Source organism: Streptomyces sp. NK15101 (assembly GCF_020400725.1).
Taxonomy (GTDB): Bacteria; Actinomycetota; Actinomycetes; order Streptomycetales; family Streptomycetaceae; genus Streptomyces.
Map to the genome: position 1 here is coordinate 1 of NZ_JAINVG010000025.1, position 93,031 is coordinate 93,031.

A 93,031-nucleotide genomic window follows, 5' to 3' on the forward strand; every position below is an offset into this window, starting at 1 on the left:
TGGCCCTCCCCTCCCCGGGGGGCGGGGGGCTGCCGCTCGCCCCCGCCGGCGCGGCGGACGGTGAGGGAGCCCTCGTCGGGGTCCTGGGCCGGACCCGCGCCGAACTCCTGCGGGACCTGACGGCACCCCGCACGACCACGGAACTGGCCCGGCGCCTCGGCGTCAGCAACGCGACGGCTTCGGCGCACGCGGCGGCGCTCCGGGCGGCGGGGCTGCTCACGACGACCCGTACGGGCCGGTCGGTCCACCACGCGCCGACGCCCCTGGGCGAACTCCTGACGCGGTAAGCCCTGTCGGGCGGGTCATGAACGACCACTCCGCCGGGCGGTGCCCATCCCCGTTGTGGGCGGTCGTTCCGCTGGGGCAAGGGGGTCCCCCCTGCCCCAGCGGGACGATTGCCCACACGGGCGGGTGGCGGAGGGGCACCGGCCTCGCGGGCGCGGGCCCCACACGGGGGCACGCGGGGGCACCGCCCCGGTAGCAGGGCGGGCGTGTGCAGGGGTCTCGCCGCGCGCCCTAGCGCAGCGCGTCCGCGACCTCTCGGGCCGCGTCCACCACCCGCGGCCCCACCCGCTCCGGTACCGCGTCCGCGAGCATGACGACGCCGACGCTGCCCTCGACGCCGGTGACCCCGACCAGCGGCGCGGCCGCGCCGCTGGCGCCGGCCTCGAGTTCGCCGTGGGTGAGGGTGAAGCCGGGCTCGGTCAGTCCGCCCTGGCGGGCGGCGAGGATCGCGCGGCCGGCGGCGCCCCGGTCGAGCGGGTGCCGGAAGCCGGCCCGGTAGGCGACGTGGTAGTCGGTCCAGGTCGGTTCGACGACGGCGACGGCGAGCGCCTCCGCGCCGTCGACGAGGGTCAGGTGCGCGGTCGCCCCTATGTCCTCGGCGAGCGAGCGCAGCGCGGGCAGCGCGGCCTCGCGCACCAGGGGGTGGACCTGGCGGCCGAGTCGCAGCACGCCGAGGCCGACGCGGGCGCGTCCGCCGAGGTCGCGGCGGACGAGGGCGTGCTGCTCGAGCGTGGCGAGGAGCCGGTAGACCACGGTCCGGTTGACACCGAGTTTGTTGGACAACTCGGTGACCGTCAGGCCGTGGTCGGTGTCGGCGAGCAGTTTGAGGACTCTGAGTCCCCGGTCGAGCGTCTGGGAGGTCTCCGCGGTCACGACGCCCTCTCCTTCAGGGTGAGTGGCGGCGGATCTCTCACGGAGTTGCGGCGCCGGTCCCGCGGCGACGCACGTCAGAGGCCGCCGGCAGGAAGGGGTACACCGGCTGCGCTCCGCGGCGGCGCTGCCACGGGGCGAATGCTTGTGAGCCGGGACAGTAGCGGCGCGCTCCGCTGAGCGGAAGACCTCGTCCAGAATCCGGGCGCAGGCGACCGGATGAAGACGTTTCGGGACTTTCGTCGGTCGGACGAGGGACTTTGGCGGACAAGATCGGCTATGTCGTGCCCGTAGCGTGGGGGCGGCCGGAGGCCGACCGTGGGGCCGGTCTCCGGGACCCGCGCCCGTGGCCACGGGACGCCCGAGGCCCGTACGCGCGGCGGCGTACGGGCCTCGATCACACCTCGGGGGGTCCGGGGATCAGCGCATGCGGGTGGCCCACTCCTGGACCTTCTTGATCCGCTCGCGGATCTGCCCCGCCGTCGCCTCGGCGCTCGGCGGCCCGCCGCAGACCCGGCGCAGCTCGGTGTGGATGACGCCGTGCGGCTTGCCGCTCTGGTGAACGTACGCACCGACCATCGTGTTGAGCTGTTTCCTCAGTTCGAGGAGCTCCTTGTGGGAAACGACGGGACGCCGTTCCGCCGGAAGCTCCAGGAGGTCCGCCTCGGTGTCCGGCTTCTTGCGGCTGTGCGCGATCTGCCGGGCCTGGCGCTTCTGGAGGAGCAGCTGCACCTGGTCGGGTTCGAGGAGGCCGGGGATGCCGAGGTAGTCCTGCTCCTCCTCGCTGCCGGGGTGGGCCTGCATGCCGAACTCGGCGCTGTTGTACAGCACGCGGTCGAAGACGGCGTCGGACTCCAGCGCCTCGAAGGGCAGCATGTCCTGCTCGCCGGTGTCCTCGTCCTGCTGCTTCTCCGCCTCCGCCATCTCCTTCTCGGACTCGGCGTACGGGTCCTCGTCCTCGCCGGCCTTCTTCGGCTTGTCGAGGACGTGGTCGCGCTCGACCTCCATCTCGTTGGCGAAACCGAGGAGGCTGGGGATCGTGGGAAGGAACACGGACGCGGTCTCGCCGCGCCTGCGGGATCGCACGAAGCGGCCGACGGCCTGGGCGAAGAACAGCGGGGTCGAGATGGTCGTCGCGTACACGCCGACCGAGAGACGGGGGACGTCGACGCCCTCGGACACCATGCGGACGGCGACCATCCAGCGGTCGGTGCTCTCGCTGAACTCGTCGATGCGGTTCGAGGCGCCGGCGTCGTCGGAGAGGACGACGGTGGCCTTGGTGCCGGTGATCTCGCGGATCAGCTTGGCGTACGCGCGGGCCGAGTCCTGGTCGGAGGCGATGACGAGGCCGCCGGCGTCCGGGATGGACTTGCGGACCTCGGTCAGCCGCCGGTCGGCGGCGCGCAGGACGTTCGGCATCCACTCGCCCTTGGGGTCGAGCGCGGTGCGCCAGGCCTGCGAGACCGCGTCCTTGGTCATCGGCTCGCCGAGGCGGGCGGCGATCTCGTCGCCGGCCTTGGTGCGCCAGCGCATGTTGCCGCTGTAGGAGAGGAAGATGACCGGCCGGACGACGCCGTCGCCGAGCGCGTTGCCGTAGCCGTAGGTGTAGTCGGCCGACGACCGCCGGATGCCGTCGTTCCCCTCCTCGTAGGTGACGAAGGGGATCGGGTTGGTGTCCGAGCGGAAGGGGGTGCCGGTGAGCGCGAGGCGCCGCGTGGCGGGCTCGAAGGCCTCCAGGCAGGCCTCGCCCCAGGACTTGGAGTCTCCGGCGTGGTGGATCTCGTCCAGGATGACGAGGGTCTTGCGCTGTTCGGAACGGTTGCGGTGGAGCATGGGCCGTACGCCGACGCCGGCGTACGTGACGGCGACCCCGTCGTACTCCTTGCTGAGGGGCCCGGCGCTGTACTCCGGGTCCAGCTTGATCCCTATCCGCGCGGCGGCGGCCGCCCACTGCTTCTTCAGGTGCTCGGTGGGGGCGACGACGGTGACCTGCTGCACCACGTGGTGGTGCAGCAGCCATGAGGCGAGGGTCAGCGCGAAGGTGGTCTTGCCGGCGCCGGGCGTGGCGACCGCGAGGAAGTCACGGGGCTGCTCCTGGATGTACTTCTCCATCGCGCCCTGCTGCCAGGCGCGCAGCTTGCCGGCGGTACCCCACGGGGCCCGTCCGGGGAAGGCGGGAGAAAGGTGATGGGAGGAGGTGGCGGTGGTGGTAGTCACGATCTCCGGGTTCGACGCTCGTCCAGATATGACAACCGGGCCACCTTACCGGCGGCCCGGTCGGGACGTCGTACGCGACGGGGGGTGCGACCCGGTTGTGACTCAGCTCGCGTGGTGGTCGCTCAGGCGTCGATCAGCTCGCGCAGGCCCTGCGCGATCGCCTTCACCTCGTCGGTCTCACCGGTCGCGACGGCGATGACCAGGCGTTCCGCCGCGTCGATGTCGGGGCGCAGCTGGACCCCGTTCATGGCGAGGAACGTGACGCAGGACAGCCAGGCCGTCCGCTTGTTTCCGTCGAGGAAGGGATGGTTGATCGCGAGCGACTGGAGCAGTGCGGCGGCCTTGTCGAGCAGGTCCGGGTAGGCCTCCTCGCCGAACATGGCGGCGGACGGCCGGTGGACCGCCGATTCGAGCAGTCCCGCGTCGCGCACGACGACGTCCTGGTCGTCCACCGCGTGCTCGGCGACGACCAGGACGTCCTCGGCTGAGAGGTACACGCAGCTCACTTGAGCCGCTCCATCAGCTCGTGCCACTTGGCCGCCTGTTCCATGGCGGTCTTCCGCACGATCGCCTGCTGGGCGGTGCGGGCGAGGTAGTCGTCGACCGCCTGGAGCAGGATCGCGTGCATGCTGGTGCCCTCCTGCTCGGCGCGCAGCTTGAGTGCCTCGGTCTGGTCGTCGCGGAGACGCAGGTTCATGGCCATACCAAAACGGTACCACCGAGTGGGGTCAAAATGGTACCGAAAGGCTTCAGGCCCCGCGTCCCACCCCCGCCTCGGCCGCGTGCAGCCGCGTCGCGACCCACACCCCGACCGCCGCCACCCCCGCCACCGGCAGGAAGACGGCCGCGAAGGCGGCCGGGTGGGAGCCGGTGGCCGCGCCGGCGTCCATCGCGTGGCCCACCGCGCCGCCGCCGAGCGCCGCGAAGGCCGCGCCGCCCGCCGCGAGGAGCAGGACGTTGGAGAGGCCGTCGGAGATCTGGAGCGCGGCCGAGTTGGCGCCGACCTCCTCGGGGGCGGAGAGCTTCATCAGGAGCACGCTCGTGGAGGAGATCACCGCACCCATGCCGAGACAGCCGAAGGACCAGACGACCGCGACCACCCACGCCGGCACCCACGTGATCAGCACACTGGGCGCGGCGGCGATCGCGAGGGCGATGAGCACCATGCCGAGGACGACGAGCCGCTCCCGGTACGGCTCCGTCCACGGCCGGGCCTGGATCCAGGAGCCGAGCGCCCAGGTGAGGCCGCCGAGGGCGAGGGAGAAGCCGGCCAGGGTGGGGCTGAGGCCGCGCTGGGAGACCAGCATCAGGGGAATGAAGGACTCCGCGGCGATGAAGGATCCCGCGGCGATGCCACGGAGCAGGATGACGGAGGGCAGGCCGCGGGCGGCCCGGCAGGTGCCGCGCGGCAGCAGCCCGCGGACGGCGGGCACGAGCAGCGCGAGCCCGGCCGCGGCGGGGAGGAGGGCGAGGAGGCGCAGCTCCTGGCCCGCGTACTGGAGGAGGGCCGCGCCGGCCGAGATGCCGAGGGCCAGCACGATCCGGCGCCGGTCCCAGGCAACGGCGGGCGCCTCCGGGTCGGCGGGGCCGGAGGCGGTGCGGCGTATCGCGGGGAGGGCGAGGGCCAGCGGGAAGACGACGAGGACCGGGATGCCGACGAAGACCCAGCGCCAGCCGAGCTGCTCGGTGATCGTCCCGGCGGCGAGGGGGCCGACGATGGAGGGCACGACCCAGCTCGCGGCGAAGGCGGCCATGATCGCGGGCCTGAGGTGTTCGGCGTAGGCCCGGCCGACGACCACGTACAGGGCGACGATGACGAGGCCGCCGCCGAGGCCCTGCACGGCCCGGCCGAGGATGAACATCCACATGGTGCCGGCGGTCCCGGAGAGGAGCAGTCCGGCGGCGAAGGCGCTGATGCCGGTGGTGAGGGGCGCGAGCGGGCCGCTCCGGTCGGACCACTGGCCGGCCAGCACCATGCCGAAGAGGCTGGTGGTGAAGTACGCGGAGAAGGCGAAGGCGTAGAGCGGGATGCCGTGCAGTTCGCGGGCGGCGACGGGCATGGCGGTGCCGACGGCGGTCGCCTCGAAGGCGATGAGCAGGACGACGGAGACCATGCCGATGCTGAGCGCCCGGTGGTCCGGGTCGAGGACGGACCCCTTGGCGTCGCCGTGCGCGGCAGGGGGTCCGGGGTCGTGGGCGACGTCGGCGTCGCGGGGTTCGAGGGCGCTCATCCTCCCAGAGTAAGAGGCGAACCCCAGGATGGCTCCTGTCAGGAGTCCCGGTCCTCCTCCGCCTTCGGTCCTACGACCACGCCCCCGGGCGCGCCCGGCCGCGCCCGGCCGCACCCCTGAACGCGCCCGGCTGCGCCTCCCGGCACGCACGACCGCGAACGGAATGTTGCGGCGGTGTGGCAGTCGCGTGGCACGCCCCCCGGAACCCTTGAGCCCCTCCCGGCCCCCGCCCTACGGTCGTACCAGTGCACAACACGACCGTGTGCCCGAGTGGTTGAGGGGCTCGCCTGCAAAGCGAGTTACGTGGGTTCAATTCCCGCCACGGTCTCCAAGCGGGCTCCTTCGCGGGAGCCCGGAAGGTCTCACGGGATCTTCACAACGCACCGCACGGTGTGCCACAGTCCGCCCATGAACGATCAAGGCAGACGCAGACTGGGCGTCCTCATAGGCGTGGGCCTCGCCTGCGGCCTGCTGCCCGGCATCACCCTGGGCGGCACGGAGACCATCGACACGGTCCTCGGCGTCCTGGTGACGGCCCTCGTCATGACGATCCTCACCCAGCTGATCTTCATCGGCCCGTCGGGCCGCGTCCCGCTCCCCCTCCTCCTGGCCTTCGGCCTCGCCGGCTTCGTCCAGGACGCCCTGATCTGGTGGCTGCTCTCCTGGCTGGGCCCGAAGCTCGGCTACCTGCACGTCGAGGGCCTCGGGACGATCCTCCTCGCGGCCCTGATCACCCGCGCGACGCTGCTGCTCCTGTCCCAGCTGTCCCCGACCGCCGAGACGGCCGAGGACTGACGGGACCCGTACCGGGCGCTACTGCTCGCCGCGCCACTTCTTCTCGGTGAAGACGGGCTTCTCGGGCAGTCCGGCGTTGTTCTCGCAGCCCAGCTTCTTCACGACCGCGAGCGTGACGGAGTGGAGGACGGTGAGGTAGGCCTCGCGGGTGGCGGGGGTGTTGGCGGGGTAGGCGCCCTTGATCGACTTGTCGAACTTGAGCACGCTCTCGATGGGGGCCGGCTGCTTGTCCGACCCCTTCAGCCGCGGGCTGGTGCACTCGACGAAGAGGTAAGCCGACTTGTTGTCCGTGTTCGCCTCCCGGCCCATCCCGTAGAGGTACCGTCCCCCGGCCGTCCACTTGGTGCCGTCGTCGTACAGGTCGGCGTCTTCGTACAACATGAAGTTGACCCTGATCTTGTTCATCGGGGTGGCGGCGGCAGTGACCTGGCACATCGCACGATGACCTGGCGGCCTGCCCTCCGTCGCCTGGTCCTCGATCACCTCGTTCACAGTCCGCTCCAGCCCACCGCTCCCGGCCTCCGAGAACTTCTTCGTGCCGAGCACGGACTCAAGCGCTCCTGCCGCCGCAGGTGAAAGCGTGCCGTCGCACTGCTGGGCCGCGGTAACCCGAGGAGGCTCCTCCTCGTCGCTCCCACAAGCGGTGAGGAGCAGACCGAGGGCAAGCGCGGTCGATACGGATGCAGACGCTCTTCTCATCAGGATTCCTCGTAAGTCGGTGGCGGCCGGTTCAGCCTGTCTCAGGGGCATTGCCGGTCTGCTTGGCGTGGGCGTTGCCCTTCAGATAGCCGTTGCTCACGGACTCGATCATGTCCTGACGGAAATCGCTGCCCACCTGACTGCGGTGCTCGGACAGGAACCGCTCCATCGGGGACTCGGCGCTGTACCGGCCAGCCATGTACATGGCCGCGTTGTCCTCGTGGATCTGGTCCTCGGTCTTGTCCTTGTGGTCCTCGATCGACTTGTCCGACCAGTCGCCGATGACCTGCCCGGCCAACTGCTCCATCGCGCCGGAGCCGGAGTCGACCGCGAGAGGGATGAGAACGGCAGCCGCACCGACGGCGGCCGTCGCGGGCAGAAAGGCGACGCCGGCCGCAACACCCACCGTGGCGCCGAACTCCACCCAGCCGGCCTTGGCCTCCTGCGCCTTCTCGTACTCCTCGTGCTTCTTCATGCCCTCGGCCTCGACCTGAGCGCCGCGGGACTCGTCGAGCAGACCCTGAAGAGTGGCCCCCGTGAACGCTGCTCCCCGCGCACGGCCTTCGTCGATCTTGCCGTCCGGGCCGACCTGCGCTTCGAGAACGCTGGTGGTGTAGAGGCGCTCAGCGGTGGAGACCGTGGCGTAGGCGTCCGGGTGCTGGCCCAGAGTGCTCAGGAACTTCACCGTCGCGTCCTGCCCGAATTCGGGGTGGGACGACGGCTCCTTCGTCGGGTGGTAGACGCTGTCCGGACTGTTCTTGTCCAGGGCCCAGTTGAGGTCGTCGATGTAGCCGGCGCCCATGTTGCCGAGGCTGTCCGCCATCGTGGGCTGCCACTTCTTGAGCAGCTCGGCGTCACCACCGTACTTGTCGACGACGCTCTGCATGATCCCGGCCGAGGTCTCGTCCCGCTTCAGTTCCGGCGTCGGGTCGTCCCAGGCGTGGCCGAGCGTCGCCGACTCCAGGGCGTGACCGAGGGCGTCCGGCATGTACCCCATGGTCTTGGTGAGGTCGTCCGGGTTGTGGCCCTCGACGTCGGCGAAGAATTCGTACTTCTCGTTGGCGAAGAAGTCGAGGTAGTTCTTGATCTCGTTGCCGTCCTTGTCCTTGCCGAGGTTCAGCGTGCCGCCGACGCTGCCGTCCTCCTTGTACGAGGTCAGCGGGTCCTTGGAGAAGAACTCCTTCGACGCCTCCGGGCTGTGCCCCAGCGCCTCCAGCATGGAGATCATCGGGTCGAAGCCGGCGCCGTTGACGCCCGACGGGTTGTACTGGTTCTGCAGCCCGCCGCTGATCATCGGCTTGCTGTTGGCGAAGAGGTACGGGTCCTTGGCGTGGAGCTGGGTGACGTGCTCCGCGATCGGGACCAGGAACTTCTTGTCGTAGTCGCCGTAGCGCATGATGCCGCCGAGCAACTGGTAGCCGAAGGCGGGGTTGTTGTCGTACTTGACGAGGGGGATGCGCTCCGTGCCGAGCTTGCGCATGTCCGCGGACCACTTCTCGGTCCACGCGTCGCCGCCCTGCGTGGCGGTCGCCAGGTTGAGGCCCAGGTTCTTCTGGAGGTCCTGGACGTCGGCCAGGCGCTGCTTGTCGACCTTCGAGTAGTCGTACGTGTCCGTGGACAGCTGGCCGAAGAACTCCAGCGCGCCCTTCGGGCCCATGCCGTCGTAGAAGGTCCGGGAGAACTCCTTGGAGCCGCTGTTGTCCTTCAGCAGCTCGTTGAGGCGCATCAGCTCCTCGTGCGAGATGTCCCGGCCCTTCTTGGCGAGGTCGACGGCGCGCTGCGCCTCCTCGGCGTCGAGGCTGGTGTACTTCGGGGCGCTGAAGTTGTGCTGGTCGCCGGTGTTGTTGGCCCGGAGCGCGTTGGAGCAGGCCACGTCGGCCTCGGTGCAGACCTCCAGGATCGCCTTGATGCGCTCCTCCATCGCCTGGATGTCGGCGCGCTCCTTGCGGACCAGGTCCTGGAAGTCGGGGTCGTGGCGGGCGCCGGGGTCCTTGATCTCGGAGAGCGGCTCCTTGGCGGCGACGGTGCCGTCCGACTTGACGAAGAAGCCCTTCGCGGGGGCGTCCGTCTCGGCGATCCTCTTGAGGTCGTCCTGCGCCTTCTTGAAGGCCTGGTAGCCGTCCGCCACGACCTTGTGGATGCCGTCGGCCGCCTTGGCGGCGTCGCCGAACTCCTTCGCCGTCTTGTCCACGAAGGGCTTGGTGACCTCCGCGTTCACACCGCGCCAGTAGTCGTCCCTGGCCTTGGCCGCCATCGTCGACTGCGCGTCCTGGGCGAGGGTGTCGAGCTTGCCCTTCATCGCCGCCCAGTCGTCGGCGGCCGTCTTCATCTTGTCGAGCGACGCCTGCATCACGTTCTGGTAGGTCAACACAGCTTTTCCCCCGGCCTACTTGAAGTACTCGTCGATCTTGGAGGCCGCGAGGGCCGCCTTGATGTCTTCCTCTTCCTTCGCGTGCGATGCCGCGCTGTAGTCGAGGTGGTTGGAGATGTTCGCGCAGGCGTCGAGCAGCGTCTTCAGCTGGGAGTCCCAGGTCTCCTGCACGGCCGCCATGGCCGAGCCGGTGAGGAAGTCGTGGCCCTTCAGGTGTGTGGCCGCCTCCGTCGTGTTCGCGCGGGCGTGGTTGCCGTCCTTGACCAGCCGGCCGTGCAGGGCGTACGCGGCGCTGCCGATCGCGCCGAGCTTGTCCTGGTCGACGCTCAGGTCGGCACTGCCTCCGCCCCCGCCGGGCTCCGGGGCGACCTGATTGAGCCTCATGTCCACGTTGGCCGTCGCCGTGGACCGTACGGACGCCCACTCCTGCTCGAACGACATGCTCTCCCCCGCTGCTTCCACGACCGCGTAACGGTGATCATTCCGGCTTCGCCTCAGCAAGTTCCACAGCCGGGGAAGCACCGCGATCCTAGCCCCCGGGCACCCGTTCGAGCACTCACCGCCCGGGAAATACGGCAGATGCGAGATCATCACGACCTACGCGCGCGCCCTTCACCTTCGCAACCCGGACAGCCCGGACGTTCCAGACCCCGACCGGCCCTCGCCGGCCGCGCCGCCGCTCTCCCGGCCACGGCCCTCACCTCCCGCCTCGATAGGCTCGTCCCGCCCCCGTCGTCACGGGGCGCCGGAACGACGGGGGGACGTACACGTGGAGCAGTCGCGCACGCGGGAGGAATCCGCGCGCCGGATCGGCCCGTACCGGCTGATCACCCGCCTCGACCCGCCCGGCCCGGCCGTCCCGTCCGGCCGGCCCGGTTCCGCCGTCCCCTGCCGCCGGTTCGTCGCCCGTACGGACGACGGGGAGCGCACGGTCCTCCTGAGCGCCCCGCTGCCCGGCGCCGACCCGGTCCGCTTCGCCACGGAGGCCGATGCGGCCCGTCGCCTCCTCGGCCCCTGGATCGCGCCGGTGACGGACCTGGCCGCCCCGGGCGAACACCCCTGGTACACGACCCCCTACCTCCCCGCGCTCCCCCTCCCCGTGGCCCTCGCCGTCCACGGCGGGCCGCTGCCCGAGGCGACCGTACGGGCCGTGGGCACCGCCCTCGCCGAAGCGCTCGCCGCCGCGCACGCGCAGGGCCTCACCCACGCCGGGGTCTCCCCCGCCGCGGTCCTGCTCACCGCCGACGGCCCCCGGCTGACCTGCTACGGCGCCGTACGGGCCGCCTCGGCCGACGGCGAACCGCGCGCCGGCCTGCCGGGCCTCGACCCGGGCGCGCTCGCTCCCGAGCAGGCGAGCGGCGGCCGCCCGCGCCCGCCGGGTGACGTCTTCGCGCTCGGCGCGGTCCTCGCGTACGCCGCGACCGGCCACACCGTGCCCGAACGCGACGAACTCCCTCCCGCCCTGCGGCCGGTGCTCTCCACCTGCCTGGCCCGCGACCCGGCGGACCGCCCGACCGCCGCCGACCTGACGGCGGCCCTCGCCCCGACCACCCCGCACCGGACGGTCCTGAACTCGGCCGGCGCCCTGCTCACCCCCGGTTGGCTGCCCGGCCGGGTCGTGGCCGCGCTGGCCCGCCAGTCGTCCGAACTCCTGGCCGCCGAACTCCCCGCCGACACCTCTTCCCGGACCTGACCCCATGCTGTCGCCCCTGACCCACGACGACCCGGCCGCCGTCGCCACGTACCGACTCCTCGCCCGCCTCGGCTCCGGCGGCATGGGCACGGTCTACCTGGCGCGCACGCCCGGCGGCCGTACGGTCGCCCTCAAGACCGTGCACGCGCGCCTGGCCGCCGACCCCGCCTTCCGCAGCCGCTTCCGCCTGGAGACGGACGCGGCGCGGATCATCGGCGCGCGGCACGGCGCGGCCGTCGTCGACGCCGACCCGCTGGCCGAGACGCCGTGGCTGGCCACCGAGTACGTCCTCGGCCCGCCGCTCGACGACGCCGTCGCGCTCGGCGGCCCCCTCCCCGAACCGACCGTCCGCGCCCTCGGCGCCGCACTCGCCGGGGCCCTCGCCCAACTGCACTCCTCGGACGTGGTCCACCGCGACCTGAAGCCCTCGAACGTCCTCGTCACCGCGTACGGCCCGAAGATCATCGACTTCGGCATCGCCCGCGCGGCCGGCGACGACCACCTCACCCGCACGGGGGCGGCGGCCGGCACGCCCGCCTTCATGTCGCCGGAACAGGCGAGCGGCGAGGAACACACCGCGGCGGGCGACGTGTTCGCCCTGGCCGGCGTCCTCGTCTTCGCCGCCACCGGCCACGGCCCCTTCGGCACGGGCTCCCCCGCCGACCTCCTCTACCGCGTCCGCTACGCCGAACCCGACCTCACCGGCGTACCGGAAGCCCTGCTGCCGCTCCTGACCGCCTGCCTCGCCAAGGACCCGACGGCCCGCCCCACCACGAACACCCTGACGGCCCGCCTCCACGACGGCCACGGCGACTTCGCGGACCACCTGCCGCCCCTCCTCCTCGCCGACATCGCCCGCCGGGCGACGGACGTCTGGCTGCACACACCGCACCGCCTGCCGGCCCCGGCGGGCGCCGCCGTGTCCGAGACCGTTCCGAGCACACCGCTCTCGCGCCGCCGCCTGCTCTCGGCGGGCGGCGGCGCCCTGATCGGGCTCGCGGGGGCGGGTGCGGGGGTGTGGGCGTGGCTGGGGTCGCGGACCGGTCCCGGAGGCGGCCCGCCTGCCGCCGGTCCCACCGCGATCCCGGCGACGACGGCGTCGGACGGAGCGCCGGCTGCGCTGTGGCGGGGGGAGTCGCTGGACCGTGAGGAGAAGACCACCCAGCTCCTCGCCGGCGACGTGGTCGGCTTCGCCGAGACGGTCGCCTTCCGGGTCCTGGACCCGAAGGACGGCACCGAACTCTGGTCGGAGAAGGCCGTCATGGAACCGCAGCAGGTCACCACCGACGGCACGTACTTCTACCTCTCGGACGGCAACTACGAAGGCACGGGCGCCCTGAAGATCCGTACGCTCGACCCCCGCACCGGCGAGGAGGCCGCCCGGACGATCGAGCTGAAGGGCTTCGACGGCACCAGTTCGGGCACGCAGCTCCTCACCGCCGGCGGTGGGCTGCTCTTCGCCGCCTCGCGGCGGGGCGAGCACAGCACCGACCCGGACGTGAACGAGACGGGCTGGCACCTGATCGCCGTCGACCTGCGCACGGGCAAGGAGGCATGGAGGCAGCCGTACGCATGGGACGGCGTGCGCCCCTGGCTCTCCCAGGTGGCCGGTGGCCGGCTGATCCTGGGCAAGAACAGCGGTGACCTGGAGTCCTTCCTCGTCCAGGCGCGCGAGACGCAGACCGGACGTCGACTCTGGCAGCGTCGCCTGCCGTTGAAGGACTCCTCCCGCTACATCCCCGGCCAGCTCGCGATCGACGAGCGAAACGCGTACTTCGGCGGGGACCGCCTCCGGGCCCTTCGTCTCACCGACGGCGCGATCGCCTGGGAGTACGGCTCCGGCTCCGCCACCACCTCCTACGGCGTGCCGGCCGTGGCGAACGGCCTCGTGTACGCGCACGAGAAGAGGGACACCCCCGGACTCCTGGCCGTCATGGCCGACATCGGCCTCAGGCGCTGGACGGAGCGGCCCTCCGGCCGCTCGTTGACACCCGAATACTTCGCCGCTCCCGTGGTCGGCGAGAGATACGTGTACGCGCCCGTACGGGGCGGGCTGAGCGCGATCGACCCCGACACCGGCCGTTCGGCCTGGGTGTTTCCGACGGACGCCCGCCGGTTCGTCATCGACAAGGAACGGACTCGCATCATCGGCGCCGGCGAGACGTCCGTCGTGGCCATTCCTCTGGCCTGATCACTCCCCGCCCCGCACCGACGCCACCCGATCCTCCCGAAGCGGAAAGCAACCTCGTGACCACACAGCCCCTCGCCGCCGGCGACCCGCTCCGGCTCGGCCCGTACCGGCTCCTCGGCGTCCTCGGCGAGGGCGGCATGGGCAAGGTGTACGTCGGCCGGGACGGCGCCGGAACGCCCGCCGCCGTCAAGGTCCTGCGCCCCGAACTCGCCCACGACCGGCACCTCGCGCAGCGGTTCGTCCGCGAGGCCGACATGGCGCGGGCCGTCACGAGCAAGGGCGTGGCCCGGGTCCTCGGCGCGCAGACCGAGGGCGGGCGGCCGTGGATCGCCGCCGAGTTCCTCGCCGGCCCGACGCTCGACGAGGCCGTCCGCACGTACGGCCCGATGGACGTGCCGACGGTCCGCGCCCTCGCCGCCCGGCTCGCCCGCACCCTGCACGACATCCACGCGGCGGGTCTGGTCCACCGCGACCTCAAGCCCGCGAACATCGTGCTCACCTCCACCGGCCCCCGCGTCATCGACTTCGGCATCGCCCGTCCCGAGCACGGCCTCACGCTCACGACGACGGGCCAGGTCCCGGTCACCCCGGGGTACGGGGCTCCCGAGCAGGTCCTGGGGCAGCGGGTCGGCCCGGCCTCGGACGTGTTCTCGCTCGGCGCGGTCCTCGTGTACGCGGCGAGCGGCCGGCGCGCCTTCGACGGCGCGCACGTGGCGGCGGTCCAGTACGAGGTCGTGCACGGGGCGCCGGACCTGAGCCTGGTGCCGCCGGAGCTCCAGGAACTGCTCGGCCCGTGCCTGGCGAAGGACCCGGCGTTCCGCCCGGCTCCCCCGCGGATCGCGGAGGCCTTCGCCCCGCCGAAGGGCGCCGACCGCGCCTGGCGCAAGGGCCCGCTGGCCGAGGACATCAAGCGGCGCGAGGCGGCCACGAAGCGCCTGGCGGCGCCCGACGACACCGCCGTGCCCTCCTCCGCGCCGTCCCGTCGCCGCTTCCTCACCGGAGCCGCCGTGGGCTTCGCCGTCCTGGGCGCCGGCGGCGGGGCGGGCGCCTGGTGGCTGAACCGCGGCGGACCGAAGTCACCGACGGCCGATGTGCCACCGGCCGTGGCGACTCCCGAGGCGGCGTTCGTCTCGGCCATCGACATGAAGCCGGGCGAAGCCCCGAAGGCCCTGTGGGGGCCGCTCGACGTGACGGTGGCCGAGGGAAAACTGCCGTTGCCCGTAAGGGACGTAGTGGTCGTGCAGGCGAAGACGGGTGGACTGCTCGCCCTGTCCGTCACGGACGGCAAGGAACGGTGGCGGGCCAAGGACATCGACGCGGACGCCGGTTTCGTCTCCGTCGCCGATCGGCTCGTCGTCGGCGTCGACGAGAACGGCGTCCTGAACGCGTTCGTCGCCTCCACCGGCAGACCCGTCTGGCAGACCCAGTCCGACGTCGACGACGTCCTCGCCGCGGACGACACCCACGTCTACCTGGTGACGAAGGACAACGAGCTGCGCGCTGTCGACGCCTGGACGCTCACCACCACCTGGACCCGTCCGATGACGTCTCCGCGCTCCCAGAACGGCGCCGCGAAGGCAGCCGTGGGCAGGAAGCGGCTGGTGATCCACGGCAGGGACGGCCACTGCGCCGCCCTGTACACGGAGACGGGTGAGACGGACTGGGAGATCAAGGGCCAGGGCACCGACGGCCAGGCCCCGGCACTCGGCGACAACAACGTCGCCTACTTCGGCGGCCGCAAACTGACGGCCCGCCGCCTCGACCGCGGCGACTTCCTGTGGGAGGAGGAGACCGGTCTGAGGGGAGACTGGGGCACCCCCACCGCCAGCGGAGACCTCGTCTTCGCGATCAACGGCTACAACGCACACCAGTACGGCACCATGCGGGACGTCCGCCATCCCGTCTCCGGCTGGTACGAGGTCCTGGACGGCGTGGGCCCCGGCACCGTCAACCCGCCGGCCGTGGAGGGCGCGACGGTCTGGCTCCACCCTCCCGACAACACTTACGTCCAGGTCGTCCACAAGGCGACCCACGAGCGACTCTTCACCATCGAGATGAAGCGCCAGGGCACCTACCAGCTGGCGAGCGACGCCAACCGTGTCTTCATCGCCCGGGGCGGCCGGATCGGGGCGTTTCCGGTGCTCGGGATGTAGGTCGCCTCACGGCCGCGCCTTCGCCGGCACCCCCGTCACCAGCCCCGTCCCCGCGCACCCCAGCTCGGCGGCGACGTGCCGGGCCGCCGCGTTGGCCAGGGTGATCTGCTCGTCCCTGATGCCCGCGTGGTCGGCCTCGTTCTCGTCCGCGCGCTCCAGCTCGGCGTCGAGGACGATCTCGTGGGCCGGGGCCGGCATCCGGCAGGTGAAGTAGACCGAGGCGAAGAGGTCGGAGGAGGTCGCCAGCCGCCCGGTGGAGTAGGCCGTCACGGACGCCTTCGAGGCCTCGCCCGTGGGAACGGCGAGCGCCTCCCGGAGGGTGATGCTCAAGACGTTCCTCTCGTCCCCGGCCGCCTCCAGCGTGCAGAACGGAATGCCGTCCATGCGCTGCTTCCCGCTCTGCGGCGTCCGCGCCGCCTTCCGCAGCTCGCTGAGGACCCTGTCCGGCTCCGACCGGTCGGCCGTCAGCCGGACGCCCTTGCCGGCGATGGCCTCCAGCGCCGACGCCACGCCGGGTTCCTCGGCGAAGCCCCCGCAGACCTCCGCGGTCGACTGCCCCGGGGGAGCGTCGTCGGTTCCCGGCGTGCAGCCGGCCGCCGCCAGCGTGAGGGCGGCGACCGGCAGCAGGATCCTGCGGGTGGTGAGGCGCATGGAAGAACCTTCTCAGGAGGACTTCGCGGCGCGCGTCGGCACGCCGGTCACCAGCCCGTCCCCCTCGCAGCCCAGCTTCGCCGAGACGTCCCGGGCCGCCGCGTTGGCGAGGGTGACCAGGCGGGTGCGCTGCTCCAGGTCCGTCTCCTCGACGTCCGCCGGGCCCCGGACGGCCGTCTCGACGACGATCGGGTGGGCGGGCGCCTTGAGGCGGCAGGTGAAGTAGAGCTTGCCGAGGGTGGACGAGGAGAAGGCCTCGACTCCGGTGGCGTACGAGGTCACGGACTTGGCGAGCTCCGGGCCCAGGTAAGGGCCCTTCCCCACCGCGCTCACCTCGATCCTGACGTCCTGCGTCGCCTCGTCCGCTGCCTGGAGGCCGCAGTACCTCACCGGCTGCGGCCGGTACGAGTCGGCCCACGGCGCGGCGGCGTCCTCGCGCAGCCTGTCGAGGGCCTTCTCCGGCTTCGACAGGTCGTCCTCGAAGCGCTCGCCGCCGAGGACGGCCTCGAGCGCCGCCGCGGCGGGCGCGTCCTTGGCGAAGCCGCCGCAGGCCTCGGCGGCCGTGAGGCCTTCGGGTTCCTTCGTGGCCTCTCCTCCGGAGCAGCCCGTGAGGACGGCGGCCAAAGCGCCGGCCACAGCGATCCCTGAAAGCGCAGACCGCATGTCAGTCCTTCTTCTCGTACGGGTCGGGCAGCGAGTTGTCGCGGGAGTGCATGCGCGAGTCCCGGACGTACTTGACCAGTTCCTCGTCGAGGTAGTTGCGGTCCTTCTCGCTCCAGCCGGGGGCGTTGGCGTAGGCGATGCCGGGGCGGAGCGAGTTCTCCTTGCCCATGGCGAGCGCCTCGTCCTTCAGGTCGTCGGACTTCTTCTTGAGCAGCTCGTCCTTCTCGTACTTCTCCGCCATGTCGTCGGCTTCCATGCCGATGAAGGTGGTCACCGCACCGCCCACCGTCTCGGCCGCCAGAGGTACGAGGACGCCACCGGCGCCGCCGGTCAGGGCGACGACACCGCCCGCCGCGACCGCTCCGACGCCGAACTTGACCCATTCGGTCGTCTTGCCGACGGCCTTCTTGTGCTCCTCGGAGTCCTTCTCGTAGTCCTTGTCGATCTGCGCCATGCGGGACTCGTCCATGATTCCCTGCGCCTCCGACCCGATCCGCAGGGTCGTCCGCGCGTCGGTGAGGTCCCGGTCGTCGAAGGTGGAGCCGGGCTTCGGGCCGACCTCGTCCAGGACGCTCGTCGTGTACAGCATCTCGGCTGCCGAGAGCGTGGAGTGGCCGGTCTCGCTCTGCGACACGATGCCCATGAAGTTGACGGCGTCGCCGCGGTTCCAGAGCAGGCCGGTGTCGAACTCCTCGCCGAACCGGGACTTGCCCTTGTCGTCGTTGTAGCCGAAGGGGGAGTTCGTCTTCTCCTGCATCGTCGTGTCGCTGTCCGTCTCCAGGGAGCGGTTCAGCTCGTCGATGTAGGCGGCGCCCATCTTGCCGAGGCTGTCGTCGATGCCCGGCTGCTCGTGCATGTACTTGGGGTCGCTGCCGTACCGCTCGACGACCTTCTGCATGACCTCCGCGTTCTCCTTGGTCCGCACGTCCTTGAGGCCCTCGGCCTCGGCGTCGTACGGGTGGCCGGTGGTCGCGGACTCCAGGGCGTGGCCGAGGGCGTTGTAGCCGGGCTCCTTGGTCCGGTCGCCCTTGTCGTTGATCTCCTCGGGCCACTCGCGGTCCTTGGTGAAGTAGTCGAACGGGTCGAGCTTCTTGTCGTCCTTGGTGTTCTCGGGCGTGAGGTCGATGTCGCCGTTGAAGAAGTCCGTCGACGCCTTGGGGTTGTGCCCGAGGCCTTCCATGAAGCCGACCATGGGGTCGTTGCCCAGGTCGCCGCCCATCCAGTTCAGGTGGCTCGGGCCGCCGGTCAGCTGGTGCCAGGCCCGGTCGGCGGGCAGGCGACCGTCGCCGGTCATCTTGCGCTCGGTGACGACGAGGCCGGTGCCGTAGTCCTTCAGGAACTTGTCGTCGTAGTCGCCGACCCGCATCAGGTTGCTCATGACCTGGAAGCCGTACGGGCTGGTGCCGCGCGTCTGGATCGGCTCGCTGCCGGCCTTGATGACGTCGGCCTTCCACTGCTCCATCTCGGGGCTCGTGGAATGGGTCGCGGTGGCGAGCGTCAGACTCCAGTTCGTCTGCAGTTCCTTCAGCTTGTCGCGGTGGTCGACGCCGAGGCGGGAGCCGTCGCTCGGGTCGCCCATGTCGGCCCAGTACTCCATGCTGCCCTTCGGCCCGACCTCCAGGGCGAACTTCTCGGCGAAGTACGGGTCCTTCTGGTTGGCCTTGAAGAGGGCGTTGAGCTTGTCGATCTCCGCCGGGGTGGCCTCGTCGCCTTTCTTGTACAGCTCGTAGGCGGCGTGCGCGTCCTCGGCGTCCTGCGCCTTCGAAGCGGCCTTGAGGGAGTCGTAGCTCGTGCCGGAGAAGTTCATCTTGTCGCCGCCGACGAGTCCGCGCAGGGCACGGGAGGCGACGTCGTCGGCGTTGTTCGCGCGGTCGATCGCGGCCTTGATCGCCGACCCCATCGCCTCGAAGTCGGCCTGCTCGGGCTTGGGCCCGTCGTAGTCCTTGGCACGGCGATCAGGGTGGATCAGGTAGCTGACGACACCGTCCTGGTCGATGCGGATGCCCTTGCCCGGGGCCTCCGCGACGAGCTTCTCCAGCTCGGTCTTGGCGGCCTGGAACTCGCTCTCCGCGTCGCGCAGGATGTTGCGGATGCTGCTCGCCTCGGTGAGGGCGTCGCCGAACTCCTTGGCGGTCTTGCGGACGAACGCCTGGGTCACGCCGGCGTTCTCGCCCTTCCAGTCCGCCTTGTCGGCCTTGCCCTGGAGGCCGGTCTCGGCCTTCTCCTTGGTCTTCTCCAGCTTGGACACCGTCTCCGACCAGACGGTGACGGCCTCTTTGAGACCGCTGAGGTGGGCGTGGAGGACCTGGTCGAACTTCAGCATCTGATTCCCTCGTCAGCCGGCCACGACGGCCGGCTCCGGATCACTTGAAGTGCTTGTCGAGCTCTGACATCGAGAAGTTCGCGATCAGCGTCTCCTCGTGGTTGGCGTGGCTGACGACGGTGTCCTCGAGGTGGTTGTGGATGTGCGCGCAGGCGCTGAGGAGCGCCTCGGCCTGGCCGCGCCAGGTGTCCCACATGGTCCACATCGCGGATCCGGTCAGGAAGCCGTCGCCGTCGAGGCTCTTGGCGGCGGTGTCGGTCTGGGCGCCGGCGTGGAAGGCGTCCCGCTCGAACCAGTGGAAGAGCTCTTGGGCCTCGTTGCCGATGGCCTTGAGGTCGGCGGAGGTCACCTTGTAGTCGCTGGCACCCCCACCGCCGCCGCCCTCGGCGGGCACGCTGTTGAGCCTCATCGCCGCGGTCTCGCCGCGGACTTGGCTCCACTCCTCGTCGAACGACATCTACTTCCCCATGAGTGAGTTACGGACGATCGACGGCAGGGGGTCGGACTCAGCCCCGCCGCGAACGGAGAACGGGCACGGCGATCGCGGCCCCGACGAGCACGGCGGCCCCGATCCCGAGGCCGATCCAGAGGCCGGTGTTGCCGCCGTCTTCGGTGGCGGCGGCCTGGGGAGCGGGGGCGGGGGCGGCGGAGGACGTGGAGGGCGCCGGGTCCGCCGAGGCGGACGCGGACGGCGTCGCGGTCTCGGCGAGGTCGTCGATGGGCCGGACGTCGGCCGGGCCGGGGTCACCGGGCGTCTTCAGCGCGCGGAGAGGCCGGATGGCGCCGTAGCCGATGTAGTCGCTGCGCTTCTCGCCCCCGGAGGGCTTGGCGACGGTGTTGAGCATGACCTTCAGGACCTGGTGGTTGGTCCAGTCGGGGTGCTTCGACCAGATGAGTGCCGCGGTGGCGGAGGCGAGAGCGGTGGAGTTACTGGTACCGGAGGAAGTGCAGATGCGACCACCGGCACACGCGGCGAGAGTGTCCTTGCCGGGGGCGACGAGGTCGACCTGCGGTCCGTGCTGGGACATCGGGATGCGTGTCGCCTTCTCGTCGACCGCACCGACACCGACGACACCAGGAGTCGCCCCCGGGTATTCGAGCAGGTTCCTCTTGTCACCCGTGTTGCCGACGGAGGCGAAGACCAGGGCCCCCTTGTCCAAGGCGTACTTCACAGCTTCCGTGAGCTGCGGTGATCCCTCCGGGGAGCCCTGCGAGATGTTGAGGACCTTGGCACCGGAGTCGACGGCGAAGCGGATGGCTTCGGGCATGACGGTGTTGAACTCACGGTTGGCCGCCGCCTGGCTCTTCTTGCCGCCTTCCGCTCCCGGCACCCGCACAGGGAGGATCTTGGCGCCGGGTGCGAGCCCGAACGCACCGTCACCTCCGTTCGCCTGGCCCGTGCCCGCGATGAGACCGGCCATGTCCGTGCCGTGTCCGGTGTAGTCGGTGAACTCATCACCGGCTTCGTCCGGTGCGAAATCCTTACCCTTGAGCACTTGGCCCGTAAGGTCCGGCTGCTGCTTCTCCACGCCACTGTCGATGACCGCGACGGTGATGCCCTTACCTGTGCTGAGCTGCCAAATCTCTTCTGCACCGAAGGCATCCAAGTGCCACTGCCGGTCCCGGATGCTTTCCGCTTGTGCAGGGGCGGAAGCGATGCCCACCAGCAGCATCCCCAAGGCGGCCGAGGCGGTGACTCGGGCACGGCTCCGACGAATACTGCTGGTACGCATCTGCTTCCTCGCGCTGATCAGTCGATGACGGGCGGTGCCACGCGGCGGTTGCCCTGCTGCCAGGTCTCCTCGTCCTCGACCAGGTAGTCGGGACGCTCTCCGTTCTGCTCCTCGCGCTCGCCCGGTTTCGCCGCGTTTCCGCGTACGAGGCCCGAGCCGCCGGCCGTGAAAGGCTTCCCGGCCCCACCGACGGCACCGGCGCGCTGCGCCTTGCCGCCGACGACCCCGCCGGTCTCGCCGGCGAGGCGTCGGCCACCGGTGATGCCGTTCTGGCCGGACGCGCCGCCCATGGGGCCGCCCATGCCGTGCGCGCCGCCCATGGCTCGGCCCATGCCCGTCCGGTTCTGCCCGGTGGGCTCGTTGCCGATGACGGTGCTGCGCGGGATGCCGGTTTGCGGCCGGCCCGTGGTGCTGGGAACCGCACGGCCACCACTGATGCCCTCCCGGGGCACGCTGGGGCCGGTACGGAGACCGCCGGTCACCGGGCCGCGGGGATTGCCGGTACCACCGGTGATGGGCGAGGTGGGGCCGAAGGGGCCGGGACCGCCCTTGACGGTCAGCGGAGGCACGCCGGTCGTCACGAACGGAGGCGTACCCAGGTCCGGCTTGGTGATCGGCGGCGGACCGCCCGGGGTCGGCGTCTGCGGTCCGGGCGTGGTCGGCTTCGGCAGGGTCTCCACACTGTCGATGCCGAGGTCCACCGGAGCATCGGGCCGGACCTCAGGCTTGATCACATGTACCGGACCGGTCGGGTCACCCGTCGGCGGGACAGTGGTGGTGTCCGGCGAAGTCCGCGTGTCCGGCTGGCTACGCGTGGTGTGCGTTCCCCTATTCGTCTCCGTGCTCGCGGAGGAACGCTCGCCCTGTGACGTGTAAGTGCTGGAGCTGGACCCGGCACCGCGATCGCCCATGTCCGCCGGCACGAAGTCACCCGGCGGCGGCGGGAACGTCGGCGGCTCGAAGTTCTTCATCTGGAAGCTCGACCACTGGTACGAGGACGAGAGCTTCTCCATCTCGTCCGCCGCCGCCTGCCTGTTCGCCTCTTCCTTGGCCTCGATGGCCTTGAGCTCCTCGCTCGCGGCCATGGCCTTCTGGGCGTTGCGGGCGACCGTCGCCGAGTCGGGGTCGTTGTGGTACTTCTGCGCGGCTTCCAGGTTCGCCTTGGCCGACTCGTGGGACGTGTACTTGGGAATGGCGCTCTGCGCGCTGGCGATGGACTGCGCCGCGCGGCCCATCCACTCGGAGGCGTGGGCACTGTAGTCGCCCAGTGAGTGGGTCGAGCTCACCACTCCCTCGGCCCACTCGGTGAACGCCTTCTCCGCCTCGCCCTTCCAGTCCACCCGGCCGGTGCGGTTCTTGAGCTGCTCAGCGATGCGATGCAGCTCCTCGGCGGCCGCCTTGAGGCGGTCGCCGGCGATCCTGACACTGGGTTCGCTGGCTTCGTTCAGCCAATCCAGCATCTGCTGGTGACTCATGGAGCGAAAATTGGTTCCGCCGCCTCCGCCGCCCTCTGCAGGCCTCATCCTTCGCCTCTTCCCCGTGTCCCCGACATTCCGTCCGCACCCGCTTACTTGAAGGAGCCGCCGCCCTCGGTGTCCTGGCTGCCTTCGCTCGCCGGTACGTCGCGGCCCGCTTCCTTGTCCGCCTTCTGCTTGGCGTCCCAGGTCCGGTCGTGGATATTGATCATCTTGCGCTTCACGTCGTCGTCCATCTGCTCGAAGCCGTCCTTGGACGCGACGACCGCGATACCAAGGCCCTCCAGGCAGTCCTGCAGCAGGCCCGAGAGGTCCGTGAGCTGCTTGAGGACGGCGTTGTACGAGTCATAGACGCTGGACGCCTCGCCCCAGGCCGCGCCCCCGCCACCGAACTGATTGCGCGTCACCGGATCCGACTTCATCTTGCCCTTGTCGGCCTCCGAGGAGGTCAGCATCTCGATCAGGCCGTCGATGCTCGTCTTGAACTCCGACATGGACTCGGAGTTGTAGCGCACGGCATCCGCGCTCATGCCGCGCATCCCGTAGCTGGCCCCGTCCAACTCAGCTCGCACGTCCGCGTTCCTCCCCCGGTGAACCACCATGCCGTGTACCGCACAAGTCTAGAAGTCCACTGTAGTCAGGAACGACGACAGTCCGCACCTCTCGGTTGCACAAGCAACGGACATCACATGGTTACGAATTGGGCACGGCGACCGCCGCCTGGGGGCGGATCGGGAGGCGGTTGACCGGGCGGCCCGTCGCCGCTCGCACGGCTGAGGCCACTGCGGCGGGTGAGGTGACGACCGGGATGGCGCTCGCCGCCTTCGCTCCGAAGGGGGCCACGACGTCGCGTTCCTCCACGAGTTTCACGATGCGAATGTCCGGGGCATCCAGGGATGTCGGGAGTGCGTAGCCCGTGAAGTCGGGGTGGCGGACCAGACCGCGGGCCGTGCGGAGGTTCTCCATGAGGGCCGCGCCGATGCCCTGGGTGACGCCCGCCTCGATGCGGGCGGACAGCTGGGCGGGGTTGAGGACGCGGCCGACGTCCTGGGCGACGGCCATCTCCACCACGCGCACCGCGCCGAGTTCGATGTCCACGTCCACGACCGCGCGGATCGCGCAGAACGCGAGGCCGACGAAGGCGTCGCCCTGGCCGGACTCGTCGAGGGGCTCGGTGGGGTGCGGGCGGCACTGGGCGGTGGCCCAGAGCTCCTTGCCGTCCATCGCCTCCGTGACCGTCGTCGAGAGCACCCCGTCGTACGAGGTGATCTTGCCGTCGGTGATCTGGAGCAGCTCGGTCGACATGCCGAACTTGTGGGCCAGCGGCTGGAGCAGCTGTGTGCGGACCATCTTCGCCGCGCGTTCGACCGCTCCGCCCGAGACCCAGGTGTGCCGGCCGTGGGCGGCCGGACCCGCCGGGGGCTGGTCGGTGTCGACGGGGGCGACGTGGACCTCGTCGATGCCGAGGGTCTCCTGCACGATCTGGCGGGCGAGCGTCGAGAAGCCCGAACCGGTGTCCACCGCCGAGCAGATGACCGTCGCCGTCCCGTCCATGACGCGGACGGTCGCCGTCGAGACCTCGTCGGTGCCCTCGGCGCCGAGCATGTGCACCATGCCGAGCGCGTAGCCCACGCCCCGCCGCACCGCGCCGGGTTCGCCCGCGCCCTCGGGGCCGCCGGGCAGCAGCCAGTCGCCCTCGGGGGTGTCCTTGGGGAGCGGGGGCAGCGGGAAGTCCCGTACCGCCGCGAGGAGTTCCGCTACCGGTGCCGGGCAGGTCACCGTCTGGCCGGTGGGCAGGATGTCACCGGTCGCCATGACGTTCCGCATGCGCAGCTCGGCCGGGTCCACGCCCAACTTCGCGGCCAGCTTGTCCATCTGGGCCTCGTACGCCGCGCACACCTGCATCGCGCCCTCGCCCCGCACGTGGCCGGACGGGGGGTTGTTGGTGCGGACGGCCCAGCCCTCCACGAAGGCGTGCGGGACGACGTACGGACCGCAGGCGAAGGCCACGGCCGCCGCGAGCGATTCCGACGACGAGTCCGCGTACGCGCCCGCGTCGAGCAGGATCTGCGCCTCCACCTTCACCAGCCGCCCCTCCGCGTCCGCGTGGTGGCGGTAGCGCAGCAGGGTGGGGTGGCGGTGGGCGTGGCCGAGGAAGGACTCCTCGCGCGTGGCGGTGAGCTTGACCGGGCAGCCGGTGCGCAGTGCGAGGAGGCCCAGCGGGATCTGGAAGCCCGGGTCCTCGCGGTCGCCGGTGGCGCCGGGGACTCCGGTGACGACCAGCTTGACCTGCTCGGGCGGCAGGCCGAAGCAGGCGGCCGCCAGGTCGCGGTCGGTGTGCGGGTCGGTGGAGGCGGTGTAGATCTCCACCCCGCCGTCGGGGCGCGGCACGGCGAGGCCCGCCTCGGCGCCGATCGGCGCCGGGTCCTGGCGGCCGATCCGGTACAGGCCCTCGACGACGACCTCTCCCGTCGCCTCCGGGTCGCCGAAGCGCAGCGGGATGTGCCGGATCAGGTTCCCGTCGGGGTGCAGCGCCTCGGCCGCGAACGCCTTCTCGGGGTCGGTGACGGGTTCGAGGAGCTCGTACTCGACGGCGATCGCGGCGGCCGCGAGGCGCGCCGTGTCCGGGTGGTCGGCGGCGACGGCCGCGAGGGCCTCGCCGTGGTGCCGGACCAGGTCGGAGGCGAAGACGGGCCGGTCGGCGACCCTGCGGCCGTACGTCGCCGCGCCCGGCACGTCGGCGGCCGTCACCACGGCCCGTACGCCCGGCATGGCGGACGCCGCCGTGGTGTCGATCGACACGATCCGCGCGTGCGGGTGCGGCGAGCGCAGGATCGCGGCCCAGAGCAGCCCCTCGGCCCACAGGTCGGAGGCGTACGGGAAGGTGCCCTCGGTCTTCGCCCGTGCCTCGGCCTGCGGGAGCGAGGCGCCGATTCCGCGCCTGGCCTGCTCCTGTTCGGGGGTGTCCAGAGCCGCGGTCGTCGCGTCGCTGCTCACGCCATGCCTCCGTCGTGCGGGTGGGGAATCTGGTGCGGGACACGGACCTCGTCGGCCGCCTCGGGCCCGGCGGCCGCGGCGGCGGCCTCGCGCTCGGCGACGACGTCCCGGACGGCGTCGAGCACGCCGCGGTAGCCGGAGCAGCGGCAGAGGTTGCCGGCGAGGGCCTGGCGGGTCTCCAGCTCCGTGGGGGCGTGGTTGCCCTCCAGGAGGTCGTGCACGGTCATGCACATGCCTGGGATGCAGAAGCCGCACTGGACGGTGCCGCACTTGGACATCGCCCGCTGCACGTCCGAGGGTTCGCCGTCGACCGCGAGGCCCTCGACCGTCCGGACCTCGCTCCCGGCGGCGGTCGCCGCGGGCACCAGGCAGGAGGCGACGAGCCGGCCGTCGACCTGCACGTTGCACGCGCCGCACTCGCCCTGCGAGCAGCCGTCCTTGGCCCCGGCGAGGCCCAGGCGCTCACGCAGGACGTAGAGCAGCGACTCGCCGATCCAGGAGCCGGTGACGGGCCGGTCGGTCCCGTTGACCCGCAGCATGTACGAGGTGTGGGGGTGCTCGTCGCTGTCCGTGCTGTCCGTGACATCCGCGATGGCCGCGAAGCCCGTGGGGTCTGCGTGACCCGTGGTGTCCGCGTGACCCGTGGTGTCCGCGTGACCCGTGGTGTCCGCGATGCCCGTGGTGGTGTCCGCGCCGTGCGTGGCCACCGCGTCGACGGCAGCGGCCGGCACGGGGGCCTCGGGGACCACGGCGGCCTCGGGGGCCTCCTCGTCCGGAGCGGGCGCCGGCACGGCCTCCGGAGCCGCTTCCGGTACGGCGTCCGGCGCGGCCTCCGGGGCCGTCTCCGGCGCCTGCGCGGCCGGCTCCTCCGGGAGCGCCCAGGGCGCGGGCGCGCCGCCCGGCAGCGTCGCCGGTGCCTCGGCGTACGAGGCGGCGGGCGCCGCCGATGCCACCTGCTCGGGCTCTCCCGGTGCCGCCTGCTCTCCCGGTGCCGCCTGCTGCGCCGCGTCCGGGGTGACGGGGATCTGCCACTGGCCCGTGGAGCCCGGGTCTGCGGCGGGCGCCAGGGCCTCGTCGAAACGCCACTCGGCCGTCGCCTGCGGGTCCTCGACGTGCTCGACGGCGTTCTCGACGTACGCCGGCGGCTGGAAGCGCTCCGCCTCGTGGAACGCCCCCTCCTGGAACGAGCCGTCCTGGAGCGCCTCGCCCTGGAACGAGCCGTCCTGGAGCGCCCCGCCCTGGAACGAGCCGCCCTGCTCCCCGTACTCGCCCCCCTCGTACCCCTCGAAGTACTGCGTCTGCTGCGCCTCCGTCGGGACGTGCACCGTCCAGGTGCCCGTCGCCGACGGGTCCGTCGCCGCGGGCGGGGCGAGCGGCTGGAGCGGGGTGATCATCGGCGGCACGTAGCCGTGGCCCGGCGCCTCCAGGGGGACGCCGTCCAGCATGAAGTCGGGCGGCAGCTGGACGAAGGCGGTCGCGTCGCCGTCGTACCCCTCGCTCTGCGGAAGCGGCTCCCAGCCGCCCGTCCGGTCCTTGTGCTCGTCGCTCATGCCAGTGCCCTCCCCAGTGCCCGTCGGGCGAGTGCGGCGACCGTGCGCCGCAGGTGCAGTACGGCCGGCGGCAACTGTTCGTCGCCCGGCGGGTCCGGGATGCAGGCGGCGGCGACGTACTCGCCGAACGCCGCGAGCGCCTCCGGGGCGAGCCCCCGGTCGTTGTCCCAGTCCACCAGCGAGGCGATCCAGCGCTCGGCCTCCAGGGGGCGCAGCGGCATGGGCGCGACGGCGCCGACGGCGCAGCGCACGCCGCGCCGGGCCGGGTCGAGGACGACGGCGACGGAGGCGGTGGCGCGGGCCGGTCCGGTGCGGCCGGTGGCCTTGAGGAAGACCTGGGGGGCGTGGAGCAGCGGGACGCGGACGAAGCCGACGAGCTCGCCGGGGGCGAGCAGGTCGCGACCCGCGAGGAGGTGGGAGACGGGGATCTCGCGGCTGCCGAGCGGTCCGAGGACGACGAGGTCGGCCTCCAGGGCGGCGAGGACGGGCAGCGAGTCGCCGGTGGGCGCGGCGGTGACGATGTTGCCGCCGAGGGTGCCCGCGTTGCGGATCTGGGGCGGTCCGGCCGCGCGGGAGGCGGCGGCGAGGGCCGGGATGAGGGCGGCGAAGTCGGGGCGGCCCATGCGGGCGTGGGTGAGGCCCGCGCCGAGGAGGGCGTGCCCGTCCTGGTACTGCCAGCCGCGGATCTCGTTGATGCGGCTCAGGCCGACGAGTCCGGCGGGGCGGAGCTGGCCCTTGTTGACGGCTGCCATGAGGTCGGTGCCACCGGCGACGGGCACGGCGGCCGGCATGGCCGTGAGGGCTGCCACGGCCTCGTCGAGCGAGGCGGGCAGCGTCACGGACTGCGTTGTTTGTGGTGCGTGCGTGGTCAACCCGCTGCCCCTTCCCGGTGTCCCGGTGGTCCCCGACTGTGCCCGGCCGTCGCGCCTGTGTGTGGGCGTACCGTACGTGCTCACAGGCCGGACGTGGCAACTCTGGCACATCTTCCGAGGAGTCCGGAGCGAGGGTCCGCGAAGGACTGTTCCGTCCGGGACGCCCCGGGTGTGACGGTGAGTCGCGTTTCGCCGCTCTTGAGTGACGGGGGACGCCCGGTCCCTCACACGTTCGGGGGTGTGCCCTCCAGGGGGCGGCCGACGACTCCGGGCCGTCGCTGCCAGGGGCGGGGCCCGGTGGGCGGGCGATGGTCGACGCCGAGGGCTTCCAGGCGCCGGTAGTGGGTGCGCATGCGGCGCTCGAAGCCGGCGTGGTCGCGCGCCTCCGGCGCGGGCAGCGCGGACCAGGCGACCTCGGCGAAGGCGGCGAGGCGCGGGAAGACCTGGTAGTCGACGCGGGAGCGGTTCTCCATGACCTCGGTCCAGACGTTGGCCTGGGTTCCCAGGATGTGGGCGGCGGCCTCCGGGGAGAGGCCGGGCGGGACGGGCTCGAAGCGGTAGACGTCCGCGAGGGTGCGGACGTATCCGATGGGCATCGGTTCGTCCTCGCCCGGTGCCTGGCGGTGGTCGAGGTAGACGTGCTGTTCGGGGCACATGACGACGTCGTGGCCGGCCTCGGCGGCGGCGATCCCGCCCGCGTACCCCCGCCAGGACGACACGGCCGCGCCTTCGGCGAGGCCGCCCTCCAGGATTTCGTCCCAGCCGATGAGACGGCGGCCGCGGGCGGTGAGCCAGCGGTCGAAGTGGCGGATGATCCAGGACTGGAGCTCGTCCTCGTCGGCGAGCCCGAGCTCCTCGATGCGGGCCCGGGCGGCCGGGGAGGCCTTCCACTGGTCCTTGGGGCACTCGTCGCCGCCGACGTGGACGAAGGTGGACGGGAAGAGGTCGAGGACCTCCTCGAAGACGCCCTCGTAGAAGCGCAGGACGGTCTCGGTCGGGGCGAGGACGTGGGGGCTGACGCCCCAGGTGTCCCAGACGGCGAGGGCCGCGGTGTCGACGACGTCGGTGTTGCCGAGTTCGGGGTAGGCGGCGATGGCGGCCTGCGCGTGGCCGGGGAGGTCGATCTCGGGGACGACGGTGATGTGCCGCTCGGCGGCGTACGCGACGATCTCGCGGATGTCGTCCTGGGTGTAGAAGCCGCCGTGCGGGGTCTCCGTCCAGAGCGGCGAGGCCCGGTGGCCCCACTTGGTGCGGCTGCGCCAGGCGCCGACCTCGGTGAGCCTCGGATGGCGCTCGATCTCGATGCGCCAGCCCTGGTCGTCGGTGAGGTGGAGGTGGAGGACGTTGAGCTTGTGGGCGGCGAGCAGGTCGAGGTAGCGCAGGACGTCGTCCTTGGGCAGGAAGTGCCGGGCGACGTCGAGCAGCAGGCCGCGCCAGCCGAAGCGGGGGGCGTCCTCGACCGTCACGTGCGGCAGGTCCCAGCTCCGGTCCCTCCGCACGGGCGCCTTGCGGTGCGCGTCGGGGCCGAGGAGCTGACGGAGGGTCTGGGCGCCCCAGAACACCCCGGCGGGGCCGCCGCCCTCGATGACGACGGTGGCGTCCGGGTCCTCGGTGGTCAGGCGGTACGCCTCCGGGCCGTGCTCCCGGGCCGTCTCCTCGGCGATCCGCAGCCGGATCGCGTGCGGACCGGCGCCGTCGGCGAGCGGCAGCCCGGTGGCCGCGCCGAGCGTGGCGCGGATCCAGCGGGCGGTGGCCCCGGTGCCGGGGCCGGCGTCGAGCGTGGTCCGTCCGTCGAGCGGGCGGCGCCCCGGGGCACCGCTCCGGCACTCGGCGGACAGGGGCGCCGGGATCAGGTCCATGGGAAGGCCACCGCGTCAGTCCTCGCACGTCCGTTGCAGCATGCGCAATGAGTGTTTCGTTCCGCACAACGAGGGTGAGACTAGGGGCGCTTCGGGCGGATCCACAAGAGGTCTGGACCACTTCGACCGCCAGGAACGTCGCCGGCCGCCGGGAACGTCCGCCCCCGGAACGCGGAACGGCCCCCGCCGCGCGCACCGAAGTGCGCGCGGCGGGGGCCGCCCCGGCGTCAGGGCCGCGCTACTTGTCCTTGCCGCCCTTGTCCTTGTCGCCACCGCCCGCGCCCATGGAGTCGTAGATCTCCTTGCACATCGGACAGACCGGGTACTTCTTGGGGTCGCGCCCCGGCACCCAGACCTTTCCGCACAGCGCCACGACGGGCGTGCCGTCGAGGGCGCTCGCCATGATCTTGTCCTTCTGGACGTAGTGGGCGTAGCGCTCGTGGTCGCCGTCACCGTGGGACACCTGCGGCGTCGGCTCGACGAGGGTTCCCGTACCTGCCCCGCGCTCGGGCTCGAGAGTGCTCATAACCGCCAAGGGTACTGAAAGCCGGGGGCCTCAGTTGAGGGACGGGTCGTCGGGGTACGTGGCGATCATCGCGAGTTCGCCGCGCTGTCGTCGCAGCACCTGCCGCCAGAGCGTCTCGGGGCGCGGCGAGGAGACGTCGCCGGGCTCCGACTCGACCACGTACCAGGCGCCGTCCTCGAGCTCGGACTCCAGCTGGCCGGGGCCCCAGCCCGCGTACCCCGCGAAGATCCGCAGCGAGCCGAGGGCCGGTCCGAGCAGCTCGGGCGGGGCCTCCAGGTCGACCAGGCCGATCGCGCCGTACACGCGCCGCCAGCCGAGGGGGCCCTCGTCGCCGGGGATCACCGCCACGCCGAGGGCCGCGTCGAGCGAGACGGGACCGCCCTGGAAGACGACGCCCGGTTCGCCGGCGAGGGCGGCCCAGGGGGCGAGGATGTCGCCGACGGTGACCGGCGTGGGCCGGTTGAGGACGACGCCGAGCGAGCCCTCGTCGTCGTGGTCGAGCAGCAGGACCACCGCGCGGTCGAAGTTCGGATCCGCCAGCGCGGGGGTGGCCACGAGCAGCCGTCCTGTGAGCGAGGACACCTCGGTCATGCGACACATGATCCCGCATCTTCGGCGTTCGTGGGGGTTGTCGGACCGGATGGCGGGAAGGCGGGCCCCACCGCAGTTCAGGACGGACGGGGCCGCAGCGCCGGCTCGCCCCGCGAGGACAAGCGGACGGTGACACTCCGCAAGATCACGGGAACAGAGGGTGTTGTGCCGAATTCATTACATCTGACAGGCCCCATGAGGCACCCGATCGGGGTCTCATGGCCCTTTACCCTTTTCTCTGGCCACCCGTCGGACCCCACTTTCGGAACGCGAGATTCATGACCGGCACAGACGATGTCCTGCTTGTCCACGGCGGAACCCCGCTGGAGGGCGAGATCCGCGTCCGCGGCGCGAAGAACCTCGTGCCCAAGGCGATGGTCGCCGCCCTGCTCGGCAGCGGCCCCAGCCGCCTGCGCAACGTTCCCGACATCCGTGACGTCCGCGTGGTCCGCGGGCTGCTCCAGCTGCACGGAGTGACGGTCCGCCCGGGCGAGGAGCCCGGCGAGCTCGTCCTCGACCCGACGCACGTCGAGTCCGCGAACGTCGCCGACATCGACGCCCACGCCGGCTCGTCGCGCATCCCGATCCTCTTCTGCGGCCCGCTGCTGCACCGCCTCGGCCACGCCTTCATCCCGGGCCTGGGCGGCTGCGACATCGGCGGCCGGCCCATCGACTTCCACTTCGACGTGCTGCGCCAGTTCGGCGCCACCATCGAGAAGCGGGCGGACGGGCAGTACCTGGAGGCCCCGCAGCGTCTTCGCGGTTGCAAGATCCGCCTCCCGTACCCCTCGGTCGGCTCGACCGAGCAGGTGCTGCTCACGGCGGTCCTCGCGGAGGGCGTCACCGAACTGTCGAACGCGGCCGTGGAGCCCGAGATCGAGGACCTGATCTGCGTCCTGCAGAAGATGGGCGCGATCATCTCGATGGACACCGACCGGACCATCCGGATCACCGGTGTCGACCGCCTCGACGGCTACACCCACCGGGCGCTCCCGGACCGCCTGGAGGCGGCCTCCTGGGCGTCGGCGGCCCTGGCGACCGAGGGCAACATCTACGTGCGCGGCGCCCAGCAGCGCTCGATGATGACCTTCCTCAACACGTACCGGAAGGTCGGCGGCGCCTTCGAGATCGACGACGAGGGCATCCGCTTCTGGCACCCGGGCGGCTCGCTCAACGCGATCCACCTGGAGACGGACGTGCACCCCGGCTTCCAGACGGACTGGCAGCAGCCGCTGGTCGTGGCCCTGACGCAGGCCTCCGGCCTCTCCATCGTCCACGAGACGGTGTACGAGTCCCGGCTCGGCTTCACCTCCGCGCTGAACCAGATGGGCGCGCACATCCAGCTGTACCGCGAGTGCCTGGGCGGTTCCGACTGCCGCTTCGGCCAGCGGAACTTCCTGCACTCCGCGGTCGTGTCCGGCCCGACGAAGCTCCAGGGCGCCGACCTGGTCATCCCCGACCTGCGCGGCGGCTTCTCGTACCTGATCGCCGCGCTGGCGGCCCAGGGCACCTCCCGGGTCCACGGCATCGACCTGATCAACCGCGGCTACGAGAACTTCATGGAGAAGCTCGTCGAGCTGGGCGCGAAGGTCGAGCTCCCGGGCAGCGCGCTGGTCTGATCGCCCCACGGGGCCCCGGCGCGGGGCCCCGTAAGGCGCCACGGGCCCGTACACGCACGAACGAAAGGGCGGCCACCCCCTGACAGGGTGGCCGCCCTTTCTGCGCCTACAGGCCGCCTTACTTGCCCTTGGCGGCTTCCTTGAGCTTCGAGCCCGCGGAGACCTTCACGCTGTAGCCGGCCGGGATGTCGATCGGGTCGCCGGTCTGCGGGTTACGAGCGGTGCGAGCGGCACGGTGGGTGCGCTCGAAGGTCAGGAAGCCGGGGATGGTGACCTTCTCGTCACCCTTGGCGACGACCTCACCGACGGTCTCGGCGAGAGCGGCCAGCACGGCGTCGGCGTCCTTGCGGGTCACCTCGGCGCGGTCGGCCAGGGCGGCCACCAGCTCACTGCGGTTCATGTTGTTACTCCCGTGTTCTTCTTGCCTGTGAGGCGTGCCACGCGGCGGAAGCCGCGCGATTGGGTACAGCGAAGCCGATGCTGCCAGGGCCCTCGGACAGTCCCCGGACCCGGGTCAAATGACAGACCCTCGCGCCCAAACACGCATCCTGCCCCCACCAGCGGCGGGAACGCCAATCCGGCACCCCCTCGGGTCACACGAAAAGCGCCGGAGCCCCGTGGTGGTGACGTTGTGTCGACACCACGAAAACCGCGCGGAGCCGAAAAGCCACCCTAAAGGCGGGTTTACGGCTCCGCGAATCGCGACGCGCCGTCAGTGCCCGCCCGGCGCCGTGCCCGCGCCCGCGGTCTTCGCCGCGTTCCGGACCGCGCCGGCGACCGCGCCCGCGACCTTGTCGTTGAAGACCGACGGGATGATGTAGTTCGGGTTCAGCTCGTCCTCGGTGACCACGTCGGCGAGGGCGGAGGCCGCCGCCAGCATCATCTCCGTGTTGACCGTACGGGACTGGGCGTCCAGCAGGCCGCGGAAGACACCCGGGAAGACCAGCACGTTGTTGATCTGGTTCGGGAAGTCCGAGCGGCCGGTGGCGACGACGGCGGCCGTCTGCCGGGCGGCGGCCGGGTCGACCTCCGGGTCGGGGTTCGCGAGCGCGAACACGATGGCGCCCTCCGCCATGGCGGCGACGTCCTCCGCGCCGAGCAGGTTCGGGGCCGAGACGCCGATGAAGACGTCCGCGCCGACGACGGCCTGCTTGAGGGTGCCGGTGACGCCCTCGGGGTTGGTGTTGTCGGCGATCCAGCGCAGCGGCGAGTCGGCCGGGGCGTCCACGAGGTCCTCGCGGCCCGCGTGCACGACGCCGTGGATGTCGGCGACGACGGCGTGCTTCACACCCGCCGCGATCAGCAGCTTGAGGATGGCCGTGCCGGCCGCGCCGGCGCCGGACATGACGACCCGGACGTCGCCGATGCCCTTGCCGACCACGCGCAGCGCGTTGGTGAGGGCGGCCAGGACGACGATCGCGGTGCCGTGCTGGTCGTCGTGGAAGACGGGGATGTCCAGGGCCTCGCGCAGCCGGGCCTCGATCTCGAAGCAGCGGGGCGCGGAGATGTCCTCCAGGTTGATGCCCGCGAAGCCGGGGGCGATCGCCTTGACGATCGCGACGATCTCGTCGGTGTCCTGGGTGTCGAGGCAGATCGGCCAGGCGTCGATGCCGGCGAAGCGCTTGAAGAGGGCGGCCTTGCCCTCCATGACGGGCAGCGAGGCCATCGGACCGATGTTGCCGAGGCCGAGGACGGCGGAGCCGTCGGTGACGACCGCGACGGAGTTGCGCTTGATGGTGAGGCGGCGCGCGTCCTCGGGGTTCTCGGCGATCGCCATGCACACGCGGGCGACGCCCGGGGTGTAGATCATGGAGAGGTCGTCACGGTTGCGGATGGGGTGCTTCGACGCCATCTCGATCTTGCCGCCGAGGTGCATCAGGAACGTACGGTCCGAGACCTTGCCGAGGACGACGCCCTCGATGGTGCGCAGCTGCTCGACGATCTCGTCGGCGTGCGCGGTGGAGGTCGCGGCGATGGTGACGTCGATGCGGAGCTTCTCGTGGCCGGAGGCGGTCACGTCGAGGCCGGTGACGGATCCGCCGTGGGACTCCACCGCCGTGGTGAGCTGGGAGACCGCGGTTCCGCTGGCGGGAACCTCCAGCCGGACCGTCATCGAGTACGAGACGCTGGGCGCCGTTGCCATGGCCGAGTTCCTCTGCTTTCCCTGAGCTTCGTTGCTACGCCGCCACGGCTGGTTGCCCGGCGGCGCCCTCCGATGGTCGCACCTACCTGCCGGTAGCAGGTAATACGGTCATTTTGTTTTCGGAAAGTAGTTTCCACCATACGAGAAGTGCCGGGGAAACAGAAGAGGCCCTCGTCACCGGAGGTGACAGGGGCCTCAACTTTGTACGTACGTCTAAGTGGCACCGACCCGCCATGCTCGCCTCGCGGCAAGTGGTCCCTCTGAGGGACGAAGGTTGGGCCCGGGGGCTTGGATCGAGCCGGTGCCACGACAAGGCTAACAAACCGCCCTGCTCGGTGATTCCAGCGCCGCAGGTTGACCTGAAATCAGCCCCGGGCGGCGGAGCGGACCCGGCCCGCCGCCCTGGCCGCTCAGTCCCGCAGCAGGTCCGGGACCCCCGCCTCGTCCGGCATGTCCCGGTCGCCCGAGAGCACCGTCAGGGCCTGCGTGGACCGGGTCAGCGCCACGTAGAGCACCCGCAGGCCGGCCGGGGACTCGTCCGCGATCTCCGCGGGCGAGACGACCACCGTCGCGTCGTACTCCAGGCCCTTCGCCTCCAGGGAACCGAGCGCCACCACGCGGTCACCGAGCTCCGCGAGCCAGCCGGCGGCCTCCGAGCGCCGGTTCATGGCGACGACGACACCCACCGTTCCGTCCACCTCGCCGAGCAGCCGCTCGGCCTCCAAACGCACGGTTTCGGCCAGATCCGCCCCCTCGCGGAGGGCGACGAAACGGGGCTCGACGCCCGTCGAGCGGACCGCCCGCGGCGACTCCTTGCCCGGCATGGCCAGCGCGAGGATCTTCGCGGCCAGCTCGGCGATCTCCGCCGGGTTCCGGTAGTTCACGGTGAGCTCGAAACGGCGCCGCGGCCGCGAGCCGAGCGCCTCGTCCCGGGCCTCCGCCGCCTCGTCCGGGTCCGACCAGGAGGACTGCGCCGGGTCGCCGACGACCGTCCAGGTGGCGTGCCGGCCGCGCCGCCCCACCATCCGCCACTGCATGGGCGTCAGGTCCTGCGCCTCGTCGACGATCACGTGCGCGTACTCGGTGCGCTCCGCCGCGAGCCGCTCGGCCCGCTCCCGCTGGGTCTCCTCCCGTACGGGCATCAGCTCCTCAAGGCCCGTGAGCTGGTCCAGCGGGTCGTACTCCCGCTTCTTGCGGGGCCTGGCCGGGGCGCCGAGCAGCGTGTTCAGCTCGTCGAGGAGGGCGACGTCGTGCACGGACAGCTCCCGACGGCGCAGCGAACGCGCGAGCCGCCGCACCTCGCCCGGGTTGAGGATCCGGCGGGCCCAGCGGCCGAGCCGCCGCTCGTCGGCCATGGCGTCGAGGACCTGCCGGGGGGTGAGCTCGGGCCACCAGGCGTCGAGGAAGCCGAGGAACGAATCCTCGGTCGACACGTCCTCGTCGAAGGAGGAGCGCAGCTCGGCGGCGAGCTCGGGGTCGCTGTGCCGGCCGGCGGCGCCGGACTTGGCGTACAGCGCGTCGAGGAGGAGCCGGCGGGCACGCGGCCGGAGCAGGTTGACGGGGGCGGTGCCGCCGAGGACGTTGTGCCGGATGCGGCGCAGCTCGTCGGCCTCCAGCTCAAGCCGCCGTCCGAAGGCGACGACCCGGAGCAGCTGCGGGGCCTCGGGGCTCTCCAGAGCACCCCGGGCGGCCTTCCGCAGCACGTGCACCATGCGGGAGGAGCCCTTGACGCGGGCGACGGCCGGCTCGTCGTACGCGGTGGCCTCGGCGCCGTCGACCAGCGAACCGACGGCCCGGATCGCGACCTGGCCCTCCTCGCCGAGGGACGGCAGGACGCCCTCGGTGTACGAGACGAGGAGCGGGGTCGGGGAGACGATCAGGATGCCGCCCGCGTACCGCCGCCGGTCCTGGTAGAGCAGATAGGCGGCGCGGTGCAGCGCGACCGCCGTCTTCCCGGTGCCCGGCCCGCCCTCGACGTAGGTCACGGAGGCGGCGGGCGCCCGGATGACCAGGTCCTGCTCGGCCTGGATGCTGGACACGATGTCCCGCATGGTGTGGCTGCGGGCCTGGCCGAGGGCGGCCATCAGGGCGCCGTCGCCGATCACGGGCAGCTCGCGCCCGTCGAGGGCGGCCCGCAGTTCGGGGCGCATGAGGTCGTCCTCGACGCCGAGGACCCGGCGGCCCTTGGAGCGGATGACGCGGCGGCGCACGACCCGGCCGGGGTCGACGGGGGTGGACCGGTAGAAGGGTGCGGCGGCGGGCGCCCGCCAGTCGATGACGAGCGGCGCGTAGTCCGAGTCGAGGACTCCGATCCGCCCGATGTGGAGGGTCTCGCCGATGTCGGCGGTGTTGTCGGGGCGCACGGCGTCCTCGGCGGGCTCGACGGAGGTGTAGGCGCCGTCGGGCCCCTTCTTCCCGTCCTTGCCGTACAGCAGGTCGATCCGGCCGAAGAGGAAGTCCTCGAACTCGTTGTTGAGCCGGTTGAGGTGGATACCGGCCCGGAAGACCTGGGCGTCGCGCTCGGCGAGGGCGCCGGGCGTGCCGACCTGGCCCCGCTGGGCAGCGTCGTTCATCAGGAACTCCGCCTCGTGGATCTTCTCCTCCAGACGGCGGTAGACCTGATCCAGATGTTCCTGCTCGACACCGATCTCACGGTCTCTGACCGTGTCCACGGCTTCCTGCGCGGCCACCTAAGGCCCCCTTCTCACGTGCACTGGGCAGCCGTCGAGCGTACGCCACAGGGGGGCGCCGTGTCAGGCGCGGGGCGGTTCCACCGGGGCGGCAGCGCCCGCGCGCCACCCCGGCACGGGCCTCGCCCCGCTCCCACGCCCGCCCGTGTGGGCGCCGCGCCCGGCAGGGCGGTGCCCCCGCTCCCGCCGTGTGGGCTGCGCCCGCCTGGACGGTGCCCACCCGCCGTGTGGGCAATCGTCCCGCTGGGGCGGGACGGGTGGGCACACGGGACGGCGCCCTTCAGCGGCGCCTCCGCGTTCCGCGCCTGGACCCGCACCCGAGCGGCGGTGCACACGTGGTGCGGGTCCAGGCCCATGAGCCTCGGGCGCCGGCAAGGGGCGCCGTTCCGTTGCGCCCACCCTCCCCCAAGCTCTCGGCTCCGCTCGAGCAGGGGGGACCCCCTTGCCCCAGCGGAACGCATGCCCACAACGGGGGTGGATGGGCACCGCCCCGCCGGAGCGGCTGCCCACAACGGGCGGAGGCGCGGGGCGGCGGAAGCGCGGGGTGCTACCCGTCGTACTTGTCCTCCGCGGAAGGGTCCAGCGCCAGCCGGTACCCCCGCTTCACCACCGTCTGGATCAGCTTCGGCGTGCCGAGGGCCGCGCGGAGTCGCGCCATCGCCGTCTCCACGGCGTGCTCGTCGCGCCCCGCCCCCGGCAGCGCCCGGAGGAGGTCGGCGCGGGAGACGACCCAGCCGGGCCGGCGGGCGAGGAGGCCGAGGAGGGCCATCCCGGCGGGCGGGACGGGCCGGAGGCCGCCGTCGACCAGGACCGCGTGCCCGCGGATCTCCACCCGGTGCCCGGCGACCGGCAGGACCCGGGAGCGGGCGGGCAGCTCCGTGCAGAGGAGCTGGACGAGCGGCCCGAGCCGGAAGCGCTCCGGCTGGTGGGTGTCGATCCCCTCGGCCTGGAGCGGCAGAGCCGTGACGGGCCCGACGCAGACCGCGAGCACGTCGTGCCGGAGCGCGGCGAGGAGTTCGTCCCGTACGCCCCGCTCCGCCGCCCGGGAGAAGAGGGAGGCGGCGGCCGGCGCGCTGGTGAAGGTCACGGCGTCGAGGCCGCGGGCGAGGATCGCGTCGAGGAGCCGGTCGAGCGGCCCGAGGTCCTCGGGGGGCATCCAGCGGTAGACGGGGACCCCGACGACCTCGGCGCCGCCGGCCGTGAGCGCCTCGACGAAGCCGGGGAGCGGCTCTCCGTGGAGCTGGAGGGCGATGCGCCGGCCCGCGACGCCCTCCGCGAGGAGCCGGTCGAGGACCTCGGCCATGGACTCGGAGGAGGGCGACCAGGACTCGGTGAGTCCGGCGGCCCGTACGGCCCCCTTGACCTTGGGCCCGCGGGCGAGGAGTTCGACGTCCCGCAGGACGGCGAGGAGCTCGCCCCCGTACCCCCAGCCCTCGGCGGCCTCGACCCAGCCCCGGAAGCCGATCGCCGTGGTGGCGACGACGACGTCGGGGGCGTGGCCGATGAGCTCCTTGGTGGCGGCGAGGAGTTCCGTGTCGTCGGCGAGGGGCACGATCCGCAGTGCGGGGCCGTGGACGACGGCCGCACCGCGCCGGCGCAGCAGCGCGATGAGCTCGTCGGCGCGTCGTGCCGCGGTGACGCCGATCGTGAAGCCGGCGAGGGGGCCGTGTTCTTGCTCGTCCATGGGGCCTGAGCCTGACGGGGGCGCGTGTCGGTCTGGGTTCGCCCGTATTTCCTGGTCGTTACGGTACGCGCCGGGCATCGGGGGTCACACCCGCGCGTAGCCGGGCCGGGGCTCGGGCTCCGTGACCGCCTCGGCCGTCTCGGGGACGGTGACGGGGGTCCGAAGGTATACCGCCCAGGTGACGACCATGCAGGCCGCGTAGAAGGCGAGGAAGGAGACGAAGGCGGCGGTGCCGGTGCCGGCGGTCTGGAAGGACTGGCGGAAGGCGAGGTTGATGCCGAGGCCCCCGACCCCGCCGACCGCGCCGATGAGGCCCATGGAGGCGCCGGAGAGCCGTCGTCCGTAGGACTCGGCGGCCTCGCCCGTGAGGCCCTTGCGGTGGCCCTGGGCGAGGAAGATCGCCGGGATCATCTTGAACGTGGAGCCGTTGCCGAGGCCGCTGAGGACGAAGAGGCCGATGAAGCCGACGAGGAAGACGGCGAGGGACTCGATGACGGAGGCGTAGATCACGACGCCGGTCGCGACGGCCATCGCGGCGAAGGTCCCCAGGGTGATGCGGGCGCCGCCGTACCGGTCGGCGAGGGAGCCGCCGACGGGCCGGATGAGCGAGCCGAGCAGCGGGCCGACGAAGGTGAGCGAGGCGGCCTGGAGCGGGGTGCGGCCGAACTGGGTCTGCAGGACGAGGCCGAAGGCGAAGCTGTAGCCGATGAAGGAGCCGAAGGTGCCGACGTAGAGGAAGGCCATGATCCAGGTGTGGCGGGCCGTGGCGGCTTCCTTGAACGCTCCGGTGTCGTTCTTCACGGGGGCGAGGTTGTCCATGAAGAGCGCGGAGCAGACGGCGGCGACGACGATCAGCGGCAGGTAGACGCCGAGCACGATCCTCGGGTGCATCGCTCCCGCGGTGCCGATGACGAGGAGGCCGACGAGTTGGACGACGGGGACGCCGATGTTTCCGCCGCCCGCGTTGAGGCCGAGGGCCCAGCCTTTCTTCCGCAGCGGGAAGAAGGCGTTGATGTTGGTCATCGAGGAGGCGAAGTTGCCGCCGCCGACGCCGGTGAGGGCGGCGACGAGGACGAAGGTGGTGTACGAGGTGCCGGGGTGCATCACCGCGAAGGCGAGGCCGGTGGGCAGCAGGAGCAGCAGGGCGCTGAAGATCGTCCAGTTGCGGCCGCCGAAGCGGGCGACGACGAAGGTGTACGGAATGCGGATCAGCGCGCCGACGAGGGTGGCGGTGCCGATGAGGAAGAACTTGCCGGCCGGGTCGACCCCGTATTCGGGGCCCATGAAGAGGACCATGACCGACCAGAGGCTCCAGACCGAGAAGCCGATGTGCTCGGAGAGGACGGAGAAGAGCAGGTTCCGTCGCGCGATCCGCTCTCCCTTCTCGCGCCAGAAGGTCTCGTCCTCCGGTTCCCAGCGTTCGATCCAGCGGCCACCCATCTCGCACCTCCACGGAGTCGGATCCCTGATGCGACCGACGGTAGGAAGGGCGCGTTTCAGGCCGGTGCCGTGAGGTGACGGTGGCGGAACCTTGCTCTCACCCGGCGCGCGGCCCTTCTGTGAGCGCCCCCGGCGCGGGCGGCCCCGGTTCTCCTGGGGGCGCCCCCGGCGCGGGCACCGCCGGTTCCCCTGCGGGCGCCCCCGGCGCGGGCAGTCCCGGCTCCCCCTCCGGCAGCCAGGCGCCGGGCGGCCGGGTGAGCCATCCCTTCCGGGCGCCCAGCTCCGCCGCCGCCCGGCGCAGGGCGTCCAGGCCGGGGTGGCGGAGCCCCTTGCGCCACACCAGGCTCACGGGCGAGAGGGGGACGGGGTCGACGAGGGGCCGGATGACGCAGTCCGGCATGGGCGGGAAGTCGAGGACGGCGAGGACCGGGTTGCGGTGCTTGGCCATGAGCCGGCGGAACTCCTCGTGACCGATCGCCAGCGGCGCGGGCGGGGCGACCTCGATGCCCCGGCCGGCGAAGAGGCGGGCGGCGAGGTCGGTCCACTCGGAGGTGCGGTCGTTTCCGGCCCCGGCGTAGATCCGCTCCCCGGCGAGCCGGGCGAGCGGCACCTCGGGCAGGCCGGCGAGGGGGTGGTCGTCGGGGAGGACGACGGCCATCGGCTCGTACCGGACGAACTGGGAGTCGAGGCGCGCCCTGAGCCGGGCGTCGAGTCCTCCGTACCGGCCGAAGGAGGCGTCGATCCGGCCGGCGAGGATCTCCCGTGCGGCGCCGGTGAGTCCGCTCTCGTAGCGGGCCATCAGCTCCTGCTCGGGGGCGAGTTCGCGGGCCAGGCGCAGGACGTCCTCGGGGGCGAGGCCGGGGCTGTTGAGGTCGACGAGGAGCGGCCGGGGCGTGGCGCGGAAGGCGTCGCTCAGCTCGTCGTGGGCGGCCAACACCCGGCGGGCGTACGGGAGGAGGCGCTCGCCGTCGGCGGTGAGGGCGACCTGCCGGGTGGTCCGCACGAAGAGTTCGGCGCCCAACTCCCGCTCCAGGCGCCGGATGTCGCGGCTGAGCGCCTGCTGGGCGAGGTAGAGGCGGGCGGCGGCGCGGGTGAAGTGCAGCTCTTCGGCGACGGCGGTGAAGGCGCGCAGAAGGCGGGGGTCGATGTCGTAGGAGGAGGTCGCCACCGCCGCATTCAACAACACAGGTGCGTGAATCGCCACCGAGAAGGTGTTGGACCGGCCGGGCCCCGCCGACCGAGCCTTGTCCCATGCCGCAACCGGACCTCACCCTCACTCCGGCGGGCCCCGCCCTCGCCCCCCGCTACCGATCTGCCGCCACGAGGCCCGTCGCCGTTCCCGCGAGGCCCGCCGGCCCCTACCTCCGTCTCTTCTCCCACCCCGGAACCCGCGCCTTCACCGCGGGCAACCTGATCGCCCGGCTGCCCATGGGCATGTTCGGCGTCAGCGCCGTGATCATGATCGCCGCGGCGTACGGCTCCTACGCCCTGGCCGGTGCGGTCACCGCCACCAACCTCGCCGTCGGCTCCGTCACCGGCCCGCTGATCGCGCGGCTCGTCGACCGGTACGGCCAGGCCAGGATCGCGGTCCCGGCCACCGCCTACGCGGTCCTGGGCCATCTGGTGCTGCTGCTCTGCGTCCACGAGCGGGCCCCCGTCTGGGCGCTCTTCCTCACGACCGCCGTCACCGCCACCTCCCCGAACACGGGCGGCATGTCCCGGGCCCGCTGGGCGCACCTCCTCCGCGACGACCCGGACGCGCTGCACACCGCCAACGCCTTCGAGCAGGCCGCCGACGAGCTCTGCTTCATGCTCGGCCCGGTGCTGGCCACCGTCCTGTGCTCGGCGCTCTTCCCCGAGGCCGGCACGCTCACCGCGGGCCTCCTCTTCCTCTCCGGCGTCCTGCTCTTCGCCGCCCAGCGCTCCACCGAGCCCCCGGTCGCCCCGCGCACGACGGCGGGCTCCCCGCTGCGCGCCCCCGGCATGGTGCCGCTGCTCGCGGTCTTCCTCGCCACGGGCGCGGTCTTCGGCTCGATGGAGGTGGTCGCCCTGGCGTACGTGGACGGGCCCGTGGCGGGACCGATCCTCGCCCTCCAGGCCGCGGGCTCCGGTGCGGCCGGCCTCCTCTACGGCCGCGCCCGCCGCACCGCCCGGCTGCGCACCTGTCTGGCGGCGATGACCGTCCTGATGACGATGCCGCTGCTCGCCGCCTCGACGGGTTCGCTGCTCGCCCTGGCCGGCGGCCTCCTCGTGGCGGGCATGGCGACGGCCCCGACGATGCTGACGGGCATGGGCCTGATCCAGCGCCTCGCCCCCGCGGCGCAGCTCAACGAGGGCATGGCCCTGGCCGTGACCGCCCTCCTGGCGGGCGTCGCGGCGGGCTCGGCCGGCGGCGGCTGGGCCGCCGACCACGCGCCCTTCGGGTCCTTCGGCTTCCTGATGCCGGTGACGGCGGCGGCGGTGGCCCTGGCCCTGTGCACGGCGACCGGGGCGGGCCGCCGCGCACAGGGCACCCCCTAGCTCTGCCGCAGCGGCGGCATCGGCACCTGCACCCCGTACGCGGTGGCGCCGGCCCCGGCGCCACCCTCGCAGCCGTCGGGCTCCTGGGTGCCGAGGCCGCGCGTGGACGGCTTCTCGGCGGCCCAGAACATGTAGCCGAGCAGCCCCGGGGTGGTTCCGGCCCCGTGCGGCGCCGCGTTCCGCACCCAGTCGCCGGTCTCCTTCTGGAGCGAGTTCGCGAAGTCGGTGCACTCGGGCAGCGGGCTGCGGCCGTACGCGAGGTACAGCCCGGCGGTGAACTTGGCGGGGGCGAGCGGGGCGACCGGCGGCGAGAACTGGGACTTGCCGTCGATGTGCTCCTGCCAGTTCGCGATGTGCGAGCTCGCGGAGGTGGGCCGGGCGGTCACCATCGCGTTGGCGTAGTCGAGCACGGGGGCGTCGGTGCGCAGCCAGTCGGCGGTGGCCTTGCGGTTGATGTCGATGAGCCAGCGGTCTCCGGCGGCGGTGTCGATGGTGAGCCGCGCGGCCGGGCTCGTACCGGAGGCGTCGTAGGGGTGGACGGACCGGTAGGCGTCGATGAAGGCCTGGAGCCCGGTGAGGTCCGGGTCGGTGTTCTGCTCGTAGTCGATCTCGATGCCGACGCCGAGGTCGGCGGCGACGGCGGCGGCGTTGAGCCCCAGCCGGCCGGCGTCCTCCGCGAGGGCCGCGTCCCACTCGTCGGTGTACGTGATCCCGCCGATGGACAGCATCACGCGGATCCCGCGCGAGGTGAAGTACTGGACGATCTCGCGGCTCATGCCGACGGGGACGCCGTTCGCGGTGGTCGCGTCGGTGGTGCGGTGCAGCAGCTTGAGCGGCTCGACGAAGCTGAGGACGACCAGGTTGACCGAGGGCCGTCCGTCGCCGCGGTCGATCAGCCAGTGGTTCTTGGCGTCGAACTCGGCGGGGTCGCGGACGGTGGACCAGGTGCAGTAGTCGTCCCCGCAGTGCCAGGCGCCGTAGACCTGCACGGGTGCGGGCGCGGCGGCTCCGGCGGGCAGGGTGGCGGGGACGAGGAGGGCGAGGAGCATGAGCAGGACCGCGAGGGGTCTGTGACGCATACGTGCCTCCGGAGTGCCGTGGTGTGGGGGCGGCGACCGCAGGGTGTCAGGTCCAGACCAAGCCCACAAGAGGGCCTGCCGACGGCATGACAAAGGCCCGGCGGCCGCTCGCGCGACCACCGGGCCCGTGCCCACATGGGATGAGTGGAGATGGCGGGAATCGAACCCGCGTCCAACGGTGCAGAATCAGGGCTTCTCCGTGTGCAGTCTGGTACGAGTTTCTCAGCCCTCCGGATCACCCAGACAAGTCCGGAACGGGCTCAGTCACTGTTTGATTTCCCTCCAACCCCCGTGACCGGGGCTGGAGGTTTAGATCCCTGAATGACGCCAGGATCCGGGTCGGGACCACCCCCGGGCTGACGCTCCTCACAGAGGCTTCTGCTCGTTACCTAGAATTAGGCAGCGAGGGCGAAGCGGGAGTTATCGCTCTTGGTGTTGGCGATTATTGGTTGCGACATATGGTTTACGAGATCATTGCCGCTTCCTCGACACGCTTCCCACTGCTTCGACATCCGCTGTCGAAACCGATCATCCCCATGTTGTTTTTTCAAAAGACGCACCCTCCGTGGGGTGCAGCACCCATGGTACGTGACCGACGGGTGCGGTTGCCAGCGCATTAACCGCGGAAGGCCGGGGCGCTAGGCGCTCTCCGTCGCCCGCTGCCTCCGCCGCGCCGCCGCGATCGCCCGGTTCGTCTCGCGCGTGTCCTGCTTCTCCCGCAGGGTCTGGCGCTTGTCGTACTCCTTCTTGCCCTTGGCCAGCGCGATCTCGCACTTCACCCGGCCGTTCAGGAAGTACAGCGAGAGGGGCACGATCGTGTGACCCGTCTCCTGCGACTTCGACTCCAGCTTGTCGATCTCGGCCCGGTGCAGCAGCAGCTTCCGCTTCCGCTTCGCGTGGTGGTTGGTCCAGCTGCCCTGCATGTACTCGGGCACGTGGATGTTGTGCAGCCACGCCTCGTGGCCGTCGATCTGGACGAAGCCGTCGACCAGCGAGGCCCGCCCCATGCGCAGCGACTTCACCTCGGTGCCCATGAGCACCACACCGCACTCGTAGGTGTCGATGATGTGGTAGTCGTGCCGCGCCTTCTTGTTCTGCGCGATGAGCTTGCGCTCAGGCGCCTTGTCCGATGCCTTCTTCGCAGGCTTGCCCTGCACGTTCACGAGTCCCTTTGCCATAGTGCGGCCATTTTCGCACTACGAGCCCCCTCCGAGGCCACTCAATACCGTTCTCGCCCGCACCTCGGCCCCCTCCTCCGCCGCCAGGTCCGGAGTGATGCCGCGGCCGTCGACGGCGTGCCCGGCGGGGGTGCGGTAGTGGCCGACGGTCAGCTCGGCGACGGAGCCGTCGGGCAGCGTGCTCGGCATCTGGACCGACCCCTTGCCGAAGGTCCGCGAACCGACGGTCACCGCCCGGCCCCGGTCCTGCAGCGCCCCGGTGAGCAGCTCGGCCGCGCTCATCGTGCCCCCGTCGATCAGCGCCACCAGGGGCCTGCCGGTGTCGCCGCCGCCCTCCGCGTACACGGCCCGCTGCTCGCCCTCCACGTCGTACGTGGCGACGAGCCCGCCGTCGAGGAAGGCGGAGGCGGCGACGGCGGCCTCCGTGACCAGGCCGCCCGAGTTGCCGCGCAGGTCCAGGAGGACCCCGGCGCCGGCCGGGGCGGCCCGCACCGCGTCCCGCACGCGCGTGCCCGCGCCCTTGGTGAAGGCGGCGACCCGGATCAGTACGGCTCCGTCGTCGAGGCGGCGGACGGTGACCGGGTCCGTCGCGAGCCGGGCCCGGCGCAGGGTCTGCGTCCAGGCGGCCCGACCGCGCTCGACCCGCAGGACGACGGCCGAGCCGGGAACGCCGTCACCGCGCAGCAGGGAGACCACCTCGGAGACGGAGAGCCCGTCGACCGGGCGCCCGTCGACGGAGACGAGCCGGTCGTCGACCCGCAGCCCGGCCCGGTCGGCGGGACCGCCGGCCCGGACCCGGGTCACCCGCACCCCGCTCGCCCCGGACCGCCCGGCGGAGAGGCCGACCCCCGTGTAGGCGCCGTCGAGGGCCTGCTCGAACTCGGCGTACTCCTTCTTGTCGTACACCGCGCCCCAGCGGTCCCCGCTGCGGCTGACGAACTCCTCGGCGGCCTTCTTGCCCGACTTCCCGTCCGCCATGGCCGCGGCGGCGGCCCGCGCGAGAGCGGCCCTGTCGACGGTCGCGCCGCCCGCGGCCGGCCCCCCGTCCCCACCGGACGCACCCGCCGCCTTCACCGCGGGCTCCTGCCGGGGCAGCGAGCCGGTGGCGGCCGCGGTGGCGAGGACGCCGGCGAAGACCAACGTCAGAACGGCCCCACGGAGCACTCCGCGGGGCCGGATACAGAGTTCGTCGGTGCCGGCCGGCATGTCGCCCACTCTAGGACAAGGCGATGGCGCCGCACGGGCTTTGGCCGTACGACGCCATCCACCGTCAGGGGTGACTTCTCACACCTTGAGGTACTTGCGCAGCGCGATGAACGCGGCCACGGCGGGCATCAGGAGCCCGATGGCGATCACCAGCGGCAGCTTGGCGAGAACGGCGTCCCAGCCGATGAAGTTGACGAGCTGCATCTTCTCGGCGAGCGCGATGCCGTGGTCGATCAGGAAGTACCGGCCGACGAGCAGCAGCACGCAGGCGACGGCACCGCCGAGGAGTCCGGCGAAGGCGGCCTCCATGATGAACGGCATCTGGATGTAGAAGCTGGACGCGCCGACGAGCCGCATGATGCCGGTCTCGCGGCGGCGGCTGAAGGCCGAGACGCGGACCGTGTTGACGATCAGCATCAGCGCGATGACCAGCATCAGGCCCATGACGCCGAGGGCGGCGATGTTCATGCCGTTCATCAGGTCGAAGAGGTTCTGCAGGATGTTCCGCTGGTCCTGGACCGACTCGACGCCGTCCCGGCCGGCGAAGGCCGTGGCGACGACCTTGTACTTCTCCGGGTCCTTGAGCTTGACCCGGAACGACTCCTGCATCTGGTCCGGCGTCACCACGGAGGCGATGGCGGTGTCGCCGTACTGCTCCTTGTAGTGCTTGAACGCCTCGTCGGCCGACTCGTGCTGGACGGACTCGACGATGTCCATCTTCTTCAGGTCGGCCTCGATCTGCTCCTTCTGCTGGCCGGTGACCGCGCCCTTGGCGCACTTGGCCGCCGTGGCCGCGTCCGCCTTGTTGCAGAGGAAGATGGAGACGTTGACCTTGTCGTACCAGTAGTCCTTCATCGTGCTGACCTGCTCGCGCATGAGCAGCGCGCCGCCGAAGAGGGCGAGCGAGAGGGCCACGGAGACGATGACGGCGAAGGTCATCGTGAGATTGCGCCGGAGACCGACACCGATCTCGGAGAGCACGAACTGAGCGCGCATGGTGTTCTGGTTCCCCCGCCGTCAGTGCTGGTATCCGTAGACGCCGCGCGCCTGGTCGCGGACGAGACGGCCCTTTTCGAGCTCGATGACGCGCTTGCGCATCTGGTCGACGATGTTCTGGTCGTGGGTCGCCATGACGACGGTGGTCCCTGTCCTGTTGATCCGGTCGAGCAGCTTCATGATGCCGACGGAGGTCTGCGGGTCGAGGTTGCCGGTGGGCTCGTCGGCGATCAGCAGCATCGGCCGGTTGACGAAGGCCCGGGCGATGGCGACGCGCTGCTGCTCACCACCGGAGAGCTCGCCCGGCATCCGGTCCTCCTTGCCGCCGAGTCCGACCAGGTCGAGCACCTGCGGCACGGCCTTGCGGATCTCGCCGCGCGGCTTGCCGATGACCTCCTGGGCGAAGGCCACGTTCTCGGCGACGGTCTTGTTGGGCAGCAGGCGGAAGTCCTGGAAGACGGTGCCGAGTTGACGCCGCATCTGCGGCACCTTCCAGTTGGAGAGCCGGGCCAGGTCCTTGCCGAGGACGTGCACCTGGCCCTGGCTGGCACGCTCCTCGCGCAGGAGCAGTCGCAGGAAAGTCGACTTTCCGGAGCCGGAGGAACCGACGAGGAAGACGAACTCGCCCTTCTCGATCTCCAGGGAGACGTCCCGGAGCGCGGGGCGGCTCTGCTTCGGATAGGACTTGGAGACGTTGTCGAATCGGATCACGGATGCACCACGGTCGGCCGGGAGTAGGTGTGCGTGACCTTACGCGACCTGGGATGGCCCGCGCAGTCGCGGTCCTGGCTTGCGCCTTTTATCCTTTTTGCCCCTTCGGGTGGAAGCCGGGCAATCCGGCGGGGCGCGCCGAAACGCCGCGGAGCTGGCACAGTGGTAGGGGAACGTCCGGACCCCCTCGGGCGTTGTCCCGGTGTGTACCCAGTGCGGGAGGAGGAGAGCGCATGACCTACGACCGACTGGTGTGCGCCAACTGCGCGGCCCCGGTCGCCGAGGGCCGCTGTCCCGTCTGCCGCGCGAACCGGGAGCGCCTGACCCCTCAGGGACTGTCCCCCGCGATGCTGCTGACGTTGGCGATCGCCCTGCTCGCGGCGATCGCGCTGCTCGCGGCCGTCCAGACGGTGTAGACCCGAGCCGGATGCACGAGAAGGGCCGGGGAGCGGTTCGCTCCCCGGCCCTTCGTCGTGCGTCACGCGTCCGGGCGGATGCCTCAGACGGCGGCGCGGCCACCGCCGACGAGACGCGGCAGCATGCGGAAGCCGATGCCGCCGGCGATCATGGTCGCGGCACCGATGACCAGGAACGAGGTCTCGGCCGCACCGGTCTCGGCGAGCTCCTCCTTGGCCTCACCCTGCTGCACCGGCTGCGAGCCGCCCTGGTTGGGGTCGGTGTTGTTCGGGGTGTCCACGCACTCGGCGCCGTCGAGGTCGACGGTGCAGGTGCCGGCGCCACCGTCGGTGGACGAACCGCCACCGGTGGTGGAGGTGGAGCCGCCGCTGGTGGAGGACGAACCGCCGTCGGTGGACGAGCCGCCGGTCACGGTGGAGGAACCACCGTTGGACGACGAACCACCGTTGGAGGACGAACCACCGTTGGACGACGAACCACCATCGGCGGCGGCACCACCGTCGGCGGCCGCACCGCCGTCAGCGGCAGCGCCACCGTCGGCAGCGGCACCACCGTCGGCAGCAGCACCGCCGTCAGCGGCAGCGCCACCGTCGGCAGCGGCACCACCGTCGGCAGCAGCACCGCCGTCAGCGGCCGCACCACCATCGGCAGCGGCACCGCCGTCAGCGGCCGCACCACCATCGGCAGCAGCGCCACCGTCAGCGGCAGCGCCACCATCGGCAGCAGCGCCACCGTCAGCGGCCGCACCACCATCGGCAGCGGCACCACCGTCAGCGGCCGCACCACCATCGGCAGCGGCACCGCCATCGGCGGCCGCACCACCATCGGCAGCAGCGCCACCATCGGCGGCCGCACCACCATCAGCAGCGGCACCGCCGGCGATGCCGCCGCCGATGATGCCGTTGCCCTCTTCCTCGCCTTCCTGGATGCCGATGCTCACGTCCAGGGTCTGGCCGGAGTCGGTTCCGAACCCGCCGACGGCCTGCGCGGCACCGGCCGCGGTCAGGGACGCACCGGCGACGATCACGGCACTGGCCGCGACCCGCACCAGGCGGACTCGCGTCTTGTTGGTCATCTGGCTGCTACCCCCAGTAGCTCATCTCGTCATGGGGCAGCGCTCGGGCCCCGCGCAGCAGGGGCGGTGTCACCACTGGACCGGCCCCCGTTCACACGCGTCCCAGAAAAGCGCATGCCAGTACGCCACCCTTCCGAGTTTCCGATGAAGCGTCAAGGTCGTTGCGCGTGCGATGCCCGAAAGATCACCAGGTGACCGACATGCGACGATGCAACTGTGACGTAAACCCTGAACTCCGGGCCCGGCGAAGGCAGTTCCCTTGTCGACAAAGCTCCCCGACGGCCGTGCCGCCGCTTGCGTCAGCGAATACGCGGGGGGCCGCGGAACGGCACCGGGCCCCGCACCGAGAGGTGCGGGGCCCGGACGGGTACCACGGAGAAGTTACTTGTCCTGCTGCTTGCGCCAGCGGATGCCGGCCTCCAGGAAGCCGTCGATCTCGCCGTCCAGGACGGACTGCGGGTTGCCGACCTCGAACTCCGTTCGGAGGTCCTTGACCATCTGGTACGGGTGCAGCACGTACGAACGCATCTGGTTGCCCCAGGAGCTGCCGCTGTCCTTGAGGGCGTCCATCTTGGCGCGCTCCTCCTGGCGCTGGCGCTCCAGGAGCTTGGCCTGGAGGACGTTCATGGCGCTCGCCTTGTTCTGGATCTGGGAGCGCTCGTTCTGGCAGGAGACGACGATGCCGGTCGGGAGGTGCGTGATGCGCACGGCCGAGTCGGTCGTGTTGACGCCCTGGCCGCCGGGGCCCGAGGCGCGGTACACGTCGACGCGCAGGTCCGACTCCTCGATCTCCACGTGGTCCGAGGACTCGACGACCGGGAGGACCTCGACGCCGGCGAAGGAGGTCTGGCGGCGGCCCTGGTTGTCGAAGGGCGAGATGCGGACGAGCCGGTGGGTGCCCTGCTCGACGGAGAGCGTGCCGTAGGCGTACGGGGCCTTGACCACGAAGGTGGTGGACTTGATGCCCGCCTCTTCCGCGTACGAGGTCTCGTAGATCTCCGTCGAATAGCCGTGGCGCTCCGCCCAGCGCAGGTACATGCGCTGGAGGCGCTCGGCGAAGTCGGAGGCGTCGACGCCGCCGGCCTCGGCCCGGATGTTCACCAGGGCCTCGCGCTCGTCGTACTCGCCGGAGAGGAGGGTGCGGACCTCCATCTCGTCGAGGGCCTTGCGGACGGAGCCCAGCTCCGCCTCGGCCTCGGCGAGGGTGTCCGGGTCGTCCATCTCCTCGGCGAGCTCGAAGAGCACCGCCAGGTCGTCGATCCGGCCGCGCAGGGTCTCGGCCTTGCGGACCTCGGCCTGGAGGTGCGAAAGCTTGCTCGTGATCTTCTGCGCCGCCTCCGGGTCGTCCCACAGGGACGGGGCCGCGGCCTGCTCTTCGAGCACGGCGATGTCGGCCCTCAGCTTCTCGAGGTCCAGGACGGCCTCGATCGACCCCATGGTCGAGGAGAGGGACTTCAGCTCTTCGGATACATCGACGACTGCCACGCGTCCAGCGTAACGGCTCCGGGCCCGGAGCCGAACCTACGGCTGACACCCGCGGCCGAGGTCCTGCCGGACGCCGGGGGGTGCCTCGCCGTTCGGGCCGGATCACGGGGCGGCGTCCGGTGCCCGGGGCCTCCCCGGGTCCGCCGGGGCCGAGGGGACGTCCCGCAGGGGGCGGAGGGAGTCGGTGCGGAGCGTCGGCGGCCGGCGACGACGCGGCGGGGCGCGGTGCCGGACGCCGCGAGCCCGGCCCGGTCGGCGGGCCGCCCCCTACGGCCGGGAGGACTGCTTGGAGTCCTGCGGCGGGGCCTCCGCGTCGCTTGAGGCCGCCAGGTAGCCGCCGACGCCGAGCGCGCCCGCCACCACGACGGCCGCGACGCCGAGGGTGATCCTCCTCTTGCGGACCGCGCCCGCCTTGTGACGGGCCGAGCCGGGGCGACGGGCGCCGGAGGGGCGCGGGGCGCGGGCGGTGCCGAGCGGGCCGCCGGAGAGCTCGTCGGGGGCCGGGACCCGCATGGACGTGTGGGTGTCGCGGTTGGAGTCGGCGGAGGCGCCGGGGACGAGCGGGACGGCGGCGCGGCGGGGGCTCGGTTCGCCCGCGCCCGTGGCGGTGGCGAACGTGTCCTCCTCGTACGGCTCCTGGGCCGGCTCCGCGCCCGGCTCGTCGACGTCCAGCGGCGGGATGCCCTTGAGCAGCGGCAGGACGTCCCCCAGGCGGGCGGCGAGCTCGGAGGCGCGCAGCCGGGAGGCGGGGGCCTTGGCCAGGCACTGGACGATCAGCTGCCACAGCTCCTCGGGGATGCCGGGCAGCGGGACGACGGTCTCGGTGACGTGGCGGCGCAGGACCGCGCCGGGGTGGCCGCCGCCGAACGGGGTGAAGCCGGCCAGCAGCTCGTACAGGACGGTCGCGAGGGCGTAGATGTCGACGGCGGCGCGCGGCGGGAGGCCCTCGACGATCTCGGGGGCGAGGTAGTCGGGGGTGCCGATGATGCGGGTGGCCTTGGTGCGGCCGGGGGTGTCGATCAGCTTGGCGACGCCGAAGTCGGTGAGGAGGGCGGGGTGGGCGCCGCCGGGGCCGAGCGGGCCCTCCATGTCGAGCAGGATGTTCTCCGGCTTGACGTCCCGGTGGACGACGCCGGCGGCGTGCGCGGCGGCGAGGGCCTCGGCGACGTCGATGACGATCGCGACGGCGGCCTCGGGCGCGAGCCGCCGCTCCCGGTCGAGCCGGGTGCGCAGGTCGGTGCCGCGGACGAGGTCCATGACGAGGGCGAGGTCGGTGCCGTCGACGACGAGGTCGCGGACCTTGACGACCCGGGGGTGGTCGAGGCCGAGCAGTGCGGTCCGCTCCTGGACGAAACGGCTGACGAGTTCCTGGTCGGAGGCCAGGTCCTCGCGCAGCAGTTTGACGGCGACGGGCCCCTCGGGTCCCTCGCCGAGCCACACCGTTCCGGCGCTGCCCCGCCCGAGGATCTGGTGGGCGGTGTAGCGGCTGCCGATGTTCCGTGCCAAGACTGCTCCCTCAGCGGCTGCGGTTCGCGACAAAGCTACGCGTCCCCGGCCGCCGGTCTCGACTTCCGAGGGGAAATCACCCCTCGGAAGTCGACAAATCGGCAGTGTTACTGCCCCGTACCGCCGGTAGCGCCCGTTCCGGTACCCGTGCTCGCGCTGTCGAACAGCTCCGAGACCCAGGTGGTGAAGGACGAGACGCCGTCGCCGATGGCCTCCCAGTAGCCCTTGCCCTGGGCGACCCAGTCCTGGAGCGGGGTGAGCTCCCAGACGAGCCAGCCGGCGACCACGAACAGGACGATCATGATCAGGCAGCCCTTGAGGCAGCCGAGGCCGGGGATCCGCACCGGGTTCGCGCTGCGCTGGCGCGGCGGGCGCGGCTCGCGGGGCGCGGGGGCCTGGGGCGGCGGCTGCGGCGGGGCGTACTGCTGCTGGGGCGGGGCGTACTGCTGCGGGGGCGGCGGGGGCGCGTACTGCTGCGGCTGCTGCTGGTACTGCTGGGGCGCGGGGCGCTGCGGGGCCGGGCGCTGCTGCTGGTACGGCGGGGGCGGCTGCTGGCCGTGCTGCCGGCCGTACGGAGCGGCGTCCTGCGGCGGCTGCTGCGGCCGGCGCTGCGGGCGGCGGCGCAGCGGGTCCTCGCTCGGGTCGAGGTACTGCACCTGCGTCTGCTCGTTGCGGTCGCGGACCTGGCGCAGCTGGCTCTGCCAGGGGTGCGGGTCCTCCGCCGGGGGGCCCTGCGGCACGGGGGGCATGACGGCCGTCGGGTCGGCGGCGCCCGCCGGGCCGCTGGTCGGCATGACGCTGGTCGCGGCGGCGGGGTCGTACTGCGGGGGCGTCCCGGCCCCGGCGGCGCCGGTGGGCAGCACCTGGGTGGGGTCGGCGGCGCCCGGGGCCGGCGCCTCCGGCGTGCCCGGGACCGGCGCGGGCGCCGGGTCCGGGGCGAGGAGCGCGCCCACGCCCTCCGCCGCCTCGATCTGGGCGGGGGTGGCGTGCACGCCGATGCCCGCGGCGACCGCGCGCAGGCCCCGGGCGAGGTTCACGGCGCTCGGCCGCTGGTCCGGGTTCTTGCTGAGGCAGCGCTCTATGACCGTCCACAGGGGGCCGGGCACGGTCGAGGGACGGCGCGGCTCCTCGCTGAGGTGGCGGTGGAGGACCTCCAGGGCGGTGCCGCCCGCGAACGGGGGCCGGCCGGTGACCAGCTCGTAGAGGAGGATGCCGGCGCCGTAGATGTCGACGGCGGAGGTCTGCGGGCGGCCCTCGGCGGACTCGGGCGCCACGTACGCGGGCGTGCCGACGAACTCGTGGGTGCGGGTCAGGCCCGGGGAGTCCGCGAGGCGCGCGATGCCGAAGTCGGTCAGCATCGGGTGCATCTCGCCGCCCTGCTCGGCGAGCAGGACGTTGGCCGGCTTGAGGTCGCGGTGGACGACGCCGTCGGCGTGGCTGGCGGCGAGCGCGTCGGCGATCTGGGCGGTGAGGAGGGCGGCGGCGACCGGGGTGAGCGGTCCGCTCTCCCTGATGTACCGGTGCAGGTCGGGGCCCTCGACGAGGTCCATGACGAGGGCGAGGACATCGCCCTCGACGACCAGGTCGCGGGTGCGCACGATGTTCGGATGGGTCAGTCTGAGCAGCACGGACCGCTCGCGCAGGAAGCGCATCACGATGTCCGCGTCGTTGGCCAGCTCCTCCTTGAGGACCTTGATCGCGACGGTCTCGCCGGGCTGGCCGGGCACGGCCGCCTCGGCGCCCGCCGTCTCCCGCTGGCGGGCTCGCCAGACGGTGCCCGTGGCGCCGCGGCCGAGCGGCTCCTCGAGCAGGTACTTGCTGCCGATAGGCCGCACGTCACGCGCTCCCTGCTGATCGTTGGTCCTGGGGTGGTTCCCGGGCCGTCCCCGGGGTCCCTGTCGTCTGTCGCCCCGGGTCCCTGTCCTCTGTTGTGACCCGTCCGGGTGTCCGACCCACTTTAGTGCCGCCGAACGGGTCACAGGCCGGTCGTCCACAGGCCGGTTCCGCTGCCGTGTCCGGGTCTCGCCGGAGGGTCGGAGCGAACGGAACTTGTCCGGAAGAAGACGCTCCACGGCGGGCGACGGTTGCCGGGCATGGTCCGAAGGCATGCCCAACCAGGCTATTTCCCGCTCATGGCCGACCATTCAAGATCACTTGTGACCGACCCGCGGGCGTGTTGTCGGTGGCAGGTGCGAGGATGCCTACAGCACGTCGCATCGACGGGGTCGGGAGCCCCCGCGCCGTGCCGACCTGTACCGGGCGACGCGTCCGTGCCGGGTGGGGGGAGACACAGGGCGGTTCCCCCCTGCCGAGCCGGCTCGCGCAGAAGGGACCGCTGACGGCGATGCAGATCCGGCTGACCGTCCTCGCGCCGTACGCCGGCCACGGCGCCGGGCGCGCCTGCGACGTGCTCGTCACGGCCCCCGCCGGGACGGCTCTCGCCGCCGTGGCCTCGAACCTCGCCGCCGCCGTCACCGGCCCCGACACCTCCGCCTCGGGCACGACCGTGCTCTACGCGGGCGCGGAGCGGCTCGACGGCCGGCGCTGCGTCCTCGGCGAGCCCCCGCTGGTCGACGGCGCGGTCCTCTCCCTCCAGGTCCCCGGCCCGGACGACCGGGTCGACGAGACGGCCTCCGCCCGGCTGCACGTGGTGGCCGGACCGGACGCGGGCGGAGTGCACCTGCTGCACGGCGGAGCGATCAGAATCGGCCGTTCCGCCGACGCCGACGTGCCCCTCGACGACCCCGACGTCTCCCGCGCCCACTGCACGGTGACCGTCGGCGAGGACGGCCGGGTCACGGTCTCCGACCGCGGCTCGACGAACGGCACGACGCTCGACGGCGTGCCCGTCGGCGACCGCCCGGTGCCGCTCCGCCCGGGCGCGCTGCTGCGCATCGGCGAGTCCGCCCTCCGGCTGACGGGCCCCGGTGGTACGGACGCGTCGGCGACCGCACCGGACGGCGAGGGCCACCTGCGCGTCGCCCGCTGCACGGGCGTCCCGGACCGCACCGGCCGGGCGGGATCGGCCGACCACACCACCCACGGCGGCGCGCGCGGCATCGCGTTCGGCGAGGTCTACGACGGGGGCCACGCGCACGCGGGGGACGCGCACGACGGCGCCTCCTTCGACGACGGCCGCGGCGGGGCCGAGCCGCACGGCAGGACCCGGCAGACCGACCCCGCCCCGGGGGACGCCCCCGCGGCGCCCGCACCTCCCGCCGCCCCCGCGCGCGGCGGCGGCAAGCGCGGGCTCGGCGCGTGGGCCCGGCGCCTCGCGGGCGGCCGCGAGGAGCCCCCGGCCCCCGCCGCCGGCCCCCACGCCTCCCCGGACACGCACGCGGGCGTCCGGCCCGGCCCCGGCGCGCGGGGCGGCGCCCCCGGCCCCGTACCGCGCGCCGACACCTGGCCCGACCCCGCCACCGTCCTGCTCACCGCCCTCGGCCCGGGCCCCCGGCTCTGGGAGCGGGGCCAGGACCACCCCGAGTCCCTGGTGGTCCGGCTCGGCACGACCGACCGCGCCGAACTCTCCGGCGTGCCGGTCACCGTCGGACTGCGCGAGGCCGGGTCCCTCGGCCTGGCGGGCCCCGGCGACCGGCTCACCGGGCTCGCGCGCTCGGTCGTGGCCCAGCTCGCCGCCCTGCACTCCCCCTCCGACCTGGAGATCGTCCTCATCAGCGCCGACCGGAACCGCTCCATGGAGGAGCGGCGCCGCGCCTGGGGCTGGCTCGGCTGGCTCCCGCACGTCCGGCCGGCCCACGGCCAGGACTGCCGACTGCTCCTGGCGTACGACCGCGACCAGGCCCACGCGCGCACGGCCGAACTGACCCGGCGGCTCGACGACGGGCCGCTCGGCCCCGGCTGGCCCAGCGCCGACCGCGCGTCCGTCGCCGAGGCCGCGGCCCGCCACGAGGGGCCGACGACGGTCGTGATCGTCGACGGCGACCCCGGATCCGCGGCACTGCGCGAGACGGTCGCACGGCTCGCGGGCGTGGGCGCGGCGGCCGGCATCCACCTCCTGTGCCTCGCCGAGGCGCCCTCAGCCACCCCGGACTCGCCCGTGGCCGCCACGTACGAGGCCGCGTGCGCCGCGTCCCTCGCCTTCCGCGAGTGCGGGGCCGCGGCGCTCCTGAGCGGCGACGTGGCGACGGCCCTGCGGCTGCTGCGCACCTCCGGCGGGCGGCTCGCGGGCCACGGCACCGTCGGCGTCGTCGACGCGGTCTCCGTCGCCTGGGCCGAGCGGTTCGGCCGGGCCCTCGCCCCGCTGCGCCCCGAGACGGCCGCGGCGCCGGGCGCCCGGGCCGCCGCGCTGCCCCCGTCGGCCCGGCTCCTCGACGAGCTCGGGCTCGCCCGGGCCACCCCCGCCTCCCTGATGGCCCGCTGGGCGTCCGCCGGGGACGGCACGGCCGTCCTGGGCGCGGGGCCGCGCGGGCCGCTCGCCGTGGACCTCGCCAAGGAGGGCCCGCACCTGCTGATCGAGGGCCCGGCGGGCAGCGGGCGGACGGAGCTGCTCCGCTCGATCGCCGCCTCGCTCGCGGCGGGCGGCCGCCCGGACCGGCTCGGGCTGCTCCTCGTGGACGGCGCGGGCGGCGAGCGCGGCGAGGGCCTCTCGGTCTGTACGGAGCTGCCGCACGTCACCGAGCACCTGGTCGCCTCGGACCCGGTGCGGATGCGGGAGTTCGCCCAGGCGCTCGGCGCCGAGCTGAAGCGCCGGGCGGAGCTGCTGGGAGACGGCCACTTCGCCGACCGCCGCGGCGGCCGCACGCCCGTCGCCGACCGGCTGATCGGGCAGCGCGCCCCGAGCGCGGCGGAGACCGTGCCCCAGGGAGCCCGCGCGACCGTCCGCGTCCCGGACGCCGGTGACCTCGCGGACCGCCCCAGCGGCCGCACGCTGCGCACGGGCGACGGCACGATCGGCGCGCTCCCCAGCAGCGGCCGGGTGCCGCGCGCGGGGGCGGACGACGTGACGGGCCGCACGAGCGGCCGCGTCCCGCACCCGGGCACGGGCGAGCTCGGCGGCCGCCCCAGCAGCCGCACTCTCCGCACGACCGACCCGGACCCCACGGACCACCCGGGCGTCCGCCCGCCGCGCACGGCCGCGGACGACGCGCCGAGCCGCACGAGCGGCCGCGTGCCGCGCCCCGGCGCGGAGGACCTCACCGACCGCTCCAGCGGACGCGTGCCCTACCCGGGGGCGGGCGACGTGACGGGCCGGCCCAGCGGCCGTGTCCCGTACCCGGGCGCGGAAGACGTCACCGGCCGCTCCAGCAGCCGCACCCCGTACCCCGGCGCCGACGACGTCGCCGGTCGCTCCAGCGGACGCGTCCCCCACCCCGGCGCGGGCGATCTCGGCGACCGCCCGAGCGGGCGCGTCTCCCGGGCCGGTGACCTCACGGACCGCCCCAGCGGGCGCGTGCCCCGTGCCGGCGACGGGGCCCTCGACGAGCGGTCCGGCGCGCGGGCGCGGTCCGGCGGGGACCCCTTCCTGGCCGACACGCCCAGCGGGCGGCTGCCGCGGCGGGACGGCGGATCCTTCGACGACCGCCCGAGCAGCCGCACCCTCCGCACGGGCGACGGCGACCTCACCGAGCACCCGAGCGGCCGCACCCCGCGCGCGGGCGCAGGCGACGTCACCGCCCGGACCAGCGGCCGCGTGCCGTACCCCGGCGCCGACGACGTGACCGGCCGCTCCAGCAGCCGCACCCCGTACCCCGGCGCCGACGACGCGACCGGTCGGCCCGGCAGTCGCGCCGCCCACCCCACCACCGACGACCCCACCGCCCGGGCCGGCGGCCGCGTCCCCCACCCCGCCACCGAGGAGTCCGCGGGGCGGATCCCGCGGCCCGCTTCCGGGGAGCAGGCGCCCGTGCGGGCGGCGGGGGCCGGGCAGCTGCCGCGGCTCGTCGTCCTCGTCGACGACTTCGACGCCCTGGTCGCCCCCGCGCTCGGCGCCCCCGGCCGGCCGGCCGCCGGGTCCGTCGTGCGGGCCCTGGAGGCCGTCGCCCGGCACGGCGAGCGGCTCGGGGTGCACCTCGTGGCGACCTCGGCGCGCCCGGACCGCACCGTCGACACGGAGCTGGCCCACGGGGCCCGGCTGCGGATCGTGCTCGACGCGCCCCCGGTGGCGGCGGGCCCGGACGTGCCGGCGGCCGGACGGGGCCGCCTCGGGCATCCGGACGGCCGGGTGACCCCCTTCCAGGCGGGTCGCGTCACGGGCCGGATCCCCCGGACGGCGACGCTCCGCCCGACGGTCGTCCCGCTGGAGTGGGAGCGGATGGGCGATCCGCCCACCCGTCGCCCGGTCCGCGAGCTGGGCAACGGGCCGACGGACCTGGCGCTCCTGGCGAGCGCGCTGGACCGTGCGGCGCGCTCGGTCGAGGCGACGCCCGTGCCCCCGCTGACCCCCGCCACACACGGCTGACGCCACGTCACGAGGGCATCACGATCACCCGCTTGACACGGAAGGCGGTATTGCGGGCCTCCGCGGCCCGGCGTAGACCTGTCGGACGGACAGCGAAACGCACGGGACAGCGAAGCGCACGGGAGAGACGGGGCAGCGATGCGTACAACTCTTCGTCCACGCAAGGCCGCAGTGACCCTCACGGCGTTGACGGCGGTGGCCGCACTCGCCCTCGCGGGCTGCGGCGACGACGGCACCTCGAAGGATCCGGAGCCCGCACCGAACCGCGACCTCTCCCTGAAGGGCGAGAAGATCGAGGTCGCCGCCGTCTGGACGGGACCCGAGCAGGAGAACTTCACCAAGGTCCTGAAGGAGTTCGAGAAGCGCACCGGCGCGACCGTCACCTTCGTGCCCGCCCAGGACCCGATCGTCAACTTCCTCGGCACGAAGATCGCCGGCGGTTCGCCGCCGGACGTGGCGATGCTCCCGCAGGTGGGCGCGATCCAGCAGGCCGCCGCCCAGAAGTGGCTGAAGCCGGTCGGCCCGGACGCCAAGGCCGCGCTGGCGGCGAACTACTCGCGCGGCTGGCAGGATCTCGGCGCGGTGGACGGCACCCAGTACGGGGTCTACTTCAAGGCCGCCAACAAGTCCCTGGTCTGGTACAACAGCGCCGTCTTCGAGAACGCGGGCGCCTCCGAGCCGAAGACCTGGAAGGACTTCCTCGCCACCGCCGAGACGATCTCCGCCTCCGGCGTGACCCCGGTCTCGGTCGGCGGCGCGGACGGCTGGACGCTCACCGACTGGTTCGAGAACGTCTACCTCTCGCAGGCCGGCCCGGCCAAGTACGACCAGTTGGCGAAGCACGAGATCAAGTGGACGGACCCGTCCGTCGCCGCCGCCCTGAAGACCCTCGCCGAGCTCTTCGGCAAGCCGGCGCTGATCGCGGGCGGACCGGGCGGCGCGCTGCAGACGGAGTACCCGGCCTCGGTCACGCAGACCTTCACGGGCGGCGACCAGCCCAAGGGGGCGATGGTCTTCGAGGGCGACTTCGCCGCCGTCAACATCGCGCAGACCAAGGCGGAGATCGGGAAGGACGCGAAGGTCTTCCCCTTCCCGAAGGTCGGCGACGGCGGCACGGTCCCGGTGGTGACGGCCGGCGACGCGGCCGTGGCCCTGAAGGACACCAAGGGCGCGCAGGCGCTGCTCGCCTTCCTCGCCTCCCCGGACGCGGCGAAGATCTGGGCGGCCGAGGGCGGCTTCCTCTCCCCCAACAAGAACCTGGACCCGGCGGCGTACCCGAACGACGTCCAGCGCGAGATCGCCAAGGCGCTCATCGGCGCCGGTGACGACTTCCGCTTCGACATGTCGGACCAGATGCCGCAGTCCTTCGGCGGGACGCCGGGCAAGGGCGAGTGGAAGGCGCTCCAGGACTTCCTGAAGAACCCGAAGGACGTCGCCGGGACCCAGGCCCGCCTGGAGGCGGACGCGGCGAAGGCGTACAAGGCCGCCGCGAAGGGCTGAGGCCGACATGCCGGCCACCAGCACCAGAGGCAGGGGCAGGAGCAGGGCGGTCGCGGCGGGTTTCCTGCTCCCCGCCCTGCTCCTGCTCGGCGCGCTCGTCGTCTACCCGATCGGGTACTCCGTCCGGCGGTCGCTCTTCGACCGTTCCGACACCTCCTTCGTCGGCTTCGACAACTACCTCGCGCTCGTCACCGACGACTCGCTCCGCACCGCCGTCCGCAACAACCTGATCTGGCTGGTGGTGGCCCCGGCGGTCGCCACCGCGCTCGGTCTGGTCTTCGCGGTGCTGACCGAACGCGTGCGCTGGGGCACGGCGTTCAAGCTGGTCGTCTTCATGCCTATGGCGATCTCGATGCTCGCCGCCGGGATCATCTTCCGGCTGGTCTACGAGCAGGACCCGGACCGGGGGGTCGCCAACGCGGTCTGGGTGGGGGTCCACGACACCTTCGCCGAGTCCTCCGGCTTCCCGCGGGCCCGGCCGCTGCCCGTGCATCCGCTGGAGGCGGCCGGCGGCGGCGCGTTCGTCACCGAGGAGCCGGTGCGGGCGGGGGTGCCGGTGCTGCTGCCGCTGGTCGGGGTGGCGCCGGCGCAGATGCCCCCCGACGCCCGCCCGGCGCACGCGCCGACCGCGGCGGGCACCGAGATCACCGGGACGGCCTGGCTGGACTTCACCCGGGGCGGCGGCGGGAAGCCGAACGCGGTCGATCCGAAGGAGCTGGGCCTGAAGGGGCTGCGGATCGAGGCGGTACGGGACGGGAAGGTGGTCGCGACGGCCACGGCGGCGGCCGACGGCAGCTTCACCCTGCCGGCGGACCGCGCCGACGGGGCCGTGCTGCGGCTGCCCGCGAGCAACTTCCGGGAGCAGTACAACGGCGTGGAGTGGCTGGGCCCTTCGCTCGTCACCCCGGCGGTGATCGGGGCGTACGTGTGGATGTGGGCCGGGTTCGCGATGGTCCTGATCGGCGCCGGGCTCGCGGCCGTGCCGCGCGAACTCCTGGAGGCGGCGCGGGTGGACGGGGCGAACGAGTGGCAGGTGTTCCGGCGGATCACGGTGCCGCTCCTGGCGCCGGTCCTCGTGGTCGTCCTGGTCACCCTGATGATCAACGTGCTCAAGGTCTTCGACCTGGTCTTCGTCATCGCACCGGGCTCCGCGCAGGACGACGCGAACGTGCTCGCGCTCCAGCTGTACCGCTCGTCCTTCGGCACGGACGCGGACCTCGGGGTCGGCTCGGCCATCGCCGTCGTCCTGCTCCTCCTCGTGCTGCCGGTGATGGTGGTCAACATCCGCCGCATCCGAAGGGAGTCCCGCCGATGACGCCGCGCACCACCGAGACCGCAGCAGGGACCACGGCCGAGACCACCCCCCGGAGCACCCCCGGGTCCGGCGCGCGCCTCGCCGCCCGGCTCGCCGGCGGGGCCGCGTCCGGGGCCGTCCGGGTCTTCCTCCTCCTCGCGGGCCTGTTCTGGCTGATGCCGACGGTCGGACTGCTGCTCTCCTCGCTCCGCTCGCCGTCCGACATCGCGGCGAGCGGCTGGTGGCAGGTGTTCACGGCCCCGGCCCAGCTGACCGTGGAGAACTACGACCGTCTCCTGGCGAACGACACGATCACCGGCTCGCTGGTCTCCACCGTCCTGATCACCGTCCCGGCCACCCTCCTGGTCCTGCTCATCGGCTCGCTCGCCGGTTACGCCTTCGCGTGGCTGGATTTCCCGGGCCGGGACTGGTGGTTCCTGGGCGTGGTCGCGCTCCTCGTGGTGCCGGTGCAGGTGGCCCTGGTGCCGGTGTCGAAGCTGTTCGGGGCGGTGGGGCTCTTCGAGACGACGGCCGGGGTGGTCCTCTTCCACACGGCCTTCGGCCTGCCGTTCGCGATCTTCCTGCTGCGGAACTTCTTCGCGGAGATCCCGCGCGAGCTGCTCGAGGCGGCGCGGCTCGACGGGGCGGGCGAAATCCGTCTCTTCACCCGGGTGGTGCTGCCGCTCGGCGGTCCGGCGATCGCCTCGCTGGGGATCTTCCAGTTCCTGTGGGTGTGGAACGACATGCTGATCGCGCTGATCTTCGCGGACTCGCAGTCGCCGCCGATCACGGTGGCGCTCCAGCAGCAGGTGCGCCAGTTCGGCAACAACGTGGACGTGCTCGCGCCGGGGGCGTTCGTGTCGATGGTGGTGCCGCTGGTGGTGTTCTTCGCGTTCCAGCGGCAGTTCGCCTCGGGGGTGATGGCGGGCGCGGTGAAGTAGCCCCCGGGGGGTCACGCCTTGAGCGCCGCCACCGCCGAGCGCGCGAGTTCGTCCACGTACCCCTTCGGCAGGGGCGTGCGGACGACGACGAGGCGCCAGTAGAGCGGGCCGACGGCCAGGTCGAGGGCCTTGCCCGGGTCGGCGCCCTCGGGGAGTTCGCCGCGTGCGACGGCCTCGCGGACGATCTGGGTCATGACGCCCTGCTGTCCGTCGAGCAGCACGGCCTTGACGGTCTCGGCGATCTCGGGGTGCCGGGCGGCCTCGACGAGCAGGTCCGGGATGACCTGGGAGGCGACCGGGTGGCGCAGGGCGTGCGAGGCCACTTCGAGGAGGGCGCGCACGTCCCCGTACAGGGAGCCGCTGGCGGGTGCCGGGAGGCCCTGGGCGGCGAAGGCGCCGACGAGGTCCAGGACGAGGGAGAGCTTGGACTTCCAGCGCCGGTAGACGGCGGTCTTGCCGACGCCCGCGCGGCGCGCGATGCCCTCGATGGACATCCGGGCGAAGCCGACGGCCGCGAGCTCCTCGAAGACGGCGGCGCGGATGGCCTCGGTCACGTCCTCGCGGAGTACGGCGGCTCCGGCGGGGGCGCGGCGGGGGGTCGGGTCGGTCATGAACGGCATCCTAACCAACGGCGACGCCCCGAGGGCGTTACGACGATACGGTTGCGTTCCGTCGTGGGAGCGTCCTAACCTCACCGTAGCGACGATACGAACCCGTCCCATCGCCGACGGCGCATGCGTCCACGCATGCGCGCACCCCTCGTCGAAAGCGCCCGCCCGTGACCACGACCCTGGCCCCACCCGCACCCCAGAAGCAGGCACCGCCCGTCCCCGCGGAGGACCTCGGCGCCCTCGCCCGCCGCCACGGCCTGAGCGTCAGCGGCGCCCGCCCCTCGCTCCCCGTCTACGTGCGGCAGCTCTGGTCCCGCCGCGACTTCATCGCCGCCTTCGCAACCGCCCGCCTCACCGCCCAGTTCAGCCAGGCGCGCCTCGGCCAGGTCTGGCAGGTGATGACCCCGCTCCTCAACGCGGCCGTGTACTACCTGATCTTCGGCGTCATCATGAACGCGAAGAACGGCGTGCCCGACTACGTCCCCTTCCTGGTGACCGGCATCTTCGTGTGGACCTTCACGGCCAACACGGCCCTGGCCGGCACCCGGGCGATCAGCGGCAACCTGGGCCTGGTCCGCGCCCTGCACTTCCCGCGCGCGAGCCTGCCGATCTCGCTCGCGGTCCAGCAGCTCCAGCAGCTGCTGTTCTCGCTCGCCGCGCTCGTCGTGCTGCTGGCCGCCTTCGGCCAGTTCCCGACCTGGAGCTGGCTGCTCGCCGTCCCGGCGCTGTTCCTCCAGGCGCTGTTCAGCACGGGCGTGGCGCTCGCCCTGGCCCGGATCGCGGCCCGCACCCCGGACGTCAGCCAGCTGATGCCGTTCGTGCTGCGCACCTGGATGTACGCCTCGGGCGCCATGTTCTCGATCCAGAACCTGGCGGGCAACGGCCGCTTCCCGGAGGCCGTGGTCCTCGCGCTCCAGTGCAACCCGGCGGCGGTCTACATCGACCTCATGCGCTTCGCCCTGATCGGGAGCTTCACGGCGGCGCAGCTGCCGCCGCACGTGTGGGCGCTCGCCGCCGGCTGGGCCCTGCTGGCCTTCGGGGGCGGCTTCGTCTGGTTCTGGAAGGCGGAGGAGACGTACGGCCGTGGCTGAACCGTCCAGGGCGCCCACCGTCGTGGCGGACGGCGTCCACGTCACGTACACCGTCCACGGCGGACACCCCGGCGGCCGGGGCGGCGCCACCGCCGCGCTCGGCCGGGTGCTGCGCCGCCGTCCGGCTCCGGCCGGCCGCCGGGTCCACGCCGTGAAGGGCGTCAGCTTCGTCGCGCACCGGGGCGAGGCGATCGGCCTGATCGGTTCGAACGGATCCGGGAAATCCACCCTCCTGAAGGCCGTCGCGGGCCTCCAGCCCCTGGACCGGGGGCGGATCTACACCCATGGGCAGCCCTCCCTCCTCGGCGTGAACGCGGCCCTGATGGACGACCTGACCGGCGAGCGGAACGTGGTCCTGGGCGGCCTCGCGATGGGCATGAGCCGCACGGAGGTCCAGGAGCGCTACGACGGGATCGTCGACTTCTCCGGCGTCAACGAGAAGGAGGACGCGATCTCCCGCCCGATGCGGACGTACTCCTCCGGAATGGGCGCCCGGCTGCGCTTCTCCATCGCCGCCGCCAGGAGCCACGACGTGCTCCTCATCGACGAGGCCCTGGCGACCGGCGACGCGCGCTTCCGCCGCCGCAGCCAGGAGCGGATCGACGAGCTGCGGGCGGAGGCCGGGACGGTCTTCCTGGTCAGCCACTCGAACTCCACGATCACCCGGACCTGCGACCGGGCGCTGTGGCTGGAGGCCGGGACGCTGCGGATGGACGGGCCGGCGAAGGAGGTGGTGGCGGCATACGAGGAGTTCACGGCCCGGCCGGGAGCGAAGTAGCCGAACAAACAGGACATCACGGTCTAAAGTGCGGTGGGATGACGAACGATCAGCCCCAGTCACCGCCACGACCCGAGGACCGGCCCCCCGTCCCGCCCCGCTCCGCGAGCGAGCCCCCCGCCCTCACCAAGTCCCCCTTCGAGTCGGACACCTTCACCTCCGCCACCTTCGTCACCGTGGGCCGCGGCCCCGACCTCGCCCTCGCCGCCGTCTGGATCCTCGCCCGGGCCGGCATGCTCCTGCTGCTCGTCCGCGACGACCTCGGCATCGGCGGGGTGGGCCGCGAGGTGGGCCTCTACCGGTACTGGTACGGGCAGTTCGCCGCCGGCACTTTCCCGCCCGGCGACGCCATGTGGCAGTACCCGCCCGGCGCGGGGCTCGTGGTCATGGCGCCGGGCCTCCTCCCCTGGCTCACCTACTTCCAGGCCTTCGTCGCCCTCACCCTCCTCGCCGACGCCGTCGTCACGCTCGCCCTCGCCCGCGCCGACAGCGCCCGACTCACCCACGGCGCCTGGATCTGGGTCTGCGGCCTCCCCCTCCTCCTCCACCTGCCGCTCGCCCGGTTCGACGTGCAGACCACCGCCCTCGCCGTGCTCGCCCTGCTCGCCCTCGGCACCCGCTCCCCCGCCGCCCACCGGCTCGGCGGAGCGCTCGCCGGGATCGGCGCCATGGTCAAGGTGTGGCCCGCGCTCGCCCTGATCGGCACGCCCCGGGGCCGTACCACCCGGGAGGCCTGGACCGCCGCCGCCGTCACCGCCCTCGCGCTCCTCGCCACCCTGGCGCTGTTCTTCTCCGAGCCGCTGGGCTTCCTGCGCCAGCAGGGCAGCCGCGGCATCCAGATCGAGTCGCTCGGCGGCACGGCCCTCGCGGTGGCCCGCGCCACCGGGGCCTGGCCGGGCGGGGTCGAGTTCCGCTACGGGGCCTTCGAGTACGTCGGCCCGTACGTCTCCACCCTCGGGCACCTCGCCCTGCTGCTCACCGTCCTCGCCTTCGGCTGGCTGCTCCTGTGGCGCCTCCAGGCCCGCCGCTGGACCCCCGCCACCCCGCTCGACGCGGCCCTCACCGCCGTCCTGCTCTTCACCGCCACCAGCCGGGTGATCAGCCCCCAGTACATGATCTGGCTGATCGGCCTCGCCGCCGTCTGTCTGACCTCCCGCGACACCGTGATGCGGCCGGTCGCCCTGCTGCTGCTCCCGGCGGCCGCCCTCAGCTCCCTGGCGTACCCCGTCCTCTACGCGGACGTGGTGGACGGCACCACCACCGGCCTGGCCGTCATGGTGCTCCGCAACGGCCTGCTCCTCGCGGCGGCCCTGCTCGCCGCCCGCCGCCTGTGGACCTCGACGGCACCCGACGCGGAATGAGGAAGGGCCCCGACCGGAAAACCGGCGGGGCCCTTCCTCGTATCGCGCCTACGCGACTAGCCGTGCGAGCGGAGCAGCGTCCGCATCGTCCGCATCGCCACCGACAGGTTCGCCAGGTCGAAGGTGTCCGAGCCCTGGATCTCGTCCAGGGTCGTCCGCGCGCGGCCCAGGATCGCCGCGTTCTTCTCCTCCCACTCCTTGAACCGCTCCTCGGGGCTGGTCGTGCCGTTGCCCACCGTCAGGACGTCGGCGGTCAGCGCCGCGTGCGCCGCGAAGAGGTCCTCGCGGATCGAGGCACGGGCCATCGACTGCCACCGGTCGCTGCGCGGCAGCTCGATGATCCGGTCCATCAGGTCGGTGATCCGCAGCCGGTCCGCCAGGTCGTAGTAGACCTCGGCGACCGCGAGCGGCTCCTTGCCCATCCGGTCCGCGATCGCGACGACGTCGAGGATCGGGAAGGCTGAGGAGAAGCCGGCGACGCGCAGCGCGAGCTCCTCCGGCACGCCGACCTCGGTCAGCTCGCCCAGGATCGACTGGTACCACTCCAGGTCCGCGCCGCGCAGCAGCTGCGGCAGCTGCGTCCAGACCTCCTCGACGCGCTCGGCGAAGAACTCGATGGTCTCGCTGAGCTGGAGCGGCTGCGGCCGGTTGTTGAGCAGCCAGCGGGTGCCGCGCTCGACGAGCCGGCGGGAGTGCAGCCGCATCCGGGTCTGGACGTCGGCCGGCACCTGGTTGTCGAGGGCCTCGACGGCGTCCCAGACCTGGCCGAGGCGGAAGACGACCCGGGCGGCGGTCTGCGCGCGGACGATCTCCTCGATCGACGCGCCCGTCTCCTCGCGGAGGCGGTGCAGGAAGGTCGAGCCACCGGTGTTGACGGTGTCGTTGACCAGGACCGTCGTGATGATCTCGCGGCGCAGGGCGTGGTTGTCGACGGCCTCGGGGAACTTCTCGCGCAGCAGCGTCGGGAAGTACGCGTGGAGCAGCCCGCGCAGGTACGGGTCGTCCGGCAGCTCCGTGCCGATCAGCTCGTCGGCCACCGTGATCTTGGTGTACGCGAGGAGGACGGCGAGCTCGGGCTGGCTCAGGCCCCGGCCGTTGTTGAGGAGTTCGCGGATCTGCCGGTCGTTGGGCAGGAACTCCAGGGAGCGGTCGAGGGCCCCGTCGCGGCCCAGGCGGCGCATGAAGCGCTGGTGGGCGTGGAGCAGGGACGGCGACTGGGCGACGGCGTTGGCCAGGGCCGTGTTCTGCGCGTAGTTGTTGCGCAGGACGAGCCGGCCGACCTCGTCCGTCATCTCCGCGAGGATCTTGTTGCGCTGCTTGACGGTCATGTCGCCCTCGGCGACGAGCCCGTTGAGCAGGATCTTGATGTTGACCTCGTGGTCGGAGGTGTCGACGCCGGCGCTGTTGTCGATGGCGTCGGTGTTGACCTTGCCGCCCCGGCCCTCGGGACCGCCGGCGCGGGCGAACTCGATGCGGCCCAGCTGGGTCGCGCCGAGGTTGCCGCCCTCGCCGATGACCTGGGCGCGGACGTCCTGTCCGTTGACGCGGATGGCGTCGTTGGCCTTGTCGCCGACGTCGGCGTTGGACTCGGCCGAGGACTTCACGTACGTGCCGATGCCGCCGTTCCACAGCAGGTCGACGGGCGACTGCAGGATCGCCTTCATCAGCTCGGCCGGGGTCATCTTGGTGACGCCGTCCTCGATGCCGAGGGCGGTCCGCATCTGCGCGTTGACCGGGATGGACTTGGCGCTGCGGGGGTGGACGCCGCCGCCCGCCGAGAGCAGCGAGGTGTCGTAGTCCGCCCACGAGGAACGCGGCAGGTCGAAGAGCCGGCGGCGCTCGGCGTACGAGACGGCCGCGTCCGGGTTCGGGTCGATGAAGATGTGGCGGTGGTCGAAGGCGGCGACCAGGCGGATGTGCTCGGAGAGCAGCATGCCGTTGCCGAAGACGTCGCCGGACATGTCGCCGACGCCGACGACGGTGAAGTCCTCGGTCTGGGTGTCGTGGCCCAGCTCGCGGAAGTGCCGCTTGACGGACTCCCAGGCGCCGCGGGCGGTGATGCCCATGCCCTTGTGGTCGTAGCCGGCGGAGCCGCCGGAGGCGAAGGCGTCGCCGAGCCAGAAGCCGTACGACTCCGCGACCCCGTTGGCGATGTCGGAGAAGGTCGCGGTGCCCTTGTCGGCGGCGACCACCAGGTACGTGTCGTCCTCGTCGTGGCGGACCACGTCGACCGGCGGCACGACCTCGCCCGCGACCAGGTTGTCGGTGATGTCGAGGAGCGCCGAGATGAAGGTCTTGTACGAGGCGATGCCCTCGGCCAGCCAGGCGTCCCGGTCCACGGACGGGTCCGGGAGCTGCTTGGCGACGAAGCCGCCCTTGGCGCCGACCGGCACGATGACGGTGTTCTTCACCATCTGCGCCTTGACCAGGCCGAGGATCTCCGTGCGGAAGTCCTCACGGCGGTCGGACCAGCGCAGGCCGCCTCGGGCGACCTTGCCGAAGCGCAGGTGGACGCCCTCGACGCGCGGGGAGTACACCCAGATCTCGAAGGCCGGGCGCGGCGCCGGCAGGTCCGGGATGGCCTGCGGGTCGAACTTCATCGACACGTAGGAGTGCGGCTTGCCGTCCGCCGCCGTCTGGAAGAAGTTCGTCCGCAGCGTCGCCTTGATGACGGTGAGGAAGGACCGCAGGATGCGGTCCTCGTCCAGGCTCGCGACCTGGTCGAGGGCGCCGTCGAGCTCCTCCAGGATGCCGTCGATCAGCTCGGTGCCGGCGCGCTGGCGCTCCGGCGCCATCCGGGCCTCGAAGAGGGAGACGAGCAGCCGGGTGGTGTGGACGTTGTCGCGGAGGGTGTCCTCCATGTAGTCCTGGCTGAAGGTCGCCCCGGCCTGGCGCAGGTACTTGGCGTAGGCGCGCAGCACCATCGCCTCGCGCCAGGTGAGCCCGGCGGAGAGGACGAGGGAGTTGAAGTTGTCGTTCTCGGCCTGGCCGGTCCAGGTGGCGGCGAAGGCCTCCTGGAAGCGCTCGCGGGCGTCGTCGCCGAGGTAGTCGCCGCCGTTGCCGGAGGCGGCCGGCATCCGCAGGCCGAAGTCGTAGATCCAGGCGTGGGTGCGGTCGGCGCAGCGCAGCTCGTACGGACGCTCGTCGGTCACCTCGACGCCGAGCCGGTTGAGGACCGGCAGGACGGCGGAGAGGGAGATCTGGTCGCCCGTCTTGTAGATCTTGAAGCGGCGCTCTCCGGGACCGGCGGCGACCGGCTCGTAGAGGGAGAGCGCGAAGTCCTTGCCGCTGGCGGCGAGGGTCTCCATGCGGACCAGGTCGGCGACGGCGGCGCGCGGCGAGTGGTCGGCCTTGTAGCCCTCGGAGAAGGCGTTGCCGTAGCGGCGGAGCAGCTCGGCGGCGCGCTCCTCGCCGAACTCGGCGTTCAGCGCCTCGCCGAAGCCGTCGGACCAGGAGCGGGCGGCCTCGACGAGCCGGGCCTCGATGCGGTCGACGTCGGCGTCGGTGAGCTTCGCCAGCTCGGTGCCGGGCTTGACGCGGACGACGAAGTGCAGCCGGGAGAGGATCGACTCGGTGTTCCAGGCGGTGAAGTCGACGCTGGTGCCGTCGAGCTCCTCCTTCAGGATGTCGATGATCCGCAGCCGGACACGGGTCGTGTAGCGGTCGCGCGGCAGGTAGACGAGGGCCGAGTAGTAGCGGCCGTACTCGTCCTGGCGCAGGTAGAGCCGCAGTCGGCGCCGCTCCTGCAGGTACAGGACGCTGGTGACGACGGACTGCAGCTGGTCGGCCGGCGTCTGGAAGAGCTCGTCGCGCGGGTAGGTCTCCAGGATCTGGAGCAGGTCGCGGCCGTCGTGGCTGTTCGGCGAGAAGCCGGCGCCCTCCAGGACCTCCTGGACCTTGCGCTTGACGACGGGGACCCGGCGGACGGACTCGGTGTAGGCGGCGGACGAGAAGAGGCCGAGGAAGCGGCGCTCGCCGATGACGTTGCCCTCGGCGTCGAACTTCTTCACGCCGACGTAGTCGAGGTACGAGGGGCGGTGCACGGTCGCCCGGCTGTTGGCCTTCGTCAGGATCAGCAGCTTGTGCTCGCGCGCCTTGGCGCGGGCGTCGGCGGGCAGCCGGCTGAAGGAGGGCGAGACGGGGTGGGCGTGGTGGCCCTGGTCGTCGGCGCCGTGCTGCGGGTCGGAGCGCAGGATGCCGAGGCCGGTGCCGGGCACGGCGGACAGGGCGTCACCGTCGACCAGTTCGTACTCGCGGTAGCCGAGGAAGGTGAAGTGGTCGTCGGCGAGCCAGCGCAGCAGCTCGCGGGCCTCCTCCACCTCGGTCGGCCGCAGGTCGGAGGCGGTGGGCTCGTCGGCGAGGCCGTCGGCGATGCGCAGGGCGGCATCGCGCATCTTCTCCCAGTCCTCGACCGTCTCGCGGACGTCGGACAGGACGCGCAGCAGGTCGTTGGTGATCTGCTTGAGGTCGGCGCGGTCGGTCTCGCGGTCGATCTCGACGTGGATCCAGGACTCGGTGAGCGCGTCGTGCGGCAGCTCGCCGTGGATCTGGGCCGACAGGACCTCGATGAGCTTTCCGGTCACGTCGCGGCGGACGAGGACCTGCGGGTGGATCACGACGTGGATGCCGCGGCCCTGGCGGGACAGCTCGTTGGTGACCGAGTCGACGAGGAAGGGCATGTCGTCGGTGACGACCTCGACGACGGAGTGGCTGCTGGTCCAGCCGTTCTCCTCCACCGTGGGGGTGTGGACGCGCACGTTCGCGGTGCCCTGCGGGCGGTTCTCCGCGAGCCGGTAGTGAGAGAGCGCGGCGCCGAACACGTCGACCGGGTCGCGGTCGGCGAGGTCCTCGGGCGCGGTGTGCAGGTAGTAGCGCTGGAGGTAGTCGAGCACGGTGTCCCGGTCCGGACGCTCCCCGGCGCCCTCCGGGCCCGTCGGAAGTCGCCCCCCGACAGGGCTGTGCTCAGCTACCCGAGCGGCCCTCTCGAGCAGCTCGGCCTTTGCTTCGTCCAGCTTGGTCTGCATGTCCTCTGACTCCTGTCGCGCGCCGTTGCGTGACGTCGGTGGAAGAAAGGACACAACGCCACGACGCGGTGATTCCGGTCAGAGTCGACGTTATGCCCGGATGAGAGATGTCCGGGCCGTTATCGGCCACGGAACGTGGCGCGCCCGGACGGAGGGGATCGGCGAACACACGCTCGACCCGGCCGCCGACGCGGACCGGGCGGCAGCCGGGGGCTTCGCTGCCCCCACGGCGTATCGCGCTGATCACGGGAAAAGCCTATCGCCCCCGACCCCCGAACCGTCATGAGCCGTATGCGTACAAAAGAGCGGGGGAAGTTTGACGCTTTGGACAGCGACACATGACCTCTTCGTAAAGCGCCCCGCCGACGGCGACGCGTACGGGAGCATGGGCGCGGCACGACGGACCGACCATCTGTGATCTGGGAGAGCCATGGCGAAGATCCTGATCGTGACCGGGGACGCGGCGGAGTCGCTGGAGGTGATGTACCCCTACCAGCGGCTGCTCGAGGAGGGCTACGAGGTCGACATCGCCGCCCCCGCCCGCAAGCAGCTCCGCTTCGTCGTCCACGACTTCGAGCCCGGGTACGACACGTACACGGAGAAGCCGGGCTACACCTGGCCCGCCGACCTGGCCTTCTCGGAGGTCGACCCGGGCGATTACGTGGCGGTGGTGATCCCGGGCGGGCGGGCGCCGGAGTACCTGCGCAACGATCCGGAGCTCCGCAAGATCCTCAAGGCCTTCTTCGACTCCGACAAGCCGGTGGCCCAGATCTGTCACGGCCCGCTCCTGACGGCGGCGGTCGGCAGCCTGGAGGGCCGCCGCGTCACGGCCTATCCGGCCCTGGAACTCGACATGCAGGCGGCCGGGGCGACCTTCCAGGACAGCGCGGCCGTGGTCGACGGCCTCCTGGTCTCCTCCCGGGCCTGGCCGGACCACCCCACCTGGATGCGCGAGTTCCTGAAGGTCCTGCGCGCGAAGGGCTGAGGCCCGCCGGGTGGTTGACGGGCGGCGCGCCGCCGGGGTTGTGGGCATACGTTCCGCCCGTGCGGAACGTATGCCCACAACCCCCACCGGGCCGCACCCGGCCCCCACCGCCGGACGGACGCCGCCCGCGGACGCCGCCCGCGGACGCGGCCCGCGGAGAGCCCCGCCCAGCGGGGGCGAAAACCCTGGGCCCTAGACCAGTTCCTCCGCGACTGCGACGGCCTCCTCCAGGGAGTCCACCACCGGCGCCCCCACCCGCGACAACGAAGCCCGGCTGTGCGAACCGCCGGTGTACAGCACCGCCCGCGCGCCGACGTGCGCCGCCGCCACCGCGTCGTCCGCCGCGTCGCCGATGACGACGACACGCTCCGCCGGGACCCCCAGCGCCGCCAGGTGCCGCACCATGTGTCCGGACTTGCCGTCCGTCGAGGCGTCGACGCGACCGTCGACACGGACGAACCGCTCCGCGATCCCGTACCGCTGCACGAGGGGCACGAGGTGCGTGTGCGGCGCGAGGGACAGCAGCGACTGCGTGGCCCCGGCCTCCTGCCGCGCCGCGAGCAGCTCCGCCGCGCCGATGGTGAGCCCGCACGCATCGGCCCGCTGCCAATAGTGCCGGTGGAAGGCCCCGTCCATGACGGTCCACTCCTCGTCCGTCGGCAGACGTCCCATCAGCCGCTCGTAGAACTTCGGCACCGGCACCGTGTACAGCTCGCGGTACCGCTCCAGCGTGATGGACGCGAGGCCGAGCTCAGCGAAGGCCGCGTTCGTCGCGCCGATCACCGCGTCGATGTCGTCGAGCAGTGTGCCGTTCCAGTCCCAGACCAGGTGCTTCCCGTGCTTCCCCATGGAGAGACGGTACCCGCCGCCCGGAACGGCGAAGACCCGGGAGGGTCAGCCCAGCAGCGTGGGGATCTCCTGCACGCCGAACCACAGCAGCTCGTGGTCCTCGGCCCCGTCCACGACGAACTGGGCGTCGTCGTCGCCCTGGTCCGCCGCGCCCAGCGCGTCCGCCGCCGCCGTGACGTCCGCTTCGGCGTCGTCCGCGTCGGCGTGCACGGCCGCGGCCTTGGCCAGCGGTACGGCTCCGGCGACGCGGACCTCGCCGATGGAGCCGCCGTCGAGCCCGCGGTCGGGGTCGACGGTCGCGTCCTTGTCGGCCACGTCGACGGCGACGACGATCCGGCGCTGGGGCGCCTCGGGGTCGCCGGCGAGGAGCCGCAGGGAGGCGGAGGCGGCCCGGTTGAGCGCCGCGTACTCCAGCTCCTCGATGTCGTCGGAGACGTACCACTCGCGCAGCGCGGGGGTGACGGCGTAGGCGGTCAGGGGGCCGGGGCCCAGCTCGCCCGTCTTGTGCGCCTGTGCGAGACCGGGGAGGGTCAGGGGGACGTAGACGCGCATGGCAGGCCGCTTTCGTAGACGGAGAGGCCCTCAGGATACGTGCGGAGTCCCCCTTCGGGGTGGCGGGCCCGACTCGCCGTCCGTCCATCGCGGAGGGCCGTCAGCCGGGGCGCCGAGAGCCGATCTCCGACCGCCTCACCCTGATAGGTGATCCGGTTTCGGGACGGCCCCGCCGCGGCGGCGTCCTTGCGGGGCCCCGGAGCCCGGCCGTACAAGATCCCCAACGGAAGTTACCGACCGGTATCACTCGGTTACGCAGCGACAGGGGACCGCCATGAACACCACGCTCACCGCCACGCCCTCCCCGCTCCCCCGCCCCCGCACCGCCCCCGGCGGCCCGGCCGGCTCGCGCCCGCGCGGTTCCGCCGGACCCCGCCCGCGCGGCGCCGCCGGCACCCGCCCCCGTACGCCCGCGCAAGGCGGCCCCTCCCGCACCGCGCCCCGGGCGCTCCCCCCGCACACCGTCTTCGCCGAGCGCCTGCTCGCCGTGCTGAGCGGGGAGCGGCCCGTCCACTGGATGCTCGGCCACACCGTCGGCGACGCGTACGAGCAGCTCGTCCGGCTCGCCCCCGAGACGCCCCTGCGCTCGCTCGGCCCCCGCCCGGTCCTGCGCCGCTGCTCGGTCCAGGTCCACTCCCCGCAGGCCGTGGTCGAGGCCTTCGCGACCATCGCCACCGGCGCCCGGGTGCGGGCCATGGCGTTCCGTCTGGAGCGCGGCGAGGACCAGCGCTGGCGCTGCGCCGCCGTGGAGCTGGACGGACTCGGCGTGGCCGCCCGGCACGCCTGACGAAAGCCCCGCCGCCATGACGAAGGGGTCGCCGCCCATGACGAAGGGGTCGGCCGCCCACCAGGCGACCGACCCCTCCACGTCCTCAGGACGTCACTTCTTGCGGCGACGCCCGCCGCCCGCGTTCTTCTGCGCCTTGCGACGCTCGGCCCGGGTCATCCCGTCGCCTTCCAGGTCGTCGGAGGCGAAGTCACCCTCGACGACACCGCCGTCCCCGTCCACGGTCGGCGCGGAGAAGTGCAGCCGGTCCGGCCGCTGCGGGGCGTCGAGCCCCTTGGCGCGGATCTCCGGACGCCCGGCACCCGCGGGAACGGCGTCCTCCTTCGTGAGCGAGGGAGCGGACGCCTGCACCGGGACCTCCTCGACCTGCTGCTCGACCTGGACCTCCAGGTTGAACAGGTAGCCGACGGACTCCTCCTTGATGCCCTCCATCATGGCGGTGAACATGTCGAAGCCCTCGCGCTGGTACTCGACCAGCGGGTCCTTCTGCGCCATCGCGCGCAGGCCGATGCCCTCCTGGAGGTAGTCCATCTCGTAGAGGTGCTCGCGCCACTTGCGGTCGAGGACGGAGAGGACCACGCGCCGCTCCAGCTCGCGCATGATGTCCGAGCCGAGCTGCTTCTCGCGCGCCTCGTACTGCTCGTGGATGTCGTCCTTGATGGACTCGGCGATGAACTCGGCGGTGATGCCCGCCCGGTCCCCGGCCGCGTCCTCCAGCTCCTCCACGGTGACCTTCACCGGGTAGAGCTGCTTGAAGGCGTTCCACAGACGGTCGAGGTCCCAGTCCTCCGCGAAGCCCTCGGCGGTCTCCTGGCGGATGTAGTCGTCGATCGTGTCGTCCATGAAGTGCTTGATCTGCTCGTGCAGGTCCTCGCCCTCCAGGACGCGACGGCGCTCGCCGTAGATGACCTCGCGCTGGCGGTTGAGGACCTCGTCGTACTTCAGGACGTTCTTGCGGGTCTCGAAGTTCTGGGTCTCGACCTGCGACTGGGCGGAGGCGATGGCGCGGGTGACCATCTTGTTCTCGATCGGCACGTCGTCCGGCACGTTGGCCATGGCCATCACGCGCTCGACCATCTGCGCCTTGAACAGGCGCATCAGGTCGTCGCCGAGCGAGAGGTAGAAGCGGGACTCGCCGGGGTCGCCCTGACGGCCGGAGCGACCGCGCAGCTGGTTGTCGATACGGCGCGACTCGTGGCGCTCGGTACCGAGGACGTACAGACCGCCGAGTTCCTTGACCTCCTCGAACTCCGCCTTCACGGCCTTCTCGGCGCGCTCCAGGGCGCCGGGCAGGGCCGCGGCCCACTCCTCGACGTGCTCGACCGGGTCCAGGCCCGCCTGGCGCAGCTCGGCCTCGGCGAGGTCGTCCGGGTTGCCGCCGAGCTTGATGTCCGTACCGCGGCCGGCCATGTTGGTGGCGACGGTGACGGCGCCGCGGCGGCCGGCCTGGGCGACGATCGTGGCCTCGCGCTCGTGGTGCTTGGCGTTGAGGACCTCGTGCGGGATGCCGCGCTTGGCGAGCTGCTGCGAGAGGTACTCGGACTTCTCGACGGAGGTCGTGCCGACGAGGACCGGCTGGCCCTTCTCGTGCTTCTCCGCGATGTCGTCGACGACGGCGGCGAACTTGGCGACCTCGGTCCGGTAGATCAGGTCGGACTGGTCCTTGCGCTGCATCGGCTTGTTCGTCGGGATCGGGACGACGCCGAGCTTGTAGATCTGGTGGAACTCGGCCGCCTCGGTCATGGCCGTACCGGTCATGCCGGAGAGCTTGTCGTAGAGGCGGAAGAAGTTCTGGAGGGTGATCGTGGCGAGCGTCTGGTTCTCGTCCTTGATCGGCACCCCTTCCTTCGCCTCGATCGCCTGGTGCATGCCCTCGTTGTAGCGGCGGCCGGCGAGGATACGGCCGGTGTGCTCGTCGACGATCATGACTTCGCCGTCCATGACGACGTAGTCCTTGTCCTTCTTGAACAGTTCCTTCGCCTTGATGGCGTTGTTCAGGTAGCCGACGAGCGGGGTGTTCACCGACTCGTAGAGGTTGTCGATGCCCAGCCAGTCCTCGACCTTGGCGACGCCCGCCTCGTGGATGGCGACGGTGCGCTTCTTCTCGTCGACCTCGTAGTCGCCGGTCTCCTCGATGCCCTTGAGCGGGTTGCCGGGCTCGCCCTTGCTCAGCCGGGTGACCAGCTTGGCGAAGTCGCCGTACCACTTGGTCGCCTGGTCGGCGGGGCCGGAGATGATCAGCGGCGTACGGGCCTCGTCGACGAGGATGGAGTCGACCTCGTCGACACAGGCGTAGTTGTGGCCGCGCTGGACGAGCTCGTCCTTGGACCACGCCATGTTGTCGCGCAGGTAGTCGAAGCCGAACTCGTTGTTCGTGCCGTACGTGATGTCGCAGGCGTACTGCTCGCGGCGCTGGGCCGGCGTCATGTTGGCCAGGATGCAGCCGACGGTCAGGCCCAGGAACTTGTGCACCCGGCCCATGAGCTCGGAGTCGCGCTCGGCCAGGTAGTCGTTGACCGTGATCAGGTGGACGCCCTTGCCGGAGAGCGCGTTGAGGTACGCCGGGAGGGTGCCGACGAGGGTCTTGCCCTCACCGGTCTTCATCTCGGCGACGTAGCCCAGGTGGAGGGCGGCACCGCCCATCAGCTGGACGTCGTAGTGGCGCTGGCCGAGGACGCGCTTCGCGGCCTCGCGGACGGTCGCGAAGGCCTCGGGCATCAGGTCGTCGAGGCTCTCGCCGTCGGCGTACCGCTGCTTGTACTCCTCGGTGAGCGCCCGCAGGTCGGCGTCGGAGAGGTTGACGAAGTCCTCTTCGATGGAGTTGACCTGGTCCGCGATGCGGTGCAGTTTGCGCAGGATCTTGCCTTCGCCTGCACGCATGAGCTTGTTGAAGACGGACACTGAGGCTGGTCTCCTTGCCGGTCGGGCCTGGCACTGGGTCTTGTGATGGACGCGAGCGCGGGCACGGCAGGTGGTCCCCACCGCAACGGCCATCGTAAGCGAGACCGCCCTCACACAGGGAGGCCCGCAGTGCCGGAGCCGTACGCCCGCCCGTAAAGAGAACGCACGAGGTGGGCGGAAGGTGCCGCCCCATCCGAAAAGTGTTCGCTTCCGGTCGGCGAGGTCACCACAATCCCGGCATGGATCCCATCATCCTCACCACCGACCGACTGCGTCTGCGGACCTTCGTCCCCGAGGACGCCGACACGGTGTACGCCATCTGCCAGGACCCCGCCATCCTCCGCTGGACGACCGTCCCCGACCCCTACAAGCGCGAGGACGCGGAGTTCTTCCTGAACCGGCTGGTCCCGGACGGCTGGCGGGAGGACAAGGAGTACTCCTTCGCCGTGGAACCGCTCGGCGGCGGCCCGCTGCTCGCCGCCGTCTCGCTGCACGACCGGGGCACCGGCGTCTGGGAGGTCGGCTTCTGGCTCGCCGCCGAGGCCCGTGGCCACGGCTACATGACGGAGGCCGTGCGCGCCCTGGCCCACTGGGCCTTCACCGGACTCGGCTGTGTCCGGCTGGTCTGGCGCGCCGAGGTCGGCAACACCGCCTCGCGGGCCGTGGCCGAGCGGGTCGGCTTCGTCGTCGAAGGCGTGCAGCGCGCGGCCCTGCCCAACAAGGGCACCCTCCGGGACGGCTGGGTCGGCGCCCTGCTCCCCTCCGACTTCGGCCTGCCGAGCCCCCTGCCGTACCTCCCGGCCCCCGCCGCCTGAGCCCGCCGGGCGGGGCCCGTTGTCAGTGCCGGGGCCTAGGGTGCGGTCCATGACGACTGCGCCGCGCCCCGCCGCCGAACTGTCCGCCGACGAAGCCCGCAGGATCGCCCTGCGCGCCCAGGGCTTCCTGGGCGCGCCCGACCGCAGGGCCGGGGTGCGCGGGGTCCTCCGGTCGCTCGGCCAGGTCCAGCTCGACACCATCTCGGTCCTCGCCCGCTCCCACGAGCTCATCCCGTACGCGCGGCTGGGCGCCGTGGGCCGCACGACCGTGGAGGAGGCGTACTGGACGGGGGCCCACGCCTTCGAGTACTGGTCGCACGCCGCCTGCATCCTGCCCGTCGAGGAGTGGCCGCACTTCGCCTTCCGCCGGCGCGCCTACCGCAACCGGCCGCACTGGGGTCACGAGCTGTCCCCCGGGGCGTACGAGAAGGTGATCGACCAGCTGCGGGACCAGGGCCCGCTGACGGCGACCGAGCTGGGCGGCGCGAAGAACAAGGGCGAGTGGTGGGACTGGTCCGACAGCAAGGTCGCCGTCGAGCGGGCCCTGATGTACGGCGAGGTCGTGGTCACGGAGCGGCGCGGCTGGAAGCGGGTCTACGACCTGGCCGAGCGGGCCGTTCCGCAGGAGCTGCTCCACGACGAACTGGACGACGCCGAGTGCGTGCGGCGCCTGGTCCGGCAGGCGGGCGAGGCCCTCGGGGTGGGCACGCGCGCGGACATCGCGGACTACCACCGGATCAAGGGCGAGCAGTTCGACGCGGTGGTGGAGGCGTCGGGTCTGGTGCCGGTGACGGTGGCGGGCTGGGGGAAGCCCGCCTGGGCGGATCCGGCGGCGCTCGCCGCCGAGCCGCGCGGCCGGCACCGCACGACGCTGCTCTCGCCGTTCGACTCGCTGATCTGGGAGCGGGCCCGCACGGAGCGGATCTTCGGCTTCACGCACCGCCTGGAGGCGTACGTGCCGAAGCAGAAGCGGATCCACGGCTACTTCGCGATGCCGGTGCTCGCCGGGGGCCGGCTGGTCGGCCGCGTGGACCCGGCGCGGGAGGGCCGGACGCTCGTCGCCCGGCAGGTGACGCTCGACGGCCCCAAGGCCGTGCCGGCGGTGGCGCGGGCGCTGCGCGAGGCGGCCGAATGGGTGGGCTGCGACGCGGTGGCGGTGGAGCGGGTGGACCGCCCGGAGCTGACGAAGGACCTGGTGGCGGCCCTGGGTTGACCGGGGCCCGGCCACCGGGGCCGGGCTACGGGGCCCGGCTACCGGATCTCGAGGATCTCCTCCCGCATCGCGTAGACCACCGCCTCCATCCGGGAGTGCAGCTGCAGCTTCTCCAGGATGTTCCGGACGTGGTTCTTCACGGTGTTCTCGGAGATACTGCATCCCCCGGGGGACACCCCCCGGACCCCCGGCAGAGGCGGCCTGAGGCGGAGCCTCACCGGATCTCGAGGATCTTCTCCCGCATCGCGTAGACCACCGCCTCCATCCGGGAGTGCAGCTGCAGCTTCTCCAGGATGTTCCGGACGTGGTTCTTCACGGTGTTCTCGGAGATGAACAGCTCCTTGGCGATGTCCCGGTTGTTCATGCCGGTCGCGACGAGCTTGAGGACCTCCAGCTCGCGGTCGGTCAGCCGGGGCGCGGGCACGAGCCGGCGCTCGTCGGTGCGCTGGATCATCGACTTGAACTCGGTGAGGAGCTTGGACGCCATCGACGGGCTGATCTGCGACTGCCCGTCGGCGACCGCGCGGATCGCGGTGGCGACCTCGTCGGTGGAGATCTCCTTGAGGAGGTAGCCCGTGGCCCCCGCCTTGATCGCCTCGTAGAGGTCGGCCTCCTCGTCGCTGATCGTCAGCATGATGATCTTCGCGCTGGGGGCCACCTCCTTGATGGAGGTGCACGCCTCGATGCCGCCGCGCCGGGGCATCCGCACGTCCATCAGGACGATGTCGGGAAGCAGATCGGCGGCCTTGTCGACGGCCTCGGCGCCGTCACCGGCCTCGCCGACGACCTGGATGTCCTCTTCCTGGGCGAGGACGATCTCGAGCCCGCGGCGGAAGAGGGCATGGTCGTCCACGACGAGGACCCGGATCGGCTCCTTGCGGAATGCTCCGCTGTCCGATTCCGATCCCTCCGGGACCGCACCACCGTGCTCGCGCCCGCTGAGCACCGGCCCGAAGCTGTCCGCCATCGTTCCTCCCCCTGAAGGCCGTGGCCTGAATTCGTTTCCGGTCCTCCAACCCGTACTCGACCGGCACCGGTTGGCGTGCACGCCATGATTTCATGCCGGGCGACGACGAGGGTGCTCCGCGGGCGCACGGGGGTGCCCCTGGGGGCGCGAATCGCGCTCCAGGGGCACCCGGAGGGACACCTGTTCGGAGGCGGTGCGGTACGGCGGGTCAGCCGCCGAGCGCACCACCGACGCCGCCGCCCTCGGCGAGCGGGTCGCTCTCCAGGTGGATGACGCCGTAGTCGTAGGCGTGTCGCCGGTAGACGACGCTCGGCTGCTTGGTGTCGGAGTCGACGAAGAGGTAGAAGTCGTGCCCGACCAGCTCCATCTCGTAGAGCGCCTGGTCGAGCGTCATCGGTGCGGCCCGGTGGGTCTTCTCGCGGACCACGAGCGGGCCCTCGCCCTGGACCTCGATGGAGCCCATCATCGTGGTGGGCACCTTCTCGGTCTCGTCGACGGCCAGTCGGCCGTCTCCGTTGAGCTTGGCGGCGCCGGGCACCACGTCCCCGACCTCCGCCGCGGACAGCCGGCCGCTACCGCGGCGGGTGTAGCGCTTGTCGTGCTGCTTGCGCAGTCGTGCCTCGAGCTTGTCGCTGGCGAGGTCGAGCGCTGCGTACGGGTCGCCTGCCGCCGCTTCCGCCCGGATCACCGGGCCTCGGGAGTGGAGGGTGATCTCCACGCGGTCGGACCGGTCGGCCTGCCGCGGGTTGTGCTCCTTGGACACCTCGACGTCGAGGCTGATCACCTTGCCGTCGAGCTTCTGGATCTTCTCCAGCTTCAGCTTCTCGGCCACGTGCTTGCGGAACCGCTCGGGCACCTCGGTCTTGCGGCCCTTGACGACGATGTCCACGCAGAACTCCGTTCCCGGATCGCCCTGGTCGGCTCCTTGGCCGCCGGGGATCTCCCTTTGCACCAGACTCCGGTGGTGTCACCGGAGCTCGGACTTGGCGACTTCGACCTCACTCCTCCCCAGTCGACGAGATCTCCACTCCATCGACGAGAGGTTAATTCGCCCTGAACTCCTGTCCTGTAGGCGCAACCATGTATTCGGTGAGGCGATGGCATTCGCCATTCCTCACAACCGAACATAGCCCCTTCGGACGGGTGTCGGCACCCGCTACCGCGACATACCTCCGTACGGGTGCTTTCACCTCTCACCACCTGCAACGATCCAAGTTTCCAGCGAGTTCCGGTTTATTTCGAACGAGGCGGGAGAGGATGCGATCACAGCCGCCACCCGCTGTTCGATTCCGTGCTGCGCCGAACCGGTCGGTAAACCGTGCGGTATTCCAGGAATGAACGGAAGGCGTACGGCTCCGATGGCGCGCGCCGCCTCCGCGAGCGAGGCGCCCGTGGTCATCAGGTCGTCCACGAGGACGACCCTTCCCGCCGTCAGGAGCCGCGCGCCACCCGGCACGACCTCCAGCGCTCCCGACAGGTTGGCGAGGCGCCCGCGCGCCCCCAGCCCGGCCTGGTCCACCACGTACCGCCGCTGCCGGAGCACGGGCACGACCCGCGCCGGCCTCCCCGCCCGCCGCAGCCGGGCCGCCGCGGCCAGCGCGATCCGCCGTGTCGGATCGTGCCCACGCGCCCGTACGGAGCGCCGCGAGGAGGGCACGGGTACGAGGAGCAGCGGTCCGTCCCCGGGAGCCGTCCCGGGCCGGGCAGCGGCCTCCACGGCCCCGGCGAGGGCGCCCCCGAGGGGTCCGGCGAGCGTGAGGGCCCCCCGCTCCTTGTGGGCGAGGAGCAGCTCCCGCACCGCGTCGGCGTACGGCGCTGCGGCGTGGACCGCGGGCAGCCCCGCGGGCTCGGGTGTGGGCCGCACCCTGCGCGGTGGCGCCCCGGCGAGCGCGTCCGCGCATGCCGCGCACAGCTCCGTCCGCGGTCTGCCGCAGCCTCCGCAGGCGACCGGCAGCACCAGCTCGGCGATCTCGCGCCACCACCCCCGCATGGCTCCACTGTGCGCTCCCGGGCGCCTCCCGGCCACCCCTGTGGAAAACCGCCCGGGAAGCCCCGAGTACGTCAGGTGCGGCCCTGCGCCCGGGCCCCGGCGGGAACGGTCAGACAGGCCCTAGCCGGGGTAGACCGGCGAGAAGCCCTTCTTCACCACCGGCTGCCAGTTCGTCCCCGGCACCAGCCGCACGATCCCGTCGTCGCCGGAGTCGGCCACCACCGGCACCGTTTCCTTGTGCGGGGCGGTCACCGACGTCACCCCGTTCAGACCGGGGAGCACCGAGCTCGTCGAGGTCGAGCCGTCGGTCTGGAGGTAGCGGATCTGCTGGACGCCGCCCGCCTCCTTGCCGACCACGACGAGCCGGCTGGGTCCGGCCCAGGAGACGGCCGTGACCGACTCCATCCGGGGCGCGGCGGGCTGCAGAACGGGGACGGAGACGACCGTCTCCCCGTCCGTCGTCTGCCGCTCGATCCGGCCGATCTGCAGGGTCGTGTGCTCGCCCTGCGTGATCACCAGCGCGATCCGTACGCCGTCGGCGGAGACCCGCAGGGACTCGATGCGGGCGTCGTCCCCGAGCCACGGCGTGCGGACCCTGACGGGGTGCCCGGTGCCGTCCGGCACCATCCACAGCCGGGGCGCGGCGGGGTCCCGGTCGGCGACCCACAGATCGCCCCTGCCGTCCCAGCTGGGCGCGGACAGCCGGTCGGACGGCCGGGCGGCCCTGCTGGTCAGAACGGGCGGCAGCGGATCCTGCTCGGCGGTGAGGGAGGAGACGAACAGTTCGCGGCCGGTCTGCCCGACCCCGGCGGCCCGGGTCTCGCCCCGGTCGACGGCGACCGAACGGAGCGGCACCGTGCCCTTGCCGAACGGCCCCGGCACCTCGAGCGGCGCGTTCGCCTCCCTGCCGCCGACCAGGAGCATCATCAGCTTGCCGTGCTCGTCGACGAAGTACGGGTGCTCCTCGCGGTCGGAGTTCCGCACCGCCGCGAACTCGAGCGCCTGCCCCTTGCCCAGCCGGCACAGCGACTGCCCGGCTGACCCCAGGAGCTCCACCTGCTCGACCCGTACGGAGGTCAGGTCACCCAGGGTGAACAGCAGCTGCGCCGCCATCCGCCGGCACGCCTCGCCGCCGGCCCGGTCCGCCTTGCGGTTGAGCGGCACCCTCAGCGTGGACTGGTCGTCCGTGGTCAGGGTGGTGACGCCGGTCTTCAGTTCCGTACCGGAGGGGAACTGCGAGTCGACGGCGGGCTTCAGCCAGTCCGTCGGGCCCTCGAGCAGCGCCTTGACCGTCTGCGTCACCGGATCCATCCGGGTGACGGGGTCCTGCCGCTGCCGGATGTAGACGGGGTCGGCGACGACCCAGTCCTCCCCGGAGGCGAAGTAGTACTTGTTCACCGAACGGTAGTTGCGGAGGAAGTCGGCCTCGCCGAGGATCAGGCCGGGCGGGAGGCTGTCGATGCGCCACTCCTTGCCCTTGCCGTTCGCCGACGGCTGCTGCACCACGTGGATCGACTGCAGGTAGTCGGTGGGGCTGATCGGCCGATAGGCGTGGCGGGCGTTCACGGTCGCGATCACGCGGCCGGAGAGCGGGAAGGCGCGCCCCTGGTTCTCGGGGTCGGCGTTGCGGTCGGCCTGCTCGCGGTCGGGCGCGGTGGTGAGCACGGTGATGCTCTGCTCCGGCTTCCAGCCCTGCGCGGCCTTCTTCGTGAGGTACTTGCGGGCGGTGGCGAAGCCGGGGTCGTCACTCGTCATGGCTTCCAGGAAGCCGTCGACGATCTCGTCCGGGTCCGCGTTCTCCCGGGGGGCGACGGCATAGACCCGCACCTGCGAGTCGCCCGTGTTGGAGCCCTTCACCGGCTGCACGTCACCGCTGTCGGGCATCGTCGCGCACCCGGCCGCCAGAAGCCCGCCGCACGCGGCGAGGACCACCGCGCGTGCACTCCGTCCCCGCCCCGCGTGCTCCGCTCGGGAGTCAGCGCCCACGTGTCCCGTCCTCCTGCTCCAGATGCCCGTTCCCCCCGGCCGTCGCCGGGCCCGTCCCGCCGTCGCCGTCCGCCGTCGCGCGCGCCACGACCCGTGCGCCGCTGCCGGGCAGCGCCGTCGGATCGACGGTCGCCCGCGGCGGGGCGGGCAGCCTCGGCGGTATGGCGAGCGCCGGCCGGTCGCCCATGGGCTGCGCCGGTACGGCGGTGAGCCGGCCGCTCTCCTGGTCACGTCCGGCGGCGGCCTGCTCGCGGTTGCGCCGTGAGTCCTCGGGCTCCAGCGGGATCGGGGACCCCCGCAGCGGCTCGTCCGCGGTCCGCGGCAGGGTGAGCCGGAACTGCGAACCGCCACCGGCCTCGCCCCAGGCCTGGAGCCAGCCGCCGTGCAGCCGCGCGTCCTCCACGGCGATCGACAGGCCGAGGCCCGTGCCGCCGGTGGTGCGCGCGCGTGCCGGGTCGGCGCGCCAGAAGCGGTTGAAGACCCGGGTCGCCTCGCCCGGCTTCAGGCCCACGCCGTAATCCCGTACGGCCACGGCGACGGCGCCTCCGGCGGCGGCGAGCTTCACGACGACGTCGCGGCCCTCACCGTGCTCGACGGCGTTGACGACGAGGTTGCGCAGCACCCGCTCGACGCGGCGGGCGTCCGCCTCGGCCACCACGGGCTGCTGGTCGCCGAGGACCACGATCCGGGTGCCCTTGCGCTCGGCGAGGGGCTCGGCGCCGTCGATGACACGGCGGACGACCTGGCGCAGGTCTATCGGCTCCGCCTCCAGGGCGGCCGCGCCCGCGTCGAAGCGGCTGATCTCCAGGAGGTCGGAGAGCAGCGACTCGAAGCGGTCGAGCTGGTCGCCGAGGAGTTCCGCGGAGCGGGCGGTGATCGGGTCGAAGTCGACGCGGGCCTCGTGGATGACGTCGGCGGCCATCCGGACCGTGGTCAGCGGGGTCCGCAGCTCGTGCGAGACGTCGGAGACGAACCGCCGCTGCATCCGCGACAGCTCCTCCAGCTGCTGGATCTTGAGCTGGAGGTTGGAGGCCATCTTGTTGAAGGCCTCGCCGAGGCGCGCGATGTCGTCCTCGCCGGTGACCTTCATGCGCTCCTGGAGGCGGCCGGCCGAGAGCCGTTCGGCGATCCCGGCGGCCATCCGCACGGGCGTGACGACCTGGCGCACCATGAGCCAGGCGATGGCGCCGAGCAGCACGACGACGAAGAGCCCGGCGGTCGCCAGGGTCCCCTTGACCAGGGTGAGGGAGTCCTCCTCCTGGCTCAGCGGGAAGAGGTAGTACAGCTCGTACTGGTCGCCGTCGGCGTCGTTCAGCCGCTTGCCGATCACCAGGCCCGGCTCGGACGCCTTGCCGTTGGTGTAGTGGATCCGCGTGAACTTCTGGAAGGTGCCGGTGCCCTGCGCGACCGAGGGCCGCAGGTCGGCCGGGATGCTCGTGGTCGGATCGACCTCGCCGGAGGCACGGGCGCCCCGGCTGGCGGTGTCGCCGGTGTCGAGTGAGAGCGCGACCACGTTGAACGCGCTCTGACCACCACTGGCGAGCTGCTCGACCAGGGTGGAGCGCCAGTTCACGGAGGCACCGGCCCGCACGCCGGCCTGCTGCCCGGGCGCGGACGGGGTGGTCGCCGCCCGGTCCTGGGCGGCGGAGAACCCTCCGGCTGCCTGGCTCTGGGCGGCCCTCTCCTTGGCGTCGAGCAGGCCGTTGCGGACCTGCCCGATGACGACGATGCCGAGCAGCAGCACCACTCCGAGCGACATGAGCAGGGTGCCCGCGACGATCCGCAGCTGGATGTTCCGCCGCCACAGCCGCACCGCGGGCAGCAGCGGCCGGCGGACCCAGCGCGCGAAGACCCGGAGGACCGGCCTGCTGCGAAGGAGCCCTCCGCCGTGCAGCAGACGGCCGAATCGCGAGCCCCCCCGCCCCGGTCCGGCAGTCCGCCCCGTACGGACTCCCGGGTCCCCGGGCTTCGGAGCAGCACTGCCTGCACTCATGTCAGCTCGGTCCCGCCTTGTAACCGACACCACGGACGGTCACCACGATCTCAGGGCGCTCGGGGTCCTTCTCGACCTTCGAGCGCAGCCGCTGGACGTGCACGTTCACCAACCGGGTGTCGGCCGCGTGCCGGTAGCCCCAGACCTGCTCCAGCAGGACCTCACGGGTGAAGACCTGCCACGGCTTGCGCGCGAGCGCGACCAGCAGGTCGAACTCCAGCGGGGTCAGGGCGATGGACTGCCCGTCCCGCTTCACGGAGTGCCCGGCCACGTCGATGACCAGGTCGCCGATGGTGAGCTGCTCGGGAGCCGGCTCCTCGGACCTCCGCAGCCGCGCCCGGATACGGGCCACGAGCTCCTTCGGCTTGAACGGCTTCACGATGTAGTCGTCGGCGCCGGACTCCAGGCCCACGACCACGTCGACGGTGTCGCTCTTGGCCGTGAGCATGACGATCGGCACACCGGACTCGGCGCGGATGAGCCGGCACACCTCGATGCCGTCCCTTCCGGGCAGCATCAGGTCCAGCAGCACCAGGTCGGGCTTGGCCTCTCTGAAAGCGGCAAGCGCCTTGTCACCGTCCGCGACGAACGACGGCTCGAACCCTTCACCCCGCAGCACGATGCCGAGCATCTCGGCCAGTGCGGTGTCGTCGTCGACGACAAGAACGCGTCCCTTCATATCGACATCATCCCATTAGCCAATCGTTACCTGCCGTGACCTGTCCCACAGCGCCTCCCCCAGCCCGGGCCGTGGTCTCGTGGAAGACGGCCCGCTCGGCCCGCCGACGCACGGTTCGCGCGACCTGATCGGGCATCCGCACAGTGTGCCGCCTGCCGCTCGCACAATGAAGGTCCGGACGAAGGTACGAAGGAGATGCGGGCTCCGGCCCATGGGCGGGCCCCGCGTGGCACGATGGCACCCGGCCCGCCGCCGTGTCAGGTGTCGGCCGCCGTGACCGAGCCGGTTCGCCGATCCGGCACCGCGACCATTCCTCCGAGGTGGACGACCGTGAACGACACTCCGGGCTGGACCTCGCCCGGATCCGCCCCCTCCGACGGCCAGGACGGCTCGGGGGTCCCCGGACCTCCCTCCTCGACCGACGCGAACGGCTCCGCCGCCCAGTGGTCCAAGGACCAGCCGCCCGCCGGCCAGTGGTCCCCGCCGACCGACCGGACTCCGCCCCCGGCACCCGGCCAGAACCGGGGGACCCAGCCCTCTGGCGTCCACTGGGGCAGGCCTCCGGCCGCGAAGCCCGGAGTCATCCCGCTGCGCCCGCTGGGCATGGGCGAGATCCTCGACGGCGCGGTGAAGACCCTCCGCACCTACTGGCGCACGGTCCTCACCATCACCGTCACGGTCGCGGTGGTCTCCCAGATCGCCGACATCCTGGCCCAGCGGTACCTCGTGCCGGCGCCCCCCGAGATCAACGCGGACGCCACACCCGCCGAGCAGCTGCAGCAGTCCCTCGACTCGGCCCAGGCCTCCCTGATCGGCCTGGGTCCGGCACTCCTCGTCACGATGATGGCGTCGCTGGTGAGCGCCGCCCTGCTGACCGTCGTCATCAGCCGCGCGGTCCTCGGCCGCCCGGTCTCGCTGGGCTCCGCCTGGCAGGAGGCCCGCCCGCGCCTGCTCCAGCTCCTCGGCCTGACCCTGCTCCTCGCGGCGATGACCGTCGCCATCGTGACCGTCGGCCTGCTCCCCGGCCTCCTGCTCGGCGGCGCCCCGGGCGTCGCCCTCACCTTCCTCGGCGGCCTGGGAGCCCTCGTGGCGGTCGTCTGGCTGATGATCCGCTTCAGCCTCTCGTCCCCCGCCCTGATGCTGGAGCGCCGGGGCGTCGTCCCGTCGCTGAAGCGCTCGGCGAAGCTGGTGCGGGGCTCGTGGTGGCGGATCTTCGGCATCACCGTGCTCACACAGCTACTGATCTTCGTTTTCGCCATGATCATCGCGATCCCGTTCAGCATCATCGGCTTCGCGGTCGACGGCGAGGGCTTCTCCGGCCTGCTCTCCGGCACCACCACCGCGTTCGGCTGGCCGTTCCTGATCATCACGGGCATCGGCGGCGTCATCACCAGCGCGATCACCTACCCGATCTCGGCCGGCGTGACCGTCCTCCTCTACGTGGACCAGCGCATCCGCCGCGAAGCCCTGGACCTCGAACTGGCCCGGGCCGCGGGCCTTCCCGGCTACGGCCCCACGCCGGGCACCGCCACCGTCGGGGGCTGATGCGGTGACGTTCACGGGGGGAACGGCCGCGGCACCGGCAGGACTGCGCGCCGACGGCGACGTACCGGTGGACATCTCCCGCGTCCCCGCCCGCGAGGCGGCGGAGCGGGAGCTGTCCGACCCGAGGTACCACGAGAACGACCCGAACCTCCTCCAGCGCGGCCTCGACCGCTTCTGGGAGTGGCTGGACGACCTCTTCGGCGCCGCTTCGGGGGCCACCCCGGGCGGCGTCCTCGGCCTCGTCGTCATCGTCCTGGCGGTGGCCGTCCTGGTCGCCGCCCTCTGGTGGCGCCTCGGCACCCCGCGCCGGGCACCCGGCACCACCGGCGACTCCCTCTTCACCGACGGCCCCCGCACCGCCCGGGACCACCGGACGGCCGCCGCACGGCACGCCGCCGCCGGCCGCTGGAACGAGGCCGTCCAGGAACGGATGCGGGCCATCGTCCGCTCCCTCGAAGAACGCGCCCTCCTCGACCCCCGCCCCGGCCGCACCGCCGACGAGGCGGCCGCCGAAGCCGGCCGCTCCCTCCCCTCCCACGCGGACGACCTGCGCCTCGCGGCCCGCGCCTTCGACGACGTCACGTACGGCGGCCGCACCGCCGACGAGCCCGCGTACCGCCGCGTCGAGGCACTGGACACCGCCCTGGAACGGACCCGCCCGACCCTCGACACCGCCTCCACGGGGACGCCCGCATGAGCCGCCCGGTCACCGGCACCACCTCGACGGCCCCCTCCGCCCGCCAGGTGTGGGCCCGCGTCCGCGGCGCGGTCCTCGTCCTCGCCCTGATCCTGACCGGCGGCCTCGCCCTCGCGACGGTCCGCTCCAGCGACGCCCACGGCGCCCTCGACCCGCGCTCCGCCGACCCCCACGGCAGCCGCGCCGTCGCCGAACTCCTCAAGGCCCGCGGCGTCTCCGTCACCCTCGCCACCACCCTGGCCGAGGCCACGGCGGCCACGGACAGCGGAACCACCCTCCTGGTCACCACTCCCGACCTGCTGACGGACGCTCAGCAGTTCACACTCCGCTCGGGCATGACCGGCTCCGCCGCCCGCACGGTCCTCGTCGGTGCGGGCCGCGCCTCCCTCGGCACCCTGGCCCCGGGAGTGACCAGCGCCCCGAGCACCCCGGTGGAGGAACGCACCCCCGGCTGCGCCCTGCCGGCCGCCACCCGCGCCGGCAGCGTCGACCTCGGCGGCGAACGCTACGAGATCTCCCCCGGCACCCCCGCCGAGACCTGCTACCCCTCGGGCGGCCTCCCCACCCTGCTGCTCCTTCCCGGCACCGGAAGCGGCACGGGCACCACCGACACCGTCCTCCTCGGCTCGCCCGACATCCTCTACAACTCCCGCCTCGACCAACGGGGCAACGCCTCGCTGGCCCTGCAACTCCTCGGCTCCCAGCCCCATCTCGTCTGGTACCTCCCCTCCCTTTCCGACACCTCGGCCACCACCGACACACCCGCCGACGGCACCACGGGCAACTTCCTCGACCTCATCCCCTCCGGCTGGCTGTGGGGCACCCTCCAACTCGCCCTCGCGGCCCTGCTGGCCGCCTTCTGGCGCGGCCGCCGCCTCGGCCCCCTGGTCACCGAGCGCCTCCCCGTCGCCCTCCGCGCCTCCGAGGCCACCGAGGGCCGCGCCCGCCTCTACCGCAAGGCGAACGCCCGCGACCGCGCCGCCTCCGTCCTGCGCACCGCGGCCCGCACCCGGCTCGCCCCGCTGCTCGGCGTCCCCGTCCAGGACGCCCACTCCTCCGACCGCCTCCTCCCCGCACTCTCCGCCCGTCTCCCCGAGACGACCGCGGACCCCAGGAACCTCCTCTTCGGCCCGGCTCCCGCCGACGACGCCACCCTCATCCGCCTGGCGGACCAACTCGACGCCCTCGAAAGAGAGGTACGCACCTCATGAGCGCCCCGACCCCCGAGACCGCCACGGACTCGGACAGCGCCCGCGCCTCCCTGGAGGCCCTGCGCACCGAGATCGCGAAGGCCGTGGTCGGCCAGGACCCCGCCGTCACCGGTCTCGTCGTCGCCCTGCTCTGCCGGGGACACGTCCTCCTCGAAGGCGTCCCCGGAGTCGCCAAGACACTCCTGGTCCGCTCACTGGCGGCCGCCCTCGAACTCGACACCAAGCGCGTCCAGTTCACCCCCGACCTGATGCCGAGCGACGTCACGGGCTCCCTGGTCTACGACGCCCGCACCGCCGAGTTCTCCTTCCAGCCCGGCCCGGTCTTCACCAACCTGCTGCTCGCCGACGAGATCAACCGCACGCCCCCGAAGACCCAGTCCTCCCTGCTGGAGGCGATGGAGGAGCGACAGGTCACGGTCGACGGCACCCCGCGCCCCCTCCCCGAGCCGTTCCTGGTCGCCGCCACCCAGAACCCGGTCGAGTACGAGGGCACCTACCCGCTTCCCGAAGCCCAACTGGACCGGTTCCTGCTCAAACTGACGGTCCCTCTGCCCTCACGCGCGGACGAGATCCATGTCCTCACCCGTCACGCCGAGGGCTTCGACCCCCGCGACCTGAAGGCCGCCGGCGTCCGCCCCGTGGCGGGCCCCGCCGAACTCGAAGCGGCCCGGGCCGCCGTCGCCAAGGTCTCGGTCTCCGCCGAGATCGCCGGCTATGTCGTCGATATCTGTCGTGCCACGCGTGAATCCCCCTCGCTCACGCTCGGGGTCTCCCCCCGAGGCGCCACCGCCCTGCTCTCCACCGCCCGCGCCTGGGCCTGGCTCACTGGCCGGGACTACGTCACCCCGGACGATGTGAAGGCCCTCGCTCTCCCCACCCTGCGTCATCGCATCCACCTGCGGCCCGAGGCCGAGATGGAGGGGGTCACCCCCGACTCCGTCATCAACTCGATCCTCGCCCACGTCCCCGTCCCCCGCTGAGAACGGCGCCCCATGGCCCTCACCGGACGAACCGCGCTGCTCGCCGCCCTCGGATCGCTCCCCGTCGGCATCCTCGCCCCCAGCTGGGCGGGGATGCTCGCGGTGAACGCGCCCCTCTCCCTCGCAATTCTGTGCGACTACGCCCTGGCAGCGCCAGTACGAACGCTCCAATTCACCCGAAGTGGTGACACATCCGTTCGACTCGGTGACGAGGCCGAAGTCCAGCTCATCGTCACCAACCCGTCCCGTCGCCGCCTCCGCGCCCAGCTCCGCGACGCCTGGCCGCCCAGCAGCTGGCTCCCCGGCACCGAGCAGGCCTCCTCACGCCATCGGCTGACCGTCCCCGCCGGCGAGCGCCGCCGTCTCACCACGAGCCTGCGCCCGGCCCGCCGCGGCGACCGCCACGCCGAACGGATCACGATCCGTTCGTTCGGCCCCCTCGGCCTCGCGGCCCGCCAGGGCCACCATGCGGTCCCCTGGACCGTCCGCGTCCTGCCGCCCTTCACCAGCCGCAAGCACCTGCCGTCGCGCCTGGCCCGGCTCCGCGAGCTCGACGGCCGCACCAGCGTGCTCACCCGAGGCGAGGGCACGGAGTTCGACAGCCTCCGCGAGTACGTCCCGGGCGACGACACCCGCTCGATCGACTGGCGGGCAACCGCACGCCAGACCGCCGTCGCGGTCCGCACCTGGCGCCCCGAACGCGACCGGCACATCCTGATCGTCCTCGACACCGGCCGCACCTCGGCCGGCCGCGTCGGTGACGTTCCCCGCCTGGACGCCTCCATGGACGCGGCTCTCCTTCTCACCGCACTCGCCTCCCGAGCCGGCGACCGCGTGGACCTCCTGGCCTACGACCGCCGTCTCCGCGCCCAGGTCCAGGGCCGCTCCGCCGGCGACGTCCTGCCGGCCGTGGTCAGCGCCCTCGCCACGCTGGAACCCGAACTCGTGGAGACCGACGCCCGGGGTCTCGCCGCAACGGCCCTGGCACGCGCTCCGCGCCGTTCCCTCATCGTCCTTTTGACCGGCCTCGACGCCGCCCCCATCGAGGAGGGCCTCCTCCCGGTGCTTCCACAGCTCGCCCAGCGCCACACGGTCCTGGTCGCCTCAGTCGCCGACCCCCACGTCACGCGTATGGCTGCTGGACGCGGCACGGTCGAAGCCGTTTACGAGGCCGCGGCTGCCACTCAGACCCAGTCCCAGCGCGCCCGCACCGCGGACCAGCTCCAGCGCCACGGCGTCACGGTCGTCGACGCCACCCCCGACACCCTCGCTCCCGCCCTGGCGGACGCCTACCTCGCCCTGAAGGCAGCCGGCCGCCTCTGAGCACTTCCGCGGCGCCTGCTCCCTTCTGAAAGGGGTTCGGCCCGTA

At 72.4% G+C, this 93,031-nt stretch carries 72 protein-coding genes, 1 tRNA gene, 1 other RNA gene and 1 pseudogene; 25 read left to right on the forward strand and 50 right to left on the reverse strand.

Annotated elements, in window-relative coordinates; genetic code table 11:
- On the forward strand, nt 1-287 hold a 287-nt coding region (locus K7G60_RS15800; protein WP_225801542.1), incomplete at its 5' end, for a helix-turn-helix domain-containing protein.
- A 229-nt stretch (nt 288-516) separates the two neighbouring features.
- On the opposite strand, the gene K7G60_RS15805 is transcribed toward K7G60_RS15800, so the two are convergent.
- The 5 genes from K7G60_RS15805 to K7G60_RS15825 form a co-directional block, all read right to left on the reverse strand.
- Nucleotides 517-1,158: an IclR family transcriptional regulator gene (locus K7G60_RS15805; protein ID WP_041129456.1), complete on the reverse strand. Its 642-nt coding sequence runs from the start codon at nt 1,156-1,158 to the stop codon at nt 517-519.
- A gap of 417 nt (nt 1,159-1,575) precedes the next feature.
- On the reverse strand, nt 1,576-3,372 hold the full coding sequence (locus tag K7G60_RS15810) for a DEAD/DEAH box helicase (RefSeq protein WP_225801543.1): 1,797 nt from the start codon (nt 3,370-3,372) through the stop codon (nt 1,576-1,578).
- Nucleotides 3,373-3,494: 122 nt separating this feature from the next.
- Nucleotides 3,495-3,878: a type II toxin-antitoxin system death-on-curing family toxin gene (locus K7G60_RS15815; RefSeq protein WP_225801544.1), complete on the reverse strand. Its 384-nt coding sequence runs from the start codon at nt 3,876-3,878 to the stop codon at nt 3,495-3,497.
- Nucleotides 3,875-4,075 (reverse strand): ribbon-helix-helix protein, CopG family, encoded by a 201-nt coding sequence (locus K7G60_RS15820; protein ID WP_030221768.1) that lies wholly within the window; start codon nt 4,073-4,075, stop codon nt 3,875-3,877. The genes K7G60_RS15815 and K7G60_RS15820 overlap by 4 nt, the downstream gene beginning before the upstream one ends.
- 46 nt (nt 4,076-4,121) lie before the next feature.
- On the reverse strand, nt 4,122-5,603 hold the full coding sequence (locus K7G60_RS15825) for an MFS transporter (protein WP_225801545.1): 1,482 nt from the start codon (nt 5,601-5,603) through the stop codon (nt 4,122-4,124).
- A gap of 256 nt (nt 5,604-5,859) precedes the next feature.
- Between K7G60_RS15825 and K7G60_RS15830 the strand changes: the two genes are divergently transcribed.
- A tRNA-Cys gene (locus K7G60_RS15830) sits at nt 5,860-5,934 on the forward strand.
- Between the two features lie 77 nt (nt 5,935-6,011).
- The gene (locus K7G60_RS15835; RefSeq protein ID WP_225801546.1) at nt 6,012-6,398 is read left to right on the forward strand and encodes a phage holin family protein; all 387 of its coding nucleotides are present in this window, start codon (nt 6,012-6,014) and stop codon (nt 6,396-6,398) included.
- Nucleotides 6,399-6,416: 18 nt separating this feature from the next.
- Here K7G60_RS15835 and K7G60_RS15840 read toward each other — a convergent pair whose 3' ends face one another.
- The 3 genes from K7G60_RS15840 to K7G60_RS15850 all read right to left on the reverse strand — a co-directional run bounded on the left by K7G60_RS15840 (nt 6,417) and on the right by K7G60_RS15850 (nt 9,909).
- Nucleotides 6,417-6,944 (reverse strand): hypothetical protein, encoded by a 528-nt coding sequence (locus K7G60_RS15840; RefSeq protein WP_225801547.1) that lies wholly within the window; start codon nt 6,942-6,944, stop codon nt 6,417-6,419.
- Nucleotides 6,945-7,128: 184 nt separating this feature from the next.
- The gene (locus tag K7G60_RS15845; protein WP_225801548.1) at nt 7,129-9,468 is read right to left on the reverse strand and encodes a DUF6571 family protein; all 2,340 of its coding nucleotides are present in this window, start codon (nt 9,466-9,468) and stop codon (nt 7,129-7,131) included.
- A gap of 15 nt (nt 9,469-9,483) precedes the next feature.
- Entirely contained in the window at nt 9,484-9,909 is a 426-nt protein-coding gene (locus K7G60_RS15850; RefSeq protein WP_225801549.1) for a hypothetical protein, read from the reverse strand.
- A gap of 328 nt (nt 9,910-10,237) precedes the next feature.
- Here K7G60_RS15850 and K7G60_RS15855 point away from each other — a divergent pair, with 328 nt between their 5' ends.
- From K7G60_RS15855 to K7G60_RS15865, 3 genes are read left to right on the forward strand one after another with little or no spacing between them, the layout of a single operon-like run.
- Complete coding sequence (locus K7G60_RS15855; protein WP_225801550.1) at nt 10,238-11,161, forward strand: serine/threonine protein kinase; 924 nt, start codon at nt 10,238-10,240, stop codon at nt 11,159-11,161.
- A gap of 4 nt (nt 11,162-11,165) precedes the next feature.
- Complete coding sequence (locus tag K7G60_RS15860) at nt 11,166-13,352, forward strand: PQQ-binding-like beta-propeller repeat protein (protein WP_225801551.1); 2,187 nt, start codon at nt 11,166-11,168, stop codon at nt 13,350-13,352.
- Between the two features lie 56 nt (nt 13,353-13,408).
- Nucleotides 13,409-15,505 (forward strand): PQQ-binding-like beta-propeller repeat protein, encoded by a 2,097-nt coding sequence (locus K7G60_RS15865; protein WP_225801552.1) that lies wholly within the window; start codon nt 13,409-13,411, stop codon nt 15,503-15,505.
- Between the two features lie 6 nt (nt 15,506-15,511).
- Here K7G60_RS15865 and K7G60_RS15870 read toward each other — a convergent pair whose 3' ends face one another.
- The 13 genes from K7G60_RS15870 to K7G60_RS15930 all read right to left on the reverse strand — a co-directional run bounded on the left by K7G60_RS15870 (nt 15,512) and on the right by K7G60_RS15930 (nt 30,745).
- Nucleotides 15,512-16,156 (reverse strand): hypothetical protein, encoded by a 645-nt coding sequence (locus K7G60_RS15870; protein ID WP_225801553.1) that lies wholly within the window; start codon nt 16,154-16,156, stop codon nt 15,512-15,514.
- 12 nt (nt 16,157-16,168) lie between these two features.
- Complete coding sequence (locus K7G60_RS15875) at nt 16,169-16,792, reverse strand: hypothetical protein (protein ID WP_225801554.1); 624 nt, start codon at nt 16,790-16,792, stop codon at nt 16,169-16,171.
- Nucleotides 16,793-16,820: 28 nt separating this feature from the next.
- Entirely contained in the window at nt 16,821-19,142 is a 2,322-nt protein-coding gene (locus tag K7G60_RS15880; RefSeq protein ID WP_225801555.1) for a DUF6571 family protein, read from the reverse strand.
- Nucleotides 19,143-19,182: 40 nt separating this feature from the next.
- Entirely contained in the window at nt 19,183-19,599 is a 417-nt protein-coding gene (locus K7G60_RS15885) for a hypothetical protein (protein ID WP_225801556.1), read from the reverse strand.
- Between the two features lie 49 nt (nt 19,600-19,648).
- On the reverse strand, nt 19,649-20,875 hold the full coding sequence (mycP, locus tag K7G60_RS15890; RefSeq protein WP_225801557.1) for a type VII secretion-associated serine protease mycosin: 1,227 nt from the start codon (nt 20,873-20,875) through the stop codon (nt 19,649-19,651).
- 17 nt (nt 20,876-20,892) lie between these two features.
- A complete protein-coding gene (locus tag K7G60_RS15895; RefSeq protein WP_225801558.1) occupies nt 20,893-22,350 on the reverse strand; it encodes a WXG100 family type VII secretion target in 1,458 nt (485 codons plus the stop codon).
- Between the two features lie 92 nt (nt 22,351-22,442).
- Nucleotides 22,443-22,922, reverse strand: coding sequence for a hypothetical protein (locus tag K7G60_RS15900; protein WP_225801559.1), 480 nt, complete (start codon nt 22,920-22,922; stop codon nt 22,443-22,445).
- A gap of 121 nt (nt 22,923-23,043) precedes the next feature.
- Nucleotides 23,044-25,347 (reverse strand): molybdopterin cofactor-binding domain-containing protein, encoded by a 2,304-nt coding sequence (locus K7G60_RS15905; RefSeq protein WP_225801560.1) that lies wholly within the window; start codon nt 25,345-25,347, stop codon nt 23,044-23,046.
- Nucleotides 25,344-26,897: a (2Fe-2S)-binding protein gene (locus K7G60_RS15910; protein WP_225801561.1), complete on the reverse strand. Its 1,554-nt coding sequence runs from the start codon at nt 26,895-26,897 to the stop codon at nt 25,344-25,346. Before K7G60_RS15910 ends, K7G60_RS15905 begins: the two co-directional genes overlap by 4 nt.
- Nucleotides 26,894-27,769 carry a xanthine dehydrogenase family protein subunit M gene (locus K7G60_RS15915; RefSeq protein WP_093875856.1) on the reverse strand — a complete coding sequence of 292 codons (876 nt, stop codon included), beginning with the start codon at nt 27,767-27,769 and terminating at the stop codon, nt 26,894-26,896. Before K7G60_RS15915 ends, K7G60_RS15910 begins: the two co-directional genes overlap by 4 nt.
- A gap of 224 nt (nt 27,770-27,993) precedes the next feature.
- Nucleotides 27,994-29,628 carry a beta-N-acetylhexosaminidase gene (locus tag K7G60_RS15920; protein ID WP_225801562.1) on the reverse strand — a complete coding sequence of 545 codons (1,635 nt, stop codon included), beginning with the start codon at nt 29,626-29,628 and terminating at the stop codon, nt 27,994-27,996.
- A 238-nt stretch (nt 29,629-29,866) separates the two neighbouring features.
- Nucleotides 29,867-30,154 (reverse strand): DUF3039 domain-containing protein, encoded by a 288-nt coding sequence (locus K7G60_RS15925; RefSeq protein ID WP_015033918.1) that lies wholly within the window; start codon nt 30,152-30,154, stop codon nt 29,867-29,869.
- A 30-nt stretch (nt 30,155-30,184) separates the two neighbouring features.
- On the reverse strand, nt 30,185-30,745 hold the full coding sequence (locus K7G60_RS15930; RefSeq protein WP_225801563.1) for a YqgE/AlgH family protein: 561 nt from the start codon (nt 30,743-30,745) through the stop codon (nt 30,185-30,187).
- 278 nt (nt 30,746-31,023) lie between these two features.
- Between K7G60_RS15930 and murA the strand changes: the two genes are divergently transcribed.
- The gene (gene murA, locus K7G60_RS15935; protein WP_030692046.1) at nt 31,024-32,364 is read left to right on the forward strand and encodes a UDP-N-acetylglucosamine 1-carboxyvinyltransferase; all 1,341 of its coding nucleotides are present in this window, start codon (nt 31,024-31,026) and stop codon (nt 32,362-32,364) included.
- Between the two features lie 118 nt (nt 32,365-32,482).
- Here murA and K7G60_RS15940 read toward each other — a convergent pair whose 3' ends face one another.
- From K7G60_RS15940 to K7G60_RS15965, 6 genes are all read right to left on the reverse strand, one after another.
- Entirely contained in the window at nt 32,483-32,764 is a 282-nt protein-coding gene (locus K7G60_RS15940) for an HU family DNA-binding protein (protein WP_015033921.1), read from the reverse strand.
- Nucleotides 32,765-33,076: 312 nt separating this feature from the next.
- A complete protein-coding gene (locus K7G60_RS15945) occupies nt 33,077-34,507 on the reverse strand; it encodes an NAD-dependent malic enzyme (protein ID WP_225801564.1) in 1,431 nt (476 codons plus the stop codon).
- 410 nt (nt 34,508-34,917) lie between these two features.
- Nucleotides 34,918-37,197: a UvrD-helicase domain-containing protein gene (locus K7G60_RS15950; RefSeq protein WP_225801565.1), complete on the reverse strand. Its 2,280-nt coding sequence runs from the start codon at nt 37,195-37,197 to the stop codon at nt 34,918-34,920.
- Between the two features lie 547 nt (nt 37,198-37,744).
- Nucleotides 37,745-38,881, reverse strand: coding sequence for a uroporphyrinogen-III synthase (locus K7G60_RS15955; protein ID WP_225801566.1), 1,137 nt, complete (start codon nt 38,879-38,881; stop codon nt 37,745-37,747).
- A gap of 84 nt (nt 38,882-38,965) precedes the next feature.
- Entirely contained in the window at nt 38,966-40,321 is a 1,356-nt protein-coding gene (locus tag K7G60_RS15960; protein WP_225801567.1) for a NarK/NasA family nitrate transporter, read from the reverse strand.
- Between the two features lie 97 nt (nt 40,322-40,418).
- Nucleotides 40,419-41,489: a LysR family transcriptional regulator gene (locus tag K7G60_RS15965; protein ID WP_225801568.1), complete on the reverse strand. Its 1,071-nt coding sequence runs from the start codon at nt 41,487-41,489 to the stop codon at nt 40,419-40,421.
- Between the two features lie 83 nt (nt 41,490-41,572).
- On the opposite strand from K7G60_RS15965, the gene K7G60_RS15970 reads away from it, so the two are divergent.
- Nucleotides 41,573-42,841 carry an MFS transporter gene (locus K7G60_RS15970; protein ID WP_225801569.1) on the forward strand — a complete coding sequence of 423 codons (1,269 nt, stop codon included), beginning with the start codon at nt 41,573-41,575 and terminating at the stop codon, nt 42,839-42,841.
- Here the strand turns inward: K7G60_RS15970 and K7G60_RS15975 are convergent.
- The 6 genes from K7G60_RS15975 to ftsE form a co-directional block, all read right to left on the reverse strand.
- Nucleotides 42,838-43,920, reverse strand: a complete 1,083-nt coding sequence (locus tag K7G60_RS15975; RefSeq protein WP_225801570.1) for a hypothetical protein — start codon at nt 43,918-43,920, stop codon at nt 42,838-42,840. The two genes, K7G60_RS15970 and K7G60_RS15975, sit on opposite strands and share 4 nt — an antisense overlap.
- A gap of 142 nt (nt 43,921-44,062) precedes the next feature.
- Nucleotides 44,063-44,456, reverse strand: a transfer-messenger RNA (tmRNA) gene (gene ssrA, locus K7G60_RS15980).
- 102 nt (nt 44,457-44,558) lie between these two features.
- Nucleotides 44,559-45,098 (reverse strand): SsrA-binding protein SmpB, encoded by a 540-nt coding sequence (gene smpB / locus K7G60_RS15985; protein ID WP_225801571.1) that lies wholly within the window; start codon nt 45,096-45,098, stop codon nt 44,559-44,561.
- A gap of 18 nt (nt 45,099-45,116) precedes the next feature.
- The gene (locus K7G60_RS15990) at nt 45,117-46,304 is read right to left on the reverse strand and encodes a S41 family peptidase (RefSeq protein ID WP_225801572.1); all 1,188 of its coding nucleotides are present in this window, start codon (nt 46,302-46,304) and stop codon (nt 45,117-45,119) included.
- A gap of 78 nt (nt 46,305-46,382) precedes the next feature.
- Complete coding sequence (gene ftsX, locus K7G60_RS15995; RefSeq protein ID WP_225801573.1) at nt 46,383-47,300, reverse strand: permease-like cell division protein FtsX; 918 nt, start codon at nt 47,298-47,300, stop codon at nt 46,383-46,385.
- 21 nt (nt 47,301-47,321) lie between these two features.
- Nucleotides 47,322-48,011, reverse strand: a complete 690-nt coding sequence (ftsE, locus tag K7G60_RS16000; RefSeq protein ID WP_030692056.1) for a cell division ATP-binding protein FtsE — start codon at nt 48,009-48,011, stop codon at nt 47,322-47,324.
- A gap of 233 nt (nt 48,012-48,244) precedes the next feature.
- Between ftsE and K7G60_RS16005 the strand changes: the two genes are divergently transcribed.
- Nucleotides 48,245-48,427, forward strand: a complete 183-nt coding sequence (locus K7G60_RS16005) for a hypothetical protein (RefSeq protein WP_030692057.1) — start codon at nt 48,245-48,247, stop codon at nt 48,425-48,427.
- An 83-nt stretch (nt 48,428-48,510) separates the two neighbouring features.
- Here K7G60_RS16005 and K7G60_RS16010 read toward each other — a convergent pair whose 3' ends face one another.
- From K7G60_RS16010 to K7G60_RS16030, 5 genes are all read right to left on the reverse strand, one after another.
- The gene (locus K7G60_RS16010; RefSeq protein WP_225801574.1) at nt 48,511-48,840 is read right to left on the reverse strand and encodes an LPXTG cell wall anchor domain-containing protein; all 330 of its coding nucleotides are present in this window, start codon (nt 48,838-48,840) and stop codon (nt 48,511-48,513) included.
- Nucleotides 48,837-49,301: a hypothetical protein gene (locus tag K7G60_RS16015; protein ID WP_225801575.1), complete on the reverse strand. Its 465-nt coding sequence runs from the start codon at nt 49,299-49,301 to the stop codon at nt 48,837-48,839. Before K7G60_RS16015 ends, K7G60_RS16010 begins: the two co-directional genes overlap by 4 nt.
- A 583-nt stretch (nt 49,302-49,884) precedes the next feature.
- A complete protein-coding gene (gene prfB, locus K7G60_RS16020; RefSeq protein WP_225801576.1) occupies nt 49,885-50,988 on the reverse strand; it encodes a peptide chain release factor 2 in 1,104 nt (367 codons plus the stop codon).
- Nucleotides 50,989-51,255: 267 nt separating this feature from the next.
- Entirely contained in the window at nt 51,256-52,494 is a 1,239-nt protein-coding gene (locus K7G60_RS16025) for a serine/threonine-protein kinase (RefSeq protein ID WP_225801577.1), read from the reverse strand.
- Between the two features lie 107 nt (nt 52,495-52,601).
- Complete coding sequence (locus tag K7G60_RS16030) at nt 52,602-54,329, reverse strand: serine/threonine-protein kinase (RefSeq protein WP_225801578.1); 1,728 nt, start codon at nt 54,327-54,329, stop codon at nt 52,602-52,604.
- Between the two features lie 509 nt (nt 54,330-54,838).
- Here K7G60_RS16030 and K7G60_RS16035 point away from each other — a divergent pair.
- From K7G60_RS16035 to K7G60_RS16050, 4 genes are all read left to right on the forward strand, one after another.
- Nucleotides 54,839-58,912: an FHA domain-containing protein gene (locus K7G60_RS16035; protein ID WP_225801579.1), complete on the forward strand. Its 4,074-nt coding sequence runs from the start codon at nt 54,839-54,841 to the stop codon at nt 58,910-58,912.
- Between the two features lie 138 nt (nt 58,913-59,050).
- Nucleotides 59,051-60,412, forward strand: a complete 1,362-nt coding sequence (locus K7G60_RS16040; RefSeq protein ID WP_225801580.1) for an ABC transporter substrate-binding protein — start codon at nt 59,051-59,053, stop codon at nt 60,410-60,412.
- A 7-nt stretch (nt 60,413-60,419) separates the two neighbouring features.
- Nucleotides 60,420-61,727, forward strand: a complete 1,308-nt coding sequence (locus K7G60_RS16045; RefSeq protein ID WP_225801581.1) for a carbohydrate ABC transporter permease — start codon at nt 60,420-60,422, stop codon at nt 61,725-61,727.
- A complete protein-coding gene (locus K7G60_RS16050) occupies nt 61,724-62,647 on the forward strand; it encodes a carbohydrate ABC transporter permease (protein WP_225801582.1) in 924 nt (307 codons plus the stop codon). The genes K7G60_RS16045 and K7G60_RS16050 overlap by 4 nt, the downstream gene beginning before the upstream one ends.
- Before the next feature lie 11 nt (nt 62,648-62,658).
- Here K7G60_RS16050 and K7G60_RS16055 read toward each other — a convergent pair whose 3' ends face one another.
- Nucleotides 62,659-63,258: a TetR/AcrR family transcriptional regulator gene (locus tag K7G60_RS16055; protein ID WP_225801583.1), complete on the reverse strand. Its 600-nt coding sequence runs from the start codon at nt 63,256-63,258 to the stop codon at nt 62,659-62,661.
- Between the two features lie 167 nt (nt 63,259-63,425).
- On the opposite strand from K7G60_RS16055, the gene K7G60_RS16060 reads away from it, so the two are divergent.
- The 3 genes from K7G60_RS16060 to K7G60_RS16070 are packed head-to-tail and all read left to right on the forward strand — an operon-like array spanning nt 63,426 to nt 66,488.
- Nucleotides 63,426-64,349 carry an ABC transporter permease gene (locus K7G60_RS16060; RefSeq protein WP_225801584.1) on the forward strand — a complete coding sequence of 308 codons (924 nt, stop codon included), beginning with the start codon at nt 63,426-63,428 and terminating at the stop codon, nt 64,347-64,349.
- Nucleotides 64,342-65,127 (forward strand): ABC transporter ATP-binding protein, encoded by a 786-nt coding sequence (locus tag K7G60_RS16065; RefSeq protein WP_225801585.1) that lies wholly within the window; start codon nt 64,342-64,344, stop codon nt 65,125-65,127. The genes K7G60_RS16060 and K7G60_RS16065 overlap by 8 nt, the downstream gene beginning before the upstream one ends.
- Nucleotides 65,128-65,165: 38 nt before the next feature.
- Nucleotides 65,166-66,488 carry a glycosyltransferase 87 family protein gene (locus K7G60_RS16070; RefSeq protein ID WP_374115634.1) on the forward strand — a complete coding sequence of 441 codons (1,323 nt, stop codon included), beginning with the start codon at nt 65,166-65,168 and terminating at the stop codon, nt 66,486-66,488.
- A 56-nt stretch (nt 66,489-66,544) separates the two neighbouring features.
- Here the strand turns inward: K7G60_RS16070 and K7G60_RS16075 are convergent, their stop codons facing one another.
- On the reverse strand, nt 66,545-71,512 hold the full coding sequence (locus K7G60_RS16075; RefSeq protein ID WP_225801586.1) for an NAD-glutamate dehydrogenase: 4,968 nt from the start codon (nt 71,510-71,512) through the stop codon (nt 66,545-66,547).
- 430 nt (nt 71,513-71,942) lie between these two features.
- Between K7G60_RS16075 and K7G60_RS16080 the strand changes: the two genes are divergently transcribed.
- Entirely contained in the window at nt 71,943-72,497 is a 555-nt protein-coding gene (locus K7G60_RS16080) for a DJ-1/PfpI family protein (protein ID WP_190160270.1), read from the forward strand.
- A gap of 192 nt (nt 72,498-72,689) precedes the next feature.
- On the opposite strand, the gene K7G60_RS16085 is transcribed toward K7G60_RS16080, so the two are convergent.
- Nucleotides 72,690-73,346 (reverse strand): HAD family hydrolase, encoded by a 657-nt coding sequence (locus K7G60_RS16085; protein ID WP_225801587.1) that lies wholly within the window; start codon nt 73,344-73,346, stop codon nt 72,690-72,692.
- A 45-nt stretch (nt 73,347-73,391) separates the two neighbouring features.
- Nucleotides 73,392-73,898, reverse strand: a complete 507-nt coding sequence (locus tag K7G60_RS16090) for a hypothetical protein (protein WP_225801588.1) — start codon at nt 73,896-73,898, stop codon at nt 73,392-73,394.
- A 274-nt stretch (nt 73,899-74,172) separates the two neighbouring features.
- On the opposite strand from K7G60_RS16090, the gene K7G60_RS16095 reads away from it, so the two are divergent.
- Nucleotides 74,173-74,685 (forward strand): Rv3235 family protein, encoded by a 513-nt coding sequence (locus K7G60_RS16095; protein ID WP_225801589.1) that lies wholly within the window; start codon nt 74,173-74,175, stop codon nt 74,683-74,685.
- 93 nt (nt 74,686-74,778) lie between these two features.
- Here K7G60_RS16095 and secA read toward each other — a convergent pair whose 3' ends face one another.
- The gene (secA, locus tag K7G60_RS16100) at nt 74,779-77,586 is read right to left on the reverse strand and encodes a preprotein translocase subunit SecA (protein WP_225801590.1); all 2,808 of its coding nucleotides are present in this window, start codon (nt 77,584-77,586) and stop codon (nt 74,779-74,781) included.
- Nucleotides 77,587-77,825: 239 nt separating this feature from the next.
- Between secA and K7G60_RS16105 the strand changes: the two genes are divergently transcribed.
- Nucleotides 77,826-78,401, forward strand: a complete 576-nt coding sequence (locus K7G60_RS16105; protein ID WP_225801591.1) for a GNAT family N-acetyltransferase — start codon at nt 77,826-77,828, stop codon at nt 78,399-78,401.
- Nucleotides 78,402-78,450: 49 nt separating this feature from the next.
- Nucleotides 78,451-79,614 carry a winged helix-turn-helix domain-containing protein gene (locus K7G60_RS16110; RefSeq protein ID WP_225801592.1) on the forward strand — a complete coding sequence of 388 codons (1,164 nt, stop codon included), beginning with the start codon at nt 78,451-78,453 and terminating at the stop codon, nt 79,612-79,614.
- A gap of 38 nt (nt 79,615-79,652) precedes the next feature.
- Here the strand turns inward: K7G60_RS16110 and K7G60_RS16115 are convergent.
- The 7 genes and pseudogenes from K7G60_RS16115 to mtrA all read right to left on the reverse strand — a co-directional run.
- Nucleotides 79,653-79,769, reverse strand: a pseudogene (locus K7G60_RS16115) (LuxR C-terminal-related transcriptional regulator); the annotation flags it as partial.
- 59 nt (nt 79,770-79,828) lie between these two features.
- Nucleotides 79,829-80,581, reverse strand: a complete 753-nt coding sequence (locus K7G60_RS16120) for a response regulator transcription factor (protein WP_225801593.1) — start codon at nt 80,579-80,581, stop codon at nt 79,829-79,831.
- A gap of 208 nt (nt 80,582-80,789) precedes the next feature.
- A complete protein-coding gene (gene hpf / locus K7G60_RS16125) occupies nt 80,790-81,470 on the reverse strand; it encodes a ribosome hibernation-promoting factor, HPF/YfiA family (RefSeq protein WP_225801594.1) in 681 nt (226 codons plus the stop codon).
- 297 nt (nt 81,471-81,767) lie between these two features.
- Complete coding sequence (locus K7G60_RS16130) at nt 81,768-82,571, reverse strand: ComF family protein (RefSeq protein WP_225801595.1); 804 nt, start codon at nt 82,569-82,571, stop codon at nt 81,768-81,770.
- 120 nt (nt 82,572-82,691) lie between these two features.
- Nucleotides 82,692-84,455, reverse strand: a complete 1,764-nt coding sequence (locus tag K7G60_RS16135) for an LpqB family beta-propeller domain-containing protein (RefSeq protein ID WP_225801596.1) — start codon at nt 84,453-84,455, stop codon at nt 82,692-82,694.
- Between the two features lie 91 nt (nt 84,456-84,546).
- Complete coding sequence (gene mtrB, locus K7G60_RS16140) at nt 84,547-86,550, reverse strand: MtrAB system histidine kinase MtrB (protein WP_225801597.1); 2,004 nt, start codon at nt 86,548-86,550, stop codon at nt 84,547-84,549.
- A gap of 1 nt (nt 86,551) precedes the next feature.
- Complete coding sequence (gene mtrA, locus K7G60_RS16145) at nt 86,552-87,229, reverse strand: two-component system response regulator MtrA (protein ID WP_010356958.1); 678 nt, start codon at nt 87,227-87,229, stop codon at nt 86,552-86,554.
- A 330-nt stretch (nt 87,230-87,559) separates the two neighbouring features.
- On the opposite strand from mtrA, the gene K7G60_RS16150 reads away from it, so the two are divergent.
- The 5 genes from K7G60_RS16150 to K7G60_RS16170 are packed head-to-tail and all read left to right on the forward strand — an operon-like array spanning nt 87,560 to nt 92,985.
- Nucleotides 87,560-88,774, forward strand: coding sequence for a hypothetical protein (locus K7G60_RS16150; protein WP_225801598.1), 1,215 nt, complete (start codon nt 87,560-87,562; stop codon nt 88,772-88,774).
- Nucleotides 88,775-88,778: 4 nt separating this feature from the next.
- The gene (locus K7G60_RS16155; protein WP_225801599.1) at nt 88,779-89,471 is read left to right on the forward strand and encodes a DUF4129 domain-containing protein; all 693 of its coding nucleotides are present in this window, start codon (nt 88,779-88,781) and stop codon (nt 89,469-89,471) included.
- Complete coding sequence (locus K7G60_RS16160) at nt 89,468-90,682, forward strand: DUF4350 domain-containing protein (RefSeq protein ID WP_225801600.1); 1,215 nt, start codon at nt 89,468-89,470, stop codon at nt 90,680-90,682. The genes K7G60_RS16155 and K7G60_RS16160 overlap by 4 nt, the downstream gene beginning before the upstream one ends.
- Nucleotides 90,679-91,662: a MoxR family ATPase gene (locus tag K7G60_RS16165; protein WP_225801601.1), complete on the forward strand. Its 984-nt coding sequence runs from the start codon at nt 90,679-90,681 to the stop codon at nt 91,660-91,662. The genes K7G60_RS16160 and K7G60_RS16165 overlap by 4 nt, the downstream gene beginning before the upstream one ends.
- A 12-nt stretch (nt 91,663-91,674) precedes the next feature.
- Entirely contained in the window at nt 91,675-92,985 is a 1,311-nt protein-coding gene (locus K7G60_RS16170) for a DUF58 domain-containing protein (protein WP_225801602.1), read from the forward strand.
- The last annotated feature ends 46 nt before the right edge of the window (nt 92,986-93,031 follow it).

Coding starts and splice junctions, on each gene's coding strand:
- K7G60_RS15820 (WP_030221768.1), bottom strand. CDS start 4,075: ATGGCCATGAACCTGCGTCTCCGCGACGACCAGACCGAGGCACTCAAG.
- K7G60_RS15825 (WP_225801545.1), bottom strand. CDS start 5,603: ATGAGCGCCCTCGAACCCCGCGACGCCGACGTCGCCCACGACCCCGGA.
- K7G60_RS15835 (WP_225801546.1), top strand. CDS start 6,012: ATGAACGATCAAGGCAGACGCAGACTGGGCGTCCTCATAGGCGTGGGC.
- K7G60_RS15850 (WP_225801549.1), bottom strand. CDS start 9,909: ATGTCGTTCGAGCAGGAGTGGGCGTCCGTACGGTCCACGGCGACGGCC.
- K7G60_RS15860 (WP_225801551.1), top strand. CDS start 11,166: ATGCTGTCGCCCCTGACCCACGACGACCCGGCCGCCGTCGCCACGTAC.
- K7G60_RS15870 (WP_225801553.1), bottom strand. CDS start 16,156: ATGCGCCTCACCACCCGCAGGATCCTGCTGCCGGTCGCCGCCCTCACG.
- K7G60_RS15880 (WP_225801555.1), bottom strand. CDS start 19,142: ATGCTGAAGTTCGACCAGGTCCTCCACGCCCACCTCAGCGGTCTCAAA.
- K7G60_RS15885 (WP_225801556.1), bottom strand. CDS start 19,599: ATGTCGTTCGACGAGGAGTGGAGCCAAGTCCGCGGCGAGACCGCGGCG.
- mycP (WP_225801557.1), bottom strand. CDS start 20,875: ATGCGTACCAGCAGTATTCGTCGGAGCCGTGCCCGAGTCACCGCCTCG.
- K7G60_RS15895 (WP_225801558.1), bottom strand. CDS start 22,350: ATGAGTCACCAGCAGATGCTGGATTGGCTGAACGAAGCCAGCGAACCC.
- K7G60_RS15910 (WP_225801561.1), bottom strand. CDS start 26,897: ATGAGCGACGAGCACAAGGACCGGACGGGCGGCTGGGAGCCGCTTCCG.
- K7G60_RS15920 (WP_225801562.1), bottom strand. CDS start 29,628: ATGGACCTGATCCCGGCGCCCCTGTCCGCCGAGTGCCGGAGCGGTGCC.
- K7G60_RS15925 (WP_015033918.1), bottom strand. CDS start 30,154: ATGAGCACTCTCGAGCCCGAGCGCGGGGCAGGTACGGGAACCCTCGTC.
- K7G60_RS15930 (WP_225801563.1), bottom strand. CDS start 30,745: ATGACCGAGGTGTCCTCGCTCACAGGACGGCTGCTCGTGGCCACCCCC.
- murA (WP_030692046.1), top strand. CDS start 31,024: ATGACCGGCACAGACGATGTCCTGCTTGTCCACGGCGGAACCCCGCTG.
- K7G60_RS15940 (WP_015033921.1), bottom strand. CDS start 32,764: ATGAACCGCAGTGAGCTGGTGGCCGCCCTGGCCGACCGCGCCGAGGTG.
- K7G60_RS15945 (WP_225801564.1), bottom strand. CDS start 34,507: ATGGCAACGGCGCCCAGCGTCTCGTACTCGATGACGGTCCGGCTGGAG.
- K7G60_RS15955 (WP_225801566.1), bottom strand. CDS start 38,881: ATGGACGAGCAAGAACACGGCCCCCTCGCCGGCTTCACGATCGGCGTC.
- K7G60_RS15960 (WP_225801567.1), bottom strand. CDS start 40,321: ATGGGTGGCCGCTGGATCGAACGCTGGGAACCGGAGGACGAGACCTTC.
- K7G60_RS15970 (WP_225801569.1), top strand. CDS start 41,573: ATGCCGCAACCGGACCTCACCCTCACTCCGGCGGGCCCCGCCCTCGCC.
- K7G60_RS15975 (WP_225801570.1), bottom strand. CDS start 43,920: ATGCGTCACAGACCCCTCGCGGTCCTGCTCATGCTCCTCGCCCTCCTC.
- smpB (WP_225801571.1), bottom strand. CDS start 45,098: ATGGCAAAGGGACTCGTGAACGTGCAGGGCAAGCCTGCGAAGAAGGCA.
- K7G60_RS15990 (WP_225801572.1), bottom strand. CDS start 46,304: ATGCCGGCCGGCACCGACGAACTCTGTATCCGGCCCCGCGGAGTGCTC.
- ftsX (WP_225801573.1), bottom strand. CDS start 47,300: ATGCGCGCTCAGTTCGTGCTCTCCGAGATCGGTGTCGGTCTCCGGCGC.
- K7G60_RS16005 (WP_030692057.1), top strand. CDS start 48,245: ATGACCTACGACCGACTGGTGTGCGCCAACTGCGCGGCCCCGGTCGCC.
- K7G60_RS16035 (WP_225801579.1), top strand. CDS start 54,839: ATGCAGATCCGGCTGACCGTCCTCGCGCCGTACGCCGGCCACGGCGCC.
- K7G60_RS16040 (WP_225801580.1), top strand. CDS start 59,051: ATGCGTACAACTCTTCGTCCACGCAAGGCCGCAGTGACCCTCACGGCG.
- K7G60_RS16045 (WP_225801581.1), top strand. CDS start 60,420: ATGCCGGCCACCAGCACCAGAGGCAGGGGCAGGAGCAGGGCGGTCGCG.
- K7G60_RS16050 (WP_225801582.1), top strand. CDS start 61,724: ATGACGCCGCGCACCACCGAGACCGCAGCAGGGACCACGGCCGAGACC.
- K7G60_RS16055 (WP_225801583.1), bottom strand. CDS start 63,258: ATGACCGACCCGACCCCCCGCCGCGCCCCCGCCGGAGCCGCCGTACTC.
- K7G60_RS16070 (WP_374115634.1), top strand. CDS start 65,166: ATGACGAACGATCAGCCCCAGTCACCGCCACGACCCGAGGACCGGCCC.
- K7G60_RS16075 (WP_225801586.1), bottom strand. CDS start 71,512: ATGCAGACCAAGCTGGACGAAGCAAAGGCCGAGCTGCTCGAGAGGGCC.
- K7G60_RS16080 (WP_190160270.1), top strand. CDS start 71,943: ATGGCGAAGATCCTGATCGTGACCGGGGACGCGGCGGAGTCGCTGGAG.
- K7G60_RS16085 (WP_225801587.1), bottom strand. CDS start 73,346: ATGGGGAAGCACGGGAAGCACCTGGTCTGGGACTGGAACGGCACACTG.
- K7G60_RS16090 (WP_225801588.1), bottom strand. CDS start 73,898: ATGCGCGTCTACGTCCCCCTGACCCTCCCCGGTCTCGCACAGGCGCAC.
- K7G60_RS16095 (WP_225801589.1), top strand. CDS start 74,173: ATGAACACCACGCTCACCGCCACGCCCTCCCCGCTCCCCCGCCCCCGC.
- K7G60_RS16105 (WP_225801591.1), top strand. CDS start 77,826: ATGGATCCCATCATCCTCACCACCGACCGACTGCGTCTGCGGACCTTC.
- K7G60_RS16110 (WP_225801592.1), top strand. CDS start 78,451: ATGACGACTGCGCCGCGCCCCGCCGCCGAACTGTCCGCCGACGAAGCC.
- K7G60_RS16120 (WP_225801593.1), bottom strand. CDS start 80,581: ATGGCGGACAGCTTCGGGCCGGTGCTCAGCGGGCGCGAGCACGGTGGT.
- K7G60_RS16130 (WP_225801595.1), bottom strand. CDS start 82,571: ATGCGGGGGTGGTGGCGCGAGATCGCCGAGCTGGTGCTGCCGGTCGCC.
- K7G60_RS16135 (WP_225801596.1), bottom strand. CDS start 84,455: ATGCCCGACAGCGGTGACGTGCAGCCGGTGAAGGGCTCCAACACGGGC.
- mtrB (WP_225801597.1), bottom strand. CDS start 86,550: ATGAGTGCAGGCAGTGCTGCTCCGAAGCCCGGGGACCCGGGAGTCCGT.
- mtrA (WP_010356958.1), bottom strand. CDS start 87,229: ATGAAGGGACGCGTTCTTGTCGTCGACGACGACACCGCACTGGCCGAG.
- K7G60_RS16160 (WP_225801600.1), top strand. CDS start 89,468: ATGAGCCGCCCGGTCACCGGCACCACCTCGACGGCCCCCTCCGCCCGC.
- K7G60_RS16165 (WP_225801601.1), top strand. CDS start 90,679: ATGAGCGCCCCGACCCCCGAGACCGCCACGGACTCGGACAGCGCCCGC.
- K7G60_RS16170 (WP_225801602.1), top strand. CDS start 91,675: ATGGCCCTCACCGGACGAACCGCGCTGCTCGCCGCCCTCGGATCGCTC.